The organism is Providencia sp. PROV040 (genome assembly GCF_032706145.1).
GTDB classification, from domain to species: Bacteria; Pseudomonadota; Gammaproteobacteria; order Enterobacterales; family Enterobacteriaceae; genus Providencia; species Providencia hangzhouensis.
Genome location: NZ_CP120532.1, coordinates 56,703 through 164,651, shown reverse-complemented (window position 1 = coordinate 164,651; position 107,949 = coordinate 56,703). Strand labels below are relative to the sequence as shown.

Annotated in this window: 128 protein-coding genes, 17 pseudogenes and 1 other annotated feature (1 of these 146 cut by a window edge); of the genes and pseudogenes, 79 read left to right on the top strand and 66 right to left on the bottom strand. The window is 52.3% G+C overall.

The window, feature by feature from the left end:
• Positions 1–462: 462 nt before the first annotated feature.
• Both P3L40_RS25045 and aac(3)-IId read right to left on the bottom strand, forming a co-directional pair.
• A complete protein-coding gene (locus P3L40_RS25045; RefSeq protein WP_000587837.1) occupies positions 463–1,005 on the bottom strand; it encodes an AAA family ATPase in 543 nt (180 codons plus the stop codon).
• 12 nt (positions 1,006–1,017) lie between these two features.
• Positions 1,018–1,878 carry an aminoglycoside N-acetyltransferase AAC(3)-IId gene (aac(3)-IId, locus tag P3L40_RS25040; protein ID WP_000557454.1) on the bottom strand — a complete coding sequence of 287 codons (861 nt, stop codon included), beginning with the start codon at positions 1,876–1,878 and terminating at the stop codon, positions 1,018–1,020.
• Positions 1,879–2,095: 217 nt separating this feature from the next.
• Between aac(3)-IId and P3L40_RS25035 the strand changes: the two genes are divergently transcribed.
• A complete protein-coding gene (locus P3L40_RS25035; RefSeq protein ID WP_001067855.1) occupies positions 2,096–2,800 on the top strand; it encodes an IS6-like element IS26 family transposase in 705 nt (234 codons plus the stop codon).
• 274 nt (positions 2,801–3,074) lie between these two features.
• Here P3L40_RS25035 and intI1 read toward each other — a convergent pair.
• A pseudogene (gene intI1 / locus P3L40_RS25030) lies at positions 3,075–4,087 on the bottom strand (class 1 integron integrase IntI1).
• Between the two features lie 144 nt (positions 4,088–4,231).
• Between intI1 and dfrA12 the strand changes: the two are divergent.
• The 6 genes and pseudogenes from dfrA12 to P3L40_RS25000 all read left to right on the top strand — a co-directional run.
• Complete coding sequence (gene dfrA12, locus P3L40_RS25025) at positions 4,232–4,729, top strand: trimethoprim-resistant dihydrofolate reductase DfrA12 (RefSeq protein ID WP_001083725.1); 498 nt, start codon at positions 4,232–4,234, stop codon at positions 4,727–4,729.
• A gap of 111 nt (positions 4,730–4,840) precedes the next feature.
• Positions 4,841–5,131, top strand: a complete 291-nt coding sequence (locus tag P3L40_RS25020) for a DUF1010 domain-containing protein (protein WP_001336345.1) — start codon at positions 4,841–4,843, stop codon at positions 5,129–5,131.
• 5 nt (positions 5,132–5,136) lie between these two features.
• Positions 5,137–5,975 (top strand): annotated as a pseudogene (locus P3L40_RS25015) (AadA family aminoglycoside 3''-O-nucleotidyltransferase).
• 116 nt (positions 5,976–6,091) lie between these two features.
• A pseudogene (locus P3L40_RS25010) lies at positions 6,092–6,208 on the top strand (SMR family transporter); the annotation flags it as partial.
• Between the two features lie 31 nt (positions 6,209–6,239).
• Positions 6,240–7,207, top strand: a pseudogene (locus tag P3L40_RS25005) (IS5-like element IS903B family transposase).
• Positions 7,208–7,263: 56 nt separating this feature from the next.
• A pseudogene (locus P3L40_RS25000) lies at positions 7,264–8,361 on the top strand (TonB-dependent receptor domain-containing protein); the annotation flags it as partial.
• Between the two features lie 67 nt (positions 8,362–8,428).
• Here P3L40_RS25000 and P3L40_RS24995 read toward each other — a convergent pair.
• Positions 8,429–8,965, bottom strand: a pseudogene (locus tag P3L40_RS24995) (PAS domain-containing protein); the annotation flags it as partial.
• Positions 8,966–9,274: 309 nt separating this feature from the next.
• Here P3L40_RS24995 and P3L40_RS24990 point away from each other — a divergent pair.
• From P3L40_RS24990 to P3L40_RS24960, 7 genes are all read left to right on the top strand, one after another.
• Complete coding sequence (locus tag P3L40_RS24990) at positions 9,275–9,835, top strand: recombinase family protein (RefSeq protein WP_001161490.1); 561 nt, start codon at positions 9,275–9,277, stop codon at positions 9,833–9,835.
• Between the two features lie 3 nt (positions 9,836–9,838).
• Positions 9,839–12,805 (top strand): Tn3-like element TnAs1 family transposase, encoded by a 2,967-nt coding sequence (locus tag P3L40_RS24985; RefSeq protein ID WP_001138014.1) that lies wholly within the window; start codon positions 9,839–9,841, stop codon positions 12,803–12,805.
• Between the two features lie 202 nt (positions 12,806–13,007).
• A complete protein-coding gene (locus P3L40_RS24980) occupies positions 13,008–14,048 on the top strand; it encodes a DNA-binding protein (RefSeq protein WP_000101568.1) in 1,041 nt (346 codons plus the stop codon).
• Positions 14,049–14,334: 286 nt separating this feature from the next.
• Positions 14,335–15,846, top strand: coding sequence for a UvrD-helicase domain-containing protein (locus P3L40_RS24975; protein ID WP_000811656.1), 1,512 nt, complete (start codon positions 14,335–14,337; stop codon positions 15,844–15,846).
• A gap of 110 nt (positions 15,847–15,956) precedes the next feature.
• Positions 15,957–16,997, top strand: coding sequence for a conjugal transfer protein TraF (gene traF / locus P3L40_RS24970; RefSeq protein ID WP_001326396.1), 1,041 nt, complete (start codon positions 15,957–15,959; stop codon positions 16,995–16,997).
• Position 16,998: 1 nt separating this feature from the next.
• On the top strand, positions 16,999–18,432 hold the full coding sequence (locus P3L40_RS24965; RefSeq protein ID WP_000256129.1) for a conjugal transfer protein TraH: 1,434 nt from the start codon (positions 16,999–17,001) through the stop codon (positions 18,430–18,432).
• 12 nt (positions 18,433–18,444) lie between these two features.
• On the top strand, positions 18,445–22,059 hold the full coding sequence (locus P3L40_RS24960) for a conjugal transfer protein TraG N-terminal domain-containing protein (protein ID WP_000534551.1): 3,615 nt from the start codon (positions 18,445–18,447) through the stop codon (positions 22,057–22,059).
• 37 nt (positions 22,060–22,096) lie between these two features.
• On the opposite strand, the gene P3L40_RS24955 is transcribed toward P3L40_RS24960, so the two are convergent.
• Positions 22,097–22,459 (bottom strand): hypothetical protein, encoded by a 363-nt coding sequence (locus P3L40_RS24955; RefSeq protein WP_000683483.1) that lies wholly within the window; start codon positions 22,457–22,459, stop codon positions 22,097–22,099.
• Between the two features lie 715 nt (positions 22,460–23,174).
• Between P3L40_RS24955 and P3L40_RS24950 the strand changes: the two genes are divergently transcribed.
• The 4 genes from P3L40_RS24950 to P3L40_RS24935 are packed head-to-tail and all read left to right on the top strand — an operon-like array spanning position 23,175 to position 25,147.
• Positions 23,175–23,447 carry a transcriptional regulator gene (locus P3L40_RS24950; protein ID WP_000356489.1) on the top strand — a complete coding sequence of 91 codons (273 nt, stop codon included), beginning with the start codon at positions 23,175–23,177 and terminating at the stop codon, positions 23,445–23,447.
• A complete protein-coding gene (locus P3L40_RS24945; protein WP_000790610.1) occupies positions 23,447–23,980 on the top strand; it encodes a transglycosylase SLT domain-containing protein in 534 nt (177 codons plus the stop codon). Before P3L40_RS24950 ends, P3L40_RS24945 begins: the two co-directional genes overlap by 1 nt.
• Before the next feature lie 10 nt (positions 23,981–23,990).
• Complete coding sequence (locus tag P3L40_RS24940; RefSeq protein ID WP_000891157.1) at positions 23,991–24,599, top strand: hypothetical protein; 609 nt, start codon at positions 23,991–23,993, stop codon at positions 24,597–24,599.
• Complete coding sequence (locus P3L40_RS24935) at positions 24,596–25,147, top strand: FlhC family transcriptional regulator (protein ID WP_001020646.1); 552 nt, start codon at positions 24,596–24,598, stop codon at positions 25,145–25,147. Before P3L40_RS24940 ends, P3L40_RS24935 begins: the two co-directional genes overlap by 4 nt.
• 59 nt (positions 25,148–25,206) lie before the next feature.
• Here P3L40_RS24935 and P3L40_RS24930 read toward each other — a convergent pair whose 3' ends face one another.
• The 4 genes from P3L40_RS24930 to P3L40_RS24915 are packed head-to-tail and all read right to left on the bottom strand — an operon-like array spanning position 25,207 to position 27,198.
• Positions 25,207–25,626 carry an H-NS family nucleoid-associated regulatory protein gene (locus P3L40_RS24930; RefSeq protein ID WP_000651490.1) on the bottom strand — a complete coding sequence of 140 codons (420 nt, stop codon included), beginning with the start codon at positions 25,624–25,626 and terminating at the stop codon, positions 25,207–25,209.
• 1 nt (position 25,627) lies between these two features.
• Positions 25,628–25,921: a hypothetical protein gene (locus P3L40_RS24925; RefSeq protein ID WP_000919078.1), complete on the bottom strand. Its 294-nt coding sequence runs from the start codon at positions 25,919–25,921 to the stop codon at positions 25,628–25,630.
• Between the two features lie 16 nt (positions 25,922–25,937).
• A complete protein-coding gene (locus P3L40_RS24920; protein ID WP_000077458.1) occupies positions 25,938–26,921 on the bottom strand; it encodes a ParM/StbA family protein in 984 nt (327 codons plus the stop codon).
• Positions 26,857–27,198 (bottom strand): hypothetical protein, encoded by a 342-nt coding sequence (locus tag P3L40_RS24915; protein ID WP_131728116.1) that lies wholly within the window; start codon positions 27,196–27,198, stop codon positions 26,857–26,859. Before P3L40_RS24915 ends, P3L40_RS24920 begins: the two co-directional genes overlap by 65 nt.
• A gap of 221 nt (positions 27,199–27,419) precedes the next feature.
• Between P3L40_RS24915 and mobI the strand changes: the two genes are divergently transcribed.
• From mobI to P3L40_RS24895, 4 genes are all read left to right on the top strand, one after another.
• Positions 27,420–27,959: a conjugative transfer protein MobI(A/C) gene (gene mobI, locus P3L40_RS24910; RefSeq protein ID WP_001447712.1), complete on the top strand. Its 540-nt coding sequence runs from the start codon at positions 27,420–27,422 to the stop codon at positions 27,957–27,959.
• 4 nt (positions 27,960–27,963) lie between these two features.
• Complete coding sequence (locus P3L40_RS24905; RefSeq protein WP_000127321.1) at positions 27,964–28,251, top strand: hypothetical protein; 288 nt, start codon at positions 27,964–27,966, stop codon at positions 28,249–28,251.
• The gene (locus P3L40_RS24900) at positions 28,236–29,336 is read left to right on the top strand and encodes a RepB family plasmid replication initiator protein (protein ID WP_000350011.1); all 1,101 of its coding nucleotides are present in this window, start codon (positions 28,236–28,238) and stop codon (positions 29,334–29,336) included. The genes P3L40_RS24905 and P3L40_RS24900 overlap by 16 nt, the downstream gene beginning before the upstream one ends.
• A gap of 785 nt (positions 29,337–30,121) precedes the next feature.
• Positions 30,122–30,286, top strand: coding sequence for a hypothetical protein (locus tag P3L40_RS24895; RefSeq protein ID WP_014342194.1), 165 nt, complete (start codon positions 30,122–30,124; stop codon positions 30,284–30,286).
• Positions 30,287–30,372: 86 nt separating this feature from the next.
• Here the strand turns inward: P3L40_RS24895 and P3L40_RS24890 are convergent, their stop codons facing one another.
• Both P3L40_RS24890 and P3L40_RS24885 read right to left on the bottom strand, forming a co-directional pair.
• Positions 30,373–30,807: a hypothetical protein gene (locus P3L40_RS24890; protein WP_000883925.1), complete on the bottom strand. Its 435-nt coding sequence runs from the start codon at positions 30,805–30,807 to the stop codon at positions 30,373–30,375.
• A 17-nt stretch (positions 30,808–30,824) separates the two neighbouring features.
• The gene (locus P3L40_RS24885; RefSeq protein WP_014342195.1) at positions 30,825–31,940 is read right to left on the bottom strand and encodes a phosphoadenosine phosphosulfate reductase family protein; all 1,116 of its coding nucleotides are present in this window, start codon (positions 31,938–31,940) and stop codon (positions 30,825–30,827) included.
• A gap of 143 nt (positions 31,941–32,083) precedes the next feature.
• On the opposite strand from P3L40_RS24885, the gene P3L40_RS24880 reads away from it, so the two are divergent.
• The 18 genes from P3L40_RS24880 (at position 32,084) to P3L40_RS24795 (ending at position 41,817) form a co-directional block, all read left to right on the top strand.
• Positions 32,084–32,212 carry a hypothetical protein gene (locus P3L40_RS24880; protein WP_002210560.1) on the top strand — a complete coding sequence of 43 codons (129 nt, stop codon included), beginning with the start codon at positions 32,084–32,086 and terminating at the stop codon, positions 32,210–32,212.
• Entirely contained in the window at positions 32,209–32,817 is a 609-nt protein-coding gene (locus P3L40_RS24875; protein ID WP_000849071.1) for a hypothetical protein, read from the top strand. The genes P3L40_RS24880 and P3L40_RS24875 overlap by 4 nt, the downstream gene beginning before the upstream one ends.
• Before the next feature lie 4 nt (positions 32,818–32,821).
• Positions 32,822–33,343 (top strand): hypothetical protein, encoded by a 522-nt coding sequence (locus tag P3L40_RS24870; protein WP_000393785.1) that lies wholly within the window; start codon positions 32,822–32,824, stop codon positions 33,341–33,343.
• Positions 33,344–33,345: 2 nt separating this feature from the next.
• The gene (locus tag P3L40_RS24865) at positions 33,346–33,867 is read left to right on the top strand and encodes a hypothetical protein (protein WP_000805800.1); all 522 of its coding nucleotides are present in this window, start codon (positions 33,346–33,348) and stop codon (positions 33,865–33,867) included.
• A gap of 96 nt (positions 33,868–33,963) precedes the next feature.
• Positions 33,964–34,437, top strand: coding sequence for a hypothetical protein (locus tag P3L40_RS24860; protein ID WP_000057877.1), 474 nt, complete (start codon positions 33,964–33,966; stop codon positions 34,435–34,437).
• Positions 34,438–34,447: 10 nt separating this feature from the next.
• Positions 34,448–34,741 (top strand): hypothetical protein, encoded by a 294-nt coding sequence (locus tag P3L40_RS24855; protein WP_001370730.1) that lies wholly within the window; start codon positions 34,448–34,450, stop codon positions 34,739–34,741.
• A gap of 4 nt (positions 34,742–34,745) precedes the next feature.
• Positions 34,746–35,600 (top strand): hypothetical protein, encoded by an 855-nt coding sequence (locus tag P3L40_RS24850; RefSeq protein WP_000539392.1) that lies wholly within the window; start codon positions 34,746–34,748, stop codon positions 35,598–35,600.
• Positions 35,600–36,559: a S49 family peptidase gene (locus tag P3L40_RS24845; protein WP_000829616.1), complete on the top strand. Its 960-nt coding sequence runs from the start codon at positions 35,600–35,602 to the stop codon at positions 36,557–36,559. Before P3L40_RS24850 ends, P3L40_RS24845 begins: the two co-directional genes overlap by 1 nt.
• A gap of 15 nt (positions 36,560–36,574) precedes the next feature.
• Entirely contained in the window at positions 36,575–37,435 is an 861-nt protein-coding gene (locus P3L40_RS24840; protein ID WP_000139698.1) for a DsbA family protein, read from the top strand.
• Positions 37,436–37,468: 33 nt separating this feature from the next.
• Entirely contained in the window at positions 37,469–37,897 is a 429-nt protein-coding gene (locus tag P3L40_RS24835) for a hypothetical protein (protein ID WP_000591074.1), read from the top strand.
• Positions 37,898–37,953: 56 nt separating this feature from the next.
• Positions 37,954–38,313: a hypothetical protein gene (locus P3L40_RS24830; RefSeq protein ID WP_000422768.1), complete on the top strand. Its 360-nt coding sequence runs from the start codon at positions 37,954–37,956 to the stop codon at positions 38,311–38,313.
• Complete coding sequence (locus tag P3L40_RS24825) at positions 38,313–38,759, top strand: Fe3+-siderophore ABC transporter permease (protein WP_000919345.1); 447 nt, start codon at positions 38,313–38,315, stop codon at positions 38,757–38,759. Before P3L40_RS24830 ends, P3L40_RS24825 begins: the two co-directional genes overlap by 1 nt.
• On the top strand, positions 38,756–39,274 hold the full coding sequence (locus P3L40_RS24820; protein WP_000210756.1) for a nitrite reductase: 519 nt from the start codon (positions 38,756–38,758) through the stop codon (positions 39,272–39,274). Before P3L40_RS24825 ends, P3L40_RS24820 begins: the two co-directional genes overlap by 4 nt.
• Entirely contained in the window at positions 39,274–39,504 is a 231-nt protein-coding gene (locus tag P3L40_RS24815; RefSeq protein ID WP_000972663.1) for a hypothetical protein, read from the top strand. Before P3L40_RS24820 ends, P3L40_RS24815 begins: the two co-directional genes overlap by 1 nt.
• A complete protein-coding gene (locus P3L40_RS24810; RefSeq protein ID WP_001167032.1) occupies positions 39,491–40,348 on the top strand; it encodes a hypothetical protein in 858 nt (285 codons plus the stop codon). The genes P3L40_RS24815 and P3L40_RS24810 overlap by 14 nt, the downstream gene beginning before the upstream one ends.
• Before the next feature lie 230 nt (positions 40,349–40,578).
• Positions 40,579–41,106 carry a thermonuclease family protein gene (locus tag P3L40_RS24805; RefSeq protein ID WP_001236377.1) on the top strand — a complete coding sequence of 176 codons (528 nt, stop codon included), beginning with the start codon at positions 40,579–40,581 and terminating at the stop codon, positions 41,104–41,106.
• Positions 41,107–41,163: 57 nt separating this feature from the next.
• Positions 41,164–41,436 (top strand): HU family DNA-binding protein, encoded by a 273-nt coding sequence (locus tag P3L40_RS24800; protein ID WP_001043047.1) that lies wholly within the window; start codon positions 41,164–41,166, stop codon positions 41,434–41,436.
• 87 nt (positions 41,437–41,523) lie between these two features.
• Positions 41,524–41,817, top strand: coding sequence for a chromosome segregation protein ParM (locus P3L40_RS24795; RefSeq protein WP_001239997.1), 294 nt, complete (start codon positions 41,524–41,526; stop codon positions 41,815–41,817).
• 26 nt (positions 41,818–41,843) lie between these two features.
• Here P3L40_RS24795 and P3L40_RS24790 read toward each other — a convergent pair whose 3' ends face one another.
• Together P3L40_RS24790 and P3L40_RS24785 are read right to left on the bottom strand one after the other, a co-directional pair.
• Positions 41,844–42,146 carry an XRE family transcriptional regulator gene (locus tag P3L40_RS24790; protein ID WP_000124640.1) on the bottom strand — a complete coding sequence of 101 codons (303 nt, stop codon included), beginning with the start codon at positions 42,144–42,146 and terminating at the stop codon, positions 41,844–41,846.
• Between the two features lie 4 nt (positions 42,147–42,150).
• Positions 42,151–42,501, bottom strand: coding sequence for a type II toxin-antitoxin system RelE/ParE family toxin (locus P3L40_RS24785; protein ID WP_000270043.1), 351 nt, complete (start codon positions 42,499–42,501; stop codon positions 42,151–42,153).
• 162 nt (positions 42,502–42,663) lie between these two features.
• On the opposite strand from P3L40_RS24785, the gene P3L40_RS24780 reads away from it, so the two are divergent.
• From P3L40_RS24780 to P3L40_RS24765, 4 genes are all read left to right on the top strand, one after another.
• Positions 42,664–43,212 (top strand): transcriptional regulator, encoded by a 549-nt coding sequence (locus P3L40_RS24780; RefSeq protein WP_001061574.1) that lies wholly within the window; start codon positions 42,664–42,666, stop codon positions 43,210–43,212.
• Positions 43,213–43,552: 340 nt separating this feature from the next.
• Positions 43,553–43,747 carry a hypothetical protein gene (locus tag P3L40_RS24775; protein WP_000343597.1) on the top strand — a complete coding sequence of 65 codons (195 nt, stop codon included), beginning with the start codon at positions 43,553–43,555 and terminating at the stop codon, positions 43,745–43,747.
• Positions 43,748–43,757: 10 nt separating this feature from the next.
• On the top strand, positions 43,758–44,129 hold the full coding sequence (locus tag P3L40_RS24770; RefSeq protein WP_000516916.1) for a hypothetical protein: 372 nt from the start codon (positions 43,758–43,760) through the stop codon (positions 44,127–44,129).
• The gene (locus P3L40_RS24765) at positions 44,122–44,592 is read left to right on the top strand and encodes a hypothetical protein (protein ID WP_001281821.1); all 471 of its coding nucleotides are present in this window, start codon (positions 44,122–44,124) and stop codon (positions 44,590–44,592) included. The genes P3L40_RS24770 and P3L40_RS24765 overlap by 8 nt, the downstream gene beginning before the upstream one ends.
• A gap of 14 nt (positions 44,593–44,606) precedes the next feature.
• Here the strand turns inward: P3L40_RS24765 and P3L40_RS24760 are convergent, their stop codons facing one another.
• The gene (locus tag P3L40_RS24760; RefSeq protein WP_000683476.1) at positions 44,607–44,942 is read right to left on the bottom strand and encodes a hypothetical protein; all 336 of its coding nucleotides are present in this window, start codon (positions 44,940–44,942) and stop codon (positions 44,607–44,609) included.
• 96 nt (positions 44,943–45,038) lie between these two features.
• On the opposite strand from P3L40_RS24760, the gene P3L40_RS24755 reads away from it, so the two are divergent.
• The 7 genes from P3L40_RS24755 to P3L40_RS24725 all read left to right on the top strand — a co-directional run bounded on the left by P3L40_RS24755 (position 45,039) and on the right by P3L40_RS24725 (position 50,183).
• On the top strand, positions 45,039–45,527 hold the full coding sequence (locus tag P3L40_RS24755; RefSeq protein WP_001273096.1) for a DUF1643 domain-containing protein: 489 nt from the start codon (positions 45,039–45,041) through the stop codon (positions 45,525–45,527).
• A gap of 2 nt (positions 45,528–45,529) precedes the next feature.
• Complete coding sequence (locus P3L40_RS24750) at positions 45,530–46,027, top strand: hypothetical protein (protein WP_000062185.1); 498 nt, start codon at positions 45,530–45,532, stop codon at positions 46,025–46,027.
• A gap of 561 nt (positions 46,028–46,588) precedes the next feature.
• Positions 46,589–47,521, top strand: coding sequence for a hypothetical protein (locus P3L40_RS24745; RefSeq protein ID WP_000434071.1), 933 nt, complete (start codon positions 46,589–46,591; stop codon positions 47,519–47,521).
• A 73-nt stretch (positions 47,522–47,594) separates the two neighbouring features.
• Positions 47,595–49,058, top strand: coding sequence for an AAA family ATPase (locus P3L40_RS24740; RefSeq protein WP_001280522.1), 1,464 nt, complete (start codon positions 47,595–47,597; stop codon positions 49,056–49,058).
• A gap of 155 nt (positions 49,059–49,213) precedes the next feature.
• The gene (locus tag P3L40_RS24735) at positions 49,214–49,543 is read left to right on the top strand and encodes a hypothetical protein (RefSeq protein ID WP_000277953.1); all 330 of its coding nucleotides are present in this window, start codon (positions 49,214–49,216) and stop codon (positions 49,541–49,543) included.
• 4 nt (positions 49,544–49,547) lie between these two features.
• Positions 49,548–49,940, top strand: coding sequence for a hypothetical protein (locus tag P3L40_RS24730; RefSeq protein ID WP_000018404.1), 393 nt, complete (start codon positions 49,548–49,550; stop codon positions 49,938–49,940).
• Between the two features lie 48 nt (positions 49,941–49,988).
• Positions 49,989–50,183 carry a DUF2997 domain-containing protein gene (locus tag P3L40_RS24725; protein ID WP_000757530.1) on the top strand — a complete coding sequence of 65 codons (195 nt, stop codon included), beginning with the start codon at positions 49,989–49,991 and terminating at the stop codon, positions 50,181–50,183.
• A 119-nt stretch (positions 50,184–50,302) separates the two neighbouring features.
• Here the strand turns inward: P3L40_RS24725 and P3L40_RS24720 are convergent, their stop codons facing one another.
• Positions 50,303–50,617 carry a hypothetical protein gene (locus P3L40_RS24720; RefSeq protein WP_058182650.1) on the bottom strand — a complete coding sequence of 105 codons (315 nt, stop codon included), beginning with the start codon at positions 50,615–50,617 and terminating at the stop codon, positions 50,303–50,305.
• A gap of 72 nt (positions 50,618–50,689) precedes the next feature.
• Here P3L40_RS24720 and P3L40_RS24715 point away from each other — a divergent pair, with 72 nt between their 5' ends.
• Genes P3L40_RS24715 through P3L40_RS24670 form a run of 10 tightly spaced genes read left to right on the top strand, consistent with a single transcriptional unit; the run spans position 50,690 to position 57,082 of the window.
• The gene (locus tag P3L40_RS24715; protein ID WP_014342201.1) at positions 50,690–51,361 is read left to right on the top strand and encodes a hypothetical protein; all 672 of its coding nucleotides are present in this window, start codon (positions 50,690–50,692) and stop codon (positions 51,359–51,361) included.
• 11 nt (positions 51,362–51,372) lie between these two features.
• A complete protein-coding gene (locus P3L40_RS24710; protein ID WP_000039129.1) occupies positions 51,373–51,720 on the top strand; it encodes a hypothetical protein in 348 nt (115 codons plus the stop codon).
• Positions 51,717–52,145: a hypothetical protein gene (locus tag P3L40_RS24705; protein WP_014342202.1), complete on the top strand. Its 429-nt coding sequence runs from the start codon at positions 51,717–51,719 to the stop codon at positions 52,143–52,145. Before P3L40_RS24710 ends, P3L40_RS24705 begins: the two co-directional genes overlap by 4 nt.
• Entirely contained in the window at positions 52,138–52,701 is a 564-nt protein-coding gene (locus P3L40_RS24700) for a hypothetical protein (RefSeq protein ID WP_000004673.1), read from the top strand. Before P3L40_RS24705 ends, P3L40_RS24700 begins: the two co-directional genes overlap by 8 nt.
• Positions 52,702–52,712: 11 nt before the next feature.
• Complete coding sequence (locus P3L40_RS24695; RefSeq protein WP_001256127.1) at positions 52,713–53,201, top strand: hypothetical protein; 489 nt, start codon at positions 52,713–52,715, stop codon at positions 53,199–53,201.
• Positions 53,140–53,457 (top strand): type IV secretion system protein, encoded by a 318-nt coding sequence (locus P3L40_RS24690; RefSeq protein WP_011742556.1) that lies wholly within the window; start codon positions 53,140–53,142, stop codon positions 53,455–53,457. Before P3L40_RS24695 ends, P3L40_RS24690 begins: the two co-directional genes overlap by 62 nt.
• A gap of 10 nt (positions 53,458–53,467) precedes the next feature.
• The gene (locus P3L40_RS24685) at positions 53,468–54,352 is read left to right on the top strand and encodes a TrbG/VirB9 family P-type conjugative transfer protein (protein WP_000735066.1); all 885 of its coding nucleotides are present in this window, start codon (positions 53,468–53,470) and stop codon (positions 54,350–54,352) included.
• Entirely contained in the window at positions 54,352–55,512 is a 1,161-nt protein-coding gene (gene virB10 / locus P3L40_RS24680; protein WP_000101710.1) for a type IV secretion system protein VirB10, read from the top strand. The genes P3L40_RS24685 and virB10 overlap by 1 nt, the downstream gene beginning before the upstream one ends.
• 41 nt (positions 55,513–55,553) lie before the next feature.
• Complete coding sequence (locus tag P3L40_RS24675) at positions 55,554–56,549, top strand: ATPase, T2SS/T4P/T4SS family (protein ID WP_000128596.1); 996 nt, start codon at positions 55,554–55,556, stop codon at positions 56,547–56,549.
• On the top strand, positions 56,549–57,082 hold the full coding sequence (locus tag P3L40_RS24670) for a phospholipase D family protein (protein WP_000792636.1): 534 nt from the start codon (positions 56,549–56,551) through the stop codon (positions 57,080–57,082). Before P3L40_RS24675 ends, P3L40_RS24670 begins: the two co-directional genes overlap by 1 nt.
• Positions 57,083–57,255: 173 nt before the next feature.
• Here the strand turns inward: P3L40_RS24670 and P3L40_RS24665 are convergent, their stop codons facing one another.
• On the bottom strand, positions 57,256–57,561 hold the full coding sequence (locus P3L40_RS24665; RefSeq protein ID WP_011742557.1) for a DUF6710 family protein: 306 nt from the start codon (positions 57,559–57,561) through the stop codon (positions 57,256–57,258).
• Between the two features lie 248 nt (positions 57,562–57,809).
• On the opposite strand from P3L40_RS24665, the pseudogene P3L40_RS24660 reads away from it, so the two are divergent.
• The 8 genes and pseudogenes from P3L40_RS24660 to P3L40_RS24625 all read left to right on the top strand — a co-directional run.
• Positions 57,810–57,989 (top strand): annotated as a pseudogene (locus P3L40_RS24660) (ArsR/SmtB family transcription factor); the annotation flags it as partial.
• A 64-nt stretch (positions 57,990–58,053) separates the two neighbouring features.
• Positions 58,054–58,368, top strand: a pseudogene (locus tag P3L40_RS24655) (IS6-like element IS26 family transposase); the annotation flags it as partial.
• Positions 58,369–58,431: 63 nt separating this feature from the next.
• A pseudogene (locus P3L40_RS24650) lies at positions 58,432–58,746 on the top strand (IS6-like element IS26 family transposase); the annotation flags it as partial.
• 63 nt (positions 58,747–58,809) lie between these two features.
• Positions 58,810–59,514 carry an IS6-like element IS26 family transposase gene (locus P3L40_RS24645; RefSeq protein ID WP_001067855.1) on the top strand — a complete coding sequence of 235 codons (705 nt, stop codon included), beginning with the start codon at positions 58,810–58,812 and terminating at the stop codon, positions 59,512–59,514.
• Positions 59,515–59,632: 118 nt separating this feature from the next.
• Positions 59,633–60,448: an aminoglycoside O-phosphotransferase APH(3')-Ia gene (locus P3L40_RS24640; protein ID WP_000018326.1), complete on the top strand. Its 816-nt coding sequence runs from the start codon at positions 59,633–59,635 to the stop codon at positions 60,446–60,448.
• Positions 60,449–60,560: 112 nt separating this feature from the next.
• Entirely contained in the window at positions 60,561–61,265 is a 705-nt protein-coding gene (locus P3L40_RS24635; RefSeq protein ID WP_001067855.1) for an IS6-like element IS26 family transposase, read from the top strand.
• A gap of 52 nt (positions 61,266–61,317) precedes the next feature.
• Positions 61,318–61,407: pseudogene (locus P3L40_RS24630) on the top strand (class A beta-lactamase); the annotation flags it as partial.
• 169 nt (positions 61,408–61,576) lie between these two features.
• Positions 61,577–62,332, top strand: coding sequence for a 16S rRNA (guanine(1405)-N(7))-methyltransferase RmtB1 (locus tag P3L40_RS24625; RefSeq protein WP_012372818.1), 756 nt, complete (start codon positions 61,577–61,579; stop codon positions 62,330–62,332).
• Between the two features lie 80 nt (positions 62,333–62,412).
• Here the strand turns inward: P3L40_RS24625 and P3L40_RS24620 are convergent, their stop codons facing one another.
• The gene (locus P3L40_RS24620) at positions 62,413–62,961 is read right to left on the bottom strand and encodes a cation:proton antiporter (RefSeq protein ID WP_014342204.1); all 549 of its coding nucleotides are present in this window, start codon (positions 62,959–62,961) and stop codon (positions 62,413–62,415) included.
• Between the two features lie 59 nt (positions 62,962–63,020).
• On the opposite strand from P3L40_RS24620, the pseudogene P3L40_RS24615 reads away from it, so the two are divergent.
• Positions 63,021–63,374, top strand: a pseudogene (locus tag P3L40_RS24615) (TCP-1/cpn60 chaperonin family protein); the annotation flags it as partial.
• A 274-nt stretch (positions 63,375–63,648) separates the two neighbouring features.
• Positions 63,649–65,133, top strand: a complete 1,485-nt coding sequence (locus P3L40_RS24610; protein WP_015389030.1) for an IS91 family transposase — start codon at positions 63,649–63,651, stop codon at positions 65,131–65,133.
• 91 nt (positions 65,134–65,224) lie between these two features.
• On the opposite strand, the gene P3L40_RS24605 is transcribed toward P3L40_RS24610, so the two are convergent.
• Positions 65,225–66,016, bottom strand: a complete 792-nt coding sequence (locus P3L40_RS24605; protein WP_001253717.1) for a LysR family transcriptional regulator — start codon at positions 66,014–66,016, stop codon at positions 65,225–65,227.
• 20 nt (positions 66,017–66,036) lie between these two features.
• A complete protein-coding gene (gene tet(G), locus P3L40_RS24600; RefSeq protein ID WP_001257840.1) occupies positions 66,037–67,212 on the bottom strand; it encodes a tetracycline efflux MFS transporter Tet(G) in 1,176 nt (391 codons plus the stop codon).
• A gap of 103 nt (positions 67,213–67,315) precedes the next feature.
• Here tet(G) and tetR(G) point away from each other — a divergent pair, with 103 nt between their 5' ends.
• Positions 67,316–67,942, top strand: a complete 627-nt coding sequence (gene tetR(G) / locus P3L40_RS24595; RefSeq protein ID WP_000163574.1) for a tetracycline resistance transcriptional repressor TetR(G) — start codon at positions 67,316–67,318, stop codon at positions 67,940–67,942.
• Here tetR(G) and P3L40_RS24590 read toward each other — a convergent pair.
• From P3L40_RS24590 to P3L40_RS24570, 5 genes and pseudogenes are all read right to left on the bottom strand, one after another.
• Positions 67,939–68,055: pseudogene (locus tag P3L40_RS24590) on the bottom strand (DUF3363 domain-containing protein); the annotation flags it as partial. The gene tetR(G) and the pseudogene P3L40_RS24590 sit on opposite strands and share 4 nt — an antisense overlap.
• A 93-nt stretch (positions 68,056–68,148) precedes the next feature.
• Entirely contained in the window at positions 68,149–69,363 is a 1,215-nt protein-coding gene (locus P3L40_RS24585) for a chloramphenicol/florfenicol efflux MFS transporter FloR2 (protein WP_000214125.1), read from the bottom strand.
• A 216-nt stretch (positions 69,364–69,579) separates the two neighbouring features.
• Positions 69,580–70,551, bottom strand: coding sequence for a dihydropteroate synthase (gene folP / locus P3L40_RS24580; RefSeq protein ID WP_000259026.1), 972 nt, complete (start codon positions 70,549–70,551; stop codon positions 69,580–69,582).
• A pseudogene (locus P3L40_RS24575) lies at positions 70,545–70,784 on the bottom strand (DMT family transporter); the annotation flags it as partial. The pseudogene P3L40_RS24575 and the gene folP, both read right to left, overlap by 7 nt.
• Before the next feature lie 57 nt (positions 70,785–70,841).
• Positions 70,842–71,809, bottom strand: a pseudogene (locus P3L40_RS24570) (IS5-like element IS903B family transposase).
• Positions 71,810–71,842: 33 nt separating this feature from the next.
• On the opposite strand from P3L40_RS24570, the pseudogene P3L40_RS24565 reads away from it, so the two are divergent.
• From P3L40_RS24565 to P3L40_RS24555, 3 genes and pseudogenes are all read left to right on the top strand, one after another.
• Positions 71,843–72,190 (top strand): annotated as a pseudogene (locus tag P3L40_RS24565) (transposase); the annotation flags it as partial.
• Positions 72,191–72,439: 249 nt separating this feature from the next.
• The gene (locus P3L40_RS24560) at positions 72,440–73,315 is read left to right on the top strand and encodes an extended-spectrum class A beta-lactamase CTX-M-14 (RefSeq protein ID WP_001617865.1); all 876 of its coding nucleotides are present in this window, start codon (positions 72,440–72,442) and stop codon (positions 73,313–73,315) included.
• Positions 73,316–73,349: 34 nt separating this feature from the next.
• Positions 73,350–74,318 (top strand): IS5-like element IS903B family transposase, encoded by a 969-nt coding sequence (locus P3L40_RS24555; RefSeq protein ID WP_013362812.1) that lies wholly within the window; start codon positions 73,350–73,352, stop codon positions 74,316–74,318.
• A gap of 54 nt (positions 74,319–74,372) precedes the next feature.
• Here P3L40_RS24555 and P3L40_RS24550 read toward each other — a convergent pair.
• Positions 74,373–75,011: pseudogene (locus tag P3L40_RS24550) on the bottom strand (IS1380-like element ISEcp1 family transposase); the annotation flags it as partial.
• Positions 75,012–75,196: 185 nt separating this feature from the next.
• Here P3L40_RS24550 and P3L40_RS24545 point away from each other — a divergent pair.
• Positions 75,197–76,243 (top strand): annotated as a pseudogene (locus P3L40_RS24545) (methyl-accepting chemotaxis protein); the annotation flags it as partial.
• Between the two features lie 147 nt (positions 76,244–76,390).
• Here P3L40_RS24545 and P3L40_RS24540 read toward each other — a convergent pair.
• The 6 genes from P3L40_RS24540 to P3L40_RS24515 form a co-directional block, all read right to left on the bottom strand.
• A complete protein-coding gene (locus P3L40_RS24540) occupies positions 76,391–77,305 on the bottom strand; it encodes a DNA replication terminus site-binding protein (RefSeq protein WP_014342221.1) in 915 nt (304 codons plus the stop codon).
• Positions 77,306–77,631: 326 nt separating this feature from the next.
• Positions 77,632–78,123, bottom strand: a complete 492-nt coding sequence (locus P3L40_RS24535; RefSeq protein WP_000139717.1) for a hypothetical protein — start codon at positions 78,121–78,123, stop codon at positions 77,632–77,634.
• Positions 78,120–78,989 (bottom strand): 3'-5' exonuclease, encoded by an 870-nt coding sequence (locus P3L40_RS24530; RefSeq protein ID WP_000997323.1) that lies wholly within the window; start codon positions 78,987–78,989, stop codon positions 78,120–78,122. The genes P3L40_RS24535 and P3L40_RS24530 overlap by 4 nt, the downstream gene beginning before the upstream one ends.
• A gap of 4 nt (positions 78,990–78,993) precedes the next feature.
• On the bottom strand, positions 78,994–80,004 hold the full coding sequence (locus P3L40_RS24525; protein ID WP_000543934.1) for a tyrosine-type recombinase/integrase: 1,011 nt from the start codon (positions 80,002–80,004) through the stop codon (positions 78,994–78,996).
• Between the two features lie 2 nt (positions 80,005–80,006).
• Positions 80,007–80,543 (bottom strand): hypothetical protein, encoded by a 537-nt coding sequence (locus P3L40_RS24520; protein WP_000949433.1) that lies wholly within the window; start codon positions 80,541–80,543, stop codon positions 80,007–80,009.
• A 298-nt stretch (positions 80,544–80,841) separates the two neighbouring features.
• Positions 80,842–81,123, bottom strand: coding sequence for a hypothetical protein (locus tag P3L40_RS24515; protein WP_000575657.1), 282 nt, complete (start codon positions 81,121–81,123; stop codon positions 80,842–80,844).
• A 261-nt stretch (positions 81,124–81,384) separates the two neighbouring features.
• Between P3L40_RS24515 and P3L40_RS24510 the strand changes: the two genes are divergently transcribed.
• On the top strand, positions 81,385–81,987 hold the full coding sequence (locus P3L40_RS24510) for a hypothetical protein (protein WP_000278322.1): 603 nt from the start codon (positions 81,385–81,387) through the stop codon (positions 81,985–81,987).
• A gap of 15 nt (positions 81,988–82,002) precedes the next feature.
• Here the strand turns inward: P3L40_RS24510 and P3L40_RS24505 are convergent, their stop codons facing one another.
• From P3L40_RS24505 to P3L40_RS24410, 20 genes are all read right to left on the bottom strand, one after another.
• Positions 82,003–82,455 carry a hypothetical protein gene (locus P3L40_RS24505; RefSeq protein ID WP_000791469.1) on the bottom strand — a complete coding sequence of 151 codons (453 nt, stop codon included), beginning with the start codon at positions 82,453–82,455 and terminating at the stop codon, positions 82,003–82,005.
• 166 nt (positions 82,456–82,621) lie between these two features.
• On the bottom strand, positions 82,622–82,921 hold the full coding sequence (locus P3L40_RS24500; protein ID WP_011872911.1) for a hypothetical protein: 300 nt from the start codon (positions 82,919–82,921) through the stop codon (positions 82,622–82,624).
• Between the two features lie 47 nt (positions 82,922–82,968).
• Complete coding sequence (locus P3L40_RS24495) at positions 82,969–83,211, bottom strand: hypothetical protein (RefSeq protein WP_000750746.1); 243 nt, start codon at positions 83,209–83,211, stop codon at positions 82,969–82,971.
• A gap of 4 nt (positions 83,212–83,215) precedes the next feature.
• Positions 83,216–83,488 carry a MafI family immunity protein gene (locus tag P3L40_RS24490; protein ID WP_000787563.1) on the bottom strand — a complete coding sequence of 91 codons (273 nt, stop codon included), beginning with the start codon at positions 83,486–83,488 and terminating at the stop codon, positions 83,216–83,218.
• Entirely contained in the window at positions 83,485–87,639 is a 4,155-nt protein-coding gene (locus P3L40_RS24485) for an RHS repeat-associated core domain-containing protein (protein WP_014342219.1), read from the bottom strand. Before P3L40_RS24485 ends, P3L40_RS24490 begins: the two co-directional genes overlap by 4 nt.
• A 240-nt stretch (positions 87,640–87,879) precedes the next feature.
• Entirely contained in the window at positions 87,880–88,605 is a 726-nt protein-coding gene (locus tag P3L40_RS24480) for a hypothetical protein (protein ID WP_000988732.1), read from the bottom strand.
• 113 nt (positions 88,606–88,718) lie between these two features.
• Positions 88,719–89,093: a hypothetical protein gene (locus P3L40_RS24475; RefSeq protein ID WP_000868821.1), complete on the bottom strand. Its 375-nt coding sequence runs from the start codon at positions 89,091–89,093 to the stop codon at positions 88,719–88,721.
• A gap of 120 nt (positions 89,094–89,213) precedes the next feature.
• Positions 89,214–89,330, bottom strand: a complete 117-nt coding sequence (locus tag P3L40_RS24470; protein ID WP_000338626.1) for a hypothetical protein — start codon at positions 89,328–89,330, stop codon at positions 89,214–89,216.
• A gap of 9 nt (positions 89,331–89,339) precedes the next feature.
• A complete protein-coding gene (locus P3L40_RS24465) occupies positions 89,340–89,579 on the bottom strand; it encodes a permease (RefSeq protein WP_000714162.1) in 240 nt (79 codons plus the stop codon).
• 72 nt (positions 89,580–89,651) lie between these two features.
• A complete protein-coding gene (locus tag P3L40_RS24460) occupies positions 89,652–89,930 on the bottom strand; it encodes a hypothetical protein (protein ID WP_000268337.1) in 279 nt (92 codons plus the stop codon).
• Complete coding sequence (locus P3L40_RS24455; RefSeq protein WP_000122923.1) at positions 89,917–91,644, bottom strand: toprim domain-containing protein; 1,728 nt, start codon at positions 91,642–91,644, stop codon at positions 89,917–89,919. Before P3L40_RS24455 ends, P3L40_RS24460 begins: the two co-directional genes overlap by 14 nt.
• Before the next feature lie 177 nt (positions 91,645–91,821).
• The gene (locus P3L40_RS24450; protein ID WP_001077335.1) at positions 91,822–92,208 is read right to left on the bottom strand and encodes a hypothetical protein; all 387 of its coding nucleotides are present in this window, start codon (positions 92,206–92,208) and stop codon (positions 91,822–91,824) included.
• A gap of 106 nt (positions 92,209–92,314) precedes the next feature.
• Positions 92,315–92,461 carry a hypothetical protein gene (locus P3L40_RS24445; RefSeq protein ID WP_001032042.1) on the bottom strand — a complete coding sequence of 49 codons (147 nt, stop codon included), beginning with the start codon at positions 92,459–92,461 and terminating at the stop codon, positions 92,315–92,317.
• Positions 92,462–92,665: 204 nt separating this feature from the next.
• On the bottom strand, positions 92,666–93,517 hold the full coding sequence (locus P3L40_RS24440) for a hypothetical protein (RefSeq protein WP_000595210.1): 852 nt from the start codon (positions 93,515–93,517) through the stop codon (positions 92,666–92,668).
• A gap of 74 nt (positions 93,518–93,591) precedes the next feature.
• The gene (locus tag P3L40_RS24435) at positions 93,592–94,149 is read right to left on the bottom strand and encodes a pyruvate dehydrogenase (RefSeq protein ID WP_000064431.1); all 558 of its coding nucleotides are present in this window, start codon (positions 94,147–94,149) and stop codon (positions 93,592–93,594) included.
• Between the two features lie 73 nt (positions 94,150–94,222).
• The gene (locus P3L40_RS24430) at positions 94,223–94,441 is read right to left on the bottom strand and encodes a hypothetical protein (protein ID WP_000260293.1); all 219 of its coding nucleotides are present in this window, start codon (positions 94,439–94,441) and stop codon (positions 94,223–94,225) included.
• Between the two features lie 13 nt (positions 94,442–94,454).
• Positions 94,455–94,724 carry a hypothetical protein gene (locus P3L40_RS24425; protein WP_000184110.1) on the bottom strand — a complete coding sequence of 90 codons (270 nt, stop codon included), beginning with the start codon at positions 94,722–94,724 and terminating at the stop codon, positions 94,455–94,457.
• On the bottom strand, positions 94,717–95,322 hold the full coding sequence (gene yfbR / locus P3L40_RS24420; RefSeq protein ID WP_000071870.1) for a 5'-deoxynucleotidase: 606 nt from the start codon (positions 95,320–95,322) through the stop codon (positions 94,717–94,719). The genes P3L40_RS24425 and yfbR overlap by 8 nt, the downstream gene beginning before the upstream one ends.
• A gap of 71 nt (positions 95,323–95,393) precedes the next feature.
• Entirely contained in the window at positions 95,394–95,597 is a 204-nt protein-coding gene (locus P3L40_RS24415) for a hypothetical protein (RefSeq protein ID WP_000050848.1), read from the bottom strand.
• Positions 95,598–95,798: 201 nt separating this feature from the next.
• Complete coding sequence (locus P3L40_RS24410; protein ID WP_001187970.1) at positions 95,799–98,252, bottom strand: phosphoadenosine phosphosulfate reductase; 2,454 nt, start codon at positions 98,250–98,252, stop codon at positions 95,799–95,801.
• A 150-nt stretch (positions 98,253–98,402) separates the two neighbouring features.
• Between P3L40_RS24410 and P3L40_RS24405 the strand changes: the two genes are divergently transcribed.
• Positions 98,403–99,550 (top strand): IS3 family transposase gene (locus P3L40_RS24405; RefSeq protein ID WP_096043117.1). Its coding sequence is split into 2 segments (ribosomal slippage): positions 98,403–98,640 and positions 98,640–99,550, totalling 1,149 coding nucleotides; the frame shifts between segments, so codons are not numbered across the junction.
• 21 nt (positions 99,551–99,571) lie between these two features.
• Here the strand turns inward: P3L40_RS24405 and P3L40_RS24400 are convergent.
• The 8 genes from P3L40_RS24400 to P3L40_RS24365 form a co-directional block, all read right to left on the bottom strand.
• The gene (locus P3L40_RS24400) at positions 99,572–99,958 is read right to left on the bottom strand and encodes a hypothetical protein (RefSeq protein WP_000042274.1); all 387 of its coding nucleotides are present in this window, start codon (positions 99,956–99,958) and stop codon (positions 99,572–99,574) included.
• Positions 99,959–100,190: 232 nt separating this feature from the next.
• Positions 100,191–100,745 carry a hypothetical protein gene (locus P3L40_RS24395; protein WP_001093868.1) on the bottom strand — a complete coding sequence of 185 codons (555 nt, stop codon included), beginning with the start codon at positions 100,743–100,745 and terminating at the stop codon, positions 100,191–100,193.
• Between the two features lie 73 nt (positions 100,746–100,818).
• A complete protein-coding gene (locus P3L40_RS24390; RefSeq protein ID WP_000687894.1) occupies positions 100,819–101,250 on the bottom strand; it encodes a hypothetical protein in 432 nt (143 codons plus the stop codon).
• Between the two features lie 60 nt (positions 101,251–101,310).
• Entirely contained in the window at positions 101,311–102,243 is a 933-nt protein-coding gene (locus tag P3L40_RS24385; RefSeq protein WP_232527257.1) for a DNA cytosine methyltransferase, read from the bottom strand.
• A 42-nt stretch (positions 102,244–102,285) separates the two neighbouring features.
• A protein-coding gene (locus tag P3L40_RS24380) for an IS3 family transposase (RefSeq protein WP_169782987.1) occupies positions 102,286–103,499 on the bottom strand; the annotation gives its coding sequence in 2 pieces (ribosomal slippage) (positions 102,286–103,211 and positions 103,211–103,499; 1,215 coding nt in all).
• Positions 103,102–103,218 (bottom strand) — a sequence feature (AL1L pseudoknot). Its footprint overlaps the gene before it by 117 nt.
• A 51-nt stretch (positions 103,500–103,550) precedes the next feature.
• Positions 103,551–104,249 carry a DNA cytosine methyltransferase gene (locus tag P3L40_RS24375; RefSeq protein WP_232527258.1) on the bottom strand — a complete coding sequence of 233 codons (699 nt, stop codon included), beginning with the start codon at positions 104,247–104,249 and terminating at the stop codon, positions 103,551–103,553.
• Between the two features lie 77 nt (positions 104,250–104,326).
• Positions 104,327–104,629 (bottom strand): hypothetical protein, encoded by a 303-nt coding sequence (locus P3L40_RS24370; RefSeq protein WP_000410925.1) that lies wholly within the window; start codon positions 104,627–104,629, stop codon positions 104,327–104,329.
• Between the two features lie 77 nt (positions 104,630–104,706).
• Positions 104,707–105,051, bottom strand: coding sequence for a hypothetical protein (locus P3L40_RS24365; protein WP_000209093.1), 345 nt, complete (start codon positions 105,049–105,051; stop codon positions 104,707–104,709).
• A gap of 12 nt (positions 105,052–105,063) precedes the next feature.
• On the opposite strand from P3L40_RS24365, the gene P3L40_RS24360 reads away from it, so the two are divergent.
• Positions 105,064–105,246: a hypothetical protein gene (locus P3L40_RS24360; protein ID WP_000498033.1), complete on the top strand. Its 183-nt coding sequence runs from the start codon at positions 105,064–105,066 to the stop codon at positions 105,244–105,246.
• Here P3L40_RS24360 and P3L40_RS24355 read toward each other — a convergent pair.
• The 7 genes from P3L40_RS24355 to P3L40_RS24325 form a co-directional block, all read right to left on the bottom strand.
• Positions 105,243–105,596 (bottom strand): hypothetical protein, encoded by a 354-nt coding sequence (locus P3L40_RS24355; protein ID WP_000994741.1) that lies wholly within the window; start codon positions 105,594–105,596, stop codon positions 105,243–105,245. The genes P3L40_RS24360 and P3L40_RS24355 overlap by 4 nt on opposite strands.
• Before the next feature lie 68 nt (positions 105,597–105,664).
• Positions 105,665–105,856 carry a hypothetical protein gene (locus P3L40_RS24350; protein ID WP_000651508.1) on the bottom strand — a complete coding sequence of 64 codons (192 nt, stop codon included), beginning with the start codon at positions 105,854–105,856 and terminating at the stop codon, positions 105,665–105,667.
• A gap of 57 nt (positions 105,857–105,913) precedes the next feature.
• Positions 105,914–106,189, bottom strand: a complete 276-nt coding sequence (locus tag P3L40_RS24345; protein WP_000340223.1) for a hypothetical protein — start codon at positions 106,187–106,189, stop codon at positions 105,914–105,916.
• A gap of 4 nt (positions 106,190–106,193) precedes the next feature.
• Complete coding sequence (locus P3L40_RS24340) at positions 106,194–106,646, bottom strand: hypothetical protein (RefSeq protein ID WP_001176699.1); 453 nt, start codon at positions 106,644–106,646, stop codon at positions 106,194–106,196.
• Complete coding sequence (locus tag P3L40_RS24335) at positions 106,636–107,025, bottom strand: hypothetical protein (RefSeq protein ID WP_000026577.1); 390 nt, start codon at positions 107,023–107,025, stop codon at positions 106,636–106,638. The genes P3L40_RS24340 and P3L40_RS24335 overlap by 11 nt, the downstream gene beginning before the upstream one ends.
• 61 nt (positions 107,026–107,086) lie before the next feature.
• On the bottom strand, positions 107,087–107,311 hold the full coding sequence (yfaE, locus tag P3L40_RS24330) for a class I ribonucleotide reductase maintenance protein YfaE (RefSeq protein ID WP_001102700.1): 225 nt from the start codon (positions 107,309–107,311) through the stop codon (positions 107,087–107,089).
• Positions 107,312–107,376: 65 nt separating this feature from the next.
• Positions 107,377–107,949: the 3' portion of a hypothetical protein gene (locus P3L40_RS24325; protein WP_000477209.1), read on the bottom strand. Its footprint extends 312 nt past the window's final position; only the last 573 of its 885 coding nucleotides appear in the window; its start codon lies beyond the right edge, outside the window; its stop codon occupies positions 107,377–107,379.

Below are 107,949 nucleotides of genomic sequence, written 5' to 3'. Positions count from 1 at the left end.
TGACGAAGAACGATTCGGCGCTAGGTGCAACATAGGTGCATCGCACGAGCGCTAGGAACGGCGAAAAAAGGCGGACGTGGCGAAATCGGTAGACGCAGCAGACTTTAAAATTGGAGTGCCCGCGGGGAAATCCGCGGAGTAGAACCGCTCAAAGTCGGGGAACGCTAACGGGCAATACCCTAAGCCAATCCCGAGCCAAGCCCCTTCGGGGGAAGGTGTAGAGACTGGACGGGCGGCGCCTAAAGCCTTCGGGCAATGGCGAAGGGACAGTCCAGACCACGAACGTCATCAGACGGCGGCGAAAGTCGAGGTGGTACGAAAATCTGCTTCTCTGTGAGAGTACGGGTTCGAGTCCCGTCGTCCGCACCACAAAGCCAAACATCCCTGCGATGATCGACCTCTGGGCGTTTGGTCGTGAGCCCGCCACCCTCGCGCTACGCTTTGCGCAGGCGTCGAAGGCGATCAGGTGCGCCCATCGATTCCGTCGAGCACCATCGCTGCGAGTTCATCGCTGGTGTGTGCACCACTATCGAGAACACGGGTTGTGCATGGAAGCCGTTCCCTTGCGGCCAAGCATCGGGCGACATTCGCTAATCGCCACTCTCGAATCTCCGCATTTCGATTCGGGTCAGGATGCATGGTCTGGTTCGCGATCCGGTGACGCAATAGGTCCTCGTTGAGCGTCAGAAAGATGTGCAGCAGCTGATCGTCGATCCGCCTTACCCCGTCGAGTATCTCAGTCAGATAGTCCGGGTGCACGAGCGTCATTGGGATGATGATGTCCTGCGAGTAATTCCTTCGAATCTCCCTGACCGCCGCGATCGTAAGTCCCCTCCACAAGGGGAGATCCTGATAGTCTCCGCTCGCTGGCATGGGGACCGTTTCTTTCACCACGAACCCGATTTCCTCGGGGTCAAAGATCAGCGATTTGGAACGCCGATCGCGCAGCCGCTTAGCGAGCGTCGTCTTTCCGGCGCCGAAAGGTCCGTTGATCCAGATTATCATTGTCGACGGCCTCTAACCTGAAGGCTCGCAAGAGCGCTCGACGGCCTCGTGCGGAGGCACGATCGGAGTGGTTCCGAAATGCTTCTCAAGATAGGTGACGCCGAACGTCACGATGTCCTGCGCGTCGAACAGGTAGCACTGAGCAAAGCCCACGACACCTTCTCGATGGCGACCGAGCTTCACGTAAGCATTTGCTATAGTTTCAACCGCATCCGGCTTTCCTTCGATAGCAAAGCAATCGAGAATGCCGTTTGAATCGTAATCCGATGCCGTTTTCCAGGCGACTTCACCGTCTCTTCCAAGCATCGGCATCTCATACGTCACCCACCGTTTGTTGGGGATATCGGCAACCGCCTCGGCGTAGTGCAATGCGGTAACGGAGTTTAGCGGCGCACCCAACAGCAGGGCCTTCCCGCCAAGGCGAACGAACCGCTCGACGGGCGATCCTTCCCCCAAGGCGTGACCGAGTTCGTGAGGCTCCGTCAGCGTTTCAGCCAGCGGACCAACCGCGACCATCGATGCATCGGGGTGCGCGCTGCGCCGCGCGCCGGGGGCTTGAACCAGAAATTGATTCAGCAGGCCGAACCCACGGTAAGTCCCGGCTGTTGCGGGATCGAACGGCAGCCAGGTACGGCGGGCTTCGTCATCCAGCCGAGCGCCATTCAGAGTCTCCTCGTAGGGTGATCGGTCCCACGACGCGTATCCCATCACAGTGCCAGTCGGCCCAACCGCGGAGCGTAACGCGGCAACGACCGTCTCCGCTCCTCCTTCGACCGGACCAATCGCTTTAAGTGAGGCATGCACCATCAAGAGGTCACCGGTTTGGACTCCGAGTTTTTGAAGCGCCTCCGTTATTGCCTTCCGCGTATGCATCGCGATATCTCCTCTAAACTGCAAAACACTATACGGGGTCTGACGCTCAGTGGAACGAAAACTCACGTTAAGGGATTTTGGTCATGAGATTATCAAAAAGGATCTTCACCTAGATCCTTTTAAATTAAAAATGAAGTTTTAAATCAATCTAAAGGGCACTGTTGCAAATAGTCGGTGGTGATAAACTTATCATCCCCTTTTGCTGATGGAGCTGCACATGAACCCATTCAAAGGCCGGCATTTTCAGCGTGACATCATTCTGTGGGCCGTACGCTGGTACTGCAAATACGGCATCAGTTACCGTGAGCTGCAGGAGATGCTGGCTGAACGCGGAGTGAATGTCGATCACTCCACGATTTACCGCTGGGTTCAGCGTTATGCGCCTGAAATGGAAAAACGGCTGCGCTGGTACTGGCGTAACCCTTCCGATCTTTGCCCGTGGCACATGGATGAAACCTACGTGAAGGTCAATGGCCGCTGGGCGTATCTGTACCGGGCCGTCGACAGCCGGGGCCGCACTGTCGATTTTTATCTCTCCTCCCGTCGTAACAGCAAAGCTGCATACCGGTTTCTGGGTAAAATCCTCAACAACGTGAAGAAGTGGCAGATCCCGCGATTCATCAACACGGATAAAGCGCCCGCCTATGGTCGCGCGCTTGCTCTGCTCAAACGCGAAGGCCGGTGCCCGTCTGACGTTGAACACCGACAGATTAAGTACCGGAACAACGTGATTGAATGCGATCATGGCAAACTGAAACGGATAATCGGCGCCACGCTGGGATTTAAATCCATGAAGACGGCTTACGCCACCATCAAAGGTATTGAGGTGATGCGTGCACTACGCAAAGGCCAGGCCTCAGCATTTTATTATGGTGATCCCCTGGGCGAAATGCGCCTGGTAAGCAGAGTTTTTGAAATGTAAGGCCTTTGAATAAGACAAAAGGCTGCCTCATCGCTAACTTTGCAACAGTGCCCCCTCGGCTACCACCTCCATTGTCGTTTTCAGAAGACGGCTGCACTGAACGTCAGAAGCCGACTGCACTATAGCAGCGGAGGGGTTGGATCCATCAGGCAACGACGGGCTGCTGCCGGCCATCAGCGGACGCAGGGAGGACTTTCCGCAACCGGCCGTTCGATGCGGCACCGATGGCCTTCGCGCAGGGGTAGTGAATCCGCCAGGATTGACTTGCGCTGCCCTACCTCTCACTAGTGAGGGGCGGCAGCGCATCAAGCGGTGAGCGCACTCCGGCACCGCCAACTTTCAGCACATGCGTGTAAATCATCGTCGTAGAGACGTCGGAATGGCCGAGCAGATCCTGCACGGTTCGAATGTCGTAACCGCTGCGGAGCAAGGCCGTCGCGAACGAGTGGCGGAGGGTGTGCGGTGTGGCGGGCTTCGTGATGCCTGCTTGTTCTACGGCACGTTTGAAGGCGCGCTGAAAGGTCTGGTCATACATGTGATGGCGACGCACGACACCGCTCCGTGGATCGGTCGAATGCGTGTGCTGCGCAAAAACCCAGAACCACGGCCAGGAATGCCGGCGCGCGGATACTTCCGCTCAAGGGCGTCGGGAAGCGCAACGCCGCTGCGGCCCTCGGCCTGGTCCTTCAGCCACCATGCCCGTGCACGCGACAGCTGCTCGCGCAGGCTGGGTGCCAAGCTCTCGGGTAACATCAAGGCCCGATCCTTGGAGCCCTTGCCCTCCCGCACGATGATCGTGCCGTGATCGAAATCCAGATCCTTGACCCGCAGTTGCAAACCCTCACTGATCCGCATGCCCGTTCCATACAGAAGCTGGGCGAACAAACGATGCTCGCCTTCCAGAAAACCGAGGATGCGAACCACTTCATCCGGGGTCAGCACCACCGGCAAGCGCCGCGACGGCCGAGGTCTTCCGATCTCCTGAAGCCAGGGCAGATCCGTGCACAGCACCTTGCCGTAGAAGAACAGCAAGGCCGCCAATGCCTGACGATGCGTGGAGACCGAAACCTTGCGCTCGTTCGCCAGCCAGGACAGAAATGCCTCGACTTCGCTGCTGCCCAAGGTTGCCGGGTGACGCACACCGTGGAAACGGATGAAGGCACGAACCCAGTGGACATAAGCCTGTTCGGTTGGTAAGCTGTAATGCAAGTAGCGTATGCGCTCACGCAACTGGTCCAGAACCTTGACCGAACGCAGCGGTGGTAACGGCGCAGTGGCGGTTTTCATGGCTTGTTATGACTGTTTTTTTGTACAGTCTATGCCTCGGGCATCCAAGCAGCAAGCGCGTTACGCCGTGGGTCGATGTTTGATGTTATGGAGCAGCAACGATGTTACGCAGCAGGGCAGTCGCCCTAAAACAAAGTTAGCCATATGAACTCGGAATCAGTACGCATTTATCTCGTTGCTGCGATGGGAGCCAATCGGGTTATTGGCAATGGTCCTAATATCCCCTGGAAAATTCCGGGTGAGCAGAAGATTTTTCGCAGACTCACTGAGGGAAAAGTCGTTGTCATGGGGCGAAAGACCTTTGAGTCTATCGGCAAGCCTCTACCGAACCGTCACACATTGGTAATCTCACGCCAAGCTAACTACCGCGCCACTGGCTGCGTAGTTGTTTCAACGCTGTCGCACGCTATCGCTTTGGCATCCGAACTCGGCAATGAACTCTACGTCGCGGGCGGAGCTGAGATATACACTCTGGCACTACCTCACGCCCACGGCGTGTTTCTATCTGAGGTACATCAAACCTTCGAGGGTGACGCCTTCTTCCCAATGCTCAACGAAACAGAATTCGAGCTTGTCTCAACCGAAACCATTCAAGCTGTAATTCCGTACACCCACTCCGTTTATGCGCGTCGAAACGGCTAACCATTCCGTCAACGGGACGCCAAAATGCTGCGCATTTTGGTTCCCTCCGCTGCGCTCCGGCTCTCGTTACGTCCAACGTTAGCACCACTGAAACCCAGCTTTATTTAGCTCATGTTTATTCAAACGGCATTTAGCTTTTCAGGCGTTATTCAGTGCCTGTTTTGCCTTTTTTCCGGGCTTCGCCTGCATGGGCTGCGCAGGTTTTCAGTCTTTTTGGCCTCTAGCCCTTGCGTAGCAAGCGCAAGCAGCTATCGTTTTTGCAGTGCTGTGCCGCCTCGGTGGCGCAGCGTTTTTTCACGGTTAGCGCCCGTCGCCAAATTCAAGTTATCCGTTTTGGCTTCTGGTTCTAACATTTCGGTCAAGCCGACCCGCATTCTGCGGTCGGCTTACCTCGCCCGTTAGACATCATGAGGGAAGCGGTGACCATCGAAATTTCGAACCAACTATCAGAGGTGCTAAGCGTCATTGAGCGCCATCTGGAATCAACGTTGCTGGCCGTGCATTTGTACGGCTCCGCAGTGGATGGCGGCCTGAAGCCATACAGCGATATTGATTTGTTGGTTACTGTGGCCGTAAAGCTTGATGAAACGACGCGGCGAGCATTGCTCAATGATCTTATGGAGGCTTCGGCTTTCCCTGGCGAGAGCGAGACGCTCCGCGCTATAGAAGTCACCCTTGTCGTGCATGACGACATCATCCCGTGGCGTTATCCGGCTAAGCGCGAGCTGCAATTTGGAGAATGGCAGCGCAATGACATTCTTGCGGGTATCTTCGAGCCAGCCATGATCGACATTGATCTAGCTATCCTGCTTACAAAAGCAAGAGAACATAGCGTTGCCTTGGTAGGTCCGGCAGCGGAGGAATTCTTTGACCCGGTTCCTGAACAGGATCTATTCGAGGCGCTGAGGGAAACCTTGAAGCTATGGAACTCGCAGCCCGACTGGGCCGGCGATGAGCGAAATGTAGTGCTTACGTTGTCCCGCATTTGGTACAGCGCAATAACCGGCAAAATCGCGCCGAAGGATGTCGCTGCCGACTGGGCAATAAAACGCCTACCTGCCCAGTATCAGCCCGTCTTACTTGAAGCTAAGCAAGCTTATCTGGGACAAAAAGAAGATCACTTGGCCTCACGCGCAGATCACTTGGAAGAATTTATTCGCTTTGTGAAAGGCGAGATCATCAAGTCAGTTGGTAAATGATGTCTAACAATTCGTTCAAGCCGACCGCGCTACGCGCGGCGGCTTAACTCCGGCGTTAGATGCACTAAGCACATAATTGCTCACAGCCAAACTATCAGGTCAAGTTTGCTTTTATTATTTTTAAGCGTGCATAATAAGCCCTACACAAATTGGGAGATATATCATGAAAGGCTGGCTTTTTCTTGTTATCGCAATAGTTGGCGAAGTAATCGCAACATCCGCATTAAAATCTAGCGAGGGCTTTACTAAGCTTGCCCCTTCCGCCGTTGTCATAATCGGGGTTTTGTTGAATAAATCGAACTTTTGCTGAGTTGAAGGATCAGATCACGTATCTTCCCGACAACGCAGACCGTTCCGTGGCAAAGCAAAAGTTCAAAATCACCAACTGGCCCACCTACAATAAAGCCCTCATCAACCGTGGCTCCATAACTTTCTGGCTGGATGATGAAGCTATTCAGGCCTGGTATGAGTCAGCAACACCTTCTTCACGAGGCAGACCTCAGCGCTATTCTGACCTTGCCATCACGACTGTGCTGGTCATTAAACGCGTATTCAGGCTGACCCTGCGCGCTGCGCAGGGCTTTATTGATTCCATTTTTTCTCTGATGAACGTTCCGCTACGCTGCCCGGATTACAGCTGTGTCAGCAGGCGGGCAAAGTCGGTTAATATCAGTTTCAAAACGCCCACCCGGGTGAAATCGCACACCTGGTAATTGATTCCACCGGGCTGAAGGTCTTCGGTGAAGGCGAGTGGAAAGTCAAAAAGCATGGCCAGGAACGCCGTCGTATATGGCGTAAGCTGCATCTGGCAGTTGACAGTAAAACACATGAAATCATCTGCGCTGACCTGTCGCTGAACAACGTTACGGACTCAGAGGCCTTCCCCGGGTTAATCCGGCAAACCCACCGGAAAATCAGGTCAGCCGCCGCCGATGGAGCTTACGATACCCGGCTCTGTCACGATGAACTGCGGCGTAAGAAAATCAGCGCGCTTATCCCGCCCCGAAAAGGTGCGGGTTACTGGCCCGGTGAATATGCAGACCGTAACCGTGCAGTGGCTAATCAGCGAATGACCGGGAGTAATGCGCGGTGGAAATGGACAACAGATTACAACCGTCGCTCGATAGCGGAAACGGCGATGTACCGGGTAAAACAGCTGTTCGGGGGTTCACTGACGCTGCGTGACTACGATGGTCAGGTTGCGGAGGCTATGGCCCTGGTACGAGCGCTGAACAAAATGACGAAAGCAGGTATGCCTGAAAGCGTGCGTATTGCCTGAAAACACAACCCGCTACGGGGGAGACTTACCCGAAATCTGATTTATTCAACAAAGCCACGCGCTGGACACACCACGATGACAGCGGTTTTATCCCTTACGCCATCACCACCGGCCTTGATTACGAGGCGATGACCGAACAGCGCAAAGGCTATGAGAACTTTGTTTATCAGAACGGCGTTTACGATCTCGGCACCAAAGGTGATATGCGACGTAACGAACGTAACCTGATGTGGAACCTCGATCCCTACATTCAAACGCACTGGCAGCTCACCTCAGCCCTGGGGCTGGACGCCGGGGCGCGCTATAGCTCGGTATGGTTTGATTCCAACGATCGTTATGTTGTAGGTAAAAATGGTGATGATAGCGGCGAAGCGAGCTATCACAAGTGGCTTCCGGCGGCAGCGCTGAAGTATGCCATGACGCCGCAGTGGAACGTTTACCTCTCTGCCGGGAGGGGATTTGAAACGCCGACCATTAACGAGCTGTCCTATCGTCCCGATGGTCAGTCCGGGCTTAACTTTGCTCTGCAACCGGCCACTAACACCACCGTTGAAGCAGGCAGTAAATGGCAGGTGGGCACCGGGATGGCGAGCCTGAGCGTCTTCAATACGGACACGAAAAATGAAATTGTCGTTGCCGCCAGCGACAATGGCCGTACGTCCTATCAGAACGCGGGCAAGACGCGCCGCCGCGGGGTCGAACTGGGATGGGATCAGCAATTTGCGCCCGCCTGGCGCGCCAAACTGGCGTGGACGCTGCTGGATGCGACCTACCGTGAAAACGCCGGCGATGCTATTCAGAGCGGCAATCGGATCCCGGGGATTGCACGTAATAGCGCCTATGCCTCCTTTGGCTGGGTGCCGGAAGAGGGATGGTACGCTGGCGCTGAAGTCCGCTATATGAGCGATATTCAGGTCAACGATGCCAATAGCGAGCAGGCTCCAGCCTATACGGTGACGGCACTGAATACCGGCTATAAATATGTGCTAGATAACTGGACCGTCGACCTCTATACGCGCGTTGATAACCTGTTTGATAAGCGCTACGTCGGCTCTGTTATCGTCAACGAGAGCAACGGACGCTATTATGAACCGGCGCCGGGCCGTAACTATGGCGTTGGGCTATCGGTCAGCTATCAGTTTGATTCGCTGTAACAATACGGCTGCCGGAGAGTGCTATTGAGGTGAGGCTCCGGCAGCGGGTAAAGGCGTTGATTCCTGGTAACAATAAGCTGCTTATTGATGTATCAGTAAGCATGCCGGCAGCCATTGCGCTTGATATAATACTACCCCATATGAGCAAGAGTATTTTCACGGAAAAGCTAGCAGCCAATTTCGGCCTCGCGGCCTTCCCGCTTCTCAATTGAGCATATAATTTTTCCGCAGCCAAAACCTGCTCAGGTTCAGGCTTGGTCCTTACAGACTGGTATTCAACAATCGAACCATTCTTAGCTATTGGCGTTACATAAGCACTTACCCAATAGTGGTCGCCATTTTTACAGCGATTTTTTACTAGCCCCATCCATGAGCGGCCAGATTTTAATGTACTCCACATATGCTCAAATGCAGCAGGCGGCATATCTGGGTGTCTTACGATGTTGTGAGGCTGGCCTAATAGTTCTTCCTCAGTGAAACCACTGATTTTAATGAAGTCAGGATTAACGTACGTGATATGGCTTTGAGGGGAGGTAGTCGAAAGAATATTGGCATCTTTTGGGAGTTCTAAGTTTCGACCCGTCACTGGTAAATTCTGGCGCATAAGAACCTCAAGGGTTGGCTGTTTTATTTTATTGTTTTCGGCATTAAGCCCAATTTCTTGAGCGTTACGATAAAGCTAGCATGGAAACGATAGGTGCAAGCAAGTTAAGGGTTGCATCGCGCATGTCAATCTAGGCTATACCCTAACTTGATGTCAGGCAGGGCCGCGCCGCTTCGTCAGAATAGAGTCTGCTTTCCCATTTTTTGACACATGCCCGCGAAGGTTATAGATTTCAGCCTGACAGAAATGGGCTTTGAGGCACAACGGAACAGAAAGTGCACTTAAGCCGCCTTCAACCAAGGAGACATCGTGCAGGGGCACCGCATCGGCTACGTCCGGGTCAGCAGCTTTGACCAGAACCCGGAACGCCAGCTGGAACAAACCCAGGTGAGCAAGGTGTTCACCGACAAGGCATCGGGCAAGGACACCCAGCGCCCCCAGCTCGAAGCGCTGCTGAGCTTCGTCCGCGAAGGCGATACAGTGGTGGTGCACAGCATGGATCGGCTGGCCCGCAACCTCGATGACCTGCGTCGCTTGGTACAGAAGCTGACTCAGCGCGGCGTGCGCATCGAGTTCCTGAAGGAGGGCCTGGTGTTCACTGGCGAGGACTCGCCGATGGCCAACCTGATGCTGTCGGTGATGGGGGCCTTCGCTGAGTTCGAGCGCGCCCTGATCCGCGAGCGGCAGCGTGAGGGCATCGCCTTGGCCAAGCAGCGTGGCGCGTACCGGGGCCGCAAGAAAGCCCTGTCCGATGAGCAGGCTGCTACCCTGCGGCAGCGAGCGACGGCCGGCGAGCCCAAGGCGCAGCTTGCCCGCGAGTTCAACATCAGCCGGGAAACCCTCTACCAGTACCTCCGCACGGACGACTGACACATGCCGCGTCGCTTGATCCTCTCGGCCACGGAGCGGGACACCCTGCTTGCGCTGCCGGAAAGCCAGGATGACCTGATCCGCTACTACACCTTCAACGACTCCGACCTGTCGCTGATCCGCCAGCGACGCGGCGACGCCAACCGCCTCGGCTTCGCCGTGCAGCTCTGCCTGCTGCGCTACCCCGGTTACGCGCTGGGAACCGACAGCGAGCTGCCCGAGCCGGTCATCCTGTGGGTGGCGAAGCAAGTCCAGGCCGAGCCGGCGAGCTGGGCAAAGTACGGCGAGCGCGACGTGACCCGTCGCGAGCATGCCCAGGAACTGCGCACCTACCTGCAACTGGCCCCGTTCGGCCTGTCCGACTTCCGCGCCCTGGTGCGCGAGCTAACCGAGCTGGCCCAGCAGACCGACAAAGGCTTGCTGCTGGCCGGTCAGGCCCTGGAGAGCCTACGGCAGAAACGACGCATCCTGCCGGCGCTGAGCGTGATTGACCGGGCCTGCTCGGAAGCCATTGCGCGAGCCAATCGGCGGGTCTACCGCGCCCTGGTCGAACCACTCACGGACTCGCATCGGGCCAAGCTGGACGAGCTGTTGAAGCTCAAGGCCGGCAGCAGCATCACCTGGTTGACCTGGCTGCGCCAGGCACCGCTGAAACCCAACTCTCGGCACATGCTGGAACACATCGAGCGGCTGAAGACATTTCAGTTGGTGGACTTGCCCGAAGGCCTGGGCCGGCACATCCACCAGAACCGCCTGCTCAAGCTGGCCCGCGAGGGTGGGCAGATGACGCCCAAAGACCTCGGTAAGTTCGAGCCGCAGCGCCGCTACGCGACCCTGGCCGCCGTGGTGCTGGAGAGCACCGCGACCGTGATCGATGAGCTGGTCGATCTGCATGACCGCATCCTGGTCAAGCTGTTCAGCGGCGCGAAGCACAAGCATCAGCAGCAGTTCCAGAAGCAGGGCAAGGCGATCAACGACAAGGTGCGCCTGTACTCCAGGATCGGCCAGGCGCTGCTGGAAGCGAAGGAAAGCGGCAGCGACCCCTATGCCGCCATCGAGGCGGTGATTCCCTGGGACGAGTTCACCGAGAGCGTCAGCGAGGCCGAGCTGCTGGCCCGGCCGGAAGGCTTCGACCACCTGCACCTGGTCGGCGAGAACTTCGCCACCCTGCGCCGTTACACGCCGGCCTTGCTGGAGGTGCTGGAACTGCGCGCCGCGCCGGCCGCGCAAGGCGTGCTGGCAGCCGTGCAGACCCTGCGTGAGATGAACGCCGACAACCTGCGCAAGGTGCCGGCCGATGCACCCACGGCCTTCATCAAGCCGCGCTGGAAGCCGCTGGTGATCACCCCGGAAGGCCTCGACCGGAAATTCTACGAAATCTGCGCCCTGTCCGAGCTGAAGAACGCCCTGCGCTCCGGCGACATCTGGGTCAAGGGCTCGCGGCAGTTCCGCGACTTCGACGACTACCTGCTGCCGGCCGAGAAGTTCGCCGCACTCAAGCGCGAGCAGGCCCTGCCCCTGGCGATCAACCCGAACAGCGACCAGTACCTGGAAGAGCGTTTGCAGCTGCTGGACGAGCAGTTGGCCACCGTCACCCGCCTGGCCAAGGACAACGAGCTGCCCGATGCCATCCTCACCGAGTCAGGGCTGAAAATCACCCCGCTGGATGCGGCGGTGCCGGATCGGGCGCAGGCGCTGATCGACCAAACCAGCCAGTTACTGCCGCGCATCAAGATCACCGAACTGCTGATGGACGTGGACGACTGGACGGGCTTCAGCCGCCACTTCACCCACTTGAAGGACGGGGCCGAGGCCAAAGACAGGACGTTGCTGCTGTCCGCAATCCTCGGTGATGCGATCAACCTCGGGCTGACCAAGATGGCCGAGTCGAGCCCCGGCCTGACCTACGCCAAGCTGTCCTGGCTGCAAGCCTGGCACATCCGCGACGAAACCTATTCGGCGGCCTTGGCCGAGCTGGTCAACCACCAGTATCGCCACGCCTTTGCCGCCCACTGGGGCGACGGCACGACCTCATCCTCCGATGGCCAGCGCTTCCGCGCGGGTGGCCGGGGCGAGAGCACCGGGCACGTCAACCCGAAGTACGGTAGCGAGCCGGGACGGCTGTTCTATACCCATATCTCCGACCAGTACGCGCCGTTCAGCACCCGCGTGGTGAATGTCGGCGTCCGCGATTCCACCTATGTGCTCGACGGCCTGCTGTACCACGAGTCCGACCTGCGGATCGAGGAGCACTACACCGACACGGCCGGCTTCACCGATCACGTCTTTGCCCTGATGCACCTGCTAGGCTTCCGCTTCGCGCCGCGCATCCGCGACCTCGGCGAAACCAAGCTGTACGTGCCGCAGGGCGTGCAAGCCTACCCGACGTTGCGCCCGCTGATCGGCGGCACCCTGAACATCAAGCACGTGCGTGCCCACTGGGACGACATCCTGCGCCTGGCCAGCTCGATCAAGCAGGGCACCGTCACCGCCTCGCTGATGCTGCGCAAGCTCGGCAGCTACCCGCGCCAGAACGGACTGGCCGTGGCCCTGCGCGAGCTGGGCCGGATCGAGCGCACGCTGTTCATCCTGGACTGGCTGCAAAGTGTTGAACTGCGCCGCCGCGTGCATGCCGGCCTGAACAAAGGTGAGGCGCGCAACTCGCTGGCCAGGGCGGTGTTCTTCAACCGCCTTGGGGAAATCAGGGATCGGAGCTTCGAGCAGCAGCGCTACCGGGCCAGCGGCCTCAACCTGGTGACGGCGGCTATCGTGCTGTGGAACACGGTGTACCTGGAACGCGCCACCCAGGGGTTGGTCGAGGCCGGCAAGCCGGTGGACGGCGAGCTGCTGCAATTCCTGTCGCCGCTGGGCTGGGAGCACATCAACCTAACCGGCGATTACGTCTGGCGGCAGAGCCGCAGACTGGAAGACGGGAAGTTTCGGCCCTTACGGATGCCCGGAAAACCTTAGCGTACGATTTTTTCCGAATTCTGCGGGCTCCCCCTGGATGAATCAGCGTGACCGCGTAACAAGGCTTTTCCGCAGCCGGAAGGGCTTTGTCCCACACAAACAATTCCAATCGACAGCAGCATGATATATAATTATGATAATTACCGTATTATCGTAATTATCGTAATTATCGTAAACATTACAAATTAAAAGGAACGTTCTCATGGCAAGAAAATTGGTTGAGTTTGACGATGTAGCGGCTGCGGCCCAAAAGCTCAAGGACGCCGGTAAACGCCCAACGGTCATCGCTATCAGAGACATCATTGGCAAGGGGAGCTTTACCACCATTTCAACGTATCTCAAACAGTGGTCAGAGGAACACTCCCTCGATGAAGAGCTGGTAGAGGTAGTCCTTCCAGAATCGGTTATGAGCGATGCTGAGCTCTTCCTACAGAAGATCTATACGGTAGCCAAAGCAAGCGCCGATGAACAGCTTGAGCGCGAGCGTGAACTGCTACGACAGAAAGAAATTGAGTACCAGGAAGATATGCAGCAAGCCGTGGACATGGCAAATGATGCCACCGAACGGGCTGAGCTACTGGAGGAACAACTTGAAGCTCTCACCAACAAAAAATCAGAGCTCGATGCGGCCCTTGGTAAGGCAGAAAACTCGCTATCCCTCAAGTCTGCGGAGCTAGAACGCTCACTGGCTGACATTGATAAGCTGGAAAAGCGGATCGTTGAGTTGGAGGGCAAGCTGGAGGCGAAAGCCGCAGATCTGACCCGAGCACAGGATCACCTGGAGCAAGCTAAAAGCGAAAATCGCTCTTTGAGCCAAAAATTGGCAACTACAGAGGGTGAGTTGGAGGAGCAAAAAGGCAAGAGTATAGAGCAGACAGAAAAGCTCCGGGCCGCTCAGGAACAAAAAACATCGTTGAAAGAGCAGCTCGAAAATGTACAGGCCAAACTGGCCCAATCACAGGACTCCCTTGCCACAGCCAAAGCTCATGGCGAATCCGCTGAACGAGAGTGCCAGCGCCTATCTGGAGAGGTAGAAAAGCTGGACGCCAAATTATCCAGCGCCGAAGCAGAAGCTCGCGCTCTTGTTCAAGACAAAGGCATGATGGCTGGTCAGTTGCAGGAAAAAGACCAGCAGGCCAAGAGCCTCGAACAAAGACTCAATGATGCACTGACCAAAATTTCTGGGTTGGAGCAAGAGCTCGCTAAAGCTGGTAAGGGAGGGAAAAAGAAAGAGGAAAACTGATGGCGCGAAAGGCTAAATATTCAGAAGAGTGGCGACACAGAGCTGCGGCTCTTCAAACCAAGATTGAGGAGGCTATGACACTAGCCACCTCATCTATTGGCGACTATCGCTGGTTACACCGTCTCCATAGTTGGGTTACGGAGGTGGCTCAAGGTAAAGCCCCAGACTGGTGGACAGATCTGGATTGTGAAGTATCCCTCCCCCGAGAAGAAAAGCGGATCAGTACGTTCCTCTCGACACAAAAGAAGCGCATCACTCTCCAGATGTGTTTGTCGTAGGGGGCCTCATGAAACAACTTCCTCCTGACACACCAGAACAATCACTGATCACTCAGTACAAAGGGCCTCGCCTTGTCGTTAAGGCCTACGCTGGAACGGGTAAAACCACGACACTGGTGAAGTACGCCCACAACAACCTCGATTCACGTATCCTCTACTTGGCATACAACAGGGCTATCCGCGACGAGGCAAGAGAAAAGTTTCCTGCAAACGTAGACTGCAAAACGTCCCACCAGCTTGCCTACGCCACTATAGGAAGGGGCTACCAGCACAAACTCTCCGGCAACCTAAGGCTCACCGATATTGCCCAAGCGGTGAATACCAAGAACTGGACGTTTGCCAAAGATATTCTCGATACGCTCAACGCCTTTATGTGTAGTGCAGACATGCGGATTCTTTATACGCATTTTGCTCGCGCCGATACGGGTAAAGTGCTTACGTCCAAACAGGAGAGATACCAAATCCAGGTGGTCGAAGGTGCTGAGCTCATATGGAAACGGATGACAAACGTTCAAGATCCGTTCCCGACCGTACACGATTGCTACCTCAAACAGTATCAGCTCGGGATGCCGAATCTGTCTCGCCGGTACACCACCATTCTTTTTGATGAAGCACAAGACGCTAACCCCGTAACAAGTAGCATCGTCCTACAGCAGAACTGCAAGGTAATCCTGGTTGGAGATCGCCACCAGCAGATCTATAGGTTCAGAGGCGCAAACAACGCCCTTGATAGCAAAGAGCTCATGAACGCCGACCAACTCTATCTCACTCATAGCTTCCGCTTTGGCCCCAACGTTTCGCTGGTGGCAAACGCCCTTCTTGAACTCAAAGGTGAAACACGACCTGTTGTTGGCCGGGGACCAGCAGATCAGGTACTCATGTTTTTACCAGGTGACGTGGGCCACCGCGCAATACTTCACCGAACCGTCATGGGGGTTATAGAGACGGCGCTCTCTGCGACCGAATCCGGAGCGCAGGTATTCTGGGTCGGTGGAATCGACGCTTACCAGATCAATGAGCTCCAGGATTTGTACTGGTTTTCGATGGCAGAGCCAGACCGGGTAAAGAATAAGAAACTGCTTGATGAGTATGAAGACTACTTCGAGTATCAAGAAGTAGCGAAGGCGACCAAAGACCCTGAGATGATGAGGGCTGTCAAGATCATCAACAGCTACGATGAAATCCCTGAACGACTCACCACTCTACGACGCAATACAGTCAAAGAAGAGTTTGGGGCTGACATTACGGTCTCAACAGCTCATCGGTGCAAAGGGTTGGAGTGGGACTTTGTTCAGCTCTATGACGACTTTCCGGATGTCCTGGACCCAGAGCTCGACCCAATGGCCCGTGACGATGAAATAAACCTGCTCTACGTTGCATCCACCAGAGCGATGCGAATCCTTGCGTTGAACAGCGCTGTCGAGATGGTTATCCGCTACATCACCCAAAAACGCATGGTCGAGAAGCAGATGAAGATGGCCGCAGAAGCGACAGAAGTTGAAGAGGACACGACCAAATAGTTTGGTCAATTCTTTCACATGTGAAAGTTGACAAATAAAACGCTCTAAGCGCCCTAAATGGGCGCTTACACCTGCCTAATTTCACGCCTCCCACCTCTACCATATCGAGCATGGGAAAATACGTGCGTGAGACTATGAAAAAATCACCTTTGAATTTACTGCTCCTTGCAGCGCTCACGCTGGGGGCATCACACCAGGCTTGGGCTCAAGATGGCACAAGACCTGGTTTTTATGAGCGAAAGGAAGAGGGTTGGTTCTGGTACAAGGAAGAGCCCAAAGAACCAGAGAAAAAACCCGAAAAGCCCAAACCAAAGCCTGTGGCAGAAGCGAAGCCTACACAGCCTAAGCCTGCTGCTCCGCTTCCGAGCGGCCCAGAAATGTTCTCAGCGGAATGGTTCCGGGAAAACTTACCCAAGTACAAAGACCTTGCTTGGAACAATCCTACCGTTGAAAACGTCAGGACGTTTCTCTACTTGCAACGATTTGCGATAGATCGCTCTGAACAATTTTCCGATGCTACAGAGCTGGCGGTCGTAGGTGATCCTTTCTTGGATGAAATTACTCGACGTCCTGCTGCCACGTTTGCCTCACAACAAGTTGATCGTGACGCTGGTAACGCCAAAAACATGCTACTCAAAAGCGTAGCCGAACGCGTAGGGATATTCTTCTTCTACAAGTCCGACGATGACTACAGTGACTTGCAAGCACCGCTCATCAAGATGTTGGAACAAGGAGAAGGATTCTCGATCATTCCTGTATCTATGGACGGCAAACCACTCCCCAGTGGGCTTTTCCCCCATTACAAAACCGATGAAGGCCATGCCAAACAACTTGGTATCGTAACTTTCCCTGCTGTTTACCTCGCATCTCCAGACGGTCAGTTCGCTCCTATAGGACAAGGGCCAATGTCTCTTCCTGAGCTGAATCACAGGATTTTGGTCGCAGCAAAACGCAATGGTTGGGTCACAGACGAAGAGTTTAACCGTACACGTCCGGTACTCAACCTGGAAAACAACATAGCCGAACGCTTGGCCTCACCAGAGCTGGGCTCTGACCTCAAACAGCTATCTCAAGCGAGCGGTGATAAAGACAACTTTGTGCCACCGGAACAACTCATGAAGTACATCCGGGACAAATTACAGGAGAACTAAGATGGTCACGCACAAGACATTAAAAAGGAGCCTGCTTGCCCTGAGTGTGGCGGCCAGTCTCGTCATGGCACCGACAGGGGCGATAGCCGCTAACGGCCTCCAATCACAGATGGACAAACTCTTCAATGAAATGAGCAACACAACACCACCTGGGGTTTATGAAAGCCAACGACGTGGCGTTTTAGCTGGTGGCCGGTTCACTGCAAAGACACGAATCTTCGACGAGAACCTGGTGAGCTTTGCCCCTCCATCATGGAAAGCTGGTTGCGGTGGTGTAGATCTGTTCGGCGGTTCGCTTTCCTTCATTAACGCGGATCAAATTGTCCAACTCCTTCGGGCTGTAGCAGCCAACGCCAAGGGCTATGCCTTCCAGCTTGCGCTCGATAACGTTTTCCCGGACGGAGCGAAGTGGATAGAGAACTTCCAGAAGAAAGTGCAAGCGCTCAACCAACATCTGGGCAACTCCTGCCAGCTCGCTCAAGGTTTCGTGAACGACCTAACCAGCGGCATGGACCTTAAACACAAAACTGATGCTTCTATAACCGCGACAACTTCCGGCCTGTATGAAGACTTCTTCGGGTCCAAGCAGGAAACCAGCGGCAAGAGTCCTCTGGAAGAACTGAAAGCCAACAAACCTGACGAATACAACAAGATGATTGGCAACATCGTCTGGAAGCAACTCAAGAGCAACAACGCCAACACCTGGTTCCAGTACGGGGATAACACCCTTCTTGAAGCGATCATGTCTTTAACCGGCACAGTCATCATTGGTGATCTGGTAAACGACCCGAACTCAACCGGCACTGGTGCGAAAACAACCCCTCTGACGACCCTACCAGGTAACAAGATCACCTTGTCAGACCTGATTTCAGGCGGTTCTGTTGAGATCTATTCCTGTGATTCTGATACGACCAACTGCCTGAGTGCTGGCTCCAGCAATAAAACTGTCGTGCTCAAAGGTATCAAGAACCAGATCACCGATATGCTGTTAGGAACAAGCTCTACACCTGGTGTGATCTACAAATACGCAACGAACTCTGGAACCTTAACCGACCCAGAAAAGGCCTTTGTTTCTAACCTCCCCGGAGGGATTGGCACCATTGTTCGTAACTTGTCTGTCCTTTCACAGGACGGCGCTAACCTGTTCGCAACAGAGTCATCAGGAGCGATAGCCCTGACCATGATGTATAGCTTCTCGGAAGAGTTCTTCCGCGCAGCTCGCATTGCGATGGCTAACAGCAAATCACCCTACAAGAAAGAGGCACTAGAGCTTCTCGCGCAATCGCAACAGCAAATCCGTGCTGAATACACAATCCTGTCCTCTCAATACGGCGATCTGGCAAGCCAAATTGAGAAATACAACAACCTACTGGACAACATCCGCAAGCAAAAATACATGCTGGCAACTTTGTCCAATCCTCCTAGCACGAACTAAGGAGCTATTGGAATGGGATCTTTTTCAATCCACTCTATCGGTGACTCTGCTTTTCTGGAGCAAATCCTGATTGCAGTATCAATGATCACCGGCACCGGGGATTTCGAGAAGATGGTCAGTATTGGCCTGCTTCTTGGGGTCTTGATGATCTGTATTCAGTCCGTCTTTCAGGGCGCAAAGCAAATCAACCTCCAGCAAGTGCTGGTAGGTTGGATTCTATATGCCTGTTTCTTCGGCCCAACCACAACTGTGACTATCGAGGACGCTTATACAGGGCAGGTTCGAGTCGTCGCCAATGTCCCTATTGGGGTAGGCTTTGCTGGAGGTGTCATATCCAACGTGGGATACACCATCACCAATTTGTTTGAAACTGGATATGGGGTAATCGTACCCAATGTCACGGAAAGCCACTTTTCCGAAACACTGAAACTGTTGAATGACGTCAGACGGCGAGCCTATGACACAGGAGTTTTTACTGCGCTTAACTCAGCAAATGGAGGCGGCTATGTTGACGTGAGGCGTTCCTGGAACAATTACATTCGGGAATGCACGTTAACCAAAGTCGATCTCAACCTAATGTCCCTTGATGAGTTGATGAACCGTTCAACTGACTCAGCTTTGCGATTCAACTCACAGCTCTACGGAACTAGGTTGTATTTGTCTACAGCAAACCCTGACGGCGCTGACTACACATGTACTGACGGATGGGTGGCTATTAGCACTGCAACCGCCAACCTAAGCAGCCCGGTTGTTGTTGATGCTCTTAACAGCCTACTGGGTATTGACACGTCAACTGGAGACAACGCTCTAACGAAGCTGACCGATTCGCTTCAAGCGATGGGTGCCACAACTACGTCATCAATCGACTATCTGAAAGCCGCCGTTCTGGAGCCCCTCTATTATGAAGCCGCAGCAGGACGTTATCAGGACCTCCAGGATTATGGCTCTGCATTGATGGTCAACCAGGCTATTCAGCAACGGAACACACAGTGGGCCGCAGAGCAGTCGATGTTCATGACCGTCGTCCGACCAATGCTGACGTTCTTTGAAGGCTTTATTTATGCTATAACCCCGATCATTGCTTTTATTATCGTGATGGGCAGCTTCGGCCTCCAGTTAGCCGGGAAATATGTACAAACCATCCTCTGGATTCAGCTATGGATGCCAGTCCTCTCAATTATAAACCTGTTTGTTCATACCGCCGCGTCAAATGAGATGTCTAGCCTCAGTGCTGGTGGTCTCAACTCCATGTACGCTCTTTCCTCAACTGGAGATGTTCTGCAACACTGGATTGCAACCGGCGGCATGTTGGCTGCGGCCACTCCGGTGATTTCCCTGTTTATCGTCACAGGTAGCACCTACGCCTTCACCAGCTTGGCATCGAGAATAAGTGGTTCTGACCACGTTGACGAAAAGATGCAAACGCCAGATCTACTCAAGCAAGGTCCGGTTATGCAAAGTCAGCCAGCGTACAATCACAACCAGTTCAGTGGTGCGATTGCAAACGGCGCAGAAAGCATGATCAGTACCTTCTCGCTTGGCTCCACCTTGGCATCAGGCGTGAGCTCCGCACAGGCATTACAAAGTCAGAAATCGGAGGCTTTCCAAAGCACTCTTGGTCGAGGTTTTTCTGATGGAGTAAGTCAGGATCAAGCCTATTCAAGACTCTCCAATGTCGGGCGCAACGTTTCGTCGCAAAACACAGCTCAAAGCCAATTGATCAACCAGCAAGCCAAGAACTTCATGGATAAGTTCCAGGTGGATGATAGCCACTCTGATGCTGTCAAAGGTGCTTTTGCCATGCAGGCTATGGGCACACTCGATGTTGACGAAGCTGCGTCCATGCTTATGCCTATGGTTGGCAAGGCCAGGGCAGCAATGAAGGCCGCTGCTGGTGTGAAATCAAACAGTACAGCCCTAGTTCCTGCTGGTGGTAATGGCGAATCAGGCGGCGGCAGTGATGTCCTGGACATCAAAGCGCAAGCGAAGGGAGCAACAGAGTCATCAACTCAAGACTCTTCAAGCTGGTCAGCGAGTGATGTGTCCCAGTTCATGAAGGGTGTGAGCTATTCGCAAACCGATAGCCAGGCGTTGACAAATCAATTAGCGCAGGGTTTCAGCCGTTCTGGAAGCGAGTCATTCAAGCAAACCTGGGGCGATAGCTTATCCCAGAACCTATCCAAGTCCGCTTCTGAACTGGTGTCTGCATCGGACACCTTCACAACAATGAGTCAGCTCCAAAACCAAATGGGCTCCATGACTAATACCGACTTTAAAACTCTCGGTGGTGCAGTAGCACAAACCCCTGCGGCCATGAACCAACTGAATGACTATTTCCGAAATGCCGCGCCGCAATCGGTTAAAGACGAGGCGGCTTCACTACAGCAAAGATACCAAGCCTACGGAATGTCTCCTCAAGTGGCCCAGGCAGCAGCGCGAATGACAGCAATGACCAACTCCAAAAATTACGAACAGGGTAAGGAGCTTGGCGGGTATCAAGCCGCACTACAGGCGATCAATACCGCGTCCGGTCGCAACGGAGCATTTAGTGGTGATGCTTACGGAAATAACGGCATTGAAGGCCCGAATGTTCAAGGCCTACCAGGTCAGGTTCAAGGGGCTGTAGGCAGTGGACCTAACATCCCAACCGGATTCCGGGAGAATGTGGCTGGGATGGCTGGAACTAATCCGGCATCAGAAGCTGGGCAGTTACCAACGAATAGCCCCCTTGTTCAAAATGAACATGCAGCCGGTACGTCAGCTCTTCATAACCAAGCACAGCAAACAGAGCGAAATGTATCTGCTCCTGAACTGAAAAAAGCCCAAGATAACCTTATGAACTCGCTTCCGGAAATGTCTTGGAGCGCTTCGGCGTGGGGAGCGTGGGACAACTCCAGTGATTGGATGGGCCGCAGAGCTGAACAAGCAGGTGGAGCTCTCATTGCTGGTGGTCAAGCTGGCGCTGATGCGTTCTCAAGAGCGATGGATCAAATGAGAACGATGACACCTGAACAACGCGACCAATTCATCGCGGCCACTCAACGCGGCGACCAGGCCGTGCAAGAGGAGTTTGGCTGGGCCGGTGATGCGATGGTCGGTATGGCTAAACTTGGCCGCAACGTCATGGGAGCTGCTGCAAGCGGCTATGATGCAGCGAAGGAGTGGTTAACTGGTAAATCTGATCTATCGGAAGCCGCTAAAGGGATGAGCATTGAGGAACGCGGCGCGTTCTATGCAGCAGCGCTATCCTCTGCCGCAGAAGCTGGTGGTGGAGCCGCGCAGCAGTTTATGAACCAGTACGGTGATGAGTTCAAAGAAACGATGCAGTCTATCGCTCAAAGCCGTTATGGGCTGACTGAATCCCAAGCCGCTGTTTATGCCGAATCGTTTGACACAAACGAAGGTCGCATGAACCAGGCTGTTCAGAATCTGAAAATGGAGTATGCAGAACGTAACCCGGATGGCTCACCGATGATGCAAGGAGGTCAGCCTGTTCTTTCTCAGCAAAACGAAGAGTTTACGGACAAGCTGGTAAACGTATTGCAGAACTCGACGGAAGCTGGAGACCGTTCAGGTAGCTATTTGACTGCCGTCAGGGGGTACAACATAGCAAATCAAAGGTTCTAAAAGACCAACCAAATAATAAGGGGGCCAGCAGGCCCCCTTATTCGTCTCCAGCTCCAATATGGAAGCGCTGGTCAAAATCATAGGAATCTTGAAACCCACCAGTTTGTTTTTTTCTGCGCCGGGTAGGTGGTGCCTCTTTATATGCTGACCGCGCAACGCGGATAAAGCACGTTAGTCCAAACAGAGCCCCGACAACCAAAGCAACTTGCCACTGGAAGTAAGCGATCCCTCCCCAAAAGATAACAGCAGCCCAAAGGCTTTTGTGAACCAGAAATAGGAAACGAGCACCCCAAACGCCGAAGGGAGCCAGCGCCACACCAAGTCCCCAAGGTGTGTCAGCCATCATGGCTATTCCCAGAAGCACCATTCCCAGCAGAAGAATATTGACCACATGTTTCATATCAACCCCCTTACTCTTTACCTCCAGTTTACCACGGCATCAAAAAATGCAACTGTGAAAGTTTGACTATTTTTTGCTAAACAACCATTCCATTGGCAACTTCTTCGATTAGAATTTGCCCTCAAACTTTCACATGTGAAAGTTTGCCCTTACGGAACAAGGCGTTTATTGACAAAGCATTACATAGTTGAACATGTCAAACAAATCGCATACACTATGGAATAGGCCATTGCTAACGCTTTGGTCCCCATCTGCAACACCGCAGAGTTCTCTTTCTCAAATATCTCTTTCTGTAAACACCATCATCCTTGTGTGGTCGGGATGCGCCTTTGCCTTCCCTGCCCTCCTCAGCTCCTGCTGTATTCGCAATTTCAGCCCTCGCTGTATCCCTAAAATCACTTATACCTAAACGCTATTTAATATCACAAAATACCGCACTCCCCGTGCGCTATTTCCGCCATTCTTTTGGCGCACTTTCCATTACTATCGCAAAAATATCCGTATCCCATTGATTACTAAAAGTATTGTAACTTTGTTCCGTCGGTACAAAGTTAAGTGTATGTTTTTAAAGGTTTTTTATTGTTGACAGCATCATTATTTGGGCTTGTAAAGGCGCAAAATGTGTCAGTTTGTGACAATAGAAGAACTCTAAAAGCGTTCATCGAATAACGCACTTTTTGTATGGCTAACAACGCAGTTTAAAGGGTGGCAAACAATGGATAAATGCCAATTGATAGACATCCCAAGCGACCCAGAGAAGAAACGTGAGTGGATCAAGTACAAACTCAAGATCCAGGGGCTTTCTCTGGCCGCATTGGGCAGAAAACACAAAACATCTCGGCAGGTGGTGTCTACGGCACTCTATAAGCCCAGTCCACGCTGGGAACATGAGATAGCTACAGCTTTGGGTGTGAAGCCGTCTGAGATTTGGCCGGAGCGGTACGACGAAGAACACGAAATACCCCTCAGACATAAGGAGGCAAGCTGATGAAGAACAAAGCCAAGGCGCTAGTTCTGTCTGCGGCTCTCCTTTCATCAACAGCGAATGCTATTGACCTGAGCGGAACCATCTTCGACAAAGCAGCGAAAGCATATAACCTCGACCCTCTTCTAGTGTATTCGGTCGCATTGGCCGAATCTGCATCAGGGAGAGGTAATGGCTCTATAAGTCCTTGGCCTTGGACGCTTCGCGTTCCTGGGCTTCCTTTCTATGCTAAGTCGGAAGATCAGGCAAAGGCTAAGCTCGCTGAGTTTCAGCAGCAGTACGGTCGTGCCATTGATGTCGGGTTTATGCAAGTGAGCATCCGGTGGAATGGTCATAGAGTTTCTTCTCCAGCAGATCTTCTCGACCCAGAGACCAACGTCATGGTTGGGGCAGAGGTGCTATCAGAAGCCATTCAGTCATCTCCAAATGACTTGGAGCTTGGCGTTGGCCGCTATCACGCCTGGGAAGACGAAATCCGAGCCAGAAACTATGGTAGCCGAGTCTTGGCTATCTATCGCAACCTTCGTGATTTGTGAGGGGGGCGGAATGTTGGAACTGGATATTATTGGTGCGTGGGATGCAAGAGCCGTCAACCTCGATCAAGAAGAAGCTGATAGAAACGTCTACGAGTTCGATCTGACATTGTGGAACCTGCTATCCACTCTGGCAAAAGAACGTCCAGATGATGCGGCCTCACAATTTTCTTTGGGCATGGACACCGTTCAAAAGCTGTCACTGGCAACACCTTCCCAATTGGAAGCTCTGGCCTCTGGCGTGTTGATCTCTTTCAAACTCGAAACAGCAGAGCAGAACATCATCACGCGACTCTCTGGCGACTACGACCCTGTAGTTTTTATCAACCATAGTGTTGATGAATTTGATGCTGCCTACTGGTTGCTATTTAACCGCGTCGCATCGAGAGACCCGGAGATGGCAAAGGAAGTTTTCGGGGTTTCGAGAGAGCTTGCGGAGCTGGTGGCTAAGGCAACAGACAGCCAGTTGCGCCACATGTCTGGAACAACGGTTACGCATTTTACGCTTCGTTTTGCTCCGAGCATCATTGAAGAAATTCTCGATGACAGCCGGGAAGAGTTAACACACCCGGTATTGAAAAAACTGCAACAGTCTCTACAGGGACGTGGGAGGTGGAGATGAACATTGGCAACTCTGGTACATTGGGTCGCTGGGTTACAGCTCGACACATGGCCCTTGCTGGGTACATCACAAAAATCATCATGATCGAGACTGGTCTGACCTACAAACAGGTCAGACGGCTTTACCAGGATCTGGAGAGGGACGGATATACTCTGGAACGAAAATCCAGAACTTTCCGGGGTGGTGCGACACTGATTCATAGTCACACATCCAAGATACAGGCCTCTCTTCTAATGCAGCTCTACTTCAACATTGGTGGAGAAGCCGTGTTGCGGTCTGTGAACATCAAAGCCTTGAACAAGGCATTTAGAATGTATCACGCAATCCGCAAAGAAGTGCCCGGAATGAAAGGTGCTCGGTGGGCTCCGTTTGATATTACTGATGCCTGGTGTCTTGCTTCGGAGCTGAGAAGTGGGGACGCAATGCTGGAGGTGTGCGACAACTGCAAGTGTACGTACTTCACCTCTGTTAATCAAAGAACCTGCGTTGAATGTCCGTTCTGCAAAGAACAAGGAAGGCATGGTGGTGGGGAGAAAGAGTGTGCTTGAGTAGACTATGACATTTCGGACCAGAAGATGAGCGCCCAAACTTTGCGGCGCTCATTTTTTTACTTCTTCTGTGGGATACGGTAGCGCTCCAGCTCGACAGCTCCCAACCCCTTGAAAGCATCCGGGCGACGTCCTTGCCCACTCCACGAAACTCCGTCTTTTGAATATTTAGCATTATCAGGTTCTGATCTGCTCGTGAACATTTCGTTGAGCAAGCCGATGTCCACACCGCAGGATTCCATGTCGCTCATTATTCGCTCAGCCTGAGCTCGCTTTTCTTTTTCTTCTTCTTCTCGCTTTTTGTACTCTTCCTCCAGTTCATTGAGAACGCCCTTCATTCTGTCAATGATCTCCCGAACTTCATCTAACGGGAGTCCTCGCAACAGGGTGCGAATGCGGCTTTTACGCTTTAACTCTGCGATTATTAACTCTCTACGTTCAGCCGCTGATAGCGTAGAGAACTCCTCGTGGTCTTTCATGTCATACGGAGCCCATCAGTTTTCCTTTAAGTGAATCACGTTGAGAGTTCAGTTTTGCGTCAGTCTGCACTGGCGAATTTTGATGCTGTGCAGGTTGACTCTCTGAACTCTGTTGCTCAAAAGACCCAATGTTGCCAGAAAATCGAAGAGAATAAAGACCCAATAGAGCAAGGGCGCGGAGCCGATCACTACGCGCCTTATGCTGCATCTGGGACAGTTCACGATAGAGCTCCGGAAAGGCTTGCTCCGATATGTTCAGATTAGATATTTTTCCATCCCATTTGCTACCAGCCACAACGACCTCCTATCTATCAGCCGCAGAACCAGAAGCCCCTGGCATTGGATGCCACGGATTCGTTGGGCAGTACGATCCTGCTCTTAGGGAAAAGCTCCTTGGCCGCATCTTGGTAAGCCTCGGCACCGCCGCCAGCCAGCAGAACTACGTCAGCATCCATCCCGTCCTCACGCATTGACTTCCGCATAGGGATCAAGGCGTTTTGAGCGACTTTGGTTGAGGCTTTCTTGAAGTAGTCTTTGATCGATACCTTTTCACCGTAGAGGAAGATTTCGGCCTTACCGGCACGAATAGCTTTCTCGATCTTTTCGATGCCAGGGGCACCGCCGTGGTCTTCCTGAATTAGCCGGTCCGTTTCCTGTAGCAACACCGACATCGCCTTGAGGCTGGTGCCAGATGAGTGATAGCGGACCTCTCCCTCTTCAAGAGCTACCCAGTCTACAGAAAAGAACCCAGGGTCAATTACAACGGTTTTTCCTCCCTGGATAATCTCCAGGAGGTCTTCATCTTTGGTTGAACTTACAACATCCATGTAAGCACCGGCAGGTTGAGGTACAACCACGACAGACTTAACCGCTACCGATCGTTTTGGCGTGATCTGGTGTTCACCCTCAAGCCGAGATTTCAACGCCTCTCTGCGCTCTACGTCCATGTACTGACTAACAGGCAGGCCAGTCACCAGCACATCGATCTCCTTCTGCTCGGACATCAGGAGTGCAGCGTAGAAAAGAGCCTTGTATGGATTGGTCGAAGGATAGTCGCCGTGAAGCTCACGCTCCCATCCTTGCAATCGGTCAGGCTCGACGCCTGCAACCCATTTCTCTCCATCAATCACAACCTGAATGCAGGTCCCTGCACCGCCAGTTAACTGTTGTGGCATCAGTTCCAATGGACCTGCCCCCACCGGCATGACGACTGTGCGAGCTTCCTCACCTTTATACCCCATTGCCATTTTCAGGTTGGAGTAACCAATATCCAAACCCAGAACAAATTGACTCATGAAATCCTCCAAAGATTGCTTTTAGATTGCTTTTCGATTGCTTGCCGCGTGTTGGATAGAGAATAAGGCTAAAAGCGGGGACAGATGGCCTGTGTAATTGCCCAAAAGGGGCATATAGGTTGCTTTTCGGTGGCTTTTTGATCGTTGAGTAAGGGAACCTATGGGAACGCTGCACGGATAGGCTCAGATAAACAGACCTTACCCTCGCATCGAGAACCGCTTGCCCTCCAGCATCGAGAGACGGTGGTAAAGAGGCATTTGGAATCTTTGATGCCATATCCAATATATCTGGAATCTTTAAATATAGATTCATATGTAAAGAGGCTGTGAAAGAATAAGAGCATCAAGATTCCAGATAGATAGAGGGAAATTTGACAAATTCCAAAGATGGGTTAGCCTAGTGACAGAACTAGATTCCAGTATTGGAATAATCAGCTTTAAATTCCAGATAGATAGTTATGTGGATAGGAATTGGATAGGAATTGGGAGGGTATTGAGGTGAGTCTACCAACAGAGCGATGGCTAGATCTGCTAGATCCGAAGCTCGAAGAAGAACGATCCGAGATAACAGAGGATCTGCTAGAGGCAGAGGGACGAGAGTTTGTTGCAGAGGTACGGAGCAAACTGGATCACGCCTTAGCGGTTCTTGCTGTCGAGGCGCAGCAGGAAGCGGACATGTACTGGAACGCGCACAAATCAGCGCGTGAAGAAGCGTCAGAGGACGAACAAGGGCGTGTCGGTACACGGGTTCGCATTCTAGGCGTATCACTCGTTGCAGAGTGGTATCGCAACAGATTTGTCGAACAAGTTCCCGGACAAAAGAAAAGGGTTCTATCGACACATATCAAGAAGGGTCGCGGTCATGCCTACAGCATGTCGCACTTCAAGAAAGAGCCTGTCTGGGCACAAGAGTTGATCCAGCAAGTTGAAACCAGGTATGCCGTGTTAAGACAACGCGCCACTGCCTTAGCAAAAATTCGCCGGGCGCTAAACGAGTACGAGCGCCAGCTAAACAAGACACATAGCGACGAGGTGTGACAACATGACAGCATCTGTAGCGGCCACTGAATTGGCGAAACTGGGGAAATGTGAAGCGATGATCAAGAAAGTCGCCAGCCATCCTCGCCCTGCCCTGTCAAAGCGCCCACAATCGCCACAGGGGACAGATAGCACCCTTCGGGGTGAGTTCGCTCATTTCCGATATGAAGCGGCAGCCCTGCGTTTTATGAGCGGCACTGCGGGGGCTAAGCGTCGCATCTACCAGCTAGTGTTTTCAGCGACGGTAGCAGCGGGAGCATTGACAATGCTGGCGGCATGGACCACCAGCTAGAAAGTATCGACGGAACAATCATGAGCAAGAGAACCAAAGACAAAGACCTGGAGAAACTCGACGTAATCAAAGACTCACCGCAAATGAGCCTGTTTGAGATCATTGAATCTCCGGCCAAGAAAGACGACTACTCCAACACCATCGAGATCTACGATGCGCTGCCGAAGTACATTTGGGACCAAAAGCGTGAGCATGAAGATTTATCCAACGCTGTAGTGACACGACAATGCACCATCAGAGGCCAGCATTTCACGGTGAAGGTGAAGCCAGCCATCATCGAGAAGGATGACGGAAGAACCGTGCTGATCTACGCGGGACAGCGAGAGGAAATCCTTGAGGATGCTCTACGCAAGCTCGCAGTGAACGGGAAAGGCCATATCATCGAGGGCAAGGCTGGAGTCATGTTCACTCTGTACGAACTCCAGAAAGAGCTCTCGAAGATGGGTCACGGGTACAACCTGAACGAAATCAAGGAAGCAATCCAGGTTTGTCGTGGCGCAACACTCGAATGTATCAGTGATGACGGTGAAGCCTTCATCAGCTCCAGCTTCTTCCCGATGGTGGGACTGACCACCAGAGGTGAGTTTCGCAAGAAAGGCGGGAACGCCAGGTGCTATGTGCAGTTCAACCCGCTGGTAAACGAATCGATCATGAATCTGTCGTTTCGTCAGTACAACTACAAAATCGGAATGCAAATCCGCTCCCCTCTTGCACGGTACATCTACAAGCGAATGAGCCACTACTGGACTCAAGCATCACCAGATTCGCCGTACACGCCATCGCTTATCAGCTTCCTGACCCAGAGCCCTCGTGAATTGAGCCCACGGATGCCGGAGAACGTCAGAGCCATGAAGCTCGCTCTGGAGGCCCTCATCAAACAAGAGGTCATAAGCGACTACGACGCGAACCAGATCAAGGATGGCCGCAGAGTCATCGACGTGCGGTACGTCATAAGGCCTCATGAGAACTTCGTGAAGCAGGTGATGGCGTCCAACAAGCGTAAGCAGCAGACAGAGCTACGGGCCATCAAGCACGGCATGATCGACCACGACATCATTGATGAACCCCAACGTAAGGGGAGATAGCCACCAGAATCTCCCACCCCCCAGGGAAAAGAAAGATAGGCGCGTCAGCGCCTTTTTTTATGCCAGAAGAAAGCGCACAAGGTACGCCCACCAGGCAGGACCGGAAACGGAATGCCTCCGCATATGGGGGAGCTGCACGGATAGAGCGAACGTGACCCCAGATGCAGCGTGGGCTGGGGCTCTATATATGGGATCGCTGCACGGTAGTCGCAAGCTGAGTCTCAGTATCGTGCAAGCGTAAGCCACGACGAAGGATAAGTGCCATGCTGCTCCAGTGGTTCCCGTAGAGTGGTTCCCGTAAGGTATTGATAGTTAAAGGGTGAGGATGTGGGGGACCTGCACGTTATGAGATTTGATATGTGGGTACGTTGCACGAAAGCAGGTCCTGAACCTCTCGATATATGGGAACTCTGCACGATTGACGAAGCAGAACAAAGATTGACAGATCAGGACAAACCTAAAAAAGCAGTCAAAATGACTCTAATAGTCCATAAAGTGATCACGCGCACACAAAAAGAGGCCAAAAGTTATCCACATTTCCTGTGCATAAACGGGGTTTTGGTATATGGGAACGCTGCACGATCATATGTGGGTACGCTGCACGGTGCAAAAAACGACCAAAATTGACATGTGGGTACGTTGCACGTTCAGAAAATTGTATATGGGGCGACTGCACGTATGACCTTAGACATGTGGGAATACTGCACGAACACCAGATCTGATATGTGGGAACGCTGCACGAAAGCTCTGTTTTGTAAGGATTTTGTGGAAAAAAGAGGGGTTCCGTGTGGATAACAGTGGATAAGATCCAAGGGTATGTGGGGACGTTGCACGGCAACCTATGGGAACGCTGCACGGCAACCTATGGGTTTGTTGCACGGAATAAATATGAAAACACCAGTAATATCAATGTGTTGAGTGGTGATTTAGAACGCCTAACCTGTCTTTAACCGTTTTTAATCCTTTATACAAAGATCTAAAGATCTTTATATTTATCCTTTTGATCACTGAACAAAAAATAATCAACACTGTTTTTTTAGAAAAAAGTCTCGTATGCAAGGCCGAACAGGACGAGTATCACCAACAAGATAAGCATCGACAGCACAAAGTAACCAGACTCGTACATCACAGCTTTGATCACAGAAACGACGCTGATCGATCTTCCAGAGATCCTCCCGATGATCCACTGAAACGCAACGAACGAACCAAGCCCACAGATCAGAACCACCGCTACGGAGACAAGTGCATGTTCCCTCAGGACAGACTCACTCAGGAAACCATACTGCATCCCCATCAATACAAGCCTGCCAATGCCAAAACCCAGGCCCAATGCAACAGCTCCACGAACCAGCACGACCTTCAACGACTGGAGCCATGTCAGCTCAAGATCCATCCCCTTACGGGAAGACCGACGCACCAGCACCGTAGATATGCCCAACCCCAAAAACACCAAAAAAACAAAATCCAACATTGCCACCTCTGCACAAATCAATCAGAACCACAGGCCTCTCGGCCAAATGCGCCACCAGGGAGAACCCACTTCTGCCCCTCCGGCACAAAAATCGGGAGCGTGTAATCTTCTCTGGATACCTGCTCCAATGCCTCAACATCACTAATCTGTATCGGCGCAACAGCAGAACCTAAATCTATTACGTCGATTTTTTTTCTTGATACCGTCACACCAAAGGTTTGTTCATACTGAGCAATTTTCCCAGCTCGTTCAGGCCAGTAGTGACGGATCGTGGACCAGATACGCTGTGAGTTGTAGATGCAGGTCATACACGACGACCGGCTCCAGCCAAGGCGATAAGGGACTGGGGCCAGGATGCGGTGACGCTCGATTACTTCCCATACCTCCTCCTCAGTCCAATGAAGAACGGGCCTCCAGGCATCAACTAACCGTGCAGTCTTCCCATATCTTCTGTCACAGGCATGAGCCTCAAGCTGGTTGTACTTGGATCTGTTTGCACTTTCCTCCCGGCGCTCACCAGTGATGAAAAGGATCTTCTTCCCCTTGAAGCGCTCCTGGTTATTAAGAGCTCTGCGGCCAACATCGATCTTCAAGGCTGATGAGCACCACCTTGTTTGGAGTGATGGCGATTGCTGAGGGAAACGAAGGCGCGTACCAGGCTTAGAGCGCTTATGGTCTCTAGGCAGCACCAGAAGCCCCTCAGGCGTCTCTACACGATGGGGGTGGCTATAGGCATTGTCTTTGAGCATTTTGCCCTCAAAGCCGCCCTCAAGCCACGAGAAGTACATTGGGATACCCAGTTCTTCCCCGAGCTGACGACAGTAATCACGCATGAAGGCCCAATCCATCAACGAACTGCCTTCCTGACCATCAACATCATGGTGCCAGAACTCCACCTTTGACTTATCAACACCCATGTCCACCAGCCGCAAGTACGCAGCAATCGAGTCTTTGCCTCCAGACAGGCAAACAATGATGTGATCGTACAAACTCAGGTCCACATCCGGAGCGGAGAAGTACGTTGTTCTATCGTCACAACGCTGACTGGAAGATATGCCGGTAAGAACCGACTCCAGTGATGGCAACACCACCTGGTCATCGAACAAATCTCCTTGGTTTTCTCGTCTCAACATAAGTCGCTCTTTTTTCTTTACTGGGTTGTTTTTATGATTTACAGTATTATAAAATGATACTGTGAAAAGTAAAGTTTTCAGAACGACTAATCACTCAGGAGAACTTGATAAGCACCAGAAAGCAATCTAAAGGTGGTTTTTCGGTGAGGTTAGTTCAGGGGCAACCTGCCGCTGCTGATTGGAAATCATCAAGAAGTGGCTTTTTGGTGGGGTTACGGTTTGAAGGGGTGAGTATGTGGGAACGTTGCACGGTTAAAGGGGGCCGCACATGAAAACGATAAAGCGGTTCATCGTATGGGTGAATTACGGTCTTGAGGGTTGGAGCATTTTCGGATCGAGCGATGACTGGGATGAAGCGGTATCCATCCGTTCGGAAGCGATAGACGAATGCAATATTGACGAGGAAGACATCATCTTGGCAGAAAACAAAAACGAGCTGGTGGTAAAACCTGCGGCCAAGCAAATGACGGAGTGGCACCGGGAACTGGAAGCCGTCCTTATGACCTTGGATGACTGCCAGATGGAATGTGACGGTATGACATGGGCAGTAAGCCACCTACTCAATGAAGCGGGTGTACCTCATGACTGCATGTATGGCTTTGTGCGAAACGAACAGACCAAGGACATCGTGACACCGCATTTCTGGGTTGTCCTGGATGATGGGTGGCTGGTGGATCTGAGGCTACGCATGTGGCTGGGCGATCACGACAACATTCCTCACGGGGTATTCCATCCCGATAACGAGCCAGGACTTTTCTACAAGGGAGACCCGGTTCAAAACCATAAAGGGATGAGACTGGGCAAAGCCGTCCTGGACATCATGACCGACGGAAAACTTTCACATGTGAAAGTTCCTGAACGACAAGACGGAGAGTAATAGCGTGGAATTTGATTACGACAAGTCAGTATCAAACGCACATCTTGAGGCCGCAGGCTGGGGTATGGATGCCTTTAACCACTCCAACCCATTTGAGAGTCATGTCATCTATGTGCGTGACTACCGCAACGATCACATCCGCCTGTTCACCATCAAGCAGGCTGACTTCGACACGATAAAGCTGCCGCTTCACCTTACCTCCGACATGCTGGCTTCGGTGATCGCTGAGTTCGTATCGAAGGCAGCAAAAGGGAAGTTGAATACGAAGGAGTCCGACACGCTGGCTCCTGCCTTGGTTGGCTATGCCAAATCAACAGAAACCTACCGGAGCTGGCGGAGAGTTTCTGGAGCAACAGAGCGATTGCATATGGTCATCAATATCTATGCGGGTTCTGAATTGCTGAGACCTTTCATCGCTCGGGCTCCTGAGACCGTCCTGACGACCCAAGAGCTACTGGTCTTCTCATCACAGGTTAAGAGCATGGATGTATCCAATCATCCAGAGTGGTTTAGGGGCCGGAGGTAGTCATGAAGCCAGTTCTCTGGATATTCGTCCTGATCATCGCCCCTTTCGTCATTGCGAAAGTGGACCAATGGCGCAAACGCGGCATTGGAGACACCTGGGCGTGGTGGAAATCAGAGAACATGCCTTATGAGCTGCGCTCGGCCACTCTGTTTTTGTCCGAACAGGACATATCAACCACACAGCCGGTGCCCATGCACGGCAGGGTTGATCAGGTGTACCAAACCAAGAATGGGGTTCTCATTCCCTTGGACACCAAGCTGCGCCAGGTAAACCACATCTATGAGTCGGACATTATCCAGCTCTCGGTTTACCGGGTAATTCTGTCACACAAGTACAAGGCACCCGTTGCCAAGTACGGCTATGTCCGAACCGTTGTTGAGACAGCGGACGGGGATAGAGTCCGTTACATCAAGACAAACCTTCTCAGCGAAAAAGAAGTGGTCAAGCTGTGGCACCGCTATCAATCCATCCGTTCTGGTCAGGTAAAAACCTCCTGTTCCTGTGGCGGAAAGTTTCACATGTGAAAGTTCTGGATTGAATCAGGGTTGCCCGAATTGGGCAGCTAGGCGGGGTTGCATTTTTGAAAAGTCCTGTACGCTGGTTGGTATAGGAGGTGAATAGTGGCCCAGCTTAAACATAACCGCTTCGTCATGTTGGGGTCCTTGGTAGCGACGGTCGTAGCTGCCGCCAATGGCTTGAGTTTTCTCACCCTTATGGCTGGTGGAATGACCCTTCTCCAGTTCATGGCTTGGAAGCAACAAGATGCTGTCCGGAGCCGGTTTAAAGCTGCGAAGGATGCGTTTGAAGCGTTGAACGTCATTGCGTTCGACAAGCACTGGGTAGGTTCAACCGCGACGGTCGCCAAAGTGTCGAACATGATCACTCCGCCCGAACGACTGGATAAGCCCTGGGCGGTGCAAGTTCTGGCCGTGACCAAAGGTGGGACGTGGTTCGCGGTGGATCTGCAAGTGACCGGCACTGACAAGGTTCAGATGCTTAGCCTCCACCAGCTTAGTGAAAAGGCGGCAAAGACCATGCTGGCCTTCGACCTCGAAGTGTATGAGAAATTTTTCGGAAAACCTGATGTTGCATGAGGACAATGTGATGGAAAAAGTCAAAAGCGTAGATGCCGTGGAGTTCACGGCAGCAGATAAGAAGGCGATGACCCATGCGGCATACGCCCAGTGTTTCTTCATTCTGGCCCAAGTGATGGCATTCCCTTCCCTGGGGGTGGCTGGCGCTATGGTTGCTGCTCTGTGCGGCATGATGCCGTGGTTGACCAAGTTCGCCAAAGAGGCTCCATCGAAAGCCTTTGGCATGGTGATGGCTTCACTCTGCCTTGCTCCTGTGTACGGGAAACTCTGTGAGCTGGTGGTCCACGCGATTCAGGGAGCTTGAGCTTATGGGGGTAGTACGAGTTCCCTACCTCTTGGCTGAGCTGAAAGAACGCGGATGTGCTGATGAATCTGCTCTGGCGCAGGTTATGCAGCCTGGATGCCGAATTGGAGAGGAAGACCTGCGGAAGTTGGCCGCAAATTTAGGGCTTGAAGTGTCCGAGCTGGCACCAGCGCCAGAGAACGCGGCCAACACCCGGTTCAAAGCAAAGCTGAGAGGAGGTTTGGCCTCCTTTCTTTTTGAGTACGACGGCTGTTTCCGACATGCAGAAGGCTCCAGCCATGCAGAAATGTTGGGTATCGAGCAAGAAGACGACATAGGTCTTCCGAGTCGAGCTGCTGACGCCATGCTCCTGGAGAAGACGCTTTACCAGGTAATCGCTCGGGCTAAGTACATGCTCGGCAAAATCGACAGCAAGTTTGTCAGGTCAGAACAAGCAATCGAGTTCCGTGAGCAACTTGCTCCTGGGATCTTCAAACCAGGTTACAGAGGTTTCCGATTCAAGGAGGCTGCCGCTGGTGATTTGCCTACTGTCATGATTGACGGTCGGAAGTTCAACTGCGTTGCCAGCATAGCCAGAGCACATGGACTTGATCCGGTAACGGTGCGTAGGCGCATTGCGGACACCGGGAAGGCCGCAGACAAACTCTCCAATGATGAGTGGAAGCTCATCCTCGCCAAGAAAAAAGGTAAAGGGAAACCCTTCACCTATCTGGACAGGACCTACAGCAACATTGCTCAGTTCTGTCGTGAGCATCAGCTCAACACCAACCTTGTTTACCAGAAAGTCAAAGACCGGGCTGATAGCGCTGATGAAGAGTTCTGGGGACTGATAATCGAAACATGCAAAAGGAAAAACTAATGGCAGAAAACAAAGAGATCCCCTGGGAGAAAGAACTCATTGAGAAGTACATGTTCACCCTGCATAAAGAGCAGGTGAAAGACCGGCGCTGGCGGACCATGTTGCGTGTGCTTCGCGCATCTGGTTTCGTGCTTCTCATGATCGGCTTCATCATTTTGGCATCTAATCCGGGTGGGATGCCGTGGCAAAGCGCCAAGGCAGGAGCCCCTCACACCGCGTATATCAACATCCGTGGTGAAATTGCTGCTGGCACTCTGGCCGATGCTGATCACCTTATCCCGTCCATCCAAGCTGCATTCGACAACCCGAACTCACAAGCTATCGTGCTTCGCATAAACAGCCCTGGCGGTAGCCCGGTTCAAGCAGGACGGATTTATGACGAAGTGAAGGCGCAGCGAGCCCTTCATCCGGAGAAAAAGGTCTACGCCATCATTGATGACATCGGTGCCTCTGGCGGTTACTACATCGCCTCTGCTGCGGATGAAATCTATGCTGACCGCGCCAGCCTTGTCGGTTCTATCGGCGTCATCAGCTCGGGGTTTGGATTCACCGGCTTGATGGACAAGCTCGGCATCGAGCGCCGGGCTATCACTTCCGGAGAGCACAAAGCGCTTCTCGACCCATTCTCCCCTCTTACCTCTGACATGAAGAAATTCTGGGAGGGCGTTCTATCGAAAACCCACCAGCAGTTCATCGAACGAGTGAAGGCTGGGCGGGGTGATCGACTGAAAGACGACCCAGAGGTGTTTTCTGGATTGCTCTGGAACGGGGAGCAGGCCAAAGACATTGGGCTGATTGATGGCCTGGGTAGTTTGAACTCCGTGGCGCGAGACGTCATCCACCAGAGCAACTTGGTGGACTACACACCAACCGAAGACATCATCCGGCGACTGACCCAACGAGCGAAGCTCGAAGCCAGTTCCTTCGTGCAAGAACTCAGCGCTGTGAAAGTTTACTGATAGGAGCAGTTTGATATGACAGAACAAAGTACCAAATCACTACGTCTCGGGGTTGTTGCCGCCATTCTTTTGGGGCTCGTAGGAACCGGGTTCGGGATCTACCAGTTCGTGAAAGAGAAGGATCTGGCGCAAGAGATCGCCAACGTGAAGTCTACGGTCAACCAGGTGAAGGATGCCGAAGGCGTCACCTTCAAAAGCAAGGCAGAGTTTGAAGCTGCTGTGGCCGAAAGCATCAACAAGTTTGTCGCGCAGAAACAACAAGCCGACATCGATCAGAAGTATGCCCAGTTCGAGGCAGCACCTGAGAAGGTCGAAGAAGGCAAACACATCTACGGGGACCTTGGTGCTCGGTTCACGCTGGTGGAGTTCTCCGATATGGAGTGCCCATTCTGCAAGCGATTCCACGACACACCCAAACAAATTGTGGATGCCAGCAAAGGCAATGTGAATTGGCAGTGGAAGCACATGCCTCTCGATTTCCATAACCCGGCAGCTCACAAGGAAGCTCTGGCCGCTGAATGTATTGCTGAGCAGAAGGGCAACCGTGGCTTCTGGGTCTTCGTTAACGACATTTTCCACCATACCCAGGGGAATGGTGGCGGTGTTGCTGACCTGGCCTCTGTTGTCACTGGTGTTGGTGCTGATCTGGATGCGTTCCGGGAGTGCCTCGGCTCAGGAAAGTACGAAGACAAGGTTGAAGCTGACATCCAGAAAGCCAAGAGCTATGGCGTCAACGGGACACCAGCCACTTTTGTAGTGGACAACCATACCGGCAAGAGCCAGCTTCTCGGCGGCGCTCAACCGGCGCAAGCCATCATGGCCGTGATGCGAAAAATGATGATTGAGTCGCAACAAGACGACTCCGCGAACCAATAAAAACTTTCACATGTGAAAGTGGAGTGAGAACTGATGATCAAGATTACAACTAAATTGGGATGCCTTCTGGCGGGGCTGCTTGTCCTGTCGGCTTGCTCAAGCGTCCCTCAGCCAAACAACGAATACGCGAAGGCCTTGGATGATACCAAACAGGTATGCGCTGCCTGTGCCCTGGTTGGTAATGACCTGCTGGTTGCCCTCAACAAGTCATGCGACACCCCAATGACCCCCGAGACTCTTACAAGCGTCATGAACAGTAACCCGATGTTTGCCGCCATGATGGCAATTAACTCCATAGGTGGAACCGACTTCTATCAGGTTTACCGTGATGCGGCCATAGACACCCTGCGGTGCAATGAAATGGACAGTTGGCCTGATCGGACCAAGGTGCGTTTCCAGCAGCCCGACATGCAAAAGGCGCTGGCCTTGAGGGTTTCTGCCAGACAGCAGAAGGCAAATTAACTTTCACATGTGAAAGTCAGGCTCTCCGGGGCCTGATTTCACTATGAGGTGAATCTATGGAGTTACAAGAAGCAAAAGAGGCTCTCGATAGCCTTCATCCACACAAGGCCTCAGCGCCTTTGAGGCTTGTCATCCACCAGCCAGGTGGGATTGGTGGAACCCCTACAGTGGGGGTGAAAGCTATTCACGCAGGCTTTGACTGGGACAGCAACACCATCCTGATCTATCCGGAAGAGCAGCTCACCCGGTTGACGCCGGATGAGGTCGCCGCCATCACGAAGTCAGTATCGAAAGGACAGTCCTGGCATTCATATCAGCAGTTCAAGAAGTATCGGGAGCAGTTGGCCGAAGCCACGGAAGAAATTAATAGGCTCAGGGCTGAGCTGGGCAGGTATCAGAATAACGGGAGGGGGTAATGCTAAAACGCGGAATTATCAATCTCGCTGCTAGTTACATCATTGTTGATGCCCTACTCCGGAATGCAGCAATTTGGATCTTTGGCTTGTCCTTCTCCGTTGGTGGCACTTACGTCACTGGCGAGGCCAGTACATGGGTCGTTTACCTAGCCACTTCTGGTGCCATGACACTCTGTTCTGTCGTAACAGCCTACCTGCTCGTGACCTATCACCGCTGGGGGCTGATGACGGCCAGGGTCTGGTTGCTATTGAGTGCCTGCCTAAACGGCTATGCCGTCTATTTGAGTAGCCACAACATCCAGTTGGTGGTGGCACTGCTTTCCAGCCTGTTTATTGCTTTGTGGATGCTCAAGACCCTTGAGCAACCAGCAGTGAAGGGGACGTACAAGGTAATCGCTGATCTTCACCGTCAGCTATGGGGAATGTTGAAGGGGCAAACACAATGACGACGAATACTCAAAACGCGAACGCCAACCAGGTTCGGTCTTTACGCGACATGCTTGTCCCCGCCCTGTTGTTCTATGTGGTGATGACGGCCATGTTTGTGGGTCTTGACGCATTCATGGATAAACCCACCAGCATGAACCTGCCATTTATGCCGTTCCTTGTCTCGATGGTGAGTTTTACCAGTGACGCACGTCGAGCGTGGGACTGGCGAAACGGGACCAAGGTTGTAGCTGTATTGACTGCGGTAGCCATGCTGTTGGCATTCATCTATCAGCTCGCGGTCGGAGAGATGAATCTCTTAGGGGTTGGTATATACCCGGCCACAGCCATCCTTCTGTTGGCAATCTCCTGGGTGATTCGCGCTATCGGAAAGACAGCACCTTTCCAGTTCCTGGGGAGACACCTGGCGCGGTTTGGTGCATCGAAGTGGGTCCAGCGTACCGCCGCAGTCATTGTGCTCGCGGGAGGCCTTGCCATCACTATCTATGCCTACTGGCTTAACCACGGGAGCTGATGATGATCATTGCAACGAAGAACGGCTTTCTGGTGGCCGCAGAACTAATCAGGGAAGAGGCCGGGTACTGGCTACTACAGCCTCGTGACCAAAAGACGCCGGTCAGGGTGAATAAGCAGGATAACAATAAACGCGCTTTCACGCATATGGGAGACGCCCTTCGCTGGGCCGGTGATCCTGAGCTTGCAAAGCAATTCGATGCCGAGGGGGAAGAACATGCAAATTCGTGACTACATGACAAAGTTGTTTGACGCATTTGGTGATGTGGAGGAAGTCACCCGAGAAATGCTTCTGGAGCAGGCGGAGCTCATTCATACGATCAGCGATAAGTGTCAGAGCACAGGCCTGTTTCTGGATAGTCAGGTTCGTTTCAACCAGTTCGTTCAAGAGATTGAGGCTGACGACAAGGTAGAGGATCGGTTGCTTCATGCTTGGTGCTGGGTAATGGACCGAATAGTGAAGGCTCCAACATCCTTTCACATGGATGGGGCTGTGATTTTGACAATGCCTCTGGTCGCCAGATACCTGCCACCGGTTGAACAGGAGCCGGAAACCATCGTGGTGAATCTCGATGAGGACTACAAGGCTCCTGTAGGCAACCAAACGCTCTGCGAGCTCGTTATGGAACGGAGGCATTGGCCGCAAGGTGCAACCTGTGCGACCCAAGAAGCGGACGGGGGAGTCCTCTACTGGGACGCCCCGGTTGATGTGGTAGAGGAAGGCAGAAAGGTCGCCGGTAAGCACGGCATGATGGCCGAGATCGGATTGAAACATCAGGTTGATGCCTGGTATGCAGATATGGACGAAACACGGCTCGCAACCGATTGGAACACCGCCGTCATTACGCCTCACTGCTTGCTGCTTTCCTATCTGGATGTGCTTCAAAAGAACAAAGTTCCCTTTGATGAAGGTGTGCAGCTCGCTGCCGAATGGGTGAAGCAACTTGGCGGGGAATTTCGTGAAGACACTGAGGAAGCGCCGGAAGCTGAGGCTTCAGTGCTTTCCCTGGGGAGAGCCACGGCTCATTGCTTTAAACCCTATCCGGACACAAAAAATTTCTATTACGAGGCCTAAGCCTCACCCAAACAGGAGGATCAACATGCGATACCAGGTATTTAAAACGAAGGAAGGGGGCCAGCCGGTGTTTACGGCACCGTGGTACTGGTTGGCCTCTGCCATTGCTCACTGGTCATCTCTTAACTGGGATGCCTGTCGAATCGTAGACAGCAAGGTGGATGAAACAAGGCTCTGTTGGGCCAAGGCTCTACCGGCTGGGAAAAAAAAGTAATTTGGATGGAGTGATTATGAGGTTAGGTTTTGTGAAAAATACGGGGGTTTCAGCGTTCCTGGTAGCCATGCTGGTGGTGGCCCCTCAGGTATGGGCAGAAACCTTTACTGCGAAGGTTGTGGGGGTGTCTGACGGTGATACGGTCAAGGTCCTGACTGAACAAAGCTGTGACTCCGGGAAAGATTGCCGGAGCGGCAAAATCCAGTACCGGGTAAGGCTGGCGGAAATCGACACCCCAGAGAAGAAACAACCCTACGGCTCAAAGGCGAAACAGGCGTTGTCCGATCTGGTGTTTGGTCGAATGATTAAAGTCGAGCAAATCGACAAAGACCGTTATGGCCGTCTGGTCGCCAACCTTTATGTCGATGGCAAATGGGTCAATGCCGAAATGGTCCGTTCTGGGAGTGCGTGGGTGTACCGGCAGTACGCCAAAACACCGGAGCTGTTCAAGCTGGAGGCCGAAGCCAAAGCCGATAAGCGAGGTCTCTGGGCATTACCGGAATCGGAGAGAACTCCCCCTTGGGAGTGGCGAAGAAAGCACTAACCACACCCCAGAGTATGCAGGTGTAAACAGTAACCAAGAAAACAAACAGGAATAACGATGAACAAAAGTGAACTGATTATGAAAGTGGCCGAAGACGCTGACATTAGCAAAGCAAAGGCCGAAGCTGCGGTAAATGCGCTGATCAACTCAGTGACAGAGGAGCTTAAAGCGGGTGGGACAGTAGCGCTCACTGGGTTTGGTACTTTCCACGTTAAGGAACGCGCAGCGCGAACCGGGCGGAATCCCCAGACTGGAGAGAACATCCAGATCGCGGCGGCCAACATTCCTGGGTTCAAAGCTGGTAAGGGGTTGAAAGACTCCGTGAACTAGATCTTAATCATGTGACACATGAATAAGGTTTACATAAGGCTCCTTCGTGGGAGCCTTATTCATATCAGACATGAATAAGGGGAAGGGATGAGATTGTCGTCAACTCAAAAAGACGTTTTGTTCATTCTATACGCAATTGAAGCCGGTGGAAAAGCCGAGCCTGTACCAGGTGTAAAAATACTGGAGATGATCAATTCAGCTCGCCAGAGCGGTATTCATGGAACGAACTTCCGAACGTCATGCCACACGCTGGTGGAGAACGGCCTGTTGAACAAGTACCGGAATGCTTCTCTAAAGCTGGCCTTTAGGCTGACCGACGATGGCAGGGAACGTGCAGGAGAGATATACCGAAAACGGCTGGAAGAAGAGCAAGAGAAGTAATACGCCCCATAACGGGGCGTATCGAGTTAAACGGCAAAGCCGTAGTGGGTGCCGTCCGGAAGTTCAACATCGAGGCGTAGCTTGCCACCGGAGGCCTCAACGTACCGCTTAATGGACGACAGCTTGAGATCTCGTCCAGGTTTTTCCATCTCGGAGACTGTCGGCTGTCTCACACCCAGAGATGCAGCAATTTCCCCCTGGGTAAGGTTCATGCGATCACGAAGCTCTGCCAAGTGGATGTTCAGTAACATCTCAGTGGCCGCTTTCTGTGCTTTGGCAACAACCTCAGGCTTTTCTGTTGCCAGCATTTGGTCAAGAGTTCTTGCCATAACGTCACTCCTTCTTCAATTTATCCAAGTGCGCCGCAAACTCACGGTCTGCAATTGGGATCATTACTTCATAAAACCTTTTCTCGTCCCCGGTCTTGTTACCGGCGCAGAGAAGAATCCCCTTACGCTTTGGATCGAACGCAAAGAACGCTCTGATAGGATCTCCTTTGCTTTGGACCCGAAGCTCTTTCATGTTGCTGTAGGATGAACCGTTAACAGTATCCGCGTATGGCCTCGACAGCATGGGGCCTCTATCTCGCAGCACCATCATCGAAGCCAGCACGTTTGCTCTATCGGTATCATCCAGAGCATCGAACCACTCATCAAAGGTGTCGGTTGTCTCGATGACCCACATGATTTCTCCTTACTTAATATAGGTGCAATCCTATATAGATTCAAACCTATAATCAAGAAAAATCGGCGGCGATGGGGGCCGAAATGTCAGTAAGTAGTCATGTGACTAAAATAGGGGGTAGAATAAGCCTCGATATAGTCATGTGACTAAAAGGTGTCCTGAATGAACAACCTACCCCTACTGCTCGATGCAAGAGAAGCCATTGACTACTACCACCAGCATCCAGGCATGACTGATGCAGAAAAGGCCTATGTGGTCGCGTTCCTAAGCGGAGAGGGGCGTTCAAACAGTCAGATCAGAGAGGATCTGGGTATTGAGAAGGTCTATACGGTTACACACCTGAAACGCGCCGGTACGCTATCGGAGGAAGAGCTAACACTCTGGCTCAGAAATCCACGCAAGATCACCCTGGGGCATGTGAGGGCCGTGGCTAAGTTACCTTTCAGCAAGAGAGAAAAGCTCCTGAGGGATCTCCTGCATACCAGGACACCGGTTCATAAATTTGAGGCGATAGCGAAGGGCAAAGAAGTGGACAGGGATGCAGACATTAAGCGCCTGGAGACCCTGATGAGCGATGCTACGGGTAGGCCTATCAAAGTTCGCTATAACCCCGCGAAGCGCTCCGGGGAACTGACGCTGGGATTCTTCACGCTCGATGACCTGGATGACGTGTGCAAGGCTTTGGGGTTTGATCCAAGCGAGCAGATGTAAACCAGAAAACTTTCACATGTGAAAGTCTTGCAAGGTGTCTTTTTATTGTTTACAGTATCATAAAATGAATCTGTAAAGGTGCGCGATGAATGTGCTTCCAACGAAAAGCTGGCCTTGGGCGTTATAACTCAACCAGACCTGAGTGGCTGGCGGCGTACCGAAACGCAAGATGTATGAGAAGCTCAGGTAAAGAACCTGATGCTTCTCTTTCCGGGATAGCTTGGAAGGCGCAACTCATTGTTGCCCATGAAAGAGGCAGAATTGACAGCCTGGCTGTCCCTTTGGATGCCAGATTGATAGCAAAGAACCTCATCGACGAGATCCTTGCTGAGGAGAACTGATGGACGAAAAAATTACCTACGAAGAAATGCTTGAACAACTCGACCAGAAAGGCATCCGCGTCACCAACGGGGCGAGACGGCTTTATGTCGCGTTGAACAACGGAGTCAAAGCTGAGGTGCTGGGTAACTGCGGTCCCGCCACAATCAGCTTGGTTGACGGGATGATTGTTGTGGAAGAGCAGACTCTCCACTAAGGGCAGCAGCATGGGCAAAAAAGTACACATCATTTGTGGAAAGTGCGGCAGTGACGAGATGAACTTTGTCATCAATGAACACTGTCCAGACGATCCCCAGAATGTTGCCAGTATGTCCTGCTCAAATTGTTGCGAACTGACAGGCATAGCCGAGTGGTCGGAATTTAATGGACGTGAGCTGAAAGGTGAAGCCGTCGCCCTATCAACACCGGCAAACGTGAATGCTCTTCTAGGATTGCTTCGCCAGGCGATGGACAGCGTTGAGTATCGCCTCTATGGCGGGGACATGTCATTGAGCGGTAATGATGCTGCCGAACTCATAGACCTCCAGGAGCGAGCTGAGAAGGTCTTGTCTGTTCTTCGGAGTGATCAGCATGAGTGATTTATACGAACCGCTTGAGTTTGTGTTCTGCGGCTTTAGGAAAGGGGACGCTGGGCTATTTATCTCGGTAGCCACTTTGCGCGATGGTGTTTTAGGCCGTGAGATGTATTTCTCAAAGGGAAAAAGCAAAAGGCGCTGGGTTGTCGGTGGCATTTACTCAGGGGCCTCGTTTTCGGACAACGGAGCAAAAGGTCTGGATGATGCTCATTACGTTAAAGCATGGGAAGTGCAAGGCGACAAGATAGAGTGGCAAGCAAAAAGCGAGCAAGCCGAAGCCTTGGCGCGAAGCGAGAAACTTGAAGCCGACGATAGGAAGCGCAATGAACTCGAAGAGCTGATGCTACCCATCAGGAAGCAATATGGGGCATTAACAAAGCGACGTGATAGGGCAGGGGCCGCAGCTCTTGAAGAAGCTGTCCTGAGAGCGCTGAGAGCGCCCATCAGGAAGGCTGAGGAGAAATAACCGTGGAGCCAGTCTTAGCTAAAGCATTCGCCGGTTTTAAAGTCGTAGCTGTAAGTGCCCATCAGATTGGCTTTTCGGCTTTTCTTGCCATTGGTGTTTGCTGGCGCTTTAGGGGTCGCAAGTACGCCATAGAACAGGATACCAACAAGTGCCGCTTGCCACGCGAAAACAGCAACCAGAATCCAAAAAGCAGCAGCCAGAACCGGCAGTTTGTGCAGAAGGTTGAGCACCGACTTGGCCCAAATCACTGCCGGGATAGCCAGCACTGCGTAACCCCAGTTGGTGGCCTCAAGCATAGCCAGGCCAAGAATAACAACAGCCATCAGCGCGATATTCAGTACATGTTTCATGGTCATCTCTCCTTTTCAACTTACACTTTTATCCTATCACAGCATTAAAAAATGCAACTGTGAAAGGGCATTTTTCATTCAAAAAGAGGTGACACTTTGAGTGCAATTATCAGCAAGTGCGGCATGTACAGATACCGTCTGGAAAGGGATGTGCAACCCGAAGGCCTTGTGTTCGGTTATTTTGGTGTAAACGGCTCTACGGCCACGGCCACCGAGGACGATCACACGGTCAGAAAGTGGATAGGGTTTACCAAGGTCAACGGAGGGAGGCGATTCATAGTCGGTAATGCTTTTGCTTTTCGGGCGACCGACGTTCGAGAGCTGGCTACGGCGGTTGATCCTGTCGGGCCTGAAAATGAAATCCACTTGGAAAGGATTATTCGGGATGCTGATGTCTTGGTGCCCTGCTGGGGGAGCCGAACTAAGCTGCCTAAGTCTTTGCATGTTCATTTGGACAGGCTTTTAGAGCAGCTCGTTGCATCTGGGAAGCCGGTATTGGCATTTGGCGTGACTGGTTCGGGGGACCCGAAGCACCCACTAATGCTTGGATATTCGACAAAACTTGTGCCCTGGGGAGGAAAATAATTATGTCGATGCTTGAAGCACGTTACTTCGTGGCAAAGATAAGCGATGCACAGGCCGTGCTCTGCGATGAGGAGCTGGCGACACTGGAAAGGCTGATCCGGAAGGTTGATGATGGCCGCAGAGCAAATGGCAAGAGCTCGCTTACTTGCGTTGTTGTCGAAGAAGATTGGCCGAACTGGCAGCAAACGGTTGACTCTGTACTTTCACTTGCTGACGGGAAAGACAACGATTGGACCAATGCCACACCAGAACAAATCAAGGCCTTTTGGGTCGATGACTCAGTTTGGAAAACTCTGGATGGCCGGGATAAATGGATTGAAGATCTCGACCTGCTGGTGGACGGTTCCCCGGTGGCTTCTGAGTGGGAACCTTTTGGCTTGGAATCAGGGCAGTCTGTCGTCATACGAGGCGGATGGATAGAAGGGAATGCCTTGAGTGATGATGGCGTACCGCTAGTGCAGGCATTCGTCGCTTGGAAACAGGGCCAAGACAACCACTAAAGGAAAATTACTTCGGAAGGGCGGCTATGGCCGCTTTCTTTTTAATATTTACAGCATCACATAATGATACTATGATGTTGTTAATTTACTTGGGGAGGCGCTTATGCTCACTGCTAAATGTATAGGGTGCGGATGCACCGATGATCACGCTTGTGTTGAAAACGGTCAACCGTGTCACTGGCTTCGCGTGAATAGAGTGGAAGGTATCGGGGTCTGCTCTTCGTGCCCGGATGCTCTCAATCAATTCGCATCGACCAGCCAGGAACAAGCAACTGGACAGGATGACTACCGGAACAGTCCAGAATGGAAGGATTTTTCATCACGCATTGGTAATGCACTATGCGGGGGCCGGAGCAAAGCAAAGTAAGGTAAAAACGGCTATGCCGTTTTTTATTTGTCTATTACGGCATCACATTATAAGCCTGTAAATGCTGAATCTGTAATTGCCCAAAATGGGCGTGAGCAGGGGCGGGGTGTGAGGTCGTTCTAAGGCAAAATACTTTGTACTGGCAGAACAAAGAAAGAATGAACTTTCACATGTGAAAGTTTTTGGGGTACGGGATGGAACAAGCAATTCAAAGTTACTTGGCTGACGACCGGCAATATCAAGACAGGATTACCGCAGCTCTCAGCCAGGTTGAAGAGAAAGGTGCAGAGTACGAAGCTCTTTGCCAACAGCGTGCTCAGTTGGGGATCTGGCAAAAAATTATAACGTTCTGGCAGTTTCGTCGAGACATCGCCGTTATACGTTCAGCACTAAAAGGCCATAACAGCGATTTGCGGTATTTGCGCCGTGGGAGAGACCAGCTCAAAGAGGGATTGGTTTCTCGGGCCGTGAAGCAAGCGATTGACGGTAGCCAGATTCTGGAACGAATCACCCAAGCTCAAGATAGGCTTGACGCCGCATCTCGACTCCACGAGAGCAACAAGCGACTGGTGGACATGGGGCAAAAAGCCTTACGTGAAATCAGTGAGGCCTCTTCCAGTGTTTCATCAGCACAAACAATGGAGGTTCTCGACCTTGTGACTGACAACAAGGGCATTTCCGTCATGTCGTCGATGTCAAACTCCTCGGCCAGCAGTGAAATAGACGATGCGAAGAGAGCTGTGAAAGCCTTCGCAAATGCGCTGGGGGATCATCGTGACATTGTGGGCTCACTGCACCACTCAATGGCAACTGAGTTTATCGATCTGGGTATGGACTTTGCCGGTTTGAATGATGGTTTCGACTTTGGGAGCGTCTTCTCGCTGTTCAGCTTGTCGTCTGCCAGTTCCTCTCTGGACAAAGTAGAGTCTCGCGTTGAATCTCTGATGCCAGATCTAAGACGAGCCGCCTCCAATTCGGCAGCAGAGTATGCCCGTGTTAACGAAGAGTTCTTTGGCCTGAAACAACAGGCCTGTTGCCAAGTGCATGAGTTGCTGGTGACAAATGGTATAGACGTGTCAGTCAAGCGCGTTGAGTCCGCCGTGAACAGCTACAGAGTTGGAAGGTGATATTTACAGCATCATAAAATGAACTTATGATGTGAGGTGATCAACAAGTCGAAATTTATTTAAAGGATAAGCGATGAGCGATATTACACAGCAAATGGACAAACTTGAGATTCCAATCAAGTTGTCCTTTCCAGTCATCAACGTTAGCACTTTTGAGCTGGGCCGCGCAGAGAGCGTTTTCTCTGACATTGCAAAGAAAGTCGGCAAGCACTTTATTGTAATGCCATTCAAGAAGCTGCCTGATCCAGGCACGATGAAGGCAATGGTGGACGAGTCCAAGAAGTCCTCCAAAAACGGAGTTGTCGTGTTCGACACTTTCTTTTTCGACCGCCAACGTGCAAACCCGGAAACACTCCCAGCCCTCAAGTCATCACTGACCTATCTGGAGAATGAGGGGATCAACTACATCATCGCTGGCAAAGACGTCTTCAATGAAGAGTTCGTTTATCACATCGATCTCCCGGCTATGAGCAATCAGGAAATCCTGAAACTGCTCCAGACCTGTGAAGATAACGTGAAAGATGGTGGAGTCTTCGAGAGCAACGAACGTGCTGTCATCGCAAACCACGCCTTGGGCTTGTCACACACCCAGATGAAGAACGTCTTCACCTACTCCGCTTACTTGAAATTCAAGGGTGAAGAATACCTGGGCGAGATCCGAAAAGAAAAAGCTCACATCTTGCGTGATGTCGGCCTCGATGTGCTTGAGGCCATTGATATTGGGAATGTCGGTGGTCTCGAAAACCTCAAGGAGTTCCTCCAGATACGTAAAGCCGGTTGGGACAAAGACCTTCCGGTAAAAGGTGTCCTTCTGGCCGGTGTACCTGGTGGTGGTAAATCGCTGACGGCAAAAGCCGCTGCCGGTGTACTTGGCACTACCTTGGTTCGCCTGGATATGGGCCGTTTCTATAGCAAGTATCTCGGTGAAACCGAGCGCCAGTTCAATCGTGCATTGCAGACCATTGAGCAGATCGCACCCGTTGTTGTGTTGATTGACGAGATGGAGAAGTTTTTTGGTAATGCCGATGGCGAACACGAAGTATCCAAGCGCCTGCTGGGCTCTTTCCTCTACTGGCTTCAAGAGCGCAAGAAGAAGATCTTCATTGTGGCGACGGCCAACCGGGTTCAGTCGCTGCCTCCTGAATTGATGCGAGCTGGCCGCTGGGACCGAGCATTCTTCATTGATCTGCCAAGTGTGGCTGAGCGCCAGAAGATTTTTGAGATCCACCTCGCCAAGCAGAAGGCCAACATCGCCGCGTTCGATATGCCTACGCTACTTCGTACCACCGAGGGATACACCGGGGCAGAGATTGAACAGGCCGTCATTGACGCGATGTATCTGGCGAACGCTCAGGACAAAGAGCTCAACAATGAAGCGCTGGTGGATGCGGTCACTCGCATTACCCCGACCAGTGAAACTCGCCGGGAAGACATCAACCAGATTCGCAGTTTGCGGGATCAAGGCTTCTATCCGGCCAATAACTTCGATGTTCAAGAGCAGAATGGCTCTGGACGCAAACTTGCCATCGAGGACTAAGCGATGGAGTGGATTTTTTGGACTGCTCTTGCTGTGTCATTGATATTCCACTCAGAAGTCAGCGACTTAATCAATGCTCTAGCTGAGTGGGCTAGGGAGCGAGCTGGTGCGGCCAGGAGAGAGCATCAAAACGGCAGAGAGGAGAATTGACCGTTATGTACAAACAAGACATTGAGAAGGGGATTGAGCTGCTCAAGCTGTGCAGCAAACTCCAGTCAGAAAAAGATGGAGTGGATAGACCAGAGCCTCTGGTTATCGACAAGAGTAAGGTGCTGGACCAGTTCGCCCGAGACGTTTCCACATCGATCACCTACATGAGTTCGTTGTTCAAGCTCATCCCCATGATGGAAAACCTTACCGAGCTTGGCCGAAAGCTGGAGAAAGAAGGAAAGATCGAAGTTTCTCTCGGGCAAGACTATTCCATTGCCGCGCTTAACTTTGTTATGTCGGAACACGGCATGACACCCGAAACAACTCAGGAGTGATGAGATGAGCCATATCGTAAAAGGCAAGGTGCAGGTCGCCTACAAAGACAAAGAGCTGCTGTTGAAGGCTCTGGAGGGAGTTGGCGTTGTTGTTGAAAACGAAAAGCTGTACCGCGTGGGCGCTGGCTACACCTTCGAGAAATACCCGATTGTTCTGATCGACCAGAACAACAAGGAGCACCGGATTGGCTACAAGGAAAAAAACGGTGTTTGGGAGCAGTACCAGGAAAACTACGGCTCTTATGGCCGCTGGACGCAGCAGGCAAGCAGCAAGGTGCAGGATCGCTACATTGCCTTCCACTACGAGCAGCAGTTGAAAGAGGAAGGTTTCAGCGTGACGGTGAAGCAGCATCACGATGGCACTTTGGAACTGGAAGCTGAGGAAGCTGTTTGGTAATAGCGCCAAGGCAATCAGATTAGTTGAACTTAACGACGAGGTGACAAAGTGAAAAAGGTAAACATCAAGATCAAGGGCGGCAAGATTGCTGCCGATTTCACGGGGTTTCAGGGTAAGACCTGTGAAGCGCTGGAACAGCGTATTCGCCCGGAAGAGCTCGAAGTCGAAGAAAAAGAGCTGAAACCCGAGTACCACTTCAATGCTGGTCAAACCCAGCACGAAACGGAACAGAACGAATGGTGATGAGAAGGACAGGGCGCGTCCCCCTTCTTTTGCTGGTTGGTCTCATGGTCGCAGCTCCTGCGGCCTTTGCCAGTGACTTTGTGACTGGCGTTATGGTGGGGCAAATGCTCTCAGATGACTCAGGCAGCAAGAAGATAGAGGACACTGGCCCGGAGAGCAAAACGGTCATTGATTACCATGACGGTCAGCCAGTTGTGACCAAAGTGGAGGCCTTCAAAAGCAATAAATGGCGCAAACTGGATGGCCCTCAGGGCGGCTATTTTGTTTGCCCAGGTGAATACCGTAGCTATTCGGGAAGGCTGCGATGCCGTATTCATGATGACGGGTTTAATGGCTTTATGGGCGGTATGACTGATGCTCAGGAGCTGCCGCTCCAAGAAGCTCTGACCAAGTTGGAAGGTAAACCCATCTCCCTGCAAACCATTGAAGTCCACGGCAACAACCTGGCAGTCAAATACCAGTTAGCACCACCAGCACAAACGCACGTCAAAACTCAGGATCTGGGGGTGGTCAAGCAGGATGGTGAAACGCAGAAGGCTGCCAGCCAACAATCAGCGTCATCCATAGTGACTGCACCAAAGAGTGAACCTCCCAAGCAGATTAATGCTGCACAAGACACTGACCGCAATACCAGTGCGTTTCAAAGTCCGTTCGAGGAGGTAAGTGACTCCATGATCGGTCTAATGGATAGCTCTTTCGTCAAAGTCATAGCGGGATTGATGCTGGTGTTTGGGGTTGCTAGTGGAATTATGAGGCAGAGCCCATCAGGAATTGTGATGGGGATAATGCCTGCAATTATGATCATGACCGCGCCAACGGTTATTCGTACCGTATTCGATACAGGCGCGGCCAGTACCAAGCCAGTGGAAGATAGCGGAAGCTCATTTCCTTTCTTCTTGGTGGCAATAGTACCGGTGCTGATTTTCTTTGCCTATAGAGCTTTTATGAATAACCGGAGCGACTCCGAAATTGATGAGTTGTTAAGAGAAGCCCGACGTGCAGAAAGGGCTGAACGACCAAGCAATGAGCCTCCCTCAGTGGATGAACTCCGTGAGCGCCAGCAACAAAACACAGAAAGAGAACCGGTGGTTGTCAGCTCATCAGCTCCGGCACCAAAGGTGCAAAAGGAAGAGCCAATCGAAGTACAGCCAGGCAAGCGCAAAATTATTTTGGATTAGTGGGGTCGGTTATGAGCAAAAAGCGCATCGTAATCAAAAATGGTGAGGTCTGCGGGTTTGCCGATGAGGTTTCCTTCAAAGGCCTTGAAGTGCAGGAATACAGTAAAACAAGGGTTTCGCGCATCGTGCCGACGAGCGGCATTCTAATGATTGCGTTCTATGTTATTCGCGGACTTTGTTCAGACGAGTCAAAGATTGCGGCATGGACTCGTGTTTGGCGTTGCCAGTGGAAGGTGCTGATCGACGGTAAAAGCTATGGCCCATTCAGCAGTCGTGCGGATGCTATCTCGTTCGAGAAGGACGAGATCTACAAACAAGGCAAATTCTTTGCCGATGCCACTCACGAGGCGGCAGTATGATGACACGGGCGGCTATGGCCGCTCTGTTATCCGCGTTGGTAATAGGCCTTGTGTCTGATTTGGCCGCACAAGAGCTGGTGGTAAGCCCGGTGGCTATAGACAAGTCCACTGAGGTGGAGAAAGAAGCTACCTTCCACAACCGCAAGTGGGTGTTAAGGACGGGGCAGGTTAGTGGATTCTTCATCTGCCAAGGAGATAACAAAGACATTTACTACCGGCATGACAGGGTGGGCGCTCACTGCCAGAAGACATCGACTGGGTGGCGCAATGTACTGGGTCTCAGGGACGATGTTCCGGAAGTTGAGCTGAGCGTGTACCTGGGGACCGTTGAAGGTGTCCCCGTGAAAGTCCTTCATCAGGAAGTGTATGGTTACGATCTGAAAGTGCAGTACAAGGTTGCACGTAAAGGGTCAGCAAATGAGTGAGAGTGTGCGTCGGTCAACGCCGATGGTAAAGATTAAAGTCCTGCCGAGTTTCGTAGGGGTTCCCTTCCCGTCGGTGCTACTTATCGTTGCGGGGCTCCTTAATGGCCCTTTGTGGGGCTTTGCCGCATTCGTCTTTCATATCGTCATCAAGCGGTACATCTACAGAGAATACCGGAGGTTGCCATATCCGATGCCAACCGGCTCAAGGCCTATGGATGAGTTGAGCGATCTCCTTGTAAAGGGGATACCGGAGGAATTTTTCCGGCGGCTTGACGCAGCTTGCAGCTCTGATGCGTCAGTACAAATAACCTGCCCAAAGAAATACCGGCTGCTCAAAATGTCGTTGAATCGCTATGCCAACCGCGCTGGTTGTTACCCGCAGTTCCGGGAGGGGGATGAAATAGCGATTGAGGTAACAGAGCAGAGACCAAGAAAAGCAGGAGCAGGGAAGGGCTTTCCAAGTATTCAAGATCTGAAAGCGTCAGAGGGTGTTCTGAGTGAACCGGAGCAGCCTATCGAAATTCAGAAAGATAAGCGCAAGATTATCTTGGATTGAGGTGGGTTGGAATGCGGTCATTTTTATACAGAATATTGCTTCTTTGCTTCGTCATTATCGTCCAGATAGGGCTAATCGCCATTGATGCGAGCCCGTTGGTTGTTGCTATGTTCCTCTCGCTAACAGCTTTAGTCGCTGGGGTCTGGATGGCGTACCTTCATTCCCGATTTTTGATGGCGGTGACTCCAGTAGTTGTCTCTGTGCTAATGGCGACCCTCGCCATGAAAATGTTTGAGCCGAGACTCTTTGTTTCTGCCAGCGAAAAAGGCTGGTTCCCTTTGTCATTGTTCGTCTCGATACCGTTTTACTTCTACTTGAGTTACTTGCTTGAGATAGAGGAGAAGAGACGTACATTCCGGGCCAATGTAATTGGTTTTTTGCGTGGAGTTTCGGAAGAGATCCGTCGTTCAACTAGAGAGCATAACGGCCGTTGGCTTAATGTCCACGCCGAACGTGGCAGAGTCTTACCAGAGCAAGTTCAAGGGCCGCAACGGTCTTGATAAGGTTCTGGGCGACAGTGAAACGACCCGCGTGAAGATTAACTCTGTGATCCTCGATAAACCGCACGGCGTAGCAACGATACGCTTTACTACGGTTCGCCGCGTGCGCAGCAATCCCGTTGATGATCAGCCGCAGCGCTGGATTGCCATTATGGGGTATGAATATAAATCGCTGGCGATGAATGCTGAGCAGCGTTATGTCAACCCGCTGGGTTTCCGCGTGACGAGTTATCGCGTCAACCCTGAAGTTAACTGAGGGCTGCCCCATGAAAAAACTACTTCTTTCAGCAGTCGTTTTGTCAGTCCTGGGAGGCGCGGCCACTAACGTTATGGCGCTTGAGGTTGGCCGCAATTCTCCTTATGACTATCGCATTAAAAGCGTTGTTTATAACCCTGTTAATGTGGTCAAAATTGACGCTATCGCCGGTGTGGCTACCCACATTGTTGTCGCGCCTGACGAAACCTATATCACTCATGCTTTTGGCGATTCTGAAAGCTGGACGTTTGCGCACAAAATGAACCATTTTTTTGTGAAGCCGAAACAGGCCATGAGTGATACCAACCTGGTGATCGTCACCGATAAGCGCACCTATAACATCGTCCTCCATTTCATCGGTGAAGAAACGAAGAAAAATGCAGACGGTACGGTATCAAAATCCTTTATTGAAACGCCGTGGGCTGTGCGCCAGGCCGTTCTTCAGCTGACCTATGAATATCCGTTTGAGCAGCAGGAAAAAGCCAAAAGCGCGGCTGATAAAAAACGCATTACGCAGAAGCTGAAGCAGACGGCTTTTGCGGGGGCGAAGAACTATCAGTACGTAATGAGCGAACAGCCTGAAATGCGCAGCATCCAGCCGGTTCACGTCTGGGATAACTACCGCTTTACCCGGTTTGAGTTTCCGGCCAATGCGGAGTTACCGCAGGTCTACATGATTTCGGCCAGTGGCAAAGAAACGCTGCCTAACTCTCATGTTGTGGGTGAGAACCGCAACATCATCGAGGTGGAAACCGTCGCTAAAGAGTGGCGTATTCGTCTGGGCGATAAAGTCGTTGGCGTTCGTAATAATAATTTCGCGCCGGGCGCCGGTGCGGTAGCAACCGGCACGGCTTCCCCGGATGTGCGCAGGGTTCAAATTGGGGAGGATAACTGATGGCCCGTAAAAGTGTCGATGTAGATCAGGAACTCGATGAAAACACCGGAGACGGTGAATTCGAAAGCGAGCGTGGCGGATTTAAAGGCAGTAACCGCCGTTCGGCTCCTGGTATGAAAGCCTTTGTCATACTGATGGCGCTGCTTGCTTTGGTATTCATCGGGATTACGGTCATGGGTAAAATTCGCACCCCGGCTAAAGCTGAAGCTGATAAAGACGGTGGTAAAGCGCAACAGGCCAATACACTGCCAAACTACAGCTTTAACAGCGATCCTGATGTTAATAAACCTGCAACTGCGCAGAATAGCGCCACTGATGCCCGTGCTGTGCAGGCTGCCGCACAGGCAGATGCAGATGCGGGCAGCAGCAATACCGCCGCGCGTACCTCTAATAAGCGTAAAGAACCTTCGCCTGAAGAACTGGCTATGCAGCGTCGTCTGGGCGGCGAGCTGGCCCAGACTAATCAGGCGGCTACAAGCAATAGTCCCGGAGTGCAGCCCCAGGACAACGAAACAAGCGAAGGTAGTTCAGCACTCGCTAAAAACCTGACTCCTGCAAGGCTGAAGGCTAGCCGCGCTGGAGTCATGGCTAATCCCAGCCTGACTGTTCCGAAAGGCAAAATGATCCCCTGTGGTACCGGCACCGAGCTGGATACCACTGTTCCGGGTCAGGTTTCCTGCCGGGTTTCACAGGACGTTTACTCAGCTGATGGACTCGTTAGGCTGATTGATAAAGGCTCATGGGTTGACGGGCAGATTACCGGTGGTATCAAAGACGGCCAGGCGCGCGTGTTTGTTCTCTGGGAGCGTATCCGCAATGACCAGGACGGGACAATCGTTAATATTGACAGTGCCGGAACGAACTCACTCGGCAGCGCGGGGATTCCGGGCCAGGTGGATACCCATATGTGGGAGCGTCTGCGTGGTGCGATCATGATTTCGTTGTTCTCTGACACCTTAACGGCGCTGGTTAACCAGACGCAGAGTAATAACATTCAGTACAACAGCACAGAAAACAGCGGTGAGCAGCTGGCGTCTGAAGCACTTCGCTCTTACATGTCTATCCCCCCTACCCTCTACGATCAGCAGGGTGATGCGGTGAGCATTTTTGTTGCCCGCGACCTCGATTTCAGCGGCGTTTATACGCTCGCAGACAACTAAAAAAGTGGGCGCTTAGCGCCCGCTTTTCTTCAGGAGTAATCATGACTGATGCAGCTTTCTATCAACTTGGCCCACTGCGCGAGTATTTAGAAGATCCTACTGTTTTTGAAATTCGCATTAACTGCTTTCAGGAAGTTATCTGTGATACGTTCAGCGGCCGCAGGGTTGTGCAGAACGCGGCAATTACGGCAGATTTTATTAGGAACCTTGCTAAATCGTTGGTGAGCAGCAACAAGCTGACCATGCAGGCCATTAATGACGTGATCCTGCCTGGCGGGATCAGGGGCGTTATCTGTCTGCCCCCTGCGGTGATTGACGGTACAACGGCCGTAGCGTTTCGTAAGGATTTGGCGGCCGATAAAAATCTGGAGCAGCTGACCAGCGAGGGGATTTTCAGTGACTGCCGGAAGATTACCGGCAGCAAGCAAAGCCTAACGGATGATGATTTTTTCCTTAAAGAGCTGCACAGCAGCGAAAAATGGCCCGCATTCCTGCAAACCGCCGTTGAGAAGAAACGCACTATCGTGATCTGCGGTGAAACCGGGTCGGGGAAAACGGTACTCACGCGCGCGCTGTTAAAATCGCTACATAAAGACGAGCGTGTAATTATTTTAGAGGACGTTCACGAAGTCACGGTCGATCACGTTGTAGAAGCCGTTTATATGATGTACGGCGATGCAGGAAAGATCGGCCGCGTCAGCGCCACTGATGCCCTGCGAGCCTGTATGCGTCTGACACCGGGCCGTATCATCATGACTGAGCTTAGGGATGATGCTGCGTGGGATTATCTTAAAGCACTTAATACCGGCCATCCAGGCGGTGTTATGTCAACGCACGCTAACTCTGCGCGCGATGCCTTTAACCGTATTGGGCTGCTTATCAAAGCGACCCCTATCGGCCGTATGCTCGATATGAGCGATATTATGCGAATGCTCTACTCCACCATTGACGTTGTGGTGCATATGGAAAAGCGGAAAATCAAAGAAATTTATTTTGACCCTGAATATAAAATGCAGTGTGTGAACGGGAGCCTGTAATGAAAAACTTAGCAACCTGGCTTCTGGCCGCAGCATTTACGACAGCCGCCCTGCCCGCCTTTGCGGTGGAACCATCCGTTCAGGTTGGCTACTCGCCTGAAGGAAGCGCCCGCGTTCTCGTCCTGAGCGCCATTGACTCCGCAAAAACCTCGATACGGATGATGGCTTATTCTTTTACCGCCCCGGATATTATGAAGGCACTGGTAGCAGCCAAAAAACGGGGAGTTGATGTGAAAATCGTAATTGATGAAAGGGGCAATACGGGGCGCGCCAGCATTGCGGCCATGAACTACATAGCGAACAGCGGCATCCCTTTGCGTACTGACAGTGATTTCCCTATCCAGCATGACAAGGTGATCATCGTGGATAATGTGACCGTTGAAACTGGCAGCTTTAATTTCACCAAAGCGGCCGAAACGAAAAACTCGGAGAATGCGGTGGTGATCTGGAACATGCCTAAGCTCGCTGAATCATTCCTCGAACACTGGCAAGACCGCTGGAATCGGGGGAGAGACTACCGTTCCAGCTACTGAATACTGACCGCCGAAAGGCGGTTTTTTTTGTTCAAAGAAACTGATCTCAGTATCGCGCACGGGGCAGCTGGCCAACGTCGCCGGCATCGCGCCGGCAAAAATCGAAAAACAGAAATATCAGCAAGATAGCTTAAACAGGTGTCGGGAAATTTCGTTGAGATATTTTGAAGGAATCACAGTGTAAGCAGGCGGCCTATTTCAAAAAAGGCGGCTGTACGGTAGTCACTGACTCTCTCGCAGATCTTCCCGCTCATGTACCAGTAATACCCGTCAGTGCTGACAATATCGAGCAAATACCGCATATCATAAACCGTATCGGGTATTACCTCACCCTCACCGGCCAGAACGCCGCTGGCAATAGAATGGTTCCCTCCTCGTACAAAGCCTATCCGCCAGGGCAACCACAAAGTAACGCGGTGGTTAATATCCTGTACCCACGGATTGCCCTTAGCGCTGCCTATATGGGGTCTGAGGTCCAACCATGCGAAAAACCACGTTAAGAAAGCAACCTTCTGAAAAGGCGACGTTTATCAGTTTTTTTTCCGGCCATAAAGGGGGCGGAAATTATTCCCTGCACGGGTATTCGCAAGGATTTCGGTAGTGCTCTGGCTCTGCCCCCCATAACCTGGCGGACAGAGCATGATTGGGAAAGCGGTACCCTCACGGCAGAAACGATTGACGCAGGCTATATTTCTATTATTCTGGAAATATAGATAAAGGAGGTATTATGGATTTAAACACTGCTGCAAACGCACTTCGAGAACTGGGCCACCCGACACGTCTCAGCATATACCGGGAGCTGGTCAGGGCGGGTCATGAAGGCCTGCCGGTTGGCGAACTGCAGAAGCACCTTGAGATTCCTGCCTCCACGCTCAGCCATCATCTTTCAGCGCTGATATCCGCTGGACGGCACTGTTGCAAATAGTCGGTGGTGATAAACTTATCATCCCCTTTTGCTGATGGAGCTGCACATGAACCCATTCAAAGGCCGGCATTTTCAGCGTGACATCATTCTGTGGGCCGTACGCTGGTACTGCAAATACGGCATCAGTTACCGTGAGCTGCAGGAGATGCTGGCTGAACGCGGAGTGAATGTCGATCACTCCACGATTTACCGCTGGGTTCAGCGTTATGCGCCTGAAATGGAAAAACGGCTGCGCTGGTACTGGCGTAACCCTTCCGATCTTTGCCCGTGGCACATGGATGAAACCTACGTGAAGGTCAATGGCCGCTGGGCGTATCTGTACCGGGCCGTCGACAGCCGGGGCCGCACTGTCGATTTTTATGGCACTGTTGCAAATAGTCGGTGGTGATAAACTTATCATCCCCTTTTGCTGATGGAGCTGCACATGAACCCATTCAAAGGCCGGCATTTTCAGCGTGACATCATTCTGTGGGCCGTACGCTGGTACTGCAAATACGGCATCAGTTACCGTGAGCTGCAGGAGATGCTGGCTGAACGCGGAGTGAATGTCGATCACTCCACGATTTACCGCTGGGTTCAGCGTTATGCGCCTGAAATGGAAAAACGGCTGCGCTGGTACTGGCGTAACCCTTCCGATCTTTGCCCGTGGCACATGGATGAAACCTACGTGAAGGTCAATGGCCGCTGGGCGTATCTGTACCGGGCCGTCGACAGCCGGGGCCGCACTGTCGATTTTTATGGCACTGTTGCAAATAGTCGGTGGTGATAAACTTATCATCCCCTTTTGCTGATGGAGCTGCACATGAACCCATTCAAAGGCCGGCATTTTCAGCGTGACATCATTCTGTGGGCCGTACGCTGGTACTGCAAATACGGCATCAGTTACCGTGAGCTGCAGGAGATGCTGGCTGAACGCGGAGTGAATGTCGATCACTCCACGATTTACCGCTGGGTTCAGCGTTATGCGCCTGAAATGGAAAAACGGCTGCGCTGGTACTGGCGTAACCCTTCCGATCTTTGCCCGTGGCACATGGATGAAACCTACGTGAAGGTCAATGGCCGCTGGGCGTATCTGTACCGGGCCGTCGACAGCCGGGGCCGCACTGTCGATTTTTATCTCTCCTCCCGTCGTAACAGCAAAGCTGCATACCGGTTTCTGGGTAAAATCCTCAACAACGTGAAGAAGTGGCAGATCCCGCGATTCATCAACACGGATAAAGCGCCCGCCTATGGTCGCGCGCTTGCTCTGCTCAAACGCGAAGGCCGGTGCCCGTCTGACGTTGAACACCGACAGATTAAGTACCGGAACAACGTGATTGAATGCGATCATGGCAAACTGAAACGGATAATCGGCGCCACGCTGGGATTTAAATCCATGAAGACGGCTTACGCCACCATCAAAGGTATTGAGGTGATGCGTGCACTACGCAAAGGCCAGGCCTCAGCATTTTATTATGGTGATCCCCTGGGCGAAATGCGCCTGGTAAGCAGAGTTTTTGAAATGTAAGGCCTTTGAATAAGACAAAAGGCTGCCTCATCGCTAACTTTGCAACAGTGCCGATAAAAATATATCATCATGAACAATAAAACTGTCTGCTTACATAAACAGTAATACAAGGGGTGTTATGAGCCATATTCAACGGGAAACGTCTTGCTCGAGGCCGCGATTAAATTCCAACCTGGATGCTGATTTATATGGGTATAGATGGGCTCGCGATAATGTCGGGCAATCAGGTGCGACAATCTATCGATTGTATGGGAAGCCCAATGCGCCAGAGTTGTTTCTGAAACATGGCAAAGGTAGCGTTGCCAATGATGTTACAGATGAGATGGTCAGACTAAACTGGCTGACGGCATTTATGCCTCTTCCGACCATCAAGCATTTTATCCGTACTCCTGATGATGCATGGTTACTCACCACTGCGATCCCCGGGAAAACAGCATTCCAGGTATTAGAAGAATATCCTGATTCAGGTGAAAATATTGTTGATGCGCTGGCAGTGTTCCTGCGCCGGTTGCATTCGATTCCTGTTTGTAATTGTCCTTTTAACAGCGATCGCGTATTTCGTCTCGCTCAGGCGCAATCACGAATGAATAACGGTTTGGTTGATGCTAGTGATTTTGATGACGAGCGTAATGGCTGGCCTGTTGAACAAGTCTGGAAAGAAATGCATAAGCTTTTGCCATTCTCACCGGATTCAGTCGTCACTCATGGTGATTTCTCACTTGATAACCTTATTTTTGACGAGGGGAAATTAATAGGTTGTATTGATGTTGGACGAGTCGGAATCGCAGACCGATACCAGGATCTTGCCATCCTATGGAACTGCCTCGGTGAGTTTTCTCCTTCATTACAGAAACGGCTTTTTCAAAAATATGGTATTGATAATCCTGATATGAATAAATTGCAGTTTCATTTGATGCTCGATGAGTTTTTCTGATAGTTAGTCTTTGTAGAGACACAAACCTGAAATTCCGGACACCGCGCTTGGCACTGTTGCAAATAGTCGGTGGTGATAAACTTATCATCCCCTTTTGCTGATGGAGCTGCACATGAACCCATTCAAAGGCCGGCATTTTCAGCGTGACATCATTCTGTGGGCCGTACGCTGGTACTGCAAATACGGCATCAGTTACCGTGAGCTGCAGGAGATGCTGGCTGAACGCGGAGTGAATGTCGATCACTCCACGATTTACCGCTGGGTTCAGCGTTATGCGCCTGAAATGGAAAAACGGCTGCGCTGGTACTGGCGTAACCCTTCCGATCTTTGCCCGTGGCACATGGATGAAACCTACGTGAAGGTCAATGGCCGCTGGGCGTATCTGTACCGGGCCGTCGACAGCCGGGGCCGCACTGTCGATTTTTATCTCTCCTCCCGTCGTAACAGCAAAGCTGCATACCGGTTTCTGGGTAAAATCCTCAACAACGTGAAGAAGTGGCAGATCCCGCGATTCATCAACACGGATAAAGCGCCCGCCTATGGTCGCGCGCTTGCTCTGCTCAAACGCGAAGGCCGGTGCCCGTCTGACGTTGAACACCGACAGATTAAGTACCGGAACAACGTGATTGAATGCGATCATGGCAAACTGAAACGGATAATCGGCGCCACGCTGGGATTTAAATCCATGAAGACGGCTTACGCCACCATCAAAGGTATTGAGGTGATGCGTGCACTACGCAAAGGCCAGGCCTCAGCATTTTATTATGGTGATCCCCTGGGCGAAATGCGCCTGGTAAGCAGAGTTTTTGAAATGTAAGGCCTTTGAATAAGACAAAAGGCTGCCTCATCGCTAACTTTGCAACAGTGCCGTTATCTACACGACGGGGAGTCAGGCAACTATGGATGAACGAAATAGACAGATCGCTGAGATAGGTGCCTCACTGATTAAGCATTGGTAACTGTCAGACCAAGTTTACTCATATATACTTTAGATTGATTTAAAACTTCATTTTTAATTTAAAAGGATCTAGGTGAAGATCCTTTTTGATAATCTCATGACCAAAATCCCTTAACGTGAGTTTTCGTTCCACTGAGCGTCAGACCCCGAAAACGATTTAGGAGACACCGATGAACATCAACGATGCCCTCACCTCCATCCTGGCCTCAAAAAAATACCGCGCCCTTTGCCCGGATACCGTGCGGCGCATCCTGACTGAGGAATGGGGGCGGCATAAATCCCCCAAACAGACCGTAGAGGCTGCACGCACCCGGCTGCATGGAATTTGCGGGGCATATGTCACCCCGGAATCGCTCAAGGCTGCTGCCGCCGCGCTTTCTGCGGGCGATGTAAAAAAGGCATTGTCGCTGCATGCCTCCACCAAGGAGCGACTGGCCGAGCTGGATACCCTGTACGATTTTATCTTTTCAGCCGAAACTCCCCGCCGCGTGCTGGATATCGCCTGCGGTCTTAACCCCTTGGCGCTATACGAGCGCGGCATTGCATCCGTGTGGGGCTGTGATATCCACCAGGGATTGGGGGATGTCATCACCCCCTTTGCTAGGGAAAAAGATTGGGATTTTACCTTTGCCCTGCAGGATGTGCTGTGTGCGCCGCCCGCCGAAGCCGGCGACCTGGCGCTGATTTTTAAGCTTTTGCCCCTGCTGGAGCGGGAGCAGGCCGGTTCTGCCATGGCACTTTTACAATCCCTCAATACCCCGCGCATGGCTGTCAGCTTTCCCACGCGTAGTTTAGGCGGGCGTGGAAAAGGCATGGAGGCGAACTACGCCGCATGGTTCGAGGGCGGCTTGCCCGCCGAGTTTGAGATTGAGGATAAAAAGACCATCGGAACAGAACTTATATACTTGATAAAAAAGAATGGATAAGCCAATCAGAAGGCAAATCATCTAAAAAAGAGGAACGAAAAATATTTTTCGTTCCTCTTTTGTTCTATCGAACAAGCACACTACGACTGCTGTTTTTGAAGCAGCCTTTTATAGCTCAGCTCGATGCCCAACGCCCCCAGCGGCGCTGTAAGTATAATGGCAAGAACCGCCACCGCAAGTATGGTTTCCCCACTGCCAAGCCCCATCGCCAGCGGAATAGCGCCGATTGCAGCCTGCACCGTTGCCTTGGGCAGATAGGCAATCATGCAGAACAGGCGCTCCTTCCGGGATAGGTCTGTACCCAGCGTACTCATCCACACGCCCAGCATGCGAAACAGCAGCGCAGCTGTGATCAGCAGCATGCCGCTTAGCCCGGCGGAGAAAAGGTAACGGATGTTGACCGTTGCACCCACCAGCACAAACAGCCAGATTTCTGCCGCCACCCAAAGCTTTGAAAATTTGCCGGATATACGCTTTGCAACCGGGGCGTTGGTTTTTAAAAGGGTGACGCCCATCCCCATCACCGCCAGCAATCCGGAAAATAGCGCCCTTTCGCCCAGGGTTTTCTCCAACGCAACCAGCGCAAAGGATGCGCCCAGCAGCAGGAGCACCTTGATCGTATCACGCATATGTACCCGCTTAAAAAGGGCTGCCGGCCGGCAAGGTGCTGTGCACGGATCTGCCCTGGCAGGGCATCAACGAAGACCAGAACCTGGGCATCGCCATCACCCGCCGTGCGCTGGAAGCCCCGCTGCGCGCCATCGTGGCCAACGCCGGTGAAGAACCGAGCGTGATCGTGGCCAACGTCAAGGCCGGCGAAGGCAGCTACGGCTACAACGCCGCCACCGGCGAGTTCGGCGACATGATCGCCATGGGCATCCTGGACCCGACCAAGGTGACCCGCTCGGCCCTGCAGCACGCCGCTTCCGTCGCCGGCCTTGCGATCACGACCGAAGTGGTCGTGGCCGAAGTGCCGAAGAAGGAAGAGCCGGCCATGCCGGGTGCTGGCGGTATGGGCGGCATGGGCGGCATGGATTTCTGATCCGGTTGGCCCGGTCGTCAGGGAACCGGACCGCGCCAGCGCGGTCCGATCCCGGCAACGACCCGACATCAAGGCCCCAAGGACGGGGCCGGAGCCCGGCAGCGATGCCGGGCTTTTTGTTGTGCCCGCGCCGCGGCAATGTCTGACGCGAAGATCAGAACGCACCGATACGAACGTGCGAACACAGGCGCAACACTGAGCAGCCGTCCCCGCACCGGAGCGCTGCGTGCCGCGCCTCGCCACATCCCGGCGGCAAGCCGCGGGATGCGCGCCACTGCCGTCCGCCCACACCGGTTCGCGGTACGCGCGCCACGCGCCCGAGCGCACGCTGCTGTACGCGTTGGTAGAGGCGCACTACCCGGACTTCATTGCACGGATCGAAGCGGAGGGCCGCTCGCTGCCCGGGTATGTCCGCGAGGCGTTCGATGCCTACCTGCGTTGCGGCGTACTCGAGCACGGCTTCCTGCGGGTGGTGTGCGAGCACTGCCGTGCAGAGAGGCTGGTGGCCTTCTCCTGCAAGAAGCGCGGGTTCTGCCCGAGTTGCGGCGCGCGACGCATGGCCGAGAGTGCGCGGCACCTGGTCGAGGAGGTGTTCGGCCCGCGGCCTGTGCGGCAATGGGTGCTGAGCTTTCCGTACCCCTTGCGTTTCCTGTTCGCCAGCAAGCCAGAAGCCATTGGCCCGGTGCTGGGCATCGTGCAGCGCGTGATCGCCGGCTGGTTGGCCGATCAAGCCGGCATCGACCGCGCCAGCGCCCAGTGCGGCGCGGTGACGCTGATCCAGCGTTTCGGCAGCGCGCTGAACCTGAACATCCACTTCCACATGCTGTGGCTCGACGGCGTGTACGTGGAAGCCACCGAGCTGCCGCGGCGCGAACTGCGCCTGCACCGCGCCCGTGCGCCCACCACCGCGCAGTTGACCCAGCTGGCAGCTACCATCGCGCACCGGGTGTGTCGGCACCTGACGCGCAAAGGCTGGCTCGAAGGGGAGGGCGAATCGGCCTTCCTGGCAGACAGCGCTGCAGGCGACGACAGCATGGATGGGCTGCGGATGAGTTCGATCACCTACCGCATCGCCACCGGCCGCGACGCTGGCTGCAAGGTCGTCACGCTGCAAACGCTGCCCGGTGACGCCGGTTCGCTGGAGGGCGAAGCCGGCAAGGTCGGCGGCTTCTCACTGCATGCCGGCGTGGCGGCCGAAGCACACGAAAGCCACAAGCGGGAAAAGCTGTGCCGCTACATCACGCGCCCGGCGATCAGCGAGAAGCGGCTGTCGATAGCGCTCCAGGGCAGGGTGCGTTACCAGCTCAAGACCCCGTGGCGCAATGGCACCACGCATGTGGAATGGGATCCGGTGGATTTCATCGCCAAGCTGGCGGCGCTGGTCCCGCCACCTCGCGCGCATCTCACCCGCTTCCACGGCGTATTCGCCCCGAATGCAAACCTGCGTGCGCAGCTGACGCCCTCGGGGCGCGGCAAGCGGCCTGCGGGCGATGCGGCGCCAGTGGACGTCAGCGCCCACGACGCGCCGCGCAGCCCCGAGGAGAAGCGCCGTGCGATGAGCTGGGCGCAACGGCTCAAGCGGGTCTTTTCCATCGACGTCACCGCCTGCGTCCACTGCGGTGGCACCGTGCGGATCGTCGCCAGCATCGAGGAACCCACCGCCATCCGCGCCATCCTCGCCCACTTCGAGAAGCACGGCGCGCGGGAAGAAGCGCACTACAGGCCCGCAGCGCGCGCGCCGCCAGTGCAAGCCGCGTGACGATCTGCCGGCTGCACAGCCGACGGCGAAACCGGAATCCGAGCCGATGCGGCCACGATCCGCAGGGCGGCGCTCGGCCCGCTGTCGGGAATCAGCGAAGCATGGCTGCTGACAACGCCGCTGCGTGGCCCCGCGATGCCGAAATCCCACTCACAGACGTCCGATCCGTGCCCAAAACGGGGCTTGCGCGACCGCCGCCTACCCAGCAGACTGCCCGAAAAGGGCGTTTGAACTTCCTATACGCAAGGAACGTCTCGCCTGCCAAATCGGGCCATGTGACGGCTGACCGCTTGGCGAGCGGATGCCGTTCCGGTAGCACCGCCAAGAGCGGTTCGGTCCATGTGCGACGGGAATGGCAGTCGGGTGGTTGGGGCGTGCCCGCGACGAACGCCACGTCCAACCTGCCGGCGCGAAGCTGCACCACCGCTTCACGGGCCGGGCCTTCGGCGATCTCGACTTCAACATCGGGGTAATCCTTGCGGTATTGGCCGATCAGCTTTGCGAGGAAGCTATGCGGAATCAGGGCATGGATACCGATACGAAGCCGGCCGCTTTCTCCGGCTGCCGCCATGCCGGCGGTTTTCACCGCATGGTCGAGTTGGTCAATACCTACGGCTATCCGCTCGACGAAATGGCGTCCGGCCTCGGTCAGCCGAACGCCGCGCGCATGACGCTCGAACAAGAGGATGCCGAGGTCTTCTTCCAGTGCCTTCACGCGGGCGCTGACGCTGGACTGTGCAACGCCGAGCGCGTTGGCGGCGTGACGGAAGTTGAGATATTCGGCGACAGCGAGAGTGTGAACTAAGGTCATCATTGGCACTCGCCCCGAAAGGAGATGATTGCTCAACAGATTTAATCCGTCATTTCTCCTAAGTCTACGCATGCCAAATCGCCATGACTAAATCACAATGAAGTTGCGAATGGTCTGCGTAGTATTGGCAGACATATTAAATAGAGGATCGCGCCGACAATCCAAACCCAACCGTTCCATGCCCCGGCGGTGGCAGAATAGAGTGCTGTGAAGCCAAGCGGTCCTGCGATAGAGCTTAGATTGGTGAGGCTCGTTAGCGTTCCTTGCAAAGCCCCTTGCTTGTTACTGCTGACATTGTTTGAGAGCATTGCCTGCAAGGCCGGCATGCCAACACCCCCGGCGGCAAGCAGCAACAGAATCGGGAACACCATCCATCCCTGCGTGGCAAAAGCCAGAAGAACGAAGCCAGTCGCATCCGCAGCCATGCCAAACAGCAGCGTGCGCCGCTCTCCAAGCCGGCTTGAAAGCGGGCCGGTAACAAACGCTTGGAAGATCGCATGTGTTGCCCCAAACGCCGCGAGCGACAAACCAACGGTCGCGGTGTTCCACTGAAAACGGTCCTCGCCATATATGACCCATAGGGCTGCAGGCACTTGGCCGATCAGTTGAATAATGAAGAAAACTGCGAAAAGCGCACCTAGCCCGCGCAATGCATCATCCAGCCGTAACAGAACGAATGGTTTGATGCGAACCGGCTTTCCGGTCCCGCCATGGCTGTGATGAGTCTCCTTGAGGAAAATGCAGGCAAGCAGGAACGCGAACCCGTTGAGAAGGGCGGCGGCGATAAACGGGGCATGAGCAGAGATACCACCGAGCATGCCACCAAGTGCTGGCCCGGCAATCATGCCCGCCCCATAACAGGCCCCCATGTAGCCGAACCAGCGTGCGCGAGAACCTTCCCCCGTCGAATCGGCAATGGTTGAGGCTGCTACAGCTCCGGTTGCGCCCGTGACGCCGGACACGAGTCGGCCGATATAGAGCACCCATAAGACCGGCGCTGATGCCATAATCGTGTAATCGACTGCGGCTCCTGCAAGAGAAGCCAGAAGTACCGGACGCCGACCGTAAGAATCCGAAAGCTGTCCAAGCATGGGCGCGAAGACGACCTGCATCAATGCATAGAGCGACAGCAAGGCACCATAGTGTCCAGCGACCTGCTCTGCTGGCACAAGCTCACGCAGAAGCGTCGGAAGGACGGGCATGATGAGGCCGAGACCCATGGCGTCAAGACCCACGATCAGCAGGGCAATGATGGCAGAGCTGCGCACCTGAAACTCCAGCGCCGCTCAATGGAGCGACTTTATCAACGATAAGGAGATGGACATATAACTTATCGGTGATAAATTGTCAAGCACTGGCGAAGGAACGTGAATGACCAAACTGGACAAGGGCACCGTGATCGCGGCGGCGCTAGAGCTGTTGAACGAGGTTGGCATGGACAGCCTGACGACGCGGAAGCTCGCTGAACGCCTCAAGGTTCAGCAGCCTGCGCTTTACTGGCATTTCCAGAACAAGCGAGCGCTGCTTGATGCGCTCGCCGAGGCGATGCTGGCGGAACGCCATACCCGCTCGCTACCCGAAGAGAATGAGGACTGGCGGGTGTTCCTGAAAGAGAATGCCCTGAGCTTCAGAACGGCGTTGCTCTCTTATCGGGACGGCGCGCGTATCCATGCCGGCACTCGACCGACAGAACCGAATTTTGGCACCGCCGAGACGCAAATACGCTTTCTCTGCGCGGAGGGCTTTTGTCCGAAGCGCGCCGTTTGGGCGCTCCGGGCGGTCAGTCACTATGTGGTCGGTTCCGTTCTCGAGCAGCAGGCATCTGATGCCGATGAGAGAGTTCCGGACAGGCCAGATGTGTCCGAGCAAGCACCGTCGTCCTTCCTGCACGATCTGTTTCACGAGTTGGAAACAGACGGCATGGATGCTGCGTTCAACTTCGGACTCGACAGCCTCATCGCTGGTTTCGAGCGGCTGCGTTCATCTACAACAGATTAGAGGCTTATGCCCCTTTGCCGCCCCAACTGCCACGACACCGATCCGCTTTGCACGATGCCCATGACCTCACGGCCGAGCTGGCGGTCGATGACCGGCCGCCACGGGACAAGGGAAATGAGCGGTATCTTGCCAGACAGGATACCGCCATTCACGAGGTTTCGAAGATTATTGCGCCGCATCGGAGCGGGCTTGCTTCCAGTCGTCGGCTAGACGACTGGCGACTTCTCGGTGGCAGCATCACGGGATCGAAGGAGCGCCAGCCCCAACGACACCAGCACTGCCATTGCCGTGGCGTAACAAATCACGGGCCACGCTGTATCGCCGTTTAACAGCGTCACCGCCAATGTCCCGACGATACTGACTATCAGGCTTTGGATGCAGAAGTAGAACGCAACCGCTGATCCAGCGATGTCGTCGAACTGCGCAAGTGCGCCGTTGGCGGTAACGGACACCGTGAAGACAATGCCGACCGCGACAACCCACATCGGCAGGATGAAGCTGAAAAATGACGGCGATCCGAAAAGTTGGCCGATCCCCAACAGGATCGCGCCGGAAACGAGCAACGCCATCCCGCGCGCTACGCATCCCGCGATACCCCATTTGGCAACGAAGGACTTTGCGAAGCGGGTTGTCGTGACCATGACCAGCGCGACAGTCGCGAAGGCCAAGCTAAATCCGATCTCGGAATAGCCGGCTTGGCCTATGAGAACACGGGGGGCTGTCGAGAAGAAAACGAAGAATGTGCCCATGCCGGCACTAAATCCGACCGTGTAAACCCAAAAGGCCGGACTCGCGAAGATCGGCAAAACAGATCGTTGCGTTCTGGCCTGATCCAACGGTCGGGTTTCATGCCACCTGAAACTGGCGTTTAAGAGTGCGAGCGAAGCCAGTGCAGCCAGTGTGATGAAGATCGCCTGCCATCCCCAAAACTCGCCGATCAGCGCACCGGCTATAGGGCCGAGCGCAGGCACGAACGCCAGCATCGAACTGAAAAGGCCGTAGATGACGGCACCTTCGGGACGATTGGCATATACGTCGCGCACGGTCGCGAAGGTGGCCACCAGCATGGCCGATGCTCCAACAGCCTGAACCAGACGAAACGCAACAAAGGCTAATGCAGTTGAAGAACAAGCCGCTCCCAGAGACGCAGCAACGAAAGCCGTTGCGCCTACAAGCAGGATCGGCCGTCGCCCGACGCGATCGGAGAGTGGCCCAAAGATCACTTGGCCCACACCGAGCATCACCATGTAGAGGCTCAACGTGAGTTGGATTATGGATGGAGTCGTGTTCAGGACGCCCGGCATCGCCGGAACGACTGGAAGATAAATATCCATCGCCAGCGAGGCGAGGATGTCGAAGGGAGCCATAAGCAGCAAGGCTGCCGGCAGCGTATAGGCCCACGCGGGGCGTGTGGTGGTCATGACGAATCAACCTCTCGATTAAGGATACCGGGCAGCGTCTGCTCGTCAGCAATCAGATGGGATTGGTCTTACAGAGCGCCGCAACAACAATTCTGATGTTGCGGCTTACTTGTCTGCTGACTTGGAATTTCCCATGCTGATGGCTCCACGATTACGAAATTGAATAGCAGATCTTATCGAATTAGTTGTTGCGTTGCAATGCGGTATCGTTGGCTCCTATAGCCCCAACCCCCGCTGCCGCCCTAACTGCCACGACACCGAACCGCCCTGCATGATACCCGCGACCTCGCGGCCGAGCTGGCGGTCGATGATCGGCCGCCACGGGACAAGGGTGAACTCGTGGCTCTTTTCCACGATGGCGAACTTGCCGCTCGTTAGCTGGACAGTCCCGGTGAACTTGCCGCTGACACTCTCACCATCCTTGGCGGCGCGGAACGGCAGCGCCTTGCCCTCGGCCATCTCCGCACCGGCGCGCGCAACTTCCCGCTCGCGCAGGGTGGCGAGAAGATTGCGCCGGTAGAAGATTCGGCCGTCCCTGTTGCGCGTGGCGTCGCGCTGTTCGATATGATGCTCGCGGCGCTGGTCCATGGCTTCGCGGACCTGTTGCCCGAAGCCGGTCGGCGCAAGGTCGGCCGTTTCGCCATGGACCAATCGCCGGTCCATCCCCGGATCGAGGATGAGCCGGTCGGCAGCGACCCCGCTCCGTCGCAAGGCGGAAACCCGCGCCTCGAAGAACCGCACAATCTCGTCGAGCGCGTCTTCGGGTCGAAGGTGACCGGTGCGGGTGGCGATGCCATCCCGCTGCGCTGAGTGCATAACCACCAGCCTGCAGTCCGCCTCAGCAATATCGGGATAGAGCGCAGGGTCAGGAAATCCTTGGATATCGTTCAGGTAGCCCACGCCGCGCTTGAGCGCATAGCGCTGGGTTTCCGGTTGGAAGCTGTCGATTGAAACACGGTGCATCTGATCGGACAGGGCGTCTAAGAGCGGCGCAATACGTCTGATCTCATCGGCCGGCGATACAGGCCTCGCGTCCGGATGGCTGGCGGCCGGTCCGACATCCACGACGTCTGATCCGACTCGCAGCATTTCGATCGCCGCGGTGACAGCGCCGGCGGGGTCTAGCCGCCGGCTCTCATCGAAGAAGGAGTCCTCGGTGAGATTCAGAATGCCGAACACCGTCACCATGGCGTCGGCCTCCGCAGCGACTTCCACGATGGGGATCGGGCGAGCAAAAAGGCAGCAATTATGAGCCCCATACCTACAAAGCCCCACGCATCAAGCTTTTGCCCATGAAGCAACCAGGCAATGGCTGTAATTATGACGACGCCGAGTCCCGACCAGACTGCATAAGCAACACCGACAGGGATGGATTTCAGAACCAGAGAAAGAAAATAAAATGCGATGCCATAACCGATTATGGGCTTTGTTGAATAAATCAGATTTCGGGTAAGTCTCCCCCGTAGCGGGTTGTGTTTTCAGGCAATACGCACGCTTTCAGGCATACCTGCTTTCGTCATTTTGTTCAGCGCTCGTACCAGGGCCATAGCCTCCGCAACCTGACCATCGTAGTCACGCAGCGTCAGTGAACCCCCGAACAGCTGTTTTACCCGGTACATCGCCGTTTCCGCTATCGAGCGACGGTTGTAATCTGTTGTCCATTTCCACCGCGCATTACTCCCGGTCATTCGCTGATTAGCCACTGCACGGTTACGGTCTGCATATTCACCGGGCCAGTAACCCGCACCTTTTCGGGGCGGGATAAGCGCGCTGATTTTCTTACGCCGCAGTTCATCGTGACAGAGCCGGGTATCGTAAGCTCATCGGCGGCGGCTGACCTGATTTTCCGGTGGGTTTGCCGGATTAACCCGGGGAAGGCCTCTGAGTCCGTAACGTTGTTCAGCGACAGGTCAGCGCAGATGATTTCATGTGTTTTACTGTCAACTGCCAGATGCAGCTTACGCCATATACGACGGCGTTCCTGGCCATGCTTTTTGACTTTCCACTCGCCTTCACCGAAGACCTTCAGCCCGGTGGAATCAATTACCAGGTGTGCGATTTCACCCCGGGTGGGCGTTTTGAAACTGATATTAACCGACTTTGCCCGCCTGCTGACACAGCTGTAATCCGGGCAGCGTAGCGGAACGTTCATCAGAGAAAAAATGGAATCAATAAAGCCCTGCGCAGCGCGCAGGGTCAGCCTGAATACGCGTTTAATGACCAGCACAGTCGTGATGGCAAGGTCAGAATAGCGCTGAGGTCTGCCTCGTGAAGAAGGTGTTGCTGACTCATACCAGGCCTGAATAGCTTCATCATCCAGCCAGAAAGTTATGGAGCCACGGTTGATGAGGGCTTTATTGTAGGTGGGCCAGTTGGTGATTTTGAACTTTTGCTTTGCCACGGAACGGTCTGCGTTGTCGGGAAGATACGTGATCTGATCCTTCAACTCAGCAAAAGTTCGATTTATTCAACAAAACCAACAAATACTACCTTGCTTTCTGAAAAAGTAGTTATATACTATGAAAAGCGTGGTAATGCTGAAAACTATATCAAAGAAGCCAAATACGACATGGCGGTGGGTCATCTCTTGCTAAAGTCATTTTGGGCGAATGAAGCCGTGTTTCAAATGATGATGCTTTCATATAACCTATTTTTGTTGTTCAAGTTTGATTCCTTGGACTCTTCAGAATACAGACAGCAAATAAAGACCTTTCGTTTGAAGTATGTATTTCTTGCAGCAAAAATAATCAAAACCGCAAGATATGTAATCATGAAGTTGTCGGAAAACTATCCGTACAAGGGAGTGTATGAAAAATGTCTGGTATAATAAGAATATCATCAATAAAATTGAGTGTTGCTCTGTGGATAACTTGCAGAGTTTATTAAGTATCATTGCAGCAAAGATGAAATCAATGATTTATCAAAAATGATTGAAAGGTGGTTGTAAATAATGTTACAATGTGTGAGAAGCAGTCTAAATTCTTCGTGAAATAGTGATTTTTGAAGCTAATAAAAAACACACGTGGAATTTAGGGAATACTGATGTAACACGGATTGACCGTATTGGGAGTTTGAGATGGTGACAAAGAGAGTGCAACGGATGATGTTCGCGGCGGCGGCGTGCATTCCGCTGCTGCTGGGCAGCGCGCCGCTTTATGCGCAGACGAGTGCGGTGCAGCAAAAGCTGGCGGCGCTGGAGAAAAGCAGCGGAGGGCGGCTGGGCGTCGCGCTCATCGATACCGCAGATAATACGCAGGTGCTTTATCGCGGTGATGAACGCTTTCCAATGTGCAGTACCAGTAAAGTTATGGCGGCCGCGGCGGTGCTTAAGCAGAGTGAAACGCAAAAGCAGCTGCTTAATCAGCCTGTCGAGATCAAGCCTGCCGATCTGGTTAACTACAATCCGATTGCCGAAAAACACGTCAACGGCACAATGACGCTGGCAGAACTGAGCGCGGCCGCGTTGCAGTACAGCGACAATACCGCCATGAACAAATTGATTGCCCAGCTCGGTGGCCCGGGAGGCGTGACGGCTTTTGCCCGCGCGATCGGCGATGAGACGTTTCGTCTGGATCGCACTGAACCTACGCTGAATACCGCCATTCCCGGCGACCCGAGAGACACCACCACGCCGCGGGCGATGGCGCAGACGTTGCGTCAGCTTACGCTGGGTCATGCGCTGGGCGAAACCCAGCGGGCGCAGTTGGTGACGTGGCTCAAAGGCAATACGACCGGCGCAGCCAGCATTCGGGCCGGCTTACCGACGTCGTGGACTGTGGGTGATAAGACCGGCAGCGGCGACTACGGCACCACCAATGATATTGCGGTGATCTGGCCGCAGGGTCGTGCGCCGCTGGTTCTGGTGACCTATTTTACCCAGCCGCAACAGAACGCAGAGAGCCGCCGCGATGTGCTGGCTTCAGCGGCGAGAATCATCGCCGAAGGGCTGTAACTGGTTTTGTTGAATAAATCGAACTTTTGCTGAGTTGAAGGATCAGATCACGTATCTTCCCGACAACGCAGACCGTTCCGTGGCAAAGCAAAAGTTCAAAATCACCAACTGGCCCACCTACAATAAAGCCCTCATCAACCGTGGCTCCATAACTTTCTGGCTGGATGATGAAGCTATTCAGGCCTGGTATGAGTCAGCAACACCTTCTTCACGAGGCAGACCTCAGCGCTATTCTGACCTTGCCATCACGACTGTGCTGGTCATTAAACGCGTATTCAGGCTGACCCTGCGCGCTGCGCAGGGCTTTATTGATTCCATTTTTTCTCTGATGAACGTTCCGCTACGCTGCCCGGATTACAGCTGTGTCAGCAGGCGGGCAAAGTCGGTTAATATCAGTTTCAAAACGCCCACCCGGGGTGAAATCGCACACCTGGTAATTGATTCCACCGGGCTGAAGGTCTTCGGTGAAGGCGAGTGGAAAGTCAAAAAGCATGGCCAGGAACGCCGTCGTATATGGCGTAAGCTGCATCTGGCAGTTGACAGTAAAACACATGAAATCATCTGCGCTGACCTGTCGCTGAACAACGTTACGGACTCAGAGGCCTTCCCCGGGTTAATCCGGCAAACCCACCGGAAAATCAGGTCAGCCGCCGCCGATGGAGCTTACGATACCCGGCTCTGTCACGATGAACTGCGGCGTAAGAAAATCAGCGCGCTTATCCCGCCCCGAAAAGGTGCGGGTTACTGGCCCGGTGAATATGCAGACCGTAACCGTGCAGTGGCTAATCAGCGAATGACCGGGAGTAATGCGCGGTGGAAATGGACAACAGATTACAACCGTCGCTCGATAGCGGAAACGGCGATGTACCGGGTAAAACAGCTGTTCGGGGGTTCACTGACGCTGCGTGACTACGATGGTCAGGTTGCGGAGGCTATGGCCCTGGTACGAGCGCTGAACAAAATGACGAAAGCAGGTATGCCTGAAAGCGTGCGTATTGCCTGAAAACACAACCCGCTACGGGGGAGACTTACCCGAAATCTGATTTATTCAACAAAGCCCACTATCCATTCGAAATAAAATTTCTAAATCGTCTGATTTGATGTTAGCAACAATTTCTTTGATCATTTCCGCAGCACCGTTTGCAGTGTAAGTATTGCCACTTCTTACAAATCCGGTAACATATGCTTTTAATTCGTCGCAAAATGCAAATTGGATATTGTAGCATCGGTTTCCCAGTTTCTTAGGATTATATCCTTTTGACGCACCTTCTTGATGACCTTCTACGTTAATTACACTACTATCAATATCAATCGTAATGGATGTCAATTTACTTTTAGTGAGCAGTTTTTTAAAGACTTTAAAATTAATGTCTCTAAACATTTGGGTTGTCTTGAAGTTGAAGTTTCCTAGAAACCGTGACACTGTTTCAGGTTCTTTTACGGAAATATCAAACTCGTTGACGAGGGGATCATTTTGAAGTAGCTTTAGACGTTCTAACTTATCAATGCCAATGAAGTGACCGCAGAGCATGGTCTTTATATGATTCATCTTGATTTTATTTGTTGAGTCATTATCAAATACGAGGTCATTTTCAATAAAATCAAAAATCCCATTGCTTTTTGCATTCTCAAGGAGCAGAAAAAGACCTGCATTTGATGTTAGATTCTTAGCTTTGAAATCAATTTTATTAATCATAATTAGAACCCCTTTTTACTACTTTTCTTACTATTATTTTACCATATATCGAGTCATAAAAGCTGATAATTTAACATATTTTTGAGCACTTTTCTTTCACCCAATGGGTGAAAGCTGAATTTCGAAGGAATGCATATTTATCAAGGCTTTGATTATGCTTTTTGAAGTACTGACGTAGAATCTAGGTGTTAGCCACTTTAATGTCAGGAAGCTTAAGCTCTGTTAGTGTTTTGGCTATTCTCTCTCCTCTTGGAAGACTGGTTGAAAGAGCCAGGAATATTTCCAATAACCCATTAAGTCAATCCCTCTACACTGGGCGCACCGATGAGTTTGGCCAAATAGAGTTTGCTTTACGAATGATGCAAGCTGAAACAGGCGCCATAGTAGGTCGCATAGGTGATGCATCAAATCGGCTTAGCGAACACACCCGAGGCCTACTAAAGGATATTGAGTCAAGCAATGTACTTACAGTTGAGCAGCAGGCAGAGACAGATCAAATAGCAACGGCAGTAAACCAAATGGTGGCAAGCATTCAAGAGGTTGCGAGCAATGCACAGCATGCTGCAGATGCGGCCGGAAGAGCAGACACTGAGACGGCATCTGGCCAGCGTCTGGTAGCCCACACAAGCCAGTCAATCACTGCCCTTGAAGGTGAAATTAGGCAAGCCACTCAGGTTATTCATGAGCTTGAAGGTCAAAGTAACGAGATATCAAAAGTTCTTGACGTTATACGAGGGATCGCCGAGCAAACGAATTTGTTGGCACTCAACGCAGCAATTGAGGCCGCGCGTGCTGGTGAGCAGGGGCGTGGTTTTGCTGTTGTCGCCGATGAGGTTCGCAGTCTTGCTGCTCGCACACAGCAATCGACAACGGATATTCAAAGCATGATCAGCGCTCTACAAGAGCGAGCGCAATCCGCTGTTACAGTCATGGAGCAAAGTAGTCGGCAAGCGCACACGAGTGTAGCTCACGCAGAGGAAGCAGCTACAGCTCTTGATGGAATTGGCCAACGCGTTAACGAAATTACCGACATGAACGCGCAAATAGCGACTGCGGTCGAGCAGCAGGGAGCAGTAAGTGAAGACATAAACCGCAGTATTATCAATATACGCGATGCTGCTGATACCAATGTACAGACCGGGCAGAATAATTTGCAAAGTGCGAAATCTGTCGCTCAGTTAACTAGCGCTCTGAGCGAACTGGCAAAACAGTTTTGGGAAAAACGAGGATAACGCTTTTCAGTATCTCGACAGGGATAACTTACTTTACCATCGGTTATCCCTTTTAGCCGCACAAATTTTAGCCATGGCTTTTCAGGAAGTCAGGGCTATCAGAATGGCCTTAGAAAGCCTAGTCAAAGAGCTGTCACGAGAACACCGTTAGCTTAGCGTACGATTTTTTCCGAATTCTGCGGTTCCCCCTCCAGGGAAGGATTCGATAGTGACTCCACCGAAGGTGCCAAGGATTTCCGATGCCGCTTTATCAGATCGAGTTTTGCGTTGTTCTGAGGCGTCAAAGTTACGAAGCAATTTGAGCTGAACATCCTTATCCTGGAGCACGATCAGGGGCATTGGCGCGGTAACGGTTTTGAGTACCCCTGCGGCCATGACGTTTGCCACCGGTTGAACCTTTACTTCCCTTCGCTCCCGGAGATAAGGCTCCGGGGTGCTGGCGATCTTCTGGATAAGCTGCTCCAGGGGAAGTTGATAGTCTGGCCCAGATCGCTCCAGCTCCTCTCTGATGCGTTGCAAAAGCTCCTCTTTTACGGGCTTCTTCAAGGAGTCCTTCCGTTGCCAGGTGAAGCGGATAGAGTCGATGTCGCCATTGGTATAGCACCGAATTTGTCTGTAAAGGTGGAGAGTCATGACACCAGGGCAGTCCGCTCGAAGTGCTTCAAACCTCTCTTGCCTGGTGGGGTACGTCGAGATAATGAACTCCTCGATACCAGCTTTGGCCGCGTTGATGCGTTCAACCGTCGCCGCAATTTCGTCAGCTACACCAATCCTGGAAGGGGAGAACCAGAGTACCCCCACGGTGCGCCTGGCAGACTTCTGCGAATAGTCTGGGTTGATGTGAAGATCTCTGTAGCTGTGCGCTGCCAGCTCAAGAGCTTCGCGCCCAGTTTGTTCAGTTACGACAATCTTGTTGACGGGCTCGTTCTCCATTCCTTTTCCGGTAGGAGGGATGGCCGCAACTTTTGCGTACCGTGGCGGTAGTCGTTTGATAAGAGAGGACAGGTTCGTTAAGTCGCGGCACATGGCCGAGAATTGTTCTGATATGAAGTTTTTAGCCATGCTGCCGCCTATGTGTGGGTTTGTTCTAACAGTTCATTGGTTACATAGTAGACAGATTTAGACCATCATGCAACGAGGGGGAGGGGCAAGAATACGCCTCCGCTTCGCGTCGGCGGGTGCCCTGTTTGACCTTCGTGTGTGAGATTAGATTGAGAAAGAGAGAGAAAAAGAGAGAAAAAGAGAGAAAGAAGAAAAGCGCGGGGCAAGCCAGAAATGTGGCTGAGGGGGACTGCTGGGGTGGGGCTGGCACCCTCTATACCCCACTTTGCATGATGGTCTAACTTTGTGGTTATAGGACGACTTTTAGAGTGCCTAGATTTGCTCGATTAGGACAAATTTCGGTCCATCCACGCTGATTGGCGTAGCAGCGCGATGGCATCAGAAGGGGTAACTTTCCATGCGTTGGAAAGCTGGCGAACTGCGAAGACTGCGAGCTCCATTCGGTCGTCATCATTGATGAAATTCTGGAGCTGGTTTCCTCGCTCACTAAGGATGATCGCAACACCGGCCTTGCCGTTGTTGTAAACCGCAAAGCTCTTATTCTTCGCGTCGCCGTGATAGGAACCCTCAGCCTTGCTACGCAAACCAAAGAGAACGCTGCAAAACGCCGTCAGTTCGCCGCGAGTGAGCTGCACCGTGATCTTGCTTTTCCAGTCTGGGCTGGACCCCGATGCCCTGATCGGCGCAATCTCGATGCTGACCGTAGGATATTCACCTCTGGTTAGCGTGTGTTGCACATTCAGGCCGGTGCGTTTCGCGGGGTCCTTCTGCCAGTCTGAGAAAAATTTGAGACTTTCGCCGTAGGATTGTTCTGTCATTCCAAATTACCTTTGCTTTGAAGCTCCTGGAGCTGGACCACGAGGTCACGTTGGACTTTGGCTATCTCTGTCACCAAGTCGGCGGTGGCAATAGCGTCGGTCGCTGCTGAATGGGCTCGACCTTTCCAGCTCACACCTGCCTCGCAGGTGGCATCCGCAAGTGAGATTGTGCCGTGCCGGTTGGTTGAGCCAAAGGCATCAGCCGCCAGCTTCATCGCGCACAGACAGTTCTGCTCTTGCCACCAAGAGAGTTGGTCTCCAAATGCACTGGCTGTTTGCCTCAACATCCTACTGTCGAAACTGGAGTTAAATATCACCAGATGACGGCCCGACAAAAGCCGGGCGAGAGCTGGCGCAACTTGAGTCCACGTAGGCTCATTCGACAGCTCAGTCTCGGTGATGCCATGAACACCCATTGCCTGAGGGTCTATTTCCACGGTTGGCCGTAATCTGGTGCAGAGGAGAACCGCGCCTCTGATGTCAGTAACAGCCAGCTCGATCACCTGGTCTCTTTCACCAAGTCCGGTCGTCTCGGTATCGAGAACCAGAGGTTCCAGAGCGACCCACCTTTGTGCCATGACAGAGGCCTTTGCCAGGTTGCTACGCATTCTTGCCTTGACCGAAAGGATGGATTGCGCCCTTATTTGCTTTTGTGATGCCGGTGAACAACCCCTTCTCCGCATTGGTTGGCAATCTGCTATCCGGTACACTCCAAATTGGCCACCATACCCGTTTTTGTAGAACGAAACTGGCTCTACTCCTGGCTTAGGCTTCATCCGAAATTCGTCCCTGAGCCGTCCTTTTGAAAAGCACCTATCGGCTTTCATGGCTTCGGCTCTGGCAAGTTCGAGTTCTTCATCATTCATGCTGTTAATCCGCTATATCGAGGCGTTGGCTCGCTCTCTTCAAACGCTCATCGCCGCGTCTGTCATATTTCTGGGTAGTTGCAATGCTTGAGTGGCCCATTGCGTCCTTCACGGTCACAATATCCTCACCGTTATCCAGCATCGAGGAGGCAAAGGTGCGTCGCAGGTCATGGGGCGCAAACATCTCCAGACCGGCTTCAACTCTTCTGGTCTCCAAGATGTGGTAGATGGCCTGATCCGACATCCGCTCTCCAGTCACATCATCAAACCGCCTGATCCTCGGGAATAAAGGCCCTTCATGCGTTCCTCGAACCTCTTCAACCCACTTATCCAGTCTTTTCCATGCGCCACCAGGCACATACGCCATTCTCTCTTTGTTGCCCTTGCCAAGAACCTTGAGAGCGCGGTCCTTGTAGATCATGCTTCCCATGTCCAGCGCAACGATTTCCGAGCGGCGCAAGCCACACCCGAGGAGCACCCCGAGAATGGCCGCATCCCGAAGCCCTTTGGCGCTTGAATCACTTTCACATGTGAAAAAGAGGCTGCGAATCTCATGGCGTTCAAGTGCCCGCCCTTTAGGAAGTCGAGATCCACGTACTGAACGGACTTGCTTAATGTGCTGGAAGCTATCCGTATCAATTTGCTTCATCGTCCAGGCTTCAAGAGCCACCCCTTTGAGCGCTGACAGGTAGGTGTTGATCGTTGCCGGAGCCTTCCCTGCATCCCCCAGCATTTCCAGCACCGCCAATATGTGGTGCCGCCTCATTGAGCTCCATGCACAGTCACGAAGGTTCTGAAACCCGATCATCTTGGCGACAATGTTGAGGAATGAGCTCATGGTCTGCCTGCTTCGCTTTGACCCGAGGCTCACCAGATAGGCGACGGCGGGGTTGTCCTGGATGTTCCGGAGCGAGCTCGATGACGGCAACAGTTCACCGCGAATGCTTTGTTCTGCCGGAACATTTACTTTCGCATGTGAAACTAGCTCTTCCTTGTCATTGTTTGTGTCGTGCAAAGTTACCTCCTAAGCCCGACCGCAACGAGAAGAAAATCCCATATTTTGAGGTGAAGAGGTAGTTCCTCCTCCATATGTTGCGTTTCGTAGCTTTGCATCAGTGGTTCAAACTTGGTTGGATTGCACAGCAATTCGTAAACTGTTCGGTTGGGCTTGGTGATCGGCTTATTCGGAGTGAATCCATGTTTGTTCTGGAGGTACAGCGCTACCGCGCCACTTCTGGATTCTCCGTAATAGCAATGAACGAAGATCTGATCGATACCGCTACCAACCAATCCATCCAGGAAGGTGGACAGCTTTTCAGCCTGGGATGAGTCAATGTAAGAGGCGTAATTCATCCGGAACGCTGCCTTCATCGTGTGGATGGTGTTCTCAGAATAGCCGCCGTCATAGAAGCTATCGCGGTACAACTGCCCCCACTGTCCGAGAGCGGCAGGGGACTTGTCTGGGTCAGTTATGGAGATCATGGCCGCACCGGGAACCGGCTCCAGTCTTTCGGCCTCCGCTTGACTAATGAAAAAGACTTTTTTGCTAAGCATGTCCCATCATCCCCTTACAAGGATGTGTTGCGAGTAGCTCACGCGCCTGACTTTGCCCCTCTTGAGTATCTACAGGAGCGGTCGTATACACACCTCCATGCCGCAAGTCCACAATACTGGTCCGACAGCAAGAACCTACGTTCTGAACTTTATTGTCCGAATCCAAACCAGCAAAAGTATGGCACGGTCCAGGGAATGGTTTCCTGCAAATAGAGCAGCGCTCAAAGTTCTTATCGAGGATTCTCTTTAAAACTTTCTCAAATTTGTTTTTGTTTAACATCGAGTTCTCCACACAAAGTTACTGGCCGAGCATCCCAGCCAAGGTGGTCTGCTGGCCTTCGCTACAAGGTGCAAATCCGGCAAAAGCACCGGCATTAACCTTGAGCTCATCAAAGCGTCCATCGGTGTCCCGGTAGTACACCTTACGTTTTCCAATTCCACCTTCGAGGTTTGCGGCCAACCAGGCGATCACTGCATCAGCATCGTTCGTAACTGATGCTCCCTGATCCAGATCGATAAGTACCAGGTGGGTGTCCGTCTGGAGTGCCACTTCAAAGGTCGCTCTTACATCAAAAATCACTGGTCGCGCTCCTTGTAAAAAGTGGGCATTCAGCACCACCTATCCTATTCCAAAAACTCTACTTTTTCAAAGATACATTTTAATAAGTAGAACAACAGCAAGAGGAACTCAAATTTATTTACCGTAATTATCATAATTACGGTAATATGGTAATTTTACAGATTTGGATGGAATGGTATAAGATGTCTCGCTGGAACATACTTGCTGAAAAAACGCTTAACAACGATAGTGAAAACATCATGTACAGGTGCGAGAGATAATATGTATAAGAGCCTTGAAGATCTGATGGCGGGTATTTACGAGATGGCAGCGCCAGATGGCATCATCTGTAACGAGGTTTCCAAATTCCTTGCGGCCAACCAGGTCAAGCCGGAAGACATAAGCTCTGGGATCTGGTTTTTCCTGTGGCTGAAATCAGCTCCCAAGGATGCGAAGCCAATCCAAAAAGAAATCCCCGGATTTGGAGTTGTTCTCAACATGCCGACTTATGGCGGAACGCTCAACGAAGCAATCACAGGGTTGATCGAGAACGAGTGCCGTCAAATAGAGCTCGCTGAGGGACATCCGAGCCTTGAGGCTTGGGTTGAATCAGTATTAGCCGGTCGAGATGACGGAGAGGAAAATGAAGCTGCGGCCAATATCGTGGATCTGCTTAATGGGTGTCACGACCTACTGGATACAGCAATAATCAATTACCTTTTTAAGGTGGGAAAAATCAACGAGCAAGAGATTTTGTCGCTCATCTATTATGGAGAGCTATGTGACCACTCTCTTGTCGGTACGCCTTTTTCAACGTTACATATCCCGAGTGAAAATAACGTCCACGAACGTAACATCATCCCCATTAAAAAAGGAGCCAGTTAGGCTCCTTTTTGTTACTCAGGGTTTGCTTTGAGAAACAACTTCATTCCAAGTATGCAGCACCTTCGATAGGTGCTGATGCTTTCTGGTGAAGTCCTTATCATCCAAGAGTGCTTTAAATGGCGCGTTCAGGTCACTGCATGTGACGTTCTTGCCGATCACAGACAGGGTATCCTGGAGTGATCCACCAGCAGCATCAAGCCCCATTCTATCGACGGTCTCACTACTCACCATTGCCTGGACAACATTGGTGAATGCCTTTGAGTTGAGCTGCTCAACGCTCAGGGCTGTATTGCATTTCTGCTCAACCGCTTGCTTGTACTGGATGGTGTACTTTGCAGTGATAGGTGACATGGTGTTCATCGCAAGTATGTATGCGTCTACCTCACTGGTCGGTAATGTCGCGGCATAGACTGACGAGCATGATGCGGCTGCGGCCATTATCAAAGTTATTACCTTCTTATTCTTCATTTCTCTGAAATCCCCCTTTAAAATATGGAGCTACAACTCATTTGTACCAATCATAATACTATTGATTTCCAAAAGTATCTCTCTCTACTGACTCTATGATGGCTCGCCTTCCAAACACTTGGCCGCTGGCGGCGGCTGGGCCAACGCCAGAGCCTGATCCACACTATCATCCGCCTGAAAAAAATCTCATTACCTCTGACGGATAAAGAAACAGATTTCCCCCTTTGGCAAAAAACAGATACCAAACAGAAAAAGCCACAGAAAAAACACCTGCAACACACACTTCAAATCTATTTCTTGCAGAGAAATACTTGTAGTGCTTTTTTTCGTATCTCGGGGCTCTCATTTTGACTAGATTTTTCAATGTCAACCAAAGAAAGATAACCCCAGTAGGAAGGATAACTATCACAACCCCAAAGAAATAAATTGTGTATATAATAAAATCAAACCAGTTATTGATTTCCATAAGCCGTCCCCAATGCTGCGCCAATAGCAGAACCATGTGAGCCGTATTTAATCCCTGGATTCCTCATTAGCTCTCTTTAACTTTAATATTTTCCTTAGATTTAAGTATCCATAGATTCCTGAGAACACTCCATACCCCCCCCAAACACCAACGGACAGATATAAGGCGAATTTGCTTAGAGGCCCATTCACATAATTTAATAAAGCGAACACTGCAATTCCTATAAAGGCTCCAGCTAACGGAAATCCAAGCAGATATACTGCTCTATATTTTAAACCGGTTTTTTTCATCTTATTATTTATCTATATGTTTTGAAATCTTATCTACAATGGATGTAGTATCCATATTCATTATCCTCCCTGCTTTTTCAATCAGAAACTCAGCTTCATTTGTTATGTTCTTTGACTCTTCATTAATAATGTCAATGATAGTTTCTAGTGCGATTCCATACTCACCCACATCAATAAATTCTTGCACTTCTATACTTTCAGATTCAGAAAACGAATCAGACAGCACCATAAGCAAAAGATCTAGCGTGGATTCAATTTCTCTATATTCATTTTTCATTTTGGATTCCTTGGTACGTTTGTTGGAAAACCTGAAACAATATCACCATTAGATTCTTGTATTACACGAACATTAATACCTTCTTTAACTGCCTCTGCAATAGTCCTACCACCGCGCCCAGCCTTTCGAGAAACATTTGGATCGGTAGCTATATCGGAAATGACGTGCATAATTTTTTCATCAGACCAACTTTGAGGAAACTCACTTTTTCCAGGCTTGCCTGTTCCTGCTCGATGCCCTCCACCAGTGGCGTCACCATCAAGAATATGCTTACGTCTCTGGGAACTGGCTAGGTCTACAAAATCATCAGCCGTATTTTTAAAAGCGCGTTCCGCAACATTCCCTAGCGCCTTATAGTTGCCAGGCAGGATAATCCCAGCAGCAAAAAGCCCCCCGGAAATCCACTTTTCTCTTGAGGTCGCACAATCACTGGTGATGGTCTTGAAGGTGTCATAGGCGTCCCAAGCGCTCAAGGCAAAGTCTATGGCAACATAAGCCCCCAGAAGAAGCGGCACAAACTCCCCTGTTGGATCTGCATTGCCTATCGGGTTGCTCAGCGCATAGGCATAGGTGTTAATCCCACCAGCCAGCCCAATCGGGTCACTGGTGATGTAACGCCCGGTATTCGGGTCGTAGTAACGCCGCCAGTTGTAGTGGAGCCCGGTCTCCGCGTCGTAATACTGTCCTGGGAACCGCAAATTGAAGGTCGGCCCCTGAGTGGTGATGCTGGCCTTACCGAACGGGCTGTAGCTCGCCTTCCAAACCACTTGGCCGCTGGCGTCGGTTAGCGCCTTCGGGGTGCCCAGATGATCGACGTGGACTTGATAGGTCTGTCCTGACTGAGCAAAGCTCAAGGGGGTGCCATCGAGCCAGATATACTCCGCCAGCACGTCTCCAGTGGCTGCGTCCAGCTCCTCGATGAGGTTTCCTGCCAAGCCGTAAATCAGTAGGCGGGTCTGGCCGTTTAGGGTCTTAGTTACACGCTGATCCAGATGGTTGTAGGTGTAAGCTGCTGTCACTCCAGCGACCGTTGCGGCCACCAGCCGGTTCTGGCTGTCATAGGTGAAGGTATCCGCCCCCTGCTTCGTCAGGTTGCCATTGGCGTCATAGCTTCTGGAGGTTTGCCCAGTCTTCACCAGCCAGTTGTTCATGTAGTTGATGGTGTAGCTTTGGCTCAGGCCATCGGTCGTGATCGAGGTCCTGTTGCCGGTGGCGTCATAGCCATAGCCCAAAACGCCATAGAGCCCCTCAGCAGAGGTGATGCGGCCAACCGCGTCATAACCGAGTGACTGATTGACTGATGAGCTGAGATTGTCGTCTATGGCTGAAATCAACGAGTCTGGCGTGTACCGATAGACCAGCGAATGCACTCTAGTAGCGTCGATGCCGGTGACTCGGTAATTGAGATCCAAAGAGCGACTTTCTGAAATGCCGTTCCATCTGACCATACTGGTGACGGGGCCAAAGGGCGCTCGCTCGATCTGGCTTGCCAGGCTTGTTGTGGTGCCTGCTTGTGTCGTTGCCACCTCGATGACGTCACCGGCTAAATCACGGGTGTAGGAAACCTCACGACCACTGGGATACGTGATCTTCGTGATGAGGCCTGCACCATCGTATTGGTACTGGGTAGTAAGGCTCTGCCCGTGGGTTTCCCAGGTCTCGTAAGCCAACCATCCTTCGGGTGTATAGCCATATCTCCGGACACCGTTGCCATCATCGACTGAGGTCAAGCGGCCCATGCCGTATGGTGAGGTTGCTTCGTCGTACCCGTACAGAATTGGCGATTCGCCAGCGACACCGCTGGATGCCTCGATGATCCGGTTCAGCGCGTCGTAGCTGTAGCTTGTGGTTTGTCCCTTGGCCGTCTTGCGCGTTGCCACGTTACCGGCTTCGTCATAGGTAATGTCGGTGGTGCCGGTGTCCGGGCTCCGGACCTGAGTCACTTCGCCAAAGCCGTTGTAGCTGTAGTAGGTCAGGCGCGAACGAGGGTCGGAGACACGGTAAACATCGCCGGTATCCTTGTAGAGCACCTGCGTGACCTTCCCGAGTGGATCGGTCGTTTGTGTCCGGTGATGGAAGCCGTCGTACTTGTAGGAGTGTGTGTTACCAGAGGGACTGGTCTCCTGTATCAGGTTTGCCACCACATCGTAGGAAAACGATGACTGATTGCTATAGGCGTCGGAGACACTGGAGAGCCAGCCGATTTCGTTGAAGATCCGGCGCTCTATCCAACGGGTCTGGCCCAGCGCATCGAGCAGTCGCTCTTCTACTGGGTTCCCGAGGTCATTGAGCTCAAGCTCGCGCCGGTTGCCCTGTGCATCTGTTTCCGCCACCAGCCGATGTGCAGCGTCGTACTCATAGCTGACGGTTGCACCATTTGGCTTAGTCAGCGAGCTCAGGAGGCCCACAGCATCATAGTTGTAGGCCGTGGTTCCTTCTGGTCCAGTGGAGCTGACAAGTCTTCCTCTGGCGTCATAGGTGAGGGTTTGGGTTACACCGTTGACGCCCTGAATGGTCCCGGCGCGACCGTTCGCGTCGTAGTCACCAAACTGCATCACCTGCCCCAGCGCGTTTGTTGTCCGGATCAGGTTGCCCTGGTCATCGTAGTCAAATGTCGTAACATCGCTGACGTCGGTGCGCGGACCATCAACCGAGGCCAACAGGCTCGGCTTTCCTGTACCAACAGGGGCATAGGTGTAGGTCCATGTCCGGGAAGCGCCCGAGCTGCGATCTGTGACCTTGCGGCTTATCACCCGGAGATGAGTGTCGTAGGTAAGCTCAGTGATCCTGGTTGGTTCCGTGATTTTTGCAGGGAGCGACTTGGAAGGAAGCCAGTCGGTCGTAACCTTGCCCCCATCCTGGTCTATCTGGGTGGTTTCCAATCCCCGGTCGTTATGGGTGAACGTGCGCTTCTGTCCAGCACGATCTGTAATGCTGGAGACGAGGCCTTTGCTGTCGTAGACGTAGGTTTCCTTGCCTCCCACAAAGCCGGTACACGGCGCACCCTCAACAACATCAGGCTTGAGCATCCCGTTGTGACGGCTGTAGGTATATCGCTGAACGTGGCCGAGGGCGTTGGTGACAGAGACGCTTCCGTCAGCGTTGTAGCTTACCTGAGTCTTCTCTGCGCCCCCGGCGTGTTCACTTAGAACTGCCATCCCCTGAGCATCATATCCCCATGTGGCGAAACGGTTGCCGTTCTCGTCCACCAGCCCAGAGAGCAAACCCGGTGCATTCGGGTCATCGTAGAGATAGCTGCGGCTCGTATTGTCCTGGTAGATCACTTCCGCCAGCTTGCCAGCGCTGTTGTACTGGTACTGAATACTGCCACCAGCAGGATCGGTGACACTGACCATGCGGCCATCTTGATGCTGGAACTGGATGTTGCGGCCAAAGCCGTCAGTGATCGAGGATAGCTCTCCGTTCAGATAGCTCAGGGTGATGTGATTGCCGTTGGGCTTCTCGATGCCGGTCAGTCGTCCGGTTTCATCATAGGCCTCGACTACCCCGTCAGATTGAGTGTAACGCCAGCCGGTAGCATCCTTCGTCAAGGTATCATCGGTTTTCCATGTTGGCACCCAGACAGAGGACGAGTTGTAGAACGCGAGTTGTTGCCCTTCTGGCCGGTGCAGGACAACCATGTTCTCACCGTACTTCGAGGCGTTGACCTCGACGCTCCGCGAGTAGGTATGCCGCCAGCCGCCGAGCTCTTCATCAGGAAGGTGGCTATTGTAGTATCTGGTGAATGTGAAAGGGTCGGAGCCTCCGCTTTGATAATCCAGTTCAGCCTGGAACTTGTTGCCGGTGCCAAGATGGATAGGGTTCCCTACACACATGGTCGTTGTTGGTAAGCCGAGATCCCTGTCCAGGAACGGTGTTTTATCCATCTCACCCGGCAGAACATAGGTTGAGCGCCAGTAGACCGTAGCTGGGTCGCCAGTGCAGGTAGTGGGGTCATAATCGCCAGTAGCACCTAGATACTTAAAACAGATCCTGGAGACATAACGGCCATCACCATAACTGGCAACCGGATAAAGCGCATCCCCAACTGGCGTTCCCTTCCCTTGCTCCTCACCAGAGCGATAATTCTTCATGAAGGAATGCGCGTCTATGATGGTGTTGAAGCGCATTTTGTCTACTTCGGTGCTCACGGCTACAACCCGCCATTGTGCAAAAGCAACGCATGGCAAAGTTGCGAGCACCACAACGGCCAATGACCGCAGGTTTCGCATCAGTAAAAGGGAAGGTCTCGATCTCATTTACAGCTCCAGTTTTTATGCTGGAGCTATTTTCAGGTGGGAGAGTCGTTATCAACGACTGCGTTTTTGCCCTTTTAGGGTATGAATACGTGATTTGGAGAGGTTGTGTATTCAGAACAAATGAGAAGCAGGTTACTCATTTCGCTCAAACACTGTGACAAGAACACGTTTTTGGTTGTCGTCGTTGATCACCATCAGGTACTTGAACTTGGAATCTCTATGGCCCCAGACTTCCACGTTATCTACGCGGCCATACTTTCTGGCTTTATGGCGAGCCACTTTCTCGTCAAAGGGTTGAACCTGTAACTCTGGATGCTGGAGGCGACCAACGAGTGAGGCCCACGGTTTTTTAGGGTCTCCAGAGGTTATCCGGGCCTGATACTGATCGATGGCATGTTGAGTAACAAGGACGGGACCAATGGCCGGTGTAGAGATTTCGTCATGGGTTTGAGTATAGGCTTGCTTGTCCACATCGAGGAGCTCAACGTTGCCCTCACCCGGCTCATCCATAAACTCCATGCTCTGCGAAACTTCAATAGTAGCGCCCTTTAAACGTCCAGTGAGGCAAGCCGCAAACTTGAATGCAAACTCCTTGGTGGATTTGCCCAGCGCCAGCTTTTTAATCGCACCTTTGGATACCACCAGCTTGTAACCAGCACCAGCACCTGGCTCTCTGCAAAAAACCTGTTTGTCCAGCGCCAGATAGCGAATGGCTACGAGCTCAGCCAAAAGATCTGCCTCCTCGTTGTCAAAATCAATACGAACATCAAGGATGCCTTTCCGTTTTGTACCAACGCGCCAGAATACAAGGGCTGAATTATTAGAAGTTTTCTTCGAGACAGTAGTCAGTGTCATCATGGTCTATTTCTCCATTATCGGGATAATGGTCGGCATCGCCGCCAGCACCCCTATTCGTTAGGGTTCATTTAGATGCTACCACGGGTTTTAAAAATGCAACCCCTAGTGCCACTCTATTTGTGGTCCCAAGTATTTTTATAAGCTCGGGCTAGGCGTTTCTCTATCACTTCTGACAAATTGCAACCATCGACTTCTGCCAACCGCTTCAAAATCCTGTGGGCTTTATCGCTTATAGTTATGCTTTTACCAACACCATATCCCCTTCTGCGACGTTGCCTAATTGATGTCCCGAGTTTATTGATTTGCTCTGCTGTCAGATATTTATTAATCCATTCAGTGAGTTCTGATGGTGATCGCCCCATGCTGTTCAGGCTGTCCACGGCTTCAAGTTTCTTATCGAATGGGACGTCACGCCAGAAAGCTGGGCGCGAAGCAGCTCTGAGGAGATAGATCGCCGTAGCCTGAGCATCTTCATTGGATACTTTCAAAAAAACACCTTTACCGTTACATGTCACACCAACTTCATCGTGACATGTAACACTTCAAACTGCAAGTATAAAAAAAGGCCAGCTATTGCTGGCCTTTACGTTCATTATCGCAGTTACTCTTTAGGCGTTGTGATGCTTTTTTTCCTTCTGTTTCTCATGGTAGAGATACAGACTGCCGCCAGTGACGACAGTGAAAAAAATGAGCAACCCCAACATGCCTAATGTGAAAGCGTCCATTTGACCCCCTTAGGAATTGCTGACCTTGGTTAAGATTATACCATAGATCCACAGGATAACCCCAATGACCAACACCAAACCGGCTTCTTTGACGGTTATAGTGTCCCCAGATACAGCCAATCCTACAATACCGACACCGATGGCTGTTACGGCGACCTTACGCAGGTCTTCACCGATAGCTCCCAGAGTCTTCTTGTCAGGAGAGAAAAGACGCACAAACCACGTCTTAATACGCAAAAACTTTTTCATGATTACCTCCATAGTTGAAGAGGAGGCGAATCATGCCCGAGAGGGCATGAACACCCCCTCAGGGTTAAAGTTTTAGGCAGACAAAGCTGTTGGCTTCGCCTTGTTCATCTTCATTGAGTTAATGATCTTCGTCGCTTCATCAGCAAACGGGCCAGTAACTTGGATAGGCTCCCTTCTTGCGAAGGAGGCTGTCACCATCATTCTCTGGCCGTGCATCAGATGACGATACCGAGACCGCATAAGCTCAACGTAGGCCGCAGAGTCCCCCTCCCACCCCTCAGGGGGAGAAAAGGGGCACACCGCGTCGTTACCAGGCGTTGTATCAACCTTCGAGACATCAATGACGGCCATACTCAGCTCTCCTTCTCGCAATGAAATCGCGCAGGTAGCGAGCATTCGGGAAACCGAGGCTTCCCTGACTCATCAGGACATCGTTCCAGTCAATCCCTTTCGCTCTGGGCGGGATCGGGAGTTTAGGCAGCAGGACGTACACACGAATGCCGCGCTTCTCCAGCTTGGCTTTCAGCACGTTCGCTGACTTCTCACCAGTCACAGACTTATCTTTGTCAGCCCAGATCAGTACGGTGTGAACACCTTCTGGAACCTCGAAGGACTCCATCAGGGTCGCATTGACCGTTGACCAAACCGGGATTTGAGTGACTCGATAAGCTGACAGGGCTGTTTCCAGCCCTTCTGCAACACCCAGGATACCCTCAGTCGGTTCACCGAGGCGGATGGCCGCGCCATTGACATCCAAACCGTCAGGAATGGGCATCATCTTCTTGGCGTTGCCGACCTTGGCTTTTTTACCGTTTTGGGTGAGATAGGTGCGGTGGAGCGTTACCAGGTTGCCTTCCACATCTCGGATAGCGCAGACGATAGCCGGGAATTTCCCAACTTCATTGCCATCTTCGTCGTAGTAGGCCATAGCCGGATTGAACCGCAGACAGTCTGTTTTTTCTACTTCATCAACCTTGAACAGAAGCTCGCGGTTTTTGAAGTACAGACGCATTGGCTCAGTCACATGACTGGAGAACGGCAAACACTCGTTCCATACCTTCTCGATTTTCTCACGGAGACGAGCACTGTAAGCGCGTTCGCGCTCCATTCTCTTCTCCATTTCTTCTTGGAGCTCAAGCAGCCAAGGCTTAGGTTGTTCACGAAACATCGGAACAACTTTCGGCTTGTTTTCGCTGCTTTGCTCTTCCGGTTGTGTGGCCGCATGTTGTACTTGCGGTGCCGGAGCTTCTACCGTGCGGTTGACCACAGGGGCCGACTCAACATGGTGACTCACCGGCTCAACACCACCGTTCGAGCGAGCGCGGAACTGCGTTACCGTAGCGCCGCGACGTTCCACCAGCCAGGTGTTGCGATGCGTTTGCATAGGTTGTTCTCTCACAACATTCCCCTGCTCGTCCTTAACTTCAACGACGACAGTTACAGGCTCGCGCCCGAGGTTTGTCATGACGATCTCATCCCCATACTTGGCTTCACTTTCACCAATGGCTCTTTCAAGATCCACGCCCCAGATGGTGCGTTCCAAACCGCTCTTGTCACGGATGAAGGCAAAGTAGCTGAGCTCGTTGTCTTCGTTATGCTCATAAGGAGCTTTACCGTGGGCAATCAGAGTACCGGCAATGGATTTTTTACGATTCTTGGAATCGAGAACCTTGTTATTCACCTTCATAGGCTCTTGCTGAACAGGCGCTTTGGCCTGGACAGGAGCTCGTGTCGGTGCAGCGGCTTGTTGATACTGGGGTTGCTCTTTCTCAACGCCCAGATAATCACCAACCTCGCTCAGGCACTGTTTAAAGTCCCAGTTATTGAGCCACATCAGCAGCTCAAAACCATCATGATTGGCACCGCATGTATTGCATACGCCGCCACCAGTCAGGTGGGCATCCTTGAACAGTCGGAAGCCATCTTTCCCGCCGTGGATAGGACAAGAAACATGACGACCAGGTTTACGGAGAGCTGGTTCAAGATGGGGCGCTAGGGCCGCCAGGATGAATAGCCAGTTTCCGTTTGCAGCTTCACGAACGGTGTCAGCTTTGTAGTAAGACATAGGTTTTCTCCTTAGCGTGAACCCCAGCATCGAGGCTTCCTTAAACCCCCGTCGCCAGGGTTTTAAGGAAACCCCGACACCGGGAGAATGTGCCAAGGAGGCTCCCCAGCCGGGGAGAACTCCCCGGCGAGGGGTTTAAAAAGGTCGCCCCCGAAACGGAGGCGAATTTTGTGAATATCACAAGCACAAATGAGTGCCATCTTCCGAGGCCATCATGATTGTGACATCTGCGGTTACAGGATCTGACTTAATCACAACCTCAGTGGGTTTGAAAAAGCCATCTACAGTGGGCATGGGGTAATAAAGACGAATCTTTCCCCAATTCTTGTTGTCGGTAAAAGCGACCTTTGTTTGAGCAACACAAAGCTGCAAAAACATGAAAAGGAAGTCTTCTACCGAGTGCTTACCATCTGCACCAAATACTCCATCGACAATTGCCGGGGTCACTGCCACATTGGTCAGGAAACCAGCTTGTTTACCGATGGAAGATTGGTCCACCAGCAGACCATCATTGATGGCTTGTTGACGGATTTGGGCGAGGTCCAATTTAGCTACTTGGTTCATAAGGTGTACTCCAAAGTTAATGGGTACACCTACCCCGTGCGGGGAAGTGTACCCGCATGGGTTATTGAAAGGTCACGGCCAAAGCCGAGCTTTAAGGTTCCGAGTTTTACGCTGGCTGAATGCGCCAAAGAACGGTCGGAGGAAACGAGTCAGCGACACGCTTCACATTCGCGTAAAGAGTGTCCTTAAAGACACGCTCTAAGCGACGACCACCTTGACGATAAACCAACTTAAAGTCTTGGAATTTGTTCATGGATACCTCCAGAAATAACGGGAGGTATCTCCAGCAGGAGATAGACTCCCGCAGGGATTAATAAATTAACGTTAATTTGCTGTTTGTTTTTGGCGACCAGCTATCGCACGCTTTCGCCCTCAGGGAGGACAAAATCTGCTTACTGATGGCTTAACCATGAGTAAGAAGACTTGGGAAGTAAAGCAGGGGTTTCCCCCTGCCTTGTTATGCCGCTTTGAGGTGGCGAGAGAAAAAGTCCCTGGTTTGCTGGATAGCGCCCCGGAGAAGTTCTCGTCTGTAGCCAGCGTAGCTCTTGTCATCACTGGCAACGGTCAAGCCGTGCAGACTCTCTTCACCCAGGACAATCTCGTTTTCACGAGAGAGTACCTCAACACGTAGGCCAAGCACTCGCTCTTTCCCTTCCAGGATAGAACAAATTGTTTGGTCTCTTACTTCGTCATCCCAGTGGCCCATATCGAAATCCCGCTCAGGGAGTTCAGTAACACGCACCAGGTAGTTTTCAGTGGCCCGTTCCCAAACCACTTCATCTTCGCATGGAGAGGCCTCGATCAGCGAGTACCCGTCCGCTTCGAGCTTCTTGGAAAGACTTTTTACATCATCCGCCAGCTCCAGCACAAAGCGTTCCCAGAGGTCTTGCCAGCGCTCGACCATATCCTGGTTAATCCCTTCAATGCCGGTGCCAATCATGGAATCATCATCAGGGAAGATCCCTGTGAAGTCCACGTTGTCGTCGATGTTCATGCAGTTCCAATGGCTGTAGTGATGCCCGTGACTATTCCGAGTAATGGACAGGTCACAGGAACCATATTCGCGGAGGACAGAAAGCATATTCTCAATGTCTTTCTGTGCCATCAGGTTCTTCACGCGGCTGACAGCATCCACTTGGCCGGGCTCAGTGCTGAATAGGCGATTCATGAGAGCTTTGACGTCATCAACGCTCAAATCCCCGTAGAAGGCTACGCCATCCCCCTGGCAGTATCCGAGACTGTACTCAATCGTCAGATCATCCGGGTATCCACACTTAACCAGTTCGTTTTGAAAATGCTGTTTAATCATTGGTATCTCCTTAATTTCAGAGGGAGACACCATCCCCTCAGGGACCGATGTCCCCCGTGGGGTTAATGTTTGGGTTAAGAAGCCTTGCGGTTTAATTCAGTATCAAATCGAGGACCTTTGAGAACCGCAGTTTTCATAACCTCGAAGTTTCTTGGGTAACGCAGCTTTGAAACTGCGCCAGCTCGGATGTCGGCAGCCTCACTTGGAGAGACTAGCCTTAACCCTTCGCTGGTTTCAGCGTAGAACCAACCGGCATAACGCTCATAGGCATTCTGCTGGTACTGTTCAGTCGCCATATTCTTCCGGATCGCCTCTGTTAAGGCCTCAACAACACCGTCATCTTTCGTGATGATGTTGAAAACATGAGAGACGGTCAGGAAGTTCCCAAAGAAGCAGGCTGCCCCAAGCCAAGGCTGGAACATTTCGCCATTTCGCCCCGTCCTCACCATTGGTTCAAACGGGTATGGGCGATAACAGTGATACTGCTCAAACATCGGGTCAAGAACGTTGTCACCCAGGACATCCAGTAAAGTCTGAATGCTGTCCGGGTCTTGGCCTGCCCACTTACTCCCATTGCTGAGAATCAGTGTTTTACCGTCAGTACGCTCCAGAGCTTGTTCAAAGTTAGACATAGTGCATTCCTTTTGGTTAGGACGCACCACACCCTCTCGGGATGATGCGCCCGAGTGGGTTAGTTGAGAAGGCTTAGCCGTCAAGTCCGTAAATTACGGCGGAGCCGGGCTCCATCTCGACAACTTGTGCGCTTCCTTCTTCTATCAGCTCCTGCATGTAACCAGACTCAGCATCCGGATTACGTTCGCAGTGTTCGTCCCAGCGTTTCAAAAGCCCTTCTGTGGCTTGTCCGTGGGTCTCACCAAGGCCGATAAACTCATAGTGTCCTGTGTTTACGATGATCACCACCATAGCTAGTGCTCTCCTACAGGTCACTTGGTACATACAGGTCATCTTTGATGGCAGAAAAATCGACAGGAGACTGGTCCCCATAGGTTCGATTCACGCCACCAGCATCATCGACACTGACAAAAACCGTGCGGAGTAAACCGCTGGGCTTTGCAGGGTAAACGATGCTGACATGCTGACCTTTGTACTGTTCTGACAAAGTGCTTTGAAGCTCATCAACCGAACGGAATTTCCGGTCGCGGCCAAAGTCCTTAATCTTGATGTCGCCAGGGATTGGATTAGTCATCGTTACCCCCTGCCAGCAGTTTATCTACTGAATGGCCGAGTCCGTTACCAAACCATTTGTCCAGAGCGTCGATTTCCGGGAAGTCCGATTTCACCTGAGCAACAACACGTTCCATTTTGCTGAGAGCATCCTGGAACTCAAGGCCATTACCTGCGGCCACCTCAAGTTTGCACTTGATGTAAGCGGAGTAGGTATCACAGGCCTTAACCAGTGATTGTTCATAGCCACCGGGAGCGAAGGCTATGGCGACTGCATCCTGGAGTTCTTCGGGAAGAGTCTGGATGAGTTTGTCCTCTGCGGCCTTTTCCAGTCGTTCAAACTCACGCTGCAAAACAGCGTTTGCTTTCTTGACCGGTGTTACAACATCCGAACAGAGAACCTCGGCTGCATCATGCAACGAAGCATGAGCAAGCATGACTGCCAGATCCACCGACTTCCCTTGCTGAATGGCAATATTGCCAGCCAGGTAGGAAAGCAGGGTAACAACAGCGCTGTGTTCCAACACAGACTCCGGTTGAACAGAGTGCATCAGTGACCAGCGTTTGATCAGGCGTTGGCGCAAGGCCAGAGCTAGAAAGCCGAAATTTGAATTAGACATAGTGCCTCCAAAATTGGTTGGAGGTACACCAAAGCCGACCGGGCCTTGGTGTACCCGGTTGGGTTACTTAGTTATCTCGGGTCAAGCTGCTTAGCTATAGCGAGTAAAAACGGATGGAATGGATGATCTTGCGGGACACCCCCAACAAGCTCACGGGCTAAACCGACTGAGTTTGTAGCCAACACCTCTTTGACGGCCAGAATGATTTCATTGTCGATTTCATCCTGGGTCTTTCGTTGTTGGTCCACCAGCCGACTTAACTTGTCTAGGCTCATGCTTCTCTCCTTTGTTTGTGGGAGAGAACCCAGGAGGGGTTTCCTCCCGAGGGGTTAGGTTATTGCTGTTTTGGGCCAGCTACCGTTATAGCCAGCAAGCGCTGACAATGAACAAAGAGTATGACAGCCACCTAAAAGGGTAAAACGCTGTAATTGCCCTTTTGGGGTGCAAAAGAAAAAGCCCTCCCGAAGGAGGGCTTTTTATGCGGCCAAGGACAAGCCTTGCTGTCCTCTTTGCAACTCTGTGTCGTCGCGGCGATGTAAGCGTTGAACCGCCTTGATCATCGTTCTGACATGTCGCTCCAAAGAGGCTGGATGGCGTTTTGACAGTAGGTTGATCCAGTCGAGATAGATAGCAAGCGCGGAACCTTCGGTTAGGGCTGCCTGTATCGCCTCATACTGCCCTACGGCACTCTGGACCACATCATTCACCCACTGGGCGTCAGTATTGTCCAAGAGCTCGCAGAGGGCCGTATAAGCCTTCCTTCTGGTCGCGGCCATGTAACGACGAATGTTGGCGTTTCCGCTCCCCTCTCGCCCTTCCATGACGCTCATACAGAATGCGCTGGAGTAACAAAGCATCGCGTCAGTCACGTAGTTAAACCATCGCTCCTGATGCCGTTTCTGTTCTTCCATTGCTTCCTGGTCAAGTTGCTTCTCGATGAACAACCCCGTCGGAGTACGGTGGTGCAGATGGTACTTGAACGTTAAGTGCAAGTTGACCCACCAGCGTACCGTTGCCAGTCTTCCCTTGATTTTTCGCTTCACCAGATCTTTGTACTTAGCATCGCTAAGCACTTTGACATCCTTGCGCTGTTGGATTCCTTCCATCGTCTGTAGCCCTGTAAGGCCCATCTGGTGGTAGGTTTGACCTCTTTGCATCATACGGTGATACAAAGCGCCTTTTCCTTTCGCAAGCTGGATTGCTCCGAACCGAAGGTAGAACTGCGCTGCACTACCGGGCGTATAATGTCCCTTTAGTACAGACTCCCTTAGTCGCGGGTATTCGTTCCAGATGATGAACGCAGCGGAGTCGGGATCGACTTTCACTTCATCATCTTCTGCGAAGCAAACCACCCTTCTCTTTCCGTCTGCGGTATTGATCACTTGCGCTGCCAACGGGTCATCCCCGCCGTCAAAGTAAGCCATTTCCGCTAACGGATCGGCCAAGCCATCAGAAAGCGAACCATCGCCCCAGCGACCAACCTTCAACCACAATGGCTTCGGAATTGGTGACTGAGGAACGGTTTCACACTGCGGCTCGTCTTCCAGCAAGTCCAGATCACCCATCGACCAAACCCTGTGGTAAATCTCCAGGGCATGGAAAGGCTTATCATTGAAATGATGGAAGGCCCACATGAAGTCGATATGGACTAAAGCCTCTTCCGATATGATCCGGAATTGTGGCTCTGCCATTCGACGGTTCCAGTCGTTATCCTCTGCTTGACCAGTAGCCAGCTTGTATGCCAGCTCATCAGCTCTCTTTTGCTCCATGTAGTCCATGCTGCAACAGACATGAAGCAATCGTTCTAGGAAAACAGGACTGTAAACGTCCGGCTGTATTTTGATGTATCCGCCCTCGTAAATCGTTCGACCTACGGGATGGCGGTCTTCCCATGCGTACCGGCGTTTTGCCAAGTAGCGCTGGATGCGGTTCAGCCCCGACATATAGCCATGCCTTTCAGGGTCCGTGGCAAGCAACGTCTCCATTGACTTATCCAACCCAACAGCCTGGCAAGCCCAGCAACCGAAGCGAGCGCCACAGGCGTCACTGGCCTTCTTCTCTGTTGCCGACCACACGCACTCCCCTGTTGCCGCCTTGTAAAGCTCTGCCGTAGTGACATTGCTCTCCAAGTAACTTGGCAGAGGATATGCTGAGCCCATGCCAGCGGATAGTAAGAACTCCCAGACATCACTCGCCAACCAGTTTTTCACCACATACAGCTCACCCCCATCTTTCGTCTTAATGACGCGATCTGAGCTTCCTCGCTGTTTTGCAATGTTGGCCGCACGAATAGTGCTTTCAGCATCACGACTGCCCAGCAAAAGGCAGACTTTCTGTCGAACCTCTTTGGGAAGCTCTCGCATATAAGCTGCCTTCGCTCTTTTGGCAGAGGTGATTTTTAAATCCTGGCTACACTGGCGGGCCGTGGAGTTGGAAAACGTAGGCAACCCCCTCCCAGTAAGGATTCGGCCCGTCCAACTCTGCGAGATCCCAGGCTTTGCTAGAACGATGGTCAGAGGAAGGTTTTCCTTCGCAATGAAACGCTCCAGCTCGGCCAGTTTCTGATCCGCCAGCCACCTTACCTCTGGGCTTTCGATCAGTGTGTCAGTGTGCAAGATGAAGTGGTGCTGGCTGATGGTCGCCCCACTCCTTACAGCCCGGATCAGGGCCATCAGGAACAGGTGCAAGACCGTTTCAGAATCTTTACCACTGGAATAGCCGATCATCATGGTCCACCCATCAATTAAGGCCGTGTGAATGGACTCAACCGATGACGTGATCAACGATGACAGACTGGTTCCTCTACTGGCATCAACGAAGTTCAAATCCTCGTTATCAGTCAGTTCTGACCAAACAGAATCCCACTTATCCCCACGCAAAAGCACTGGGATGGGTTGTTCTGATAGATCAAAGTTTAATGTTTGTTGCATAGGGCCTCCTGGATTAGCAGGGTGCCCATCCCTTCCGGGAAAGCACCCCGGTAGGGTTAAAATTGAATCCTGGCTATCAGACCTGAATGAATCGCCACGGGTTTAACAGACACCTCAGAGTCATTTAAGATGGCTTAAAGAGAGGTGCCCATGAGCGGTAAGCGTTATCCCGAAGAGTTTAAAATTGAAGCAGTCAAACAGGTTGTTGATCGCGGTTATTCTGTTGCCAGCGTTGCAACACGTCTCGATATCACCACCCACAGCCTTTACGCCTGGATAAAGAAGTACGGTCCGGATTCTTCCACTAATAAAGAACAGTCAGATGCTCAGGCCGAGATCCGCCGTCTCCAGAAAGAGCTGAAGCGGGTTACCGACGAACGGGACATATTAAAAAAAGCCGCGGCGTACTTCGCAAAGCTGTCCGACTGAGGTACGCCTTTATCCGTGACAACACCTGTTGCTGGCCTGTTCGCCTGCTCTGTCGGGTGCTGGATGTTCATCCCAGTGGTTTTTACGCCTGGCTTCAGCAGCCGCATTCACAACGCCATCAGGCAGACCTAAGACTTACAGGACAGATTAAACAGTTCTGGCTGGAATCGGGATGCATCTATGGTTATCGCAAAATCCATCTGGATCTGCGGGACAGCGGGCAACAGTGCGGAGTGAACAGAGTCTGGCGACTGATGAAACGTGTCGGGATAAAGGCTCAGGTTGGATACCGGAGCCCGCGAGCACGTAAAGGCGAAGCCAGTATCGTGTCGCCCAACAGGCTCCAGCGACAGTTCAATCCGGATGCTCCGGATGAGCGTTGGGTAACGGACATAACCTACATCAGGACCCACGAAGGCTGGCTGTATCTTGCCGTGGTTGTTGATCTGTTCTCACGCAAAATTATCGGCTGGTCCATGCAATCCCGGATGACAAAGGACATTGTCCTGAACGCACTGCTGATGGCTGTATGGCGGCGTAATCCCCAAAAACAGGTGCTGGTTCATTCGGATCAGGGCAGTCAATACACAAGCCATGAGTGGCAGTCGTTCCTGAAATCACACGGCCTGGAGGGCAGCATGAGCCGTCGCGGTAACTGCCATGATAATGCGGTTGCAGAAAGCTTTTTCCAGTTGTTGAAACGCGAACGGATAAAGAAAAAGCTCTACGGAACGCGGGAAGAAGCCCGCAGCGATATTTTTGATTACATCGAAATGTTTTATAACAGTAAGCGTCGGCATGGTTCTAGCGATCAGATGTCACCGACAGAATATGAAAACCAGTATTATCAACGGCTCGGAAGTGTCTAGATTATCCGTGGCGATTCAGAACTAGCTGCTACTCGACATCTGGTTGTCTTCGTATTGCTGCTTGGCCTGTTTCACCAGATCAATGTCACCGTCTTGCAGCTTTTGAATATCAAGCTGTAGACGAGCCTTGTGTTTCAACAGTTCAGCGACCGCATTATCAATGTGATCAATGAGCGATTGGTTTTTTTGGATGGTGTAACTGTTGAGTTCATCGAGCAGGGGCCATGCAACACTCGAATGAGTGTTGAGCAATGGGTACTCTGCTTCGATCTCACAAACCACACCGTTTGCTCCTTCTCTGTAATGAGGGAACCCGACACGCAGACCGATACGACGATCCAGCGCTGCATTTACAGTACATTCCAAAGAAGTTCGGTTTGAAAAAACATCGTTGACGTTTTTAGACATGCTATATCTCCGTTCAGTTTATGACGGAGCCCCCCTAACAGGAGGTGCTCCCGTCAGGGTTGATAATTTGCTGTTTGTTTTTGGCAGCCAGCTACCGCACTTGAGCGCCTAAGGCACTTTCCGAAGCACCCTGGGAAACCGAGATGCTTGGGAAAGCGCGGGGTTTCCCCCTGCGCTGATTACCCTTTTTAAGGGGCCGGTACGCCGATTTCTCGGCGCACTCAGGTTGAAGCTACACAGTCAAGAACCAACGTTTCATAGGGACGGTGATGTCTATCATCCCGTTTCCACATGGATTCTGGCCCCAGAATCTGTAGGTCGTCTCATAGAAGTCAAACTCAGACAAGGACTGAATCTGCGCTTCTGAGATCGGCTCAAATGGTCCACCGCAACCGATGTGCATATTGAGCCCATAATCTCGAAGCTCTAGCTCTCCGAGATTTAGCGTCTTCCCGCCCACACAAGCAACCAAGTTCTGGTTTCTGACGTCGCCTTCTTTGAACAGCAAAGCTGACTCATCGTAGCTCCCATATTGGTTGGTAAACTTCACAATATGCCCGTGCTTAGGTGAGGTTTGTTCCGACAACTCTTTCAGTAATCGCTTTACGCTTTGAAATCTCGCGTACAGAGCTGGCGTAAACTGCCCAGAGTAGTTCAAGTTTGGGCAGATCATTTCAAGCATCTCATCAGGTACAGATTCAAGCCCCATTTGCGCGGCCAATGGCTTCGCCTTTTTCAGACCTTCCTCAAGCACTCTCTGATTTACAAGTTGTTCTAATGTGTTCATTTGACTCTCCACTTTCGAGAGAGCAATGCAAGCCGTCTCCGGACTTACATTGCCCGTTAACGGCTTTATTGGTTTATCCCAAGAGGTACGGAGCTACGCCAGTCAGGAAGCCCATGACTCCCAACACAGCGCCAACCACGCCCAATTTGATTGACAGTTGGACACTTTGATCCGGATGGTTCCAGAACCACTGCCAGACTTCCCAGCGCCTGGCTCTGCGAACCTCAAGATTTACAGTGTCTTTAAAACGAACACCCAGAGCATCTACCGCATCGTAATCCAGCGCGACCGCCAGCTTTGTGATGGATAAATTCCCAGGGTTGCCCATCGCATACCGGAGAACCTTTGCTTTGGTCTCTGGGTTTACGATCATAACCGGCTCCCTCCTGAAAAAACGGGTCTTGTCTTTTCGCTTGGAATCCATGTTGCGGTTATGGAACCTGGCAATGCAGTGTTGAAGGCCTGAATCCTCGGGAGGTAAAGGCACAACAGTTTCGATTTTCATGATTACTCTCCTTTCGGATAGGCCGGAGCAAAGGCCTTTCGGCATTGCCCCGGTGAGTTACTAATGAACCAAAGATGAAGTGACCATGATTGCGTCTCCGGACATCATTACCGGGAGATATTCGCAAGGCTCATGGCCGCAGCTCTTTTTAGTTCCGTTAGGTGAATAGACAGCCAATTGACCATCCATAATGTTGAAGGGCATCCCCTGTTTTTTCGCTGCCGGTGACAGCTTGAGAGTGCCCTTTGCGTCAACCAATGCCGTTGCCCAATGGAAGTCTTCACCACCGATCACCGGCTGTGATTCATCCACGACTTCGACCATGATTGGCATCATTCCAACCCAGCTCCACAGGCTGTTCCCTAATGCGAGGGCTAAAGCCTCGAACGCGGGAAAGACTACCGATTGCCCGAGAATCTGGTGGGCAATAGTGTCCGACAGACCTTGGATGAGTTCCTCTGGTATCCCTTTCACTCGACAATGTTCTGTCGGTGTAAAGATGCGAGACAACTCCGGCTGTTCTGGATGAACAATGAAAGGTTCGGTACTTCTGCATTTTGCATAGTCCTTACCTATGGTGCCGCAAAACTCATCGTCGCCAGTCAGAAGCTGGCGAGAGAACCCCTTGCCAGCAGCTTTGTCTCTCAACTCCTTCTCAGCCAGATAGTCAAATGACTTCCAACGTTCAGAATCGAGCGGAACTGGCTCCAGGATGTCCTGTATGCGACTTTCCTTGGTGCGAACAGGCTGAACCTTCTCAAGTTCAAACCCGTCGATCCCGTGGGAAAGCGCAACAACACAAAGACGCTTGCGGCGCTCAATAACCCCAAACTCATTGCCGTCGAGAATGCGCTCTTGTAGGGAGTAACCCAACGAAGAGAGCACCGAACGAATCACTTCCATCGAAGCGGTGTTCTGGTACTCAGGCACGTTCTCAATCAGCACAACGGCTGGGTTTAGCGCTTCTACGAATTGCAGGAAGTTGAAGAACATTGAACCGCCCCGGGTTTCCTGGAGAGTGTTTTATCTGTGAACTCAGGCTGCCAGATCATCGTTTCCGATGGAAGCATAATAAGCTTTTTCTGCTTCTGCCGGTGGGATATGGCCCAGCCTTTCCAGCAATCGTCGATTGTTATACCAGTCCACCCACGTGAGTGTGGCCAGCTCCACTTCTGTCCGGTTTTTCCAGCTCTTACGGTGTATTACCTCCGCTTTGTAAAGGCCATTGATGCTCTCCGCCATCGCGTTGTCATACGAGTCACCAGTACTTCCTGTTGATGCCAGTAATCCGGCTTCCTTAAGCCGCTGTGTGTAGGCCAGCGATACATACTGAGAACCTTTATCACTGTGATGGACTGTGCCGGACGGTTGACGGGCCCATAACGCCTGCTCCAGAGCATCCAGCACGAATGTCGTTTCCATAGACGATGAGACCCGCCACCCCACGATGTATCCGGCAAACACATCAATGATGAACGCCACATAGACGAAGCCCCGCCATGTGCTGACGTAAGTAAAATCAGCCACCCACAGCTGGTCAGGTCGTTCTGCCACGAACTGACGGTTTACGCGGTCGCCTGCGGCAACGGCTTTCCGGCTGATGGTCGTACGGACCTTTTTACCCCGGAGAACACCGGCAAGTCCCATAACCGCCATGAGACGTGCCACAGTGCATCTGGCCACTCTGATACCTTCCCGTAACAACTGACGCCAGACTTTACGCACACCGTACACCTGATGATTTTCATCGTATACGCGCTGTATCTCTTTCTTCAGCCAGTCATCGCGCTGCGCACGGGCACTGCGTTTATCCGGATGATGTCGCTGTTGCTGACAGTGGTAATACGTTGACGGGGCAATATGCAGTTCGCTGCATAGCGGTCCGACCCCGTACTGCTCACGCAGCTTATCCAGCAGTGGCATCATTTTTTCCAGAGGCGGTCGAACTCCGCCTTCGCAAAATAAGCGGAAGCCTGGCGAAGGATATCGTTACTGCGGCGCAGTTCACGATTTTCACGTTCCAGCTCTTTCAGACGCTGACGTTCAGCGGTGGTGAGCCCGCCATCACCGCCTCCGGTATCCCGCTCATGCTGGCGTACCCAGACACGCAGAGTCTCCGGTGTACAGCCAATCTTTGGGGCAATGGAACAAATTGCCGCCCACTGTGAGTCATATTCGCCCTGACTTTCCAGAACCATACGAATCGCCCTCTGACGGACTTCGGGGGAAAAACGAGTATTTTTAGTCATCCTGTTTACCTCTTTCTCAGGGAGTTTAGTCTCCAGGATTCCCGGGGCGGTTCACATGGCACCTGCCGCCTCATGCGATTCGGCAAACTCCAACTTGTTCTTACTGCGACCTGACTTTGACGCGCCGGTACACGGTATGCCCCCCATCAAAACATCCACCTGTGGTGGGCGTTTGCTGAGATTCACAGCCTGGATTGGCGATTCGATAACAATAGAATCTTCGTTCCAAAGCTCCGGGTTATTTGCCAAAGACGAATCGAGATATTTCCCTTCCATCTCCACGGCCACAGATATGGCACTGGCAATTCCCGCCTTGTGAAAACCGGCGTGAATCGCTTTATCAAGCACACCACCCCCATGAAAGAGGCTGCATACCGAAAGCGATTCTCCATTCTCCAGCTTACTGATAAGCCGGTTGACGCGCTCGATCACTCGCTCTTGTTGATGGTGAGCAGAGATCACAATTGCGCCGTTACGGATGAACACGCGGAGCATCTCTACACCGTCAAAAACGGTAGCAAGCTCCTGCACGGTCAGATCGATGATTGGAGACACCCGGCCATTGCGCTCGCGCTTACTGATGGTGAACTTACCCTCCTCTTTGACGCGAAGCACAACCTGGGAATCTTTCAGCTCCAGATCATACTTCATGCCAGGATAGTAACCTTCACGCAGTAGCTTTTGGCCTTCCAGCCAGACGCGCTTCTTGCCTCGATGTTCTCCTAACTTGGTGTTTACGATAGTAGCCATGAGCTCTCTCCTTTCGGTTGAGAGGCCACTACCGTCCCAATCGGGAAGTAATGGCCCCGATGGGTTTAAAGTGGTTCTCAGTTCACAGCGATGCCGTGAGACTGAATGGCATTAGCAAAGCCAGCCATTTGTTCAGGGAAGGTGTAGCGGTTGATGTCCTGGCTGCGAGCCAGATTGACATGCACCTTCTTCACCTTCGTTTCGTCAGAGTCGTACTTTTCAAGCGCCAGCTTCTCAGCTTCTTCCGGATCTCGGCCCAGCGAGTAGGCGTAAATCACAGAGGTGAAGCCAAGTCCTGAGCCGAATGCGTAGACTTGTTTCTCGAAATGGACGTCAGCGAAATAGATGCTGAATCCGGATTTGAGGTTATGTTTTTCCATGATGCACTCCAAATAGTTTGGGGGCGCACCACGTCCCGAACCGGGCGGATGCACCCGGTTTAGGGTTAGTAGATTGCTCAAGCTGTTACGCCAGCCTGAGCCTTTATTGCTTCAAGCACGATCTCTGCTTCCTTGATAGAACCAGTGCTGTACAGCTTATGCAGCACCCGGCCAAGGTTCACAGAGATCTTTTCTTTCACTTGGAGATACTTGACATAGAAGTCATACAGTTTCTCCGCCTGCTCAAGGTGGGACATGCTCTCAACGGGAATGGTATTCCCTGGATTGCAGTACCACTTTCCGAGCACCTTTTGTACAAATCCCTCTTTGTCTCCTACGAACTGATTTGTGCCAAACACCCCACTGGTTGGTGAGCGTTGAATAACAGAAATCGGATTCGCAAAGCTGGCAAGAGTAGTCATAGTTGTGGCTCCATGTTTGTCAGGGAACCACCAGCCCGAGGGGCAGTGATCCCCCAAGGGTTATGTAGAATGCTGTTTGTTTGGGGAGGCCAGCTACCTCACTATTCACTCTCGACAGAGAGCAAAATCTTGCTTTCCGAGGGGCACAAACTTTCACATGTGAAAGTCGATGCCACTGGGAAAGCAGGGGGTTAACCCCCCGCTTTAACCCGCGCTAAGCGGTTTAGGATAGACTTCACGCCTTCCCTTACTCCAGATGGATCGTAACCTGCTTCATCGCAGCAGACCACAAATGAGAATGGATGTACCTCATCGGACATCACCCAAGCCATCGTTTCCTGCTTGATTTCACTTCCAGCTCGACCATCAGCAAGGACTCTAAGGCTATGCCATAAAAGCCCATCACGTAACTGCCTTACCTCATCATCAGTCCATTCAGGCTTTGGCTCAAATGGAATGACTTCTGCGGTCTTCGGCTCTTCATCCAGGAAGAAAAGCGGCAGCTCAAGCTGGTTTTCCTTCTGGATCATCTTCACTGCATTCATGGTGACTCCTTTTACGGGCACCATGCCCCCACAGGGGCATGAAGCCCCCAGTGGGGTTACAGTCATAGTTACTTCACGCCTGCCAGTTGAGAATTGATGTTCTCTTCCAGCCAGCCTTGAAGCGATTCAAGGTCACGTTTGTCTTCCGTATTGCTGGCTTTACGTGCATCTTCCGACACAGCGCTCAACATGGCGTTAGCCTCAGCAAGTGATTCAACATTGTTCCCAGGGAACACAATCGTTTGACTGTGATCTTTCATGGTCTTCTCCTTTGAGAATGGAGGACCGTCTCCCATCAGGAAGAGCGGCCCCGTGGGTTAAAAGTAAAAATCCTCCAGCTCTTCATGGTCAGGCTTTCGCTCAACTGGTCGAAGCAACTCAGCTTCATCAGCGAACTCAAGCTCAGGATGAAAAGCAGGATGAAATCCTCGATGCCAGACTGGACGGTCATTATCGAGGTCTAAGTAGCAGTGCCTCCCACTGGCTGGGTGATAGCAGTAAAGCCACTGTCTACCACTAACGGTAAACGGCTTCTCTGCACCTCCACATGCCGGTACAAGGTTATCTGCTGCTATATGCGCTACAGCATCCATAGGATCAGTCCTCATCTTCGTCATCACGAACACAAAGATCACGAGCAACTATTTCCGCAGCTATCAACGCATAATCGTTGCCCTGCCAGAACCACCGCTCCGCCAGCTCATAGGCTTCGCTGGAAGGTTCGCCATAACCATGAGCCACCACGTAATCGTGGAACACTTCATGATCAAATGCCTTGCCATCAGCTTCCATGAACCAACCGACAGGGCACTCCAGAATGCGATGCCTTACGACATCTCGCTCTGAATACCCCTCTCTGACGGCTTGCTCCAACATTTCCCGCGACATACCAGGAGGAGTGATGATCTCTATGCTGATCCCGTCACTTCCTGCAAGATTGTCCTCGTATGGAAGACCGGCAAGTGTAAGGTGATTGCGCTTGCACCAGCCGATGGTCCGAAGTATCCGACTTTTGTCAGACTCCCTGGCCGTGTATCGGTTAAGCTGCATAGCCACCTCCAGCACACTCCCCATCTTCGATTTCACTTCCGAGCTCGACCATTCCAATCAGGTCAAGCTGGGTCATGTCCGAATCCAGAGAGCAGTCAATTGCTGACTGAATGATGCCTTTGTGGGCCAAGCCTAAAACGGACTTAATAGTCGAAAGCAGAGACTCGGCTTCGCTCTCGATTTGCTCCAGAATGTCTTTCCATTCCCAGTGCTCAAACGGTTGCCAAACGACCAGATCCTCAGGCTCGTCTCCCCGTTCGACACACTCAGACAAATACTCATAAGCCTTGCACCAATTCTCTTGTTGGCCCAGTTCACTGAGCACTAGAGCGGTAGCATGACCGTATGCGATTTGTTCAACTTTGGTATTGATAGACATAGTGTTTCTCCTCGTAATGGATAGAGGAGCCCCACCCGCAGGAAAGGCTCCTCCGGATGGGTTAAATTTCCAAGGTCACATCGGTTTTTGCTTTAGCGCAGCAAACCAACACTTCCCCTTCTTTGACAAATGCGATGGGCGTCTCGTCATAGGCCACTTGACCTTCGAGTAGACGAACCCGGCACATGCCACAAAAGCCACTGCGACAATGCGTTTCAACAGTGAGGCCTTTGCTTTCGATTTGCGCCAACAGCACATTGTTGCTGGCTTGAAGTTGTACGTTCATGGTCACGCTCCTTTGTTGTTGATGAGCGCGACCAATCCCCTCCGGGATGTCACGCCCCGGTTGGGCTACTCAGCAAGTGCATAGACACCTACCTCGATGCGAATAAAGAACCTGGCATCTTGAAGAACTTGCCTGACCTTTGCTTGCCAGTGGTTGTTCTCTCGATGCTTTGCGTAGGGTTCAATCTCTTTGTAAATCTGCTCCAGCTTCAACGTTTTCCCCTGTAGGGTTCGGCGTATTGCAGCTTTCCACGTAGTCGAAACCATATTGGTTGCTCGACGGTGTACGGCAGCAAGAAGACAGAGCGATGAGGCAACGTCGTTACGACGAAACACCAACAGCTTTTCATGGGCGATACGCACCAGCTTCCCGGAATACTGAGTTCGGTCACTCACACAGTTGTGCTGTGTTTTGATGATCTCATCCACCAGCTTCCCAGGTGCGATACGTTCCACAAGGCTGGACAGGTTGAAATAATCCCCATCGCGCCTCAGGTTTCCCATGAGGATTCCGTAATGCCCTCCTCGCTCACAGGCGTCATGAATATTCATAACGGCCAGCTCAAGGGCTTCAACGAACTCAGGCAAATTCATGCGGCTCATATCCCATTTGTTGGGCTCGCCCCACTGCTTACCTGA

Excerpts from the sequence above, each read along its gene's own strand:
- P3L40_RS24820 (WP_000210756.1), top strand. The coding sequence starts at position 38,756 with ATGACGACGAATACTCAAAACGCGAACGCCAACCAGGTTCGGTCTTTA.
- P3L40_RS24675 (WP_000128596.1), top strand. The coding sequence starts at position 55,554 with ATGACTGATGCAGCTTTCTATCAACTTGGCCCACTGCGCGAGTATTTA.
- P3L40_RS24920 (WP_000077458.1), bottom strand. The coding sequence starts at position 26,921 with ATGAGTCAATTTGTTCTGGGTTTGGATATTGGTTACTCCAACCTGAAA.
- P3L40_RS24465 (WP_000714162.1), bottom strand. The coding sequence starts at position 89,579 with ATGAAAAAGTTTTTGCGTATTAAGACGTGGTTTGTGCGTCTTTTCTCT.
- P3L40_RS24410 (WP_001187970.1), bottom strand. The coding sequence starts at position 98,252 with ATGCAACAAACATTAAACTTTGATCTATCAGAACAACCCATCCCAGTG.
- P3L40_RS24490 (WP_000787563.1), bottom strand. The coding sequence starts at position 83,488 with ATGAAAAATGAATATAGAGAAATTGAATCCACGCTAGATCTTTTGCTT.
- P3L40_RS24775 (WP_000343597.1), top strand. The coding sequence starts at position 43,553 with ATGGACGAAAAAATTACCTACGAAGAAATGCTTGAACAACTCGACCAG.
- P3L40_RS24360 (WP_000498033.1), top strand. The coding sequence starts at position 105,064 with ATGTTTGTCAGGGAACCACCAGCCCGAGGGGCAGTGATCCCCCAAGGG.
- P3L40_RS25045 (WP_000587837.1), bottom strand. The coding sequence starts at position 1,005 with ATGATAATCTGGATCAACGGACCTTTCGGCGCCGGAAAGACGACGCTC.
- P3L40_RS24455 (WP_000122923.1), bottom strand. The coding sequence starts at position 91,644 with ATGTCTTACTACAAAGCTGACACCGTTCGTGAAGCTGCAAACGGAAAC.
- P3L40_RS24560 (WP_001617865.1), top strand. The coding sequence starts at position 72,440 with ATGGTGACAAAGAGAGTGCAACGGATGATGTTCGCGGCGGCGGCGTGC.
- virB10 (WP_000101710.1), top strand. The coding sequence starts at position 54,352 with ATGGCCCGTAAAAGTGTCGATGTAGATCAGGAACTCGATGAAAACACC.
- P3L40_RS24470 (WP_000338626.1), bottom strand. The coding sequence starts at position 89,330 with ATGGACGCTTTCACATTAGGCATGTTGGGGTTGCTCATTTTTTTCACT.
- P3L40_RS24795 (WP_001239997.1), top strand. The coding sequence starts at position 41,524 with ATGAGATTGTCGTCAACTCAAAAAGACGTTTTGTTCATTCTATACGCA.
- P3L40_RS24840 (WP_000139698.1), top strand. The coding sequence starts at position 36,575 with ATGACAGAACAAAGTACCAAATCACTACGTCTCGGGGTTGTTGCCGCC.
- P3L40_RS24865 (WP_000805800.1), top strand. The coding sequence starts at position 33,346 with ATGAAGCCAGTTCTCTGGATATTCGTCCTGATCATCGCCCCTTTCGTC.
- P3L40_RS24530 (WP_000997323.1), bottom strand. The coding sequence starts at position 78,989 with ATGAATGATGAAGAACTCGAACTTGCCAGAGCCGAAGCCATGAAAGCC.
- P3L40_RS24835 (WP_000591074.1), top strand. The coding sequence starts at position 37,469 with ATGATCAAGATTACAACTAAATTGGGATGCCTTCTGGCGGGGCTGCTT.
- P3L40_RS24950 (WP_000356489.1), top strand. The coding sequence starts at position 23,175 with ATGGATAAATGCCAATTGATAGACATCCCAAGCGACCCAGAGAAGAAA.
- P3L40_RS24520 (WP_000949433.1), bottom strand. The coding sequence starts at position 80,543 with ATGCTTAGCAAAAAAGTCTTTTTCATTAGTCAAGCGGAGGCCGAAAGA.
- P3L40_RS24435 (WP_000064431.1), bottom strand. The coding sequence starts at position 94,149 with ATGTCTAACTTTGAACAAGCTCTGGAGCGTACTGACGGTAAAACACTG.
- P3L40_RS24955 (WP_000683483.1), bottom strand. The coding sequence starts at position 22,459 with ATGAAACATGTGGTCAATATTCTTCTGCTGGGAATGGTGCTTCTGGGA.
- P3L40_RS24425 (WP_000184110.1), bottom strand. The coding sequence starts at position 94,724 with ATGACTAATCCAATCCCTGGCGACATCAAGATTAAGGACTTTGGCCGC.
- P3L40_RS24825 (WP_000919345.1), top strand. The coding sequence starts at position 38,313 with ATGCTAAAACGCGGAATTATCAATCTCGCTGCTAGTTACATCATTGTT.
- P3L40_RS24645 (WP_001067855.1), top strand. The coding sequence starts at position 58,810 with ATGAACCCATTCAAAGGCCGGCATTTTCAGCGTGACATCATTCTGTGG.
- P3L40_RS24975 (WP_000811656.1), top strand. The coding sequence starts at position 14,335 with ATGAAACAACTTCCTCCTGACACACCAGAACAATCACTGATCACTCAG.
- P3L40_RS24440 (WP_000595210.1), bottom strand. The coding sequence starts at position 93,517 with ATGATTAAACAGCATTTTCAAAACGAACTGGTTAAGTGTGGATACCCG.
- P3L40_RS24500 (WP_011872911.1), bottom strand. The coding sequence starts at position 82,921 with ATGGAAATCAATAACTGGTTTGATTTTATTATATACACAATTTATTTC.
- P3L40_RS24930 (WP_000651490.1), bottom strand. The coding sequence starts at position 25,626 with ATGAAAGACCACGAGGAGTTCTCTACGCTATCAGCGGCTGAACGTAGA.
- P3L40_RS24940 (WP_000891157.1), top strand. The coding sequence starts at position 23,991 with ATGTTGGAACTGGATATTATTGGTGCGTGGGATGCAAGAGCCGTCAAC.
- P3L40_RS24395 (WP_001093868.1), bottom strand. The coding sequence starts at position 100,745 with ATGAACACATTAGAACAACTTGTAAATCAGAGAGTGCTTGAGGAAGGT.
- P3L40_RS25035 (WP_001067855.1), top strand. The coding sequence starts at position 2,096 with ATGAACCCATTCAAAGGCCGGCATTTTCAGCGTGACATCATTCTGTGG.
- P3L40_RS24875 (WP_000849071.1), top strand. The coding sequence starts at position 32,209 with ATGAAAACGATAAAGCGGTTCATCGTATGGGTGAATTACGGTCTTGAG.
- P3L40_RS24335 (WP_000026577.1), bottom strand. The coding sequence starts at position 107,025 with ATGTCTATCAATACCAAAGTTGAACAAATCGCATACGGTCATGCTACC.
- P3L40_RS24620 (WP_014342204.1), bottom strand. The coding sequence starts at position 62,961 with ATGCGTGATACGATCAAGGTGCTCCTGCTGCTGGGCGCATCCTTTGCG.
- P3L40_RS24640 (WP_000018326.1), top strand. The coding sequence starts at position 59,633 with ATGAGCCATATTCAACGGGAAACGTCTTGCTCGAGGCCGCGATTAAAT.
- P3L40_RS24805 (WP_001236377.1), top strand. The coding sequence starts at position 40,579 with ATGAGGTTAGGTTTTGTGAAAAATACGGGGGTTTCAGCGTTCCTGGTA.
- folP (WP_000259026.1), bottom strand. The coding sequence starts at position 70,551 with ATGGTGACGGTGTTCGGCATTCTGAATCTCACCGAGGACTCCTTCTTC.
- P3L40_RS24505 (WP_000791469.1), bottom strand. The coding sequence starts at position 82,455 with ATGAAGAATAAGAAGGTAATAACTTTGATAATGGCCGCAGCCGCATCA.
- P3L40_RS24585 (WP_000214125.1), bottom strand. The coding sequence starts at position 69,363 with ATGACCACCACACGCCCCGCGTGGGCCTATACGCTGCCGGCAGCCTTG.
- yfbR (WP_000071870.1), bottom strand. The coding sequence starts at position 95,322 with ATGTCTAATTCAAATTTCGGCTTTCTAGCTCTGGCCTTGCGCCAACGC.
- P3L40_RS24905 (WP_000127321.1), top strand. The coding sequence starts at position 27,964 with ATGACAGCATCTGTAGCGGCCACTGAATTGGCGAAACTGGGGAAATGT.
- P3L40_RS24890 (WP_000883925.1), bottom strand. The coding sequence starts at position 30,807 with ATGTTGGATTTTGTTTTTTTGGTGTTTTTGGGGTTGGGCATATCTACG.
- P3L40_RS24375 (WP_232527258.1), bottom strand. The coding sequence starts at position 104,249 with ATGGCTACTATCGTAAACACCAAGTTAGGAGAACATCGAGGCAAGAAG.
- P3L40_RS24370 (WP_000410925.1), bottom strand. The coding sequence starts at position 104,629 with ATGGAAAAACATAACCTCAAATCCGGATTCAGCATCTATTTCGCTGAC.
- P3L40_RS24635 (WP_001067855.1), top strand. The coding sequence starts at position 60,561 with ATGAACCCATTCAAAGGCCGGCATTTTCAGCGTGACATCATTCTGTGG.
- P3L40_RS24935 (WP_001020646.1), top strand. The coding sequence starts at position 24,596 with ATGAACATTGGCAACTCTGGTACATTGGGTCGCTGGGTTACAGCTCGA.
- P3L40_RS24495 (WP_000750746.1), bottom strand. The coding sequence starts at position 83,211 with ATGAAAAAAACCGGTTTAAAATATAGAGCAGTATATCTGCTTGGATTT.
- P3L40_RS24760 (WP_000683476.1), bottom strand. The coding sequence starts at position 44,942 with ATGAAACATGTACTGAATATCGCGCTGATGGCTGTTGTTATTCTTGGC.
- P3L40_RS24415 (WP_000050848.1), bottom strand. The coding sequence starts at position 95,597 with ATGAGCCTAGACAAGTTAAGTCGGCTGGTGGACCAACAACGAAAGACC.
- P3L40_RS24690 (WP_011742556.1), top strand. The coding sequence starts at position 53,140 with ATGTCCACGCCGAACGTGGCAGAGTCTTACCAGAGCAAGTTCAAGGGC.
- P3L40_RS24445 (WP_001032042.1), bottom strand. The coding sequence starts at position 92,461 with ATGAACAAATTCCAAGACTTTAAGTTGGTTTATCGTCAAGGTGGTCGT.
- P3L40_RS24850 (WP_000539392.1), top strand. The coding sequence starts at position 34,746 with ATGGGGGTAGTACGAGTTCCCTACCTCTTGGCTGAGCTGAAAGAACGC.
- P3L40_RS24670 (WP_000792636.1), top strand. The coding sequence starts at position 56,549 with ATGAAAAACTTAGCAACCTGGCTTCTGGCCGCAGCATTTACGACAGCC.
- P3L40_RS24885 (WP_014342195.1), bottom strand. The coding sequence starts at position 31,940 with ATGTTGAGACGAGAAAACCAAGGAGATTTGTTCGATGACCAGGTGGTG.
- traF (WP_001326396.1), top strand. The coding sequence starts at position 15,957 with ATGGGAAAATACGTGCGTGAGACTATGAAAAAATCACCTTTGAATTTA.
- P3L40_RS24960 (WP_000534551.1), top strand. The coding sequence starts at position 18,445 with ATGGGATCTTTTTCAATCCACTCTATCGGTGACTCTGCTTTTCTGGAG.
- P3L40_RS24730 (WP_000018404.1), top strand. The coding sequence starts at position 49,548 with ATGAGCCATATCGTAAAAGGCAAGGTGCAGGTCGCCTACAAAGACAAA.
- dfrA12 (WP_001083725.1), top strand. The coding sequence starts at position 4,232 with ATGAACTCGGAATCAGTACGCATTTATCTCGTTGCTGCGATGGGAGCC.
- P3L40_RS24350 (WP_000651508.1), bottom strand. The coding sequence starts at position 105,856 with ATGAAAGATCACAGTCAAACGATTGTGTTCCCTGGGAACAATGTTGAA.
- P3L40_RS24830 (WP_000422768.1), top strand. The coding sequence starts at position 37,954 with ATGGAGTTACAAGAAGCAAAAGAGGCTCTCGATAGCCTTCATCCACAC.
- P3L40_RS24365 (WP_000209093.1), bottom strand. The coding sequence starts at position 105,051 with ATGACTACTCTTGCCAGCTTTGCGAATCCGATTTCTGTTATTCAACGC.
- P3L40_RS24800 (WP_001043047.1), top strand. The coding sequence starts at position 41,164 with ATGAACAAAAGTGAACTGATTATGAAAGTGGCCGAAGACGCTGACATT.
- P3L40_RS24780 (WP_001061574.1), top strand. The coding sequence starts at position 42,664 with ATGAACAACCTACCCCTACTGCTCGATGCAAGAGAAGCCATTGACTAC.
- P3L40_RS24705 (WP_014342202.1), top strand. The coding sequence starts at position 51,717 with ATGATGACACGGGCGGCTATGGCCGCTCTGTTATCCGCGTTGGTAATA.
- P3L40_RS24385 (WP_232527257.1), bottom strand. The coding sequence starts at position 102,243 with ATGTTCTTCAACTTCCTGCAATTCGTAGAAGCGCTAAACCCAGCCGTT.
- P3L40_RS24340 (WP_001176699.1), bottom strand. The coding sequence starts at position 106,646 with ATGCAGCTTAACCGATACACGGCCAGGGAGTCTGACAAAAGTCGGATA.
- P3L40_RS24770 (WP_000516916.1), top strand. The coding sequence starts at position 43,758 with ATGGGCAAAAAAGTACACATCATTTGTGGAAAGTGCGGCAGTGACGAG.
- P3L40_RS24710 (WP_000039129.1), top strand. The coding sequence starts at position 51,373 with ATGAGCAAAAAGCGCATCGTAATCAAAAATGGTGAGGTCTGCGGGTTT.
- P3L40_RS24430 (WP_000260293.1), bottom strand. The coding sequence starts at position 94,441 with ATGGTGGTGATCATCGTAAACACAGGACACTATGAGTTTATCGGCCTT.
- P3L40_RS24390 (WP_000687894.1), bottom strand. The coding sequence starts at position 101,250 with ATGAAAATCGAAACTGTTGTGCCTTTACCTCCCGAGGATTCAGGCCTT.
- P3L40_RS24740 (WP_001280522.1), top strand. The coding sequence starts at position 47,595 with ATGAGCGATATTACACAGCAAATGGACAAACTTGAGATTCCAATCAAG.
- P3L40_RS24900 (WP_000350011.1), top strand. The coding sequence starts at position 28,236 with ATGGACCACCAGCTAGAAAGTATCGACGGAACAATCATGAGCAAGAGA.
- P3L40_RS24915 (WP_131728116.1), bottom strand. The coding sequence starts at position 27,198 with ATGGCATCAAAGATTCCAAATGCCTCTTTACCACCGTCTCTCGATGCT.
- P3L40_RS24400 (WP_000042274.1), bottom strand. The coding sequence starts at position 99,958 with ATGTCTAAAAACGTCAACGATGTTTTTTCAAACCGAACTTCTTTGGAA.
- P3L40_RS24510 (WP_000278322.1), top strand. The coding sequence starts at position 81,385 with ATGTATAAGAGCCTTGAAGATCTGATGGCGGGTATTTACGAGATGGCA.
- P3L40_RS24855 (WP_001370730.1), top strand. The coding sequence starts at position 34,448 with ATGGAAAAAGTCAAAAGCGTAGATGCCGTGGAGTTCACGGCAGCAGAT.
- P3L40_RS24815 (WP_000972663.1), top strand. The coding sequence starts at position 39,274 with ATGATGATCATTGCAACGAAGAACGGCTTTCTGGTGGCCGCAGAACTA.
- P3L40_RS25020 (WP_001336345.1), top strand. The coding sequence starts at position 4,841 with ATGTTTATTCAAACGGCATTTAGCTTTTCAGGCGTTATTCAGTGCCTG.
- P3L40_RS24605 (WP_001253717.1), bottom strand. The coding sequence starts at position 66,016 with ATGCGTAGACTTAGGAGAAATGACGGATTAAATCTGTTGAGCAATCAT.
- P3L40_RS24745 (WP_000434071.1), top strand. The coding sequence starts at position 46,589 with ATGGAACAAGCAATTCAAAGTTACTTGGCTGACGACCGGCAATATCAA.
- P3L40_RS24355 (WP_000994741.1), bottom strand. The coding sequence starts at position 105,596 with ATGAATGCAGTGAAGATGATCCAGAAGGAAAACCAGCTTGAGCTGCCG.
- P3L40_RS24450 (WP_001077335.1), bottom strand. The coding sequence starts at position 92,208 with ATGAACCAAGTAGCTAAATTGGACCTCGCCCAAATCCGTCAACAAGCC.
- P3L40_RS24785 (WP_000270043.1), bottom strand. The coding sequence starts at position 42,501 with ATGTGGGTCATCGAGACAACCGACACCTTTGATGAGTGGTTCGATGCT.
- P3L40_RS24845 (WP_000829616.1), top strand. The coding sequence starts at position 35,600 with ATGGCAGAAAACAAAGAGATCCCCTGGGAGAAAGAACTCATTGAGAAG.
- P3L40_RS24685 (WP_000735066.1), top strand. The coding sequence starts at position 53,468 with ATGAAAAAACTACTTCTTTCAGCAGTCGTTTTGTCAGTCCTGGGAGGC.
- P3L40_RS24695 (WP_001256127.1), top strand. The coding sequence starts at position 52,713 with ATGCGGTCATTTTTATACAGAATATTGCTTCTTTGCTTCGTCATTATC.
- P3L40_RS24945 (WP_000790610.1), top strand. The coding sequence starts at position 23,447 with ATGAAGAACAAAGCCAAGGCGCTAGTTCTGTCTGCGGCTCTCCTTTCA.
- P3L40_RS24735 (WP_000277953.1), top strand. The coding sequence starts at position 49,214 with ATGTACAAACAAGACATTGAGAAGGGGATTGAGCTGCTCAAGCTGTGC.
- P3L40_RS24345 (WP_000340223.1), bottom strand. The coding sequence starts at position 106,189 with ATGGATGCTGTAGCGCATATAGCAGCAGATAACCTTGTACCGGCATGT.
- P3L40_RS24480 (WP_000988732.1), bottom strand. The coding sequence starts at position 88,605 with ATGATGACACTGACTACTGTCTCGAAGAAAACTTCTAATAATTCAGCC.
- P3L40_RS24625 (WP_012372818.1), top strand. The coding sequence starts at position 61,577 with ATGAACATCAACGATGCCCTCACCTCCATCCTGGCCTCAAAAAAATAC.
- P3L40_RS24540 (WP_014342221.1), bottom strand. The coding sequence starts at position 77,305 with ATGGCTAAAAACTTCATATCAGAACAATTCTCGGCCATGTGCCGCGAC.
- yfaE (WP_001102700.1), bottom strand. The coding sequence starts at position 107,311 with ATGAACGTACAACTTCAAGCCAGCAACAATGTGCTGTTGGCGCAAATC.
- P3L40_RS24765 (WP_001281821.1), top strand. The coding sequence starts at position 44,122 with ATGAGTGATTTATACGAACCGCTTGAGTTTGTGTTCTGCGGCTTTAGG.
- P3L40_RS24700 (WP_000004673.1), top strand. The coding sequence starts at position 52,138 with ATGAGTGAGAGTGTGCGTCGGTCAACGCCGATGGTAAAGATTAAAGTC.
- P3L40_RS24535 (WP_000139717.1), bottom strand. The coding sequence starts at position 78,123 with ATGACAGAACAATCCTACGGCGAAAGTCTCAAATTTTTCTCAGACTGG.
- P3L40_RS24810 (WP_001167032.1), top strand. The coding sequence starts at position 39,491 with ATGCAAATTCGTGACTACATGACAAAGTTGTTTGACGCATTTGGTGAT.
- P3L40_RS24965 (WP_000256129.1), top strand. The coding sequence starts at position 16,999 with ATGGTCACGCACAAGACATTAAAAAGGAGCCTGCTTGCCCTGAGTGTG.
- P3L40_RS24460 (WP_000268337.1), bottom strand. The coding sequence starts at position 89,930 with ATGGCCGTCATTGATGTCTCGAAGGTTGATACAACGCCTGGTAACGAC.
- P3L40_RS24985 (WP_001138014.1), top strand. The coding sequence starts at position 9,839 with ATGCCGCGTCGCTTGATCCTCTCGGCCACGGAGCGGGACACCCTGCTT.
- P3L40_RS24750 (WP_000062185.1), top strand. The coding sequence starts at position 45,530 with ATGTCGATGCTTGAAGCACGTTACTTCGTGGCAAAGATAAGCGATGCA.
- P3L40_RS24790 (WP_000124640.1), bottom strand. The coding sequence starts at position 42,146 with ATGGCAAGAACTCTTGACCAAATGCTGGCAACAGAAAAGCCTGAGGTT.
- P3L40_RS24980 (WP_000101568.1), top strand. The coding sequence starts at position 13,008 with ATGGCAAGAAAATTGGTTGAGTTTGACGATGTAGCGGCTGCGGCCCAA.